The sequence below is a fragment of the Mesorhizobium sp. P160187 genome, assembly GCF_057766425.1.
Genome location: NZ_JBYMDX010000005.1, coordinates 341252 through 456594 on the forward strand (window position 1 = coordinate 341252; position 115343 = coordinate 456594).

At 64.1% G+C, this 115343-nt stretch carries 97 protein-coding genes and 1 pseudogene (2 of these 98 running past the window's edge); 24 read left to right on the forward strand and 74 right to left on the reverse strand.

Translation table 11 applies throughout. The annotated features are described in order from the left end of the window. On the forward strand, positions 1–1133 hold the 3' portion of the coding sequence (locus AC3CCE_RS26365; protein WP_023704807.1) for a hypothetical protein. The gene continues 31 nt to the left of window position 1, outside the view; only the last 1133 of its 1164 coding nucleotides appear in the window; its start codon lies beyond the left edge, outside the window; its stop codon occupies positions 1131–1133. Between the two features lie 33 nt (positions 1134–1166). Here the strand turns inward: AC3CCE_RS26365 and AC3CCE_RS26370 are convergent, their stop codons facing one another. From AC3CCE_RS26370 to tssA, 18 genes are read right to left on the reverse strand one after another with little or no spacing between them, the layout of a single operon-like run. After that, positions 1167–2204, reverse strand: coding sequence for a hypothetical protein (locus AC3CCE_RS26370; RefSeq protein WP_198026956.1), 1038 nt, complete (start codon positions 2202–2204; stop codon positions 1167–1169). Continuing rightward, positions 2201–3292 (reverse strand): DUF2169 family type VI secretion system accessory protein, encoded by a 1092-nt coding sequence (locus AC3CCE_RS26375; protein ID WP_352625549.1) that lies wholly within the window; start codon positions 3290–3292, stop codon positions 2201–2203. Before AC3CCE_RS26375 ends, AC3CCE_RS26370 begins: the two co-directional genes overlap by 4 nt. Before the next feature lie 3 nt (positions 3293–3295). Next, positions 3296–3775 carry a hypothetical protein gene (locus tag AC3CCE_RS26380; RefSeq protein ID WP_023682621.1) on the reverse strand — a complete coding sequence of 160 codons (480 nt, stop codon included), beginning with the start codon at positions 3773–3775 and terminating at the stop codon, positions 3296–3298. Between the two features lie 18 nt (positions 3776–3793). Beyond that, entirely contained in the window at positions 3794–4243 is a 450-nt protein-coding gene (locus tag AC3CCE_RS26385) for a hypothetical protein (RefSeq protein ID WP_023682620.1), read from the reverse strand. Between the two features lie 3 nt (positions 4244–4246). After that, positions 4247–5113 carry a DUF4150 domain-containing protein gene (locus AC3CCE_RS26390; RefSeq protein ID WP_023682619.1) on the reverse strand — a complete coding sequence of 289 codons (867 nt, stop codon included), beginning with the start codon at positions 5111–5113 and terminating at the stop codon, positions 4247–4249. Between the two features lie 5 nt (positions 5114–5118). Beyond that, a complete protein-coding gene (tagF, locus tag AC3CCE_RS26395) occupies positions 5119–5655 on the reverse strand; it encodes a type VI secretion system-associated protein TagF (RefSeq protein ID WP_023682618.1) in 537 nt (178 codons plus the stop codon). Then, entirely contained in the window at positions 5637–9173 is a 3537-nt protein-coding gene (gene tssM, locus AC3CCE_RS26400) for a type VI secretion system membrane subunit TssM (RefSeq protein WP_352625552.1), read from the reverse strand. Before tssM ends, tagF begins: the two co-directional genes overlap by 19 nt. Before the next feature lies 1 nt (position 9174). Beyond that, positions 9175–10500 carry a type IVB secretion system protein IcmH/DotU gene (icmH, locus tag AC3CCE_RS26405; protein WP_352625554.1) on the reverse strand — a complete coding sequence of 442 codons (1326 nt, stop codon included), beginning with the start codon at positions 10498–10500 and terminating at the stop codon, positions 9175–9177. A 4-nt stretch (positions 10501–10504) separates the two neighbouring features. Next, positions 10505–11839, reverse strand: coding sequence for a type VI secretion system baseplate subunit TssK (tssK, locus tag AC3CCE_RS26410; RefSeq protein WP_352625556.1), 1335 nt, complete (start codon positions 11837–11839; stop codon positions 10505–10507). A 58-nt stretch (positions 11840–11897) separates the two neighbouring features. Next, positions 11898–12350 (reverse strand): type VI secretion system lipoprotein TssJ, encoded by a 453-nt coding sequence (gene tssJ, locus AC3CCE_RS26415; RefSeq protein WP_352519182.1) that lies wholly within the window; start codon positions 12348–12350, stop codon positions 11898–11900. Positions 12351–12353: 3 nt separating this feature from the next. Continuing rightward, positions 12354–13838, reverse strand: a complete 1485-nt coding sequence (gene tagH / locus AC3CCE_RS26420; RefSeq protein ID WP_352625558.1) for a type VI secretion system-associated FHA domain protein TagH — start codon at positions 13836–13838, stop codon at positions 12354–12356. Continuing rightward, positions 13835–14878 (reverse strand): type VI secretion system baseplate subunit TssG, encoded by a 1044-nt coding sequence (tssG, locus tag AC3CCE_RS26425; protein ID WP_352625560.1) that lies wholly within the window; start codon positions 14876–14878, stop codon positions 13835–13837. Before tssG ends, tagH begins: the two co-directional genes overlap by 4 nt. Then, complete coding sequence (gene tssF, locus AC3CCE_RS26430; RefSeq protein ID WP_352625562.1) at positions 14842–16713, reverse strand: type VI secretion system baseplate subunit TssF; 1872 nt, start codon at positions 16711–16713, stop codon at positions 14842–14844. Before tssF ends, tssG begins: the two co-directional genes overlap by 37 nt. Positions 16714–16716: 3 nt before the next feature. Next, the gene (gene tssE / locus AC3CCE_RS26435; protein WP_352625641.1) at positions 16717–17472 is read right to left on the reverse strand and encodes a type VI secretion system baseplate subunit TssE; all 756 of its coding nucleotides are present in this window, start codon (positions 17470–17472) and stop codon (positions 16717–16719) included. Continuing rightward, positions 17459–17908 (reverse strand): Hcp family type VI secretion system effector, encoded by a 450-nt coding sequence (locus AC3CCE_RS26440; RefSeq protein WP_023673716.1) that lies wholly within the window; start codon positions 17906–17908, stop codon positions 17459–17461. The genes tssE and AC3CCE_RS26440 overlap by 14 nt, the downstream gene beginning before the upstream one ends. 52 nt (positions 17909–17960) lie before the next feature. Beyond that, a complete protein-coding gene (gene tssC / locus AC3CCE_RS26445; protein WP_023682611.1) occupies positions 17961–19466 on the reverse strand; it encodes a type VI secretion system contractile sheath large subunit in 1506 nt (501 codons plus the stop codon). A 3-nt stretch (positions 19467–19469) separates the two neighbouring features. Next, a complete protein-coding gene (tssB, locus tag AC3CCE_RS26450; protein ID WP_023673718.1) occupies positions 19470–20006 on the reverse strand; it encodes a type VI secretion system contractile sheath small subunit in 537 nt (178 codons plus the stop codon). A 6-nt stretch (positions 20007–20012) separates the two neighbouring features. Further along, on the reverse strand, positions 20013–21191 hold the full coding sequence (gene tssA, locus AC3CCE_RS26455) for a type VI secretion system protein TssA (RefSeq protein ID WP_023708140.1): 1179 nt from the start codon (positions 21189–21191) through the stop codon (positions 20013–20015). Positions 21192–21515: 324 nt separating this feature from the next. On the opposite strand from tssA, the gene tssH reads away from it, so the two are divergent. Continuing rightward, complete coding sequence (tssH, locus tag AC3CCE_RS26460; protein WP_352625565.1) at positions 21516–24287, forward strand: type VI secretion system ATPase TssH; 2772 nt, start codon at positions 21516–21518, stop codon at positions 24285–24287. Here tssH and AC3CCE_RS26465 read toward each other — a convergent pair whose 3' ends face one another. The 6 genes from AC3CCE_RS26465 to AC3CCE_RS26490 form a co-directional block, all read right to left on the reverse strand. Beyond that, positions 24288–25523, reverse strand: a complete 1236-nt coding sequence (locus AC3CCE_RS26465; protein WP_352625567.1) for a VWA domain-containing protein — start codon at positions 25521–25523, stop codon at positions 24288–24290. 2 nt (positions 25524–25525) lie between these two features. Next, entirely contained in the window at positions 25526–27778 is a 2253-nt protein-coding gene (locus AC3CCE_RS26470; protein WP_352625569.1) for a DUF5682 family protein, read from the reverse strand. A gap of 4 nt (positions 27779–27782) precedes the next feature. Next, a complete protein-coding gene (locus AC3CCE_RS26475; protein ID WP_023701533.1) occupies positions 27783–28862 on the reverse strand; it encodes an ATP-binding protein in 1080 nt (359 codons plus the stop codon). 19 nt (positions 28863–28881) lie between these two features. Beyond that, positions 28882–30066 (reverse strand): DUF5691 domain-containing protein, encoded by a 1185-nt coding sequence (locus AC3CCE_RS26480; RefSeq protein WP_488377225.1) that lies wholly within the window; start codon positions 30064–30066, stop codon positions 28882–28884. A 245-nt stretch (positions 30067–30311) separates the two neighbouring features. Then, positions 30312–31715 (reverse strand): SWIM zinc finger family protein, encoded by a 1404-nt coding sequence (locus tag AC3CCE_RS26485; RefSeq protein ID WP_352625573.1) that lies wholly within the window; start codon positions 31713–31715, stop codon positions 30312–30314. A 98-nt stretch (positions 31716–31813) separates the two neighbouring features. After that, entirely contained in the window at positions 31814–32353 is a 540-nt protein-coding gene (locus AC3CCE_RS26490; protein WP_023687041.1) for an Lrp/AsnC family transcriptional regulator, read from the reverse strand. 48 nt (positions 32354–32401) lie between these two features. On the opposite strand from AC3CCE_RS26490, the gene AC3CCE_RS26495 reads away from it, so the two are divergent. Further along, positions 32402–33580: an MFS transporter gene (locus AC3CCE_RS26495; RefSeq protein ID WP_023726345.1), complete on the forward strand. Its 1179-nt coding sequence runs from the start codon at positions 32402–32404 to the stop codon at positions 33578–33580. Positions 33581–33640: 60 nt separating this feature from the next. Next, positions 33641–34060 (forward strand): GNAT family N-acetyltransferase, encoded by a 420-nt coding sequence (locus AC3CCE_RS26500; RefSeq protein ID WP_352625575.1) that lies wholly within the window; start codon positions 33641–33643, stop codon positions 34058–34060. On the opposite strand, the gene AC3CCE_RS26505 is transcribed toward AC3CCE_RS26500, so the two are convergent. Beyond that, a complete protein-coding gene (locus tag AC3CCE_RS26505; RefSeq protein ID WP_023709949.1) occupies positions 34057–35172 on the reverse strand; it encodes an anhydro-N-acetylmuramic acid kinase in 1116 nt (371 codons plus the stop codon). The genes AC3CCE_RS26500 and AC3CCE_RS26505 overlap by 4 nt on opposite strands. A gap of 213 nt (positions 35173–35385) precedes the next feature. Here AC3CCE_RS26505 and AC3CCE_RS26510 point away from each other — a divergent pair, with 213 nt between their 5' ends. From AC3CCE_RS26510 to AC3CCE_RS26530, 5 genes are all read left to right on the forward strand, one after another. Then, positions 35386–36069 carry an SDR family NAD(P)-dependent oxidoreductase gene (locus AC3CCE_RS26510; protein ID WP_023668581.1) on the forward strand — a complete coding sequence of 228 codons (684 nt, stop codon included), beginning with the start codon at positions 35386–35388 and terminating at the stop codon, positions 36067–36069. A 172-nt stretch (positions 36070–36241) separates the two neighbouring features. Further along, positions 36242–37096 (forward strand): MetQ/NlpA family lipoprotein, encoded by an 855-nt coding sequence (locus tag AC3CCE_RS26515; protein WP_023668580.1) that lies wholly within the window; start codon positions 36242–36244, stop codon positions 37094–37096. Positions 37097–37179: 83 nt separating this feature from the next. Further along, positions 37180–38268, forward strand: coding sequence for a methionine ABC transporter ATP-binding protein (locus tag AC3CCE_RS26520; RefSeq protein ID WP_023687042.1), 1089 nt, complete (start codon positions 37180–37182; stop codon positions 38266–38268). Further along, a complete protein-coding gene (locus tag AC3CCE_RS26525; protein ID WP_023668578.1) occupies positions 38249–38905 on the forward strand; it encodes a methionine ABC transporter permease in 657 nt (218 codons plus the stop codon). Before AC3CCE_RS26520 ends, AC3CCE_RS26525 begins: the two co-directional genes overlap by 20 nt. 136 nt (positions 38906–39041) lie before the next feature. Continuing rightward, on the forward strand, positions 39042–40148 hold the full coding sequence (locus tag AC3CCE_RS26530; protein ID WP_352625578.1) for an isopenicillin N synthase family dioxygenase: 1107 nt from the start codon (positions 39042–39044) through the stop codon (positions 40146–40148). Positions 40149–40308: 160 nt separating this feature from the next. Here AC3CCE_RS26530 and fba read toward each other — a convergent pair whose 3' ends face one another. From fba to mtnK, 3 genes are all read right to left on the reverse strand, one after another. After that, positions 40309–41373, reverse strand: a complete 1065-nt coding sequence (fba, locus tag AC3CCE_RS26535; protein ID WP_352625580.1) for a class II fructose-bisphosphate aldolase — start codon at positions 41371–41373, stop codon at positions 40309–40311. Positions 41374–41688: 315 nt separating this feature from the next. Continuing rightward, complete coding sequence (gene mtnA / locus AC3CCE_RS26540; RefSeq protein WP_352625582.1) at positions 41689–42783, reverse strand: S-methyl-5-thioribose-1-phosphate isomerase; 1095 nt, start codon at positions 42781–42783, stop codon at positions 41689–41691. Further along, positions 42780–44048 carry an S-methyl-5-thioribose kinase gene (gene mtnK, locus AC3CCE_RS26545; RefSeq protein ID WP_023830343.1) on the reverse strand — a complete coding sequence of 423 codons (1269 nt, stop codon included), beginning with the start codon at positions 44046–44048 and terminating at the stop codon, positions 42780–42782. Before mtnK ends, mtnA begins: the two co-directional genes overlap by 4 nt. Before the next feature lie 137 nt (positions 44049–44185). Between mtnK and AC3CCE_RS26550 the strand changes: the two genes are divergently transcribed. The 3 genes from AC3CCE_RS26550 (at position 44186) to AC3CCE_RS26560 (ending at position 47866) form a co-directional block, all read left to right on the forward strand. Then, positions 44186–45697: a sugar ABC transporter ATP-binding protein gene (locus AC3CCE_RS26550; RefSeq protein WP_352625584.1), complete on the forward strand. Its 1512-nt coding sequence runs from the start codon at positions 44186–44188 to the stop codon at positions 45695–45697. A 74-nt stretch (positions 45698–45771) separates the two neighbouring features. Further along, positions 45772–46767, forward strand: a complete 996-nt coding sequence (locus AC3CCE_RS26555; RefSeq protein ID WP_023668572.1) for an ABC transporter permease — start codon at positions 45772–45774, stop codon at positions 46765–46767. A gap of 46 nt (positions 46768–46813) precedes the next feature. Beyond that, positions 46814–47866, forward strand: coding sequence for a substrate-binding domain-containing protein (locus AC3CCE_RS26560; protein WP_488377226.1), 1053 nt, complete (start codon positions 46814–46816; stop codon positions 47864–47866). Between the two features lie 155 nt (positions 47867–48021). Here AC3CCE_RS26560 and AC3CCE_RS26565 read toward each other — a convergent pair whose 3' ends face one another. The 5 genes and pseudogenes from AC3CCE_RS26565 to AC3CCE_RS26585 all read right to left on the reverse strand — a co-directional run bounded on the left by AC3CCE_RS26565 (position 48022) and on the right by AC3CCE_RS26585 (position 52239). Continuing rightward, positions 48022–48225 (reverse strand): type II toxin-antitoxin system RelE/ParE family toxin, encoded by a 204-nt coding sequence (locus AC3CCE_RS26565; protein WP_352625586.1) that lies wholly within the window; start codon positions 48223–48225, stop codon positions 48022–48024. Then, the gene (locus AC3CCE_RS26570) at positions 48218–48463 is read right to left on the reverse strand and encodes a ribbon-helix-helix domain-containing protein (protein WP_352625643.1); all 246 of its coding nucleotides are present in this window, start codon (positions 48461–48463) and stop codon (positions 48218–48220) included. The genes AC3CCE_RS26565 and AC3CCE_RS26570 overlap by 8 nt, the downstream gene beginning before the upstream one ends. 108 nt (positions 48464–48571) lie before the next feature. Further along, positions 48572–48912 (reverse strand): annotated as a pseudogene (locus AC3CCE_RS26575) (D-alanine--D-alanine ligase A); the annotation flags it as partial. Between the two features lie 208 nt (positions 48913–49120). Beyond that, positions 49121–51175 (reverse strand): bifunctional aldolase/short-chain dehydrogenase, encoded by a 2055-nt coding sequence (locus tag AC3CCE_RS26580; RefSeq protein ID WP_488377227.1) that lies wholly within the window; start codon positions 51173–51175, stop codon positions 49121–49123. 92 nt (positions 51176–51267) lie between these two features. Further along, complete coding sequence (locus AC3CCE_RS26585) at positions 51268–52239, reverse strand: sugar-binding transcriptional regulator (RefSeq protein ID WP_023701517.1); 972 nt, start codon at positions 52237–52239, stop codon at positions 51268–51270. Positions 52240–52429: 190 nt separating this feature from the next. On the opposite strand from AC3CCE_RS26585, the gene AC3CCE_RS26590 reads away from it, so the two are divergent. From AC3CCE_RS26590 to AC3CCE_RS26610, 5 genes are all read left to right on the forward strand, one after another. After that, a complete protein-coding gene (locus AC3CCE_RS26590) occupies positions 52430–54070 on the forward strand; it encodes an acyl-CoA synthetase (RefSeq protein WP_352625590.1) in 1641 nt (546 codons plus the stop codon). Positions 54071–54231: 161 nt separating this feature from the next. Next, positions 54232–54837, forward strand: coding sequence for a TetR/AcrR family transcriptional regulator (locus tag AC3CCE_RS26595; protein ID WP_352625592.1), 606 nt, complete (start codon positions 54232–54234; stop codon positions 54835–54837). 58 nt (positions 54838–54895) lie between these two features. Beyond that, positions 54896–56035, forward strand: coding sequence for an efflux RND transporter periplasmic adaptor subunit (locus AC3CCE_RS26600; protein WP_352625594.1), 1140 nt, complete (start codon positions 54896–54898; stop codon positions 56033–56035). A gap of 248 nt (positions 56036–56283) precedes the next feature. Continuing rightward, entirely contained in the window at positions 56284–59421 is a 3138-nt protein-coding gene (locus AC3CCE_RS26605; protein ID WP_352625596.1) for an efflux RND transporter permease subunit, read from the forward strand. A 275-nt stretch (positions 59422–59696) separates the two neighbouring features. Beyond that, on the forward strand, positions 59697–61052 hold the full coding sequence (locus AC3CCE_RS26610; protein ID WP_352625598.1) for an LLM class flavin-dependent oxidoreductase: 1356 nt from the start codon (positions 59697–59699) through the stop codon (positions 61050–61052). Positions 61053–61113: 61 nt separating this feature from the next. Here the strand turns inward: AC3CCE_RS26610 and AC3CCE_RS26615 are convergent, their stop codons facing one another. The 16 genes from AC3CCE_RS26615 to AC3CCE_RS26690 all read right to left on the reverse strand — a co-directional run bounded on the left by AC3CCE_RS26615 (position 61114) and on the right by AC3CCE_RS26690 (position 78933). Further along, positions 61114–62823, reverse strand: a complete 1710-nt coding sequence (locus tag AC3CCE_RS26615) for a trimethylamine N-oxide permease (protein ID WP_023752569.1) — start codon at positions 62821–62823, stop codon at positions 61114–61116. Between the two features lie 306 nt (positions 62824–63129). Continuing rightward, the gene (locus AC3CCE_RS26620) at positions 63130–65499 is read right to left on the reverse strand and encodes a trimethylamine N-oxide demethylase (RefSeq protein ID WP_352625599.1); all 2370 of its coding nucleotides are present in this window, start codon (positions 65497–65499) and stop codon (positions 63130–63132) included. 349 nt (positions 65500–65848) lie between these two features. Further along, complete coding sequence (locus tag AC3CCE_RS26625; RefSeq protein ID WP_352625601.1) at positions 65849–66481, reverse strand: sarcosine oxidase subunit gamma; 633 nt, start codon at positions 66479–66481, stop codon at positions 65849–65851. Next, entirely contained in the window at positions 66459–69452 is a 2994-nt protein-coding gene (locus AC3CCE_RS26630) for a sarcosine oxidase subunit alpha (RefSeq protein ID WP_352625603.1), read from the reverse strand. Before AC3CCE_RS26630 ends, AC3CCE_RS26625 begins: the two co-directional genes overlap by 23 nt. 181 nt (positions 69453–69633) lie before the next feature. Continuing rightward, positions 69634–69909 (reverse strand): sarcosine oxidase subunit delta, encoded by a 276-nt coding sequence (locus AC3CCE_RS26635; protein WP_352521235.1) that lies wholly within the window; start codon positions 69907–69909, stop codon positions 69634–69636. Positions 69910–69919: 10 nt separating this feature from the next. Continuing rightward, positions 69920–71173, reverse strand: coding sequence for a sarcosine oxidase subunit beta family protein (locus tag AC3CCE_RS26640; RefSeq protein ID WP_023668554.1), 1254 nt, complete (start codon positions 71171–71173; stop codon positions 69920–69922). Between the two features lie 36 nt (positions 71174–71209). Further along, on the reverse strand, positions 71210–72517 hold the full coding sequence (glnT, locus tag AC3CCE_RS26645) for a type III glutamate--ammonia ligase (protein WP_023696631.1): 1308 nt from the start codon (positions 72515–72517) through the stop codon (positions 71210–71212). Between the two features lie 30 nt (positions 72518–72547). Continuing rightward, positions 72548–73876 carry an FMN-binding glutamate synthase family protein gene (locus AC3CCE_RS26650; RefSeq protein WP_023668552.1) on the reverse strand — a complete coding sequence of 443 codons (1329 nt, stop codon included), beginning with the start codon at positions 73874–73876 and terminating at the stop codon, positions 72548–72550. A 6-nt stretch (positions 73877–73882) separates the two neighbouring features. Then, positions 73883–74611 carry a GltB/FmdC/FwdC-like GXGXG domain-containing protein gene (locus AC3CCE_RS26655; protein WP_023668551.1) on the reverse strand — a complete coding sequence of 243 codons (729 nt, stop codon included), beginning with the start codon at positions 74609–74611 and terminating at the stop codon, positions 73883–73885. Between the two features lie 4 nt (positions 74612–74615). Next, positions 74616–75512 (reverse strand): class II glutamine amidotransferase, encoded by an 897-nt coding sequence (locus AC3CCE_RS26660; protein ID WP_023668550.1) that lies wholly within the window; start codon positions 75510–75512, stop codon positions 74616–74618. A 107-nt stretch (positions 75513–75619) separates the two neighbouring features. Beyond that, the gene (locus tag AC3CCE_RS26665) at positions 75620–75913 is read right to left on the reverse strand and encodes a hypothetical protein (RefSeq protein ID WP_352625606.1); all 294 of its coding nucleotides are present in this window, start codon (positions 75911–75913) and stop codon (positions 75620–75622) included. Continuing rightward, complete coding sequence (locus AC3CCE_RS26670; protein WP_023687063.1) at positions 75910–76599, reverse strand: hypothetical protein; 690 nt, start codon at positions 76597–76599, stop codon at positions 75910–75912. The genes AC3CCE_RS26665 and AC3CCE_RS26670 overlap by 4 nt, the downstream gene beginning before the upstream one ends. Positions 76600–76641: 42 nt before the next feature. Beyond that, on the reverse strand, positions 76642–78036 hold the full coding sequence (locus AC3CCE_RS26675) for an APC family permease (RefSeq protein WP_023668547.1): 1395 nt from the start codon (positions 78034–78036) through the stop codon (positions 76642–76644). Positions 78037–78050: 14 nt separating this feature from the next. Next, complete coding sequence (locus AC3CCE_RS26680) at positions 78051–78212, reverse strand: hypothetical protein (RefSeq protein WP_023668546.1); 162 nt, start codon at positions 78210–78212, stop codon at positions 78051–78053. 27 nt (positions 78213–78239) lie between these two features. Next, complete coding sequence (locus AC3CCE_RS26685; RefSeq protein WP_023668545.1) at positions 78240–78617, reverse strand: hypothetical protein; 378 nt, start codon at positions 78615–78617, stop codon at positions 78240–78242. Positions 78618–78645: 28 nt separating this feature from the next. Next, positions 78646–78933 (reverse strand): hypothetical protein, encoded by a 288-nt coding sequence (locus AC3CCE_RS26690; RefSeq protein WP_023668544.1) that lies wholly within the window; start codon positions 78931–78933, stop codon positions 78646–78648. Between the two features lie 283 nt (positions 78934–79216). Here AC3CCE_RS26690 and AC3CCE_RS26695 point away from each other — a divergent pair, with 283 nt between their 5' ends. The 4 genes from AC3CCE_RS26695 to AC3CCE_RS26710 are packed head-to-tail and all read left to right on the forward strand — an operon-like array spanning position 79217 to position 83000. Next, positions 79217–80350 (forward strand): aminomethyl transferase family protein, encoded by a 1134-nt coding sequence (locus tag AC3CCE_RS26695; protein ID WP_023823493.1) that lies wholly within the window; start codon positions 79217–79219, stop codon positions 80348–80350. Positions 80351–80391: 41 nt separating this feature from the next. Further along, positions 80392–80988: a dimethylamine monooxygenase subunit DmmA family protein gene (locus tag AC3CCE_RS26700; protein ID WP_023823492.1), complete on the forward strand. Its 597-nt coding sequence runs from the start codon at positions 80392–80394 to the stop codon at positions 80986–80988. Next, positions 80985–81950 carry a PDR/VanB family oxidoreductase gene (locus AC3CCE_RS26705; protein WP_023815209.1) on the forward strand — a complete coding sequence of 322 codons (966 nt, stop codon included), beginning with the start codon at positions 80985–80987 and terminating at the stop codon, positions 81948–81950. The genes AC3CCE_RS26700 and AC3CCE_RS26705 overlap by 4 nt, the downstream gene beginning before the upstream one ends. 9 nt (positions 81951–81959) lie before the next feature. Next, positions 81960–83000: a heme-dependent oxidative N-demethylase family protein gene (locus tag AC3CCE_RS26710; protein WP_352625610.1), complete on the forward strand. Its 1041-nt coding sequence runs from the start codon at positions 81960–81962 to the stop codon at positions 82998–83000. A gap of 165 nt (positions 83001–83165) precedes the next feature. Here AC3CCE_RS26710 and AC3CCE_RS26715 read toward each other — a convergent pair whose 3' ends face one another. Beyond that, the gene (locus AC3CCE_RS26715) at positions 83166–83876 is read right to left on the reverse strand and encodes a helix-turn-helix domain-containing protein (RefSeq protein WP_023687066.1); all 711 of its coding nucleotides are present in this window, start codon (positions 83874–83876) and stop codon (positions 83166–83168) included. Positions 83877–84143: 267 nt separating this feature from the next. On the opposite strand from AC3CCE_RS26715, the gene AC3CCE_RS26720 reads away from it, so the two are divergent. After that, a complete protein-coding gene (locus AC3CCE_RS26720; protein WP_023709929.1) occupies positions 84144–85502 on the forward strand; it encodes a trimethylamine monooxygenase in 1359 nt (452 codons plus the stop codon). 41 nt (positions 85503–85543) lie between these two features. Here AC3CCE_RS26720 and AC3CCE_RS26725 read toward each other — a convergent pair whose 3' ends face one another. The 11 genes from AC3CCE_RS26725 to AC3CCE_RS26775 all read right to left on the reverse strand — a co-directional run bounded on the left by AC3CCE_RS26725 (position 85544) and on the right by AC3CCE_RS26775 (position 97228). Beyond that, the gene (locus AC3CCE_RS26725) at positions 85544–86338 is read right to left on the reverse strand and encodes a hypothetical protein (RefSeq protein ID WP_023684423.1); all 795 of its coding nucleotides are present in this window, start codon (positions 86336–86338) and stop codon (positions 85544–85546) included. 155 nt (positions 86339–86493) lie between these two features. Further along, on the reverse strand, positions 86494–86631 hold the full coding sequence (locus AC3CCE_RS26730; RefSeq protein WP_352444443.1) for a hypothetical protein: 138 nt from the start codon (positions 86629–86631) through the stop codon (positions 86494–86496). 4 nt (positions 86632–86635) lie between these two features. After that, a complete protein-coding gene (locus AC3CCE_RS26735; protein ID WP_352625612.1) occupies positions 86636–87436 on the reverse strand; it encodes a hypothetical protein in 801 nt (266 codons plus the stop codon). 7 nt (positions 87437–87443) lie between these two features. Further along, on the reverse strand, positions 87444–89423 hold the full coding sequence (locus tag AC3CCE_RS26740) for an ABC transporter permease (protein ID WP_352625614.1): 1980 nt from the start codon (positions 89421–89423) through the stop codon (positions 87444–87446). After that, a complete protein-coding gene (locus tag AC3CCE_RS26745) occupies positions 89420–90499 on the reverse strand; it encodes a quaternary amine ABC transporter ATP-binding protein (protein WP_023692145.1) in 1080 nt (359 codons plus the stop codon). Before AC3CCE_RS26745 ends, AC3CCE_RS26740 begins: the two co-directional genes overlap by 4 nt. Before the next feature lie 72 nt (positions 90500–90571). Then, positions 90572–91546, reverse strand: a complete 975-nt coding sequence (locus AC3CCE_RS26750) for an ABC transporter substrate-binding protein (RefSeq protein WP_023740654.1) — start codon at positions 91544–91546, stop codon at positions 90572–90574. A 425-nt stretch (positions 91547–91971) separates the two neighbouring features. After that, a complete protein-coding gene (locus AC3CCE_RS26755; RefSeq protein WP_352444438.1) occupies positions 91972–92790 on the reverse strand; it encodes an SDR family oxidoreductase in 819 nt (272 codons plus the stop codon). Further along, positions 92768–93532 carry an SDR family oxidoreductase gene (locus tag AC3CCE_RS26760; protein WP_023684416.1) on the reverse strand — a complete coding sequence of 255 codons (765 nt, stop codon included), beginning with the start codon at positions 93530–93532 and terminating at the stop codon, positions 92768–92770. The genes AC3CCE_RS26755 and AC3CCE_RS26760 overlap by 23 nt, the downstream gene beginning before the upstream one ends. A 106-nt stretch (positions 93533–93638) precedes the next feature. Then, entirely contained in the window at positions 93639–95147 is a 1509-nt protein-coding gene (locus AC3CCE_RS26765; protein ID WP_352625617.1) for a sugar ABC transporter ATP-binding protein, read from the reverse strand. Positions 95148–95176: 29 nt separating this feature from the next. Continuing rightward, complete coding sequence (locus tag AC3CCE_RS26770; RefSeq protein WP_488377228.1) at positions 95177–96115, reverse strand: substrate-binding domain-containing protein; 939 nt, start codon at positions 96113–96115, stop codon at positions 95177–95179. A 129-nt stretch (positions 96116–96244) separates the two neighbouring features. Further along, positions 96245–97228, reverse strand: coding sequence for an ABC transporter permease (locus AC3CCE_RS26775; protein WP_050588086.1), 984 nt, complete (start codon positions 97226–97228; stop codon positions 96245–96247). Positions 97229–97512: 284 nt separating this feature from the next. On the opposite strand from AC3CCE_RS26775, the gene AC3CCE_RS26780 reads away from it, so the two are divergent. Next, the gene (locus tag AC3CCE_RS26780; RefSeq protein ID WP_023668527.1) at positions 97513–98475 is read left to right on the forward strand and encodes a sugar-binding transcriptional regulator; all 963 of its coding nucleotides are present in this window, start codon (positions 97513–97515) and stop codon (positions 98473–98475) included. A 17-nt stretch (positions 98476–98492) separates the two neighbouring features. Here AC3CCE_RS26780 and AC3CCE_RS26785 read toward each other — a convergent pair whose 3' ends face one another. The 8 genes from AC3CCE_RS26785 to AC3CCE_RS26820 form a co-directional block, all read right to left on the reverse strand. Continuing rightward, positions 98493–99026 (reverse strand): hypothetical protein, encoded by a 534-nt coding sequence (locus AC3CCE_RS26785; protein ID WP_023709920.1) that lies wholly within the window; start codon positions 99024–99026, stop codon positions 98493–98495. Between the two features lie 157 nt (positions 99027–99183). Then, the gene (locus AC3CCE_RS26790; protein WP_023709919.1) at positions 99184–100671 is read right to left on the reverse strand and encodes a xylulokinase; all 1488 of its coding nucleotides are present in this window, start codon (positions 100669–100671) and stop codon (positions 99184–99186) included. Between the two features lie 20 nt (positions 100672–100691). Next, entirely contained in the window at positions 100692–102014 is a 1323-nt protein-coding gene (locus tag AC3CCE_RS26795; RefSeq protein WP_352625620.1) for an NAD(P)H-dependent oxidoreductase, read from the reverse strand. 161 nt (positions 102015–102175) lie between these two features. Then, positions 102176–103279 carry a mandelate racemase/muconate lactonizing enzyme family protein gene (locus AC3CCE_RS26800; RefSeq protein WP_023696609.1) on the reverse strand — a complete coding sequence of 368 codons (1104 nt, stop codon included), beginning with the start codon at positions 103277–103279 and terminating at the stop codon, positions 102176–102178. Positions 103280–103296: 17 nt separating this feature from the next. Continuing rightward, entirely contained in the window at positions 103297–104004 is a 708-nt protein-coding gene (locus tag AC3CCE_RS26805) for a GntR family transcriptional regulator (protein ID WP_023704855.1), read from the reverse strand. A 180-nt stretch (positions 104005–104184) separates the two neighbouring features. Next, positions 104185–105339, reverse strand: a complete 1155-nt coding sequence (locus AC3CCE_RS26810) for an efflux RND transporter periplasmic adaptor subunit (RefSeq protein ID WP_352625622.1) — start codon at positions 105337–105339, stop codon at positions 104185–104187. Positions 105340–105353: 14 nt separating this feature from the next. Further along, positions 105354–108542 carry an efflux RND transporter permease subunit gene (locus AC3CCE_RS26815; protein WP_352625624.1) on the reverse strand — a complete coding sequence of 1063 codons (3189 nt, stop codon included), beginning with the start codon at positions 108540–108542 and terminating at the stop codon, positions 105354–105356. Continuing rightward, positions 108536–108796: a hypothetical protein gene (locus AC3CCE_RS26820; protein ID WP_352625625.1), complete on the reverse strand. Its 261-nt coding sequence runs from the start codon at positions 108794–108796 to the stop codon at positions 108536–108538. The genes AC3CCE_RS26815 and AC3CCE_RS26820 overlap by 7 nt, the downstream gene beginning before the upstream one ends. Before the next feature lie 242 nt (positions 108797–109038). On the opposite strand from AC3CCE_RS26820, the gene AC3CCE_RS26825 reads away from it, so the two are divergent. Beyond that, positions 109039–109620 (forward strand): TetR/AcrR family transcriptional regulator, encoded by a 582-nt coding sequence (locus tag AC3CCE_RS26825; RefSeq protein ID WP_023668517.1) that lies wholly within the window; start codon positions 109039–109041, stop codon positions 109618–109620. A 440-nt stretch (positions 109621–110060) separates the two neighbouring features. Here the strand turns inward: AC3CCE_RS26825 and AC3CCE_RS26830 are convergent, their stop codons facing one another. The 5 genes from AC3CCE_RS26830 to AC3CCE_RS26850 form a co-directional block, all read right to left on the reverse strand. Then, entirely contained in the window at positions 110061–111083 is a 1023-nt protein-coding gene (locus AC3CCE_RS26830) for a LacI family DNA-binding transcriptional regulator (RefSeq protein ID WP_023668516.1), read from the reverse strand. Positions 111084–111219: 136 nt separating this feature from the next. Then, the gene (locus AC3CCE_RS26835; protein ID WP_352625627.1) at positions 111220–112014 is read right to left on the reverse strand and encodes an ATP-binding cassette domain-containing protein; all 795 of its coding nucleotides are present in this window, start codon (positions 112012–112014) and stop codon (positions 111220–111222) included. Between the two features lie 4 nt (positions 112015–112018). Further along, entirely contained in the window at positions 112019–113005 is a 987-nt protein-coding gene (locus tag AC3CCE_RS26840) for an ABC transporter permease (RefSeq protein ID WP_023668514.1), read from the reverse strand. Between the two features lie 108 nt (positions 113006–113113). Further along, positions 113114–114046, reverse strand: a complete 933-nt coding sequence (locus tag AC3CCE_RS26845) for a substrate-binding domain-containing protein (protein ID WP_023687083.1) — start codon at positions 114044–114046, stop codon at positions 113114–113116. Between the two features lie 297 nt (positions 114047–114343). Continuing rightward, positions 114344–115343 carry the 3' portion of an ABC transporter permease gene (locus AC3CCE_RS26850; protein WP_352511577.1) on the reverse strand. The gene runs 29 nt beyond the window's last position, so only the last 1000 of its 1029 coding nucleotides appear in the window; its start codon lies beyond the right edge, outside the window; the stop codon is at positions 114344–114346.

Below are 115343 nucleotides of genomic sequence, written 5' to 3' on the forward strand. Positions count from 1 at the left end.
TGGACCAACACGCCGAGGACGCGGCGTTCCTGTGGCTTCGACGTCGTCTGGAGATCGACGGTCCAATCCTCGACGAGACCGATATCGGCCGCATCGACCAGCGTCTCGAAGCCAATCTCGAAGGGCTCATGGCAGCCGGCAAGGCCGGTTGGGAAGCTGCTCAAGCGCGCTTCGCCGACTACGCCGAACCGGGCGAGATTTTCGTGCTTGGCACTCTGGCAATGCGTTGGAGCGATGCCAAATTGGTGACCTCTGCAATCGACGCGGGCGCAAGCCTAGGTGACGCCGGCATATCGAGCCTGTCTGCCGCGATCGCGCGCACGCCGGGCGAAAACCTGCGCCCGTTCGTGGCGCAGTGGCTGGACACGCGCGACGCGCGGCTGCGCTGTCTTGGGCTATCTGCGCTCTGGCATCATCGCGTCGATCCGGGACAGCGCCTGCATGATCTGGCCAGCCATTCCAATGCGAACGTGCGTTGGCGCGCCGTCCGGCTCGCCGGCGTGCTCAGGCGGCGCGACCTGCTTCCGGAAGTCCTGGCTGGGCTTGACGGCGAGACAACGAAAGAACGTCTTGCGGCCGCCTTCGCTGCTTGCCTGCTTGGCGAGGCTCGGTCCGCGCACTCGGTGATCGACAAGATCGTGCTGACGGAGACGGACCATGCGCAGGCGGCGATCGAGTTGCGCCTGCTGACGACGCCGCCGAAGGCCGGCAAGGCCTGGCTGCAATCACGTCTCGGACAGCCTGTCTTGCGCATCGCGGCCACGGCATCGATCGGGCTGCTCGGCGACCAAGCGGTGGTGCCGTGGCTGATCGAGAAGATGCGCGAGCCGGAACTGGCATCCGCAGCGGGTGCAGCACTTCGCGATCTGTTCGAGGTGGACTTCGGCGACACCGACCTTTTCGTTGCCGATCCAGCTGTTCTTGGCGAGGGGTTTGCCCAACTCGACGACAGCTCGCTGCCGGCCGCCGATCGCGTCGAAGCATGGTGGGACGAAGGGCGCGGCGGGCGCAACCATCGTCTGTTCCGTTCGATGCGCAGGCTCAGGGTGGATGCGTTGCGCGCGGCAATCGCCACGCCCGAGGCGCCGCTGGCAGACTGGCGCAGGACACGCAAGTTCCCGGCGTGGATGTGATCGCTTTCGCCGAGGGAAGGCTTGTCCCTCCGTTCAGCGTTGGCGGAGGTCGGTAAGCGCGATCGCCGACCGGTTGCCACCCTCGGATGCAAGCTCGCAGGCTGCGACGCGGCCCGGCGCGTAACCGCTTATAAAACTGTCGGCCGCCAGCATCAGAACAAGTGCCGCACTAGCGGCTCCAATGTCGCCGACCGTCATCGCAGGGTAGGCTGTCGGGAATATCTCGCGGTGCGTGCGGTAGAAGCGCGAGCGACCGACCAGTTGTTCGAGCCCGCTGTACCGTTCCCCGTTTCCATTGCTGACAAGGAACTCGATATCGGGTTCCTTGGGTCCGGACCCGCTGAAGGCAGCAAGCAGCGAAGCCACCATCGCACGGCCTTGACTCTGGCGTTCGGAAAGAACGCTGTCGATCTCTTGAGCCAGGCCCGCCCCGCAAATCATTGCAGCCGGCCCGCTCCCCGGCGCTCGCGTCAGGCGCACGAAGACAGCGCCCTCGCCAGGGACTGCCCCTTGAGCATTGTTTTCTGATTTCAGACGATTGGCTCGCATCAAGCGCGCAATGTCGGTCCCGTTGACGAGGCTGTCCACACCACCCAGCAGCACCTGCGCGACGGTCCCGGATTCTAGCATGTCGCCGGCATAGTCGAGCAGTCCGGCGCTGGCTGCGGCACCGCCGTCAAATACGCGCGAGCCGGCATTGAAGCGCAGGCCGCATCGCTCGAAAATGGCATTCAAAAGGCGCCCCCGCTCGACTTCTTCATACGCTGGATGGTCGCGGAAACTCTCCGGCAGCGCGAGCAGAACAGCGGTCTGGTCCGGCGTTGCCTTGTTGTCGAGCATCGCCTCCTTGAGAGCGCGGGCGCCCATGCTGGCGAGCCATACCCCGTCATTGCGTCGCAGGCCCGCCTTGGCTGGAATGCGTGCCACGATCTGTGTGGTGGGAAACGGCTCTGAAAGAGGCACCTCCTGAAATGCTGACAGGTTGGCGCGAATGGCTGAGATGGTCTGGCGCGCGTTCAATCCAGCAGGCGTGACGGCGCCACCAACCGAGATGTAGAGCGGCCGCTTCACGGCTGCCACGCCGAGCGATCGCGCAGGGCCCCGTCGCCGCCGAGAAGATTGAGATAGAGTTTTCGCTTGCGGCGCGCATTGATCCAAACAGGAGAAATGTGGCCGAAGGCGATTTCCCGCAGCGCCGGCACGTTGCGCCGGATTACCACTGCCAAACGAGCCTTAAGGGTCACGCGCTTCAAGTCAGGCTCGATGAGCACGGTGTCAGGCTTGAACGCGTTTTCTTCTACACGATCGTCATAAATGAGCCGAAGCGGGGCCGTGATGCGCGGCAGGCGGAAATCCCATCTGCCCGAAGCCGTCATGCCGATCACCGTGATATCCTCGCCGTTGCCGATGCCGGCCATCTGCTGATCGGCTGGGGCGCACATATAATGCCGCGTGTCGAAGTCTTTGGGAGCGAGCGGCCATTGGGAATCGAGCCAAGCCTTGTCGTAGGTTCCGGCGAAAGCCAGGCGCGGTTGCCAGCCCCGGCCAATCGTCCCGAATCCCGCCGGCCTCAGGGATTCCCCAGGTCGGGCTTGCGCTTCGCCCGGATACATGACGTTGGGCGCCTCGGTTCTGACCGCAGGATCTGCAGACCGGGCGTTATGGTACCCCACGCCGACTGGGTTGCGCTGGTCCGTGCGCAAGTCTTCCAAAGTGCCGCCATAGGTGCGTTCATAGACGATCGGCATGGTCCGGAAAGGCGCCGGTGCGCTGTAGCCGCCGGAGTCGTAGATCCGCTCCCCGACGACCTGCAATACCTTGCGGATCGAGTTACCGACACGCAGGCCAACCTGCATCTCGCGTACCGGCCTTCCATCCGGCGCGTGCGCGACGCCATTCACGATCACCTCGGCGCCAGGCTTGACGGGCGCGATGTCCGCTTCGTAGCGGGTCGATGAAAGGGCCGGATCGCCAAAAGGCTCATCGCCAAAGATCACCGGCACCTGTTCGGCCGCTGGCTGGAATTCCTTTCCTTCATCCGTCGCCGTGAAACTTGCCGATAGCATGACAATCAGAGTTTCTTGGCCGTCAGCATTCAATTGGACGTGCGTCGCGGCGGCGAAGGGTGTCCTGTTTTCCAGCCAGACATCGAAGGCCATCGTTCAGCACCACCGGCCGTTTTCATCAAGCCCGATCGGCCAATAGGGCATGGCCGTCAGCAGTTCTACATATTCCTTGTTGCCTTCATCGACGACCCATTGCAGCAGGAACACCTCAGGCGCGAGGCGGTCGGCCGCGGGCAGCGTTTCCCCCACCGCAACGCATCGCAGCCAGTATTCCCGCACGAGCCACACCACCGCCGGATGATTCGCCGGGCCGGCCGCTGCATCATCCAGCTGGGCCGTGATCGCTTGATTGACGGTCAGGCCGCCATCGACCAGTTCGTCGAGGCCAGCTTCCCAGATCTCGGAAGCCACCTCGAACGTCTCCTGCAAGTCAGCGAGGTAGGCCTTGAACAGGGACCTATAGGCAGCAGAGGCCTCGCGGCGCGAGAGGCGGATTCCATGATCGGGACCGACAACGTCCTGGGGTGCGTTGAGAAGCCGGTTCAGGCCGAGTTCGACACTATGATCAATCCGCATTGCCATCTTCTTCTAGCCTCAGCACATTTCGAGAGATGGATCCTCGCCGATCGGGACATAGACGAAGTACTTGAAGTACTTGAATAGTTCCGTGTCGTATTCGGACATCATTTCGACCAGCAGCAGATTGGGCGGCACGGGACCGCTGGCGTCCGCTTCGTCGCCATCCTCACCCCAGTTCGATTCATCGTCCTCGTCGTCATCATCGGTCTGTCGGGCGTACCGTTCAAGGTTCAGGCCGTGAACCTTGAAGTAGTGCTTGCGGTAGATCGCCAGAATCCGTGGATGGGCCACCAGCCCGGCGGGCCAATGCAGATTGGCTATGTTCTCACCGGAGGCGTTCAGGCGCTGCTGCAGTGCGCCCCACCATTCCTCGATCGCCGGCATGACGGCGTGGAGCTCTGCGGTCCACGCATCGATTATCGCCGTATAGTCAGCGTCGAGATCGGCAAAACCCGTTGCACTCATCGCCTAGATCCCCCGAGCGTTCATGAACTTCCTAATCGCCTTGTTGTCCACCTTCGACTGCCGGCCCGGCTGGCTGTTGCTGTGGCTGGAGCAATGCGGCCTGACGTAAAGCGCTTTCATCGCATCCTTGAAGCCTTGTGGGACGATCTCTATATTGCATCCACCCGCGTACCACGCTGCCTTCTGCGTCGGCTGGTGATCGGCGATCAGCGGGGCTTCCTTCCCCGAAATTTGCCGGTTGACCTTGGCCTCCAGTCGCTTGATCGCGGTCTTGTTCTTGCCGGTCGTGCGTTTCTTCAACCTGTCAAGGTTACGTTTGCATTCCCAGCATGGCCGGTTCTGAACCTTGGCTTTCTGCGGGCCTGTTGGCTGGGTGTAATGATCGTCGTAGCAATAATCGGTCGTGCATTTCTTCTTCTCTTTCACCAGAAGAGCATTGCGGAAGTTGACCAAGGCGGCGGTATCGATGGTGTTCGGGAGTGGACTTGCCGTGTTCTGCTCCATGGTGTCGCCATGGCGGCAGACACCCTTACCCTCCACCTTGACGACGAACGACCAGAGCTTGAACACTCCCTTGCCCTTGATCTTGTGCGTTATGACCCCCGCGCCGAGGCCTTGGGTGGCCGGCTCGTTGCCGGTGCTGGTCGCAACCTCCGACGAGCTTTCGAGCGCGGTCGGATTGCCTTCGATCTTGACGCTCTTACTGCCTTTGGTGAGATCGCTGGAAGACAGCATGTTGACGTATGGAACCGGAACCGGGCCTGCCGGCGGGGAAGGCGGGCTCAAGCACACATCTCCCGGCGCCACGCCCTTGCCGCCGCTTCCTTTGTGGAAGAAGCCCATGCCTTCAGCAAAGACTGTGCTGCCCATCAGAGCTATTCCGTCTCAGGGCGCGGGGCGCGCATTTTCGGCAGGGCGTTGGCCGCCAGGTCGTGAATATCCGAGAACGCGAACTCATGCACCGACCAGTCGTCGAGCCAGAAGCCAATCCGGTTCGGATCGCCATGGCTGTTGCTGGGCGCGGCAAGGTTGGCCAAGCCTTCGGCTATCCAGGACTGCGTCCTCTGCAATTCGACCGCTTCATCAACGATTGACGCAACGCCGTCGAACCATGCATCGTCAGGTGCCGGTGTAGCCCCAATCCCGATGATCGCGAACGGATAGCGGCGTCCCACGCGGTCCTCGCTCATGCGCCATGCGCCGGCACAGGGCCGGTCGCCGAAAATGCCGCTCTTGACGATGAAGCGCCAAACACGCGAATCCAATTCCCCCTCGTCTGGCCTCTCGCGCAACTCCATCGACATCCAGCGGTCCCAGCGGTCGATGAAGGTCCGCGGCAGGTTTACGGCAACGAAATCTCCGGTCGCCGGAATCTTGCCGAAGAAGCCGATGTTCAGATCTGCGGCGGACATGAGAATTTCTTGAACATCTGGAGGTTGTAGGGGTTCTCGACACTGGCCGCCTTCAGCTTGAAGTCGGCGTACATGCCTTTCGTCCCCAGCCGCAGGCTGTAGACGTCGGACAGCGAGGTGCCGGTAAAGCGGCCGCCGCGCAGCATCCTCAGCCACGCCCAGCTACCCGTCTCGTTGAGCATGATTTCGGGCGAGCCGTCGATCGGCTGGAAGGCGAGCGAGATGACGCCGGTGCCGTCCTTGCCGGGCCAGGTCATCGGTTGCGGCCGCGTCGCATTGTTGAAATAGACCAGGTTCTGGCCGTCGAGATTGAGCGTGACACGGGTGACGTTGGGCGACAGGTCTGTCGGCTCCAGCGTAAAGGCCATCACCGGGCCCTGGCCGCCAGGGAAGAGATCGTCGCGAATGCGCCGCGCCTGCTCGAAGGCGGCAAGCGCCGACGGATCGAGTCCGAAATCGGCGCGCCATTTCCATGGCTGCGCCGATGTGTCGACATAGCCGAGCAGATGGTCGTTGATGAAGCCGTCGATCATGCCCGCCGGTCCGAACAGGCGGGCGAAGTCGCGCACATTGACGTCGACGGCGCTGTCTGGGCTGAACGGATAGCGGTCGTTGAGCGCGGCCTGGCAGAAGGGCAGGATATCGGCGCGCCAGATGGCGTTGAGCTCGGAGGCCACGGCCTTCTGCGTCAACCCGCTGGTGTCGCCGGCAATGCCGCTCAGCCAGGTGTTGACCGGGTCGGGCAGGATCTGTGCCTGGCGGGCGACGGCGCCGGTCAGTTCGGCCAGCCCGCCCTGTTTCTTGATCGCGTCCTGCGGGTCGGGATTGGCGGTCACCGTTTGCAGCACATTGGACAGCGCCGTCAGCGCAACGACCGCGGCATCGAGCGCCGGCGGCTGGCCGTCGACCTCGGCAATCGTGCTCTTGAGCGGCTTGAAGTGTTCGGCCACCAGCGTGCCGGTCAGGTCGACTTCGCTGGCCGATCCTGCGCGCGGCAGCAGCTTGGCGCCAGTCTTGACGATCTTGCCCAGTTTGCCGAGTTTGCCCAGCAGTTTCGAGCCGCCCTTCGCCGCCGCCTTGTCGTCGGTCGGCGCCTCGTCCGAGCGGGTGAGGTCGACCTCCTGGACCACCGCCGTCAGCAGCCGCTTCAGCGCGGAATCGGCGCTGGAAAGGTCTTTCAGATTCTCGCTGGCAATGTTGAGCTCGCTGAGCGGCGCCAGCCGCATGTCGCGCAAAAAACTGTCCCACTGCGCGATATAGTCGTCATAGTAAAGCTTCAGGATGTCTTCCGACAGCGCCGACACCGAGGTCTCGGAGTTTTCAGAACAGCCGCCGGCAAACACGGCGCGGTCGAGTGCCGCCTGGGCGGCGACATCCTCGACCCGGTCGAGGATCGCATCGTGGAAGCCGTCATAGGTGAAGGCGCCTGATATGCCGACGCGCAGCGTCTTGTCGGAGCGTCGCGAAAACACCTTGGCGCCGTTCGGCCCGGCGAAATTGGCGGGGATCCATTCCTTCAATCCGGCCACCGCCGGATCGGCCAGCAATTGCTTGTAGGCCCGCGCCGGCAGCGAGATCGTGCAGACCGTTTTCAGCGCTTCGGCGACCAGCGCCTGGTCGGGTGTGATGTAGCTATCATCGACCGCCATGCGCCGGATCGCGGCCAACTGGTGTTCTTCGGCATCGGCGGTCGGGAAGGGCGCGGCCGGCGCGAATTCGGGCAGGTCGTTCACCCACCAATTCTCGACGAAGTCGGAGTCCATCTGAGACAGGCCGGTCATCATGCGGTAGGTCTTGAGTGCGCCCAGCATGAAGTCCGGATCGCGGATCTGCCGCCACATGGTCGCTTCCAGCAACGCCACCATGCGCGGCTCCAACACGTTGCGCAGAGCGTGATCATAGGTGTCGGTCTGCGCCCGCATCATCTCGGCCGAAGCCGATGGCCCGAGCAGGTCCTGCGCCTTGTTCGGAGGCGCAGTCCTGGCATTGACGACTTCGTCCATGGCGGTCAGCGCAACGTCCATAGCCGGCTGCAGCACCGAGGCGGGCGTCGCGGCGGTCGACGTCAGCGGCGCCTGCAGTGCTTCGAACTGGCCGGCTTGCGCGGCGATGGCGTTGCGGTTGTCGTAGTAGGACCAGGTGAACAGGCCGCCGGCGAGTATGGCCGCAGCCGCGCAGGCAGCGGCGGCACCGCGCCAGATCCAGCTGCGGCGGCGCTGCGCCAGCGGATCGAAGGTGCCAAGCCCGGCCTCCTTGAAGATCACCTCGGTCAGAAGGTTCTTGAGGAAGAAGCTGCGCTTCTCGAAGCGCTGCGCCGGCATCGTGCGTCGTGCCGGCAGGCCGAAGGAGGAGGCCAGCGCCGCGGTCAGCCGGTCGATCGGCGCGCCTTCCTGGGTCGCCGAGGTCAGATAGAGGCCGCGCAGCCAGGCTGCCTCCTCGTAGCGGCTCTCGCCGAACATCGCCTCGACCAGCACCTGGATCGGCTCGGACAGGCTTTGCAGCTGTGCGGGAAAGCGGAAGATCTCGGCCCGTTCGGCCAGCTTGTCCTCATCCTCCAGCCGCGGCACCAGCCGCTTTTCCAGCTCCCTCGACAGCGTCGTGATTTCGCCCGCGATCGTCTTGGCGTCGACGCGTGCATCGAGCGGGAAGGTCGTCCCCCATACCTGTTCGCGCGCCGCCGTCGACAGGCCGCCGAAGAAGGCCTCGAAGCCTCTGATCAGGTCGGCCTTGGTCAGCATCAGATAGACCGGCAGGCGGATCTCCAGCCGCTCCTCGAGTTCGGCCAGGCGCCTGCGGATCTTGCGGCCATGCGCCTTGACGGCTTCGTCGCCCTCGGACAGCGCGTCGATCCCAAGCGCAACGATGACGCCGTTCAGCGCACGGCGGCCACGGTGCTTCTTCAACAGGTCGAGGAAGCCCAGCCATTCCACGGCGTCGACATCGGGCTGGCTTTCCTGCTGGACATAGCGCCCGGCGGTGTCGATCATCACTGCGTTTTCGGAGAAGAACCAGTCGCAGTTGCGGGTACCGCCGATGCCCTGCAGATCGTCGGTGAGGTCGATCGGAAAGTTGAGGCCGGATTGGCGCAAGGCCGTCGTCTTGCCGGTCGCCGGGGGGCCGACGATCACATACCACGGCATCTCGCGCAGGAACTTGCGGCCGCCGAGCTTGCGGCGCTTCAACTCGACCATGACGTCCTGGAACTTGGCGCCGACCGCGGCGACGTTTTCCTCGCCCGGGCTGAGCCGCTTTTCCTCGACCGGGGCGGAAATCTCGGCGACGAACATGCGGTTGGCGCGGATCGCGCGGCGCTGCGCGACGATCAGCCAGATCAGCCAGAAGATCACCAGAAGAGCGATGATGACGATGCGCACCGTCTCCGACGCCATCGGCACATAGTCGCCGACCCGTACGATCGGGCCGAATACCCAGATGATCAGCGACAGCAGCGCCAGGCCGATCAGCGTCCACAGGAAACGCGAAGTCAGGACCGCCCAGAGGAAGCGCAGGATGAACATGTCACAGCCTCTTTTCGACCAGCACTTCGACGCGGCGGTTCAAGGCCCGCCCTTCGCGTGTGCCGTCGTCGGCCACCGGATCGGTGGCGGCCCGGCCTTCGGAGCGCACGCGCTCCTTCGGCACGCCGTTCTGAATCAGGATATCGGCAATTTCCGCGGCGCGGGCTTCCGACAGCCGCTGGTTGGTGGACAGTGGGTTGGTCTTTTGCAAGGGAACGCCGTCGGTGTGGCCGACCACGGTGATATCGCCGATCAGCTCCTGGTTTTCTAGGATCACCTTGGCGACCGAGGCGATAAGCGGATCGAAGCCGTCGGACAGCTGCGCCCGCGACGACTGGAAGAGTTCGGGGTTGGAGGCCTGAATGACCAGCCGGGCCAGCGACACGCTCTCCGTGCCGCTCAGCGCTCTCTTGAGCTCGTCCGGTGCTGCCGCCTGGAACTCCGGCAGCAGCGCGAAATCCACCGCCACCGGCGGCGGCGCGTCGACCTTCGGCGAAGTGCGGGTGACATCCGTACGCGTCGGCGGCGGCAAGGCGCGAACCAGCGCCGAAAGCTCGACCGCCTGGCTGCTCAGGCCCATCGACAGGCCGATGTGGATTGCCGTGGCGATCACCGCCGCCGCCGCAACCATCACCCAGATCGGCACGATGAAGCGCTGCGGTTCGTCGGAGGCAATCACGCCTCTCCAGTTGGGCGACAGCGGTGCGCCTTCGGCGTCGCTGTCGCGCAGAAAGCGCGCAGCCGCGACGCGCACGGCATTGAGCGAGCGGTCGCCGGAGCGGCCCGGCACGCGATATTTGCCGCGGAAGCCGAGTGCCATGCAGTGATATTGCAACTCCAGCATTTCGCGGTCGCGATTGGGATGGCGTTCAAGCTCTTCGAGCCGGGCGAAGAACTGCGCGCCGGCATCGACGTCGCCGCGCAGCATCACCACCAGCGGCTGGCGTGGCCACGCGCTGGCTCCGCCCCACGGCGTATTCAGCGCCAGATCATCGAGCAACGCAGCCACCAGCCACGCGGCCTGGTCGGCGCGCTCGAGCGAGGAGCCCTGCGCCATGGTGGTGTCGCGGCAGCGCACAAGTTCGTCGAGCAGCCTGGTGCGCAGGGCTTCCGGGTTCTCCGACGGCTGCGCGTTTTCGAGTTCGGGTGCAAATTCCAGCAGCGGCGAGAACGCGTTGACGAGCACGTTCGGATGCGCGCGCGCGGAGCGTTTCGCGGTCACCCCTGACGCCGGCAGCGGCATGGCGCGCGGCGTTGGCGCTCCGCTCAGCCGAATGCGCGTCCGCTCCCGATCCTCGGACAGTCCGAATGGATCGTCCCTGCTCATCATCTCACCTGTTGACCGAGTAGCAGTCGACCTGCGGTTCGCTGGGCAGCACGCCCGAAACGCCGATCACGAAACCGGGCGCTTCGAGAAGCGAAGCCCAGTGCTCGCTTTTCTGGTCGAGTTCGAGGCACAGCCGGTCGCCGTCATAGGGAATTTCGCGCGGTTGCGAATGCAGGGGCTTCAGCGGAATGCCGGGCAGGCGTGATTTCCACAGCCCTTCGAATTCGCTGGCCGAGCCGACGGTCGCCTGGTTGACGAAAATCTTGCGCAAGGCATCCTCCGACAGTTCGGAGCCGATCCGCACCACGATGCGGCTCGCCAGCAGAAGTTTCGGGTTGTCGATGCGGATCTTCCACACATTGGTGGCATGGCGCATGACCGGCAGGGCGCGCGATTTCGGCTCGATGTAGCGCAGGCTGAGGATCAGCGAACGCAGCGCATCGGCCAGCGCCGAATAGGCGGGGCCGGGCGCCATATGGTCGTAAACAGGCAGTTCGCCGAGCCGCCTTGCGCTCGAGCCATAGGTCGCCATCGAGCCGGCAAGGCCGGCCAGCTCCATATAGACCTCGGCCGGATGGAACACGTCCTGCGCCAGCATGTGCGCCAGCCGCGGCCGCGCGGCGTTGACCAAATTGAGGATCAGAAGATCCTCGACGCTGCGCCCGGGGCCGCCCAGCACCATCTTGCCATGCGCCTCGGCGATCTGGTCGAGGCCGGTGACCACTTCCTGCAGCAGCCGGCTGTACCAGGACGCCGCGCCGATGACCAAGGTCGGCGGCAGGAAGGTGTCGTCCAAGGCCACGCCGCCATCGGCGCGCACGCCCTTGAGTTCGGCCACCGGCAGCGCGGTGTAGCCGCCGACGGCCGTGCCCGGCGTCAGCAACAGCGCCTGCGGCCGTGCGATCTCGATTTCCTCGGGATCGGAGCCGCCATGCACGGCGTCGCGCACCGACACGATCCGGCCGCGATAGCGCGCGCCGGACGGCTCGGCGTGAGCGGGGTCGAAGCCGACGCCGCCGGGCGGCTCGAGCGGCAGCGCTATCAGCACCGGTCCAGCGCCCATCTCCGGCGTCACCGCCAGCGGCCGCGGCGCATCCATCGTCTCGGGGATCGCGAACGGCGTCCCGTCGGGAAAGATGCCGCGCGCCGAAAGCACCGAGATCTGGCCGGCATCGAGCTGTGCCTGATCGAGCGTCAACGTTCGAAAGCCGAACGTATGCAGATGCCCGGCCTGCAAGGCGCCGCGCACCGTCGCTTCGAAGAAGCGGTCCTGTTGCTGGAAATGCTGGGTGCGAAGGAAAAGCCCCTCCGACCACAGCACCCTGTTTGCATCGCTCATGCCGGCACTCTCTGCTTCCTGCTCATCACCTTGGCGCGGCTTTGCGGACCCGCCGCCGCTAGGCGGAAATGCCGCCGCTGCCGAGCTTCACATTGACGGTGAACTTCGATCCCGGCGACACCGACTTGGTCGTGCGCCAGTTCCGTCCGGTGGGTTCCCTGATCAGCGCGACGAAGCCGAGTGCGGCCACTTCCGGTTCGACCGTGATGGTCTTCGATGCGGTCTTGCCGGGTCCGACCGATATCGTATCGGAGCCGATGAGATCGCCGCCAAGTGCCGCGCCGGCGCCGCCCTGCAGGGCGAAGTAATCGGCCGAATTGAAGGCGCCGGTGCTCTTCAGCCGTAAGACCATTACCGTTACCGGCCTGTCGCCGCCGCCCGGTCCCGGGTTCATGCCGGCCCCACCGGCCAAATTGACCGTTATGACGGACGGTTTAGGCGGGCCGCTCTGGCAAGCCGTCAGCAGTCCCGTAGCCCCGATGGCCAGAATGAATTCGCGTCTGTCGATCATGTCTCAGTCCTCCTCATATGCGTCCCTAAAATCAGCGCCGATTTCGCCCAGAAAGCGCGTCTCGGCGCTGTGAGCGATTTCACGGTGGCGTTTCTGGTACAGTTCCCAGAGTTTTGCGCCGCGCCCGCCGGTCAGCAGATTGCCGATCGCCGAACTCGACTTCAGTTCCTGCTCGATCGCCGCCGGATCGAAGCGGTCGATCATGCGCTTGAGCGCGCCCTGCACGCCGCGCCAGGCGCGAACGTGATGCTGCGCCAGATCGCGCACCGCATCCTGGATCGCCGCGTCGGCACCGAGGAAACCGGGGCTGCGCTCGGCCAGGATGGTCACCAGCGCATCGTCGACCGAGGGCAGGAATTTGAGCGGGTTGACCTCGGATGCGCCAACCACGGTTTGAGCGACGCGGGCATTGCCCTTCTCTTCGGCGCGCTTGCGCAAAAGCTGCATCAGGCCTTCCATCATCAGCCGGTATTCGCGGCCGAATTTTTCCATGTCGGCCACCGGATCGCCGCCGGGAAAATCGGCCTCGTCCATGCCCATGCCGCGCAGGAAAGCGGCGCGCAATTCCGCGTCCGACGGTCCGGCTGACGGCCGCGCCGCGGATTGGCGGACAGGAGCGCGTGGTGGCGGTGGAGACGGGGGAGGCGGTGGCTGCGGTGGCGATGGCTCGACCGCGCGGACTGGCAGATCCCAGGGCGCTGCAGAGGGGGCAGGCGAGGGCGCATCGGTTGCACCGCCATCCGTCACGCCGGCGTCGAGGCTGGTGGACCCGGCAGGGCCGAAACCAAACCCGTCATCGTAGGCCGGCAGCTTCTCAGGATTGGATCTGCTCGGCTCTCTCGACCGCGGCGCGGAGTCGAGGCCGAAGGGATCGTCGAACGATGGCTTGGCGCCGTTTCTGTCAGTGGGCTCGGCCACCGGCGTTGCCACAGGGTCGAGGCTGAACGGATCGTCGAACGCCTGCGAGCTGCGTTCATCGGACCGCGCACGCGCGAATGCGCCGGGCACCGGCTTTTCGAATGGATCGGGCAGGTTGGCAGGGCGTGGCCGTCCCGGCTCTTCTTCCGTGGTGGACGAAAAGAAATCGTCGCCGCCGAGGCTGACCGGCGCCCGCGACGCCGCCGGCTTACTGGCAGGCGCTGAAGGCCTGGAGGCCGGCGCCTCGGTCTTCGCCGTCTGCAAATCGACCCACACCACATAGTCGCCCAGTCGCAGTCGCATGCCGCTTTGCAGGCGCGCGGTATTTCCCGCGCCGAGCGGGCTGGCGGCATCGTCGATGAACAACCCGCTGCTGGAGGTATCGGTGACGAAATAGCCGCCCTGCTTGCTGGTGATCTTGCAGTGGGCGCGCGAGACGAACATGTCGGGATCGTTGATCTGCCAGTCGGCGTCGGCGCTGCGGCCGATTACCAGCTCGCCCTCGTCCAGCCGCGCCTGCCGCGTGACTTGCGCGCGTGGTCCCTGTTCGAGAATCAGAAGCAGGCTCATGCCGCCACCTCTTCCCGCCAGCCGACGATGGTCCGCAACCGCATGTCGTCGGCGTCCCCCTTTTCGACCGGTCGCGCCAGCCAGGTGGTGCGGGCAAGCTGGACGGTGCCGAGCTTCGCCGGCGGCACTGCCTTTGCCGCAAGCACGATCCTGAGATCGACATCGATGGTCTCGCCGATCAGGTCGCGCGCCGCCTGCTTCAACAGCTTCAGCCGCTCACCGCCCGGCAGGAAGGCCTTGTAATCGATATAGCTGAGCGCGCCGATGCGCAGCTCGATGCGGCTCTGCCGGCTGAAGCTGCGCGGGCCGATGGTGGCGCTGCGGCCGAGCGTGGCATAGCTGCCGGCAAGCCGCGTCTGCAGCGCCTTGGGGATGGTCATCCAGGCCGCGACGAACTCCTTCAGCACCACCGGCACTTTGAAGGCTTCGGCCAGGAACAGCGTCAGTCGCTCGGGGCCGTCGACTTGGGCAGCGAGCGAGGCGGCCTGGCGAAGTTTTACTGTATCGAGTTCGGCATCCTGCGTGCCCGGCAGCCCGATGCCGGCCATCGCTTCCAGCATGGAACGGACGCGGCCGCCGACACCGCGTTCGACCTGCACAGCCGGATGCGCATCCGCCCAGGCCCGATAGTAGAGCGCGATCATCCTGTGCTGCAGGATATTGACAAAATCGACGAAGGTCGTGTCGCTCGTCTGCCGCGCCTCGGCGCCGGCATACCAGCGTTGCGACAGGCGATCGAGCACCCAGCGCGTCAGATGCAGCGGCATCGGCCCTTCGGGTCCGAGCAGGCCGAGATTGTTGACCGTGACGCGTGCCGGCGACTTGTCCGTCGGCTCGCGGAAATCCACCACGTCCTGCACTGCGAAGGACAGCCGCACATTCTGGCCGAGCCTTGCCGGCTCGCGGTCCGGCCGGCCGGAATGGCCGAACAGGCCGCCTTGCCGTTCGAGCCGGCGCAGCAGTTCGAAAAAGTCGAAACTCTCGGACAGGGTTGCGGCTCGCTCTAGATCAGGTAGCGATTGCCGGGCGTCATCGGCCATGGCACATCCTCCTGTTTCTGGAGCAACCGCGTGCGCGTGCGCACGAACCCGTTAATGCCGGCATGGCGGGCAAACAGCCGCGACAGCAGGCCCGACAGCAGCAGAGTGCTCTGTCCCGCCAGCACCGACTGGTCGACATGCAGCGTCACTTCCGTGCCGCGGCCGAAGCACATCGGCCCTTCGATCGCCAGCCTTTCGATCACCGCGCGCGAGTCGATGCGCACGATCGAGCGCACATTGCGGGCGAGCCCGGGGTCGCCGCGCTCGGCATAGAGATCGAGCAGCGCGTGCAGCGGATCGACGCCGCGGCCTTCCTTGGCCAGGCTGAGGAAGTTGAGCGCCAGCTGTGACACCAGCCGCCAGGCCAGGTCGTCGGCGCGCGACTCGCCGTCGGCGCCGGTCGGCAGCGCTGCCGGGATCGCCGGCTGCGGCGAACGCAATGCGCCGAGCAGCCGGACCGTCTCCACAGGGTCGCCGGCTTCCAGCGTCAGTGTCGGCGTGTCGTCGAGGATGGCCAGGTCGCGATTGGTGCAAAGCGCCATGATATCGACGCGCTTGAGCGGCCTGTTGGCCTGGCTGTGGACCGGGCGCGAGATCGCCAGGAAGACGTCGTCGCCGGCATAGGAGGTGCGGGTCACCCCCTGGCGCCGCTCGTCCTCGGTCGGCCGGCGCGGCCGCCGCTCGGTCGAATAGACCCAGCCGCTGCCGCGGTTTTGCCCGAGGCTGAACAGCTCCGGTATCTCGGCATCGGGCCCCTCGGCATCGGCGTCCTCGACGCGGATGACCCGGTAGATTTCAAAGTCGCGCGCCCGCGTACGGTCGGCATGCAACACCTGCCGCGTCTTGCGCTGGTCGAGCTCGATGACGTTGCACTCGCGCTCGAAGAGATTGATGATCGGCGTCGCGAACAGATCAAAATCCGCCGGCGTCAGGTCGGCGAGCTCGGGCACGGGACGCCGGAACAGGAAGATGATTTCGAGCCCGGCCTGGCATTTGCGCACCGTAGGCTGCAAGCCGGTGACGCGCGCATAATGGAAGCGCTCGGGCATCATGAAATATTCGCGCAGCAGGCGGTAGCCTTCGAAGGTCGGCCGCGTGCGCGGCATCAGCGCCTCGGCATCGGCAATCCCGACCATCTCCGGCGGTAGCGGCGACAATGGATTGGTCTTGCCTTCCGGTCGAGTGCCGACACCAGAGCAGACTCCGAAGATGGCGTCGAAGATCAGCGGCGCCTTGGTGCGGTTGGCGAAATAGAAGTCGAGCCGGTCGAGCGCCAGTTCGTCGAGCTTGCCTTTGCCGGTCCGCGCCAGCGTGATGCGAAGTGCCGCTTCGCCGGCCTTGCCGGCGATCGGGCCGATACCGGCGGCGGCAAGCGCGCTGCGATCCTGGAAATAGCCGACCGAACTGATCGCGATCGGAAACAGCGTCATGTCCTGCGCGGTGGTGAAGGTGCAGCGTGTCGACAGGCCTGCCTGCAGGCTGGAGACCAGCCGGGTGCCGCGCTTGACGACGTGGCCGGCAAGCATCGTCTGCACCTGCTGGCCGGGCTTCAGCACAACCATCGCCGTTGCGGGCGCCGGCGTGACGAGATCGGGATAGAGCACGTCGAGGATGCTGCGCGAAAACCGCGAGCGCTCGGCATCCACCTTCAGGCGCGTGCGCGCGGCGAGGAAGGCGACACCGTCGAGCAGCCGCTCGACATAAGGGTCGGGACACGGCACCGTATCCAGCGACAAATTGCGGGCGACCGCCGGATGCATGTCGGCGAACTCCGCCGCCAGCCCGCGTATGTGGGACAGTTCCTCCTCGTAATATTCTACGAAGACCCGGTCCATCTCTCAGGCTTCCCTGAACTCGGTGCGCGCCAGTCCGTTGTCGAGATTGATCGTCGTGCGCAGGCGCATGCGCTCGGGCGTCGGCGTCATGATCAGCACGGCGTCGATCTCGATCTTCAGGCCGGTCTTGTCGCCGAGGTTGACCGTGACTTTCGTCGCGCTCTCCTTCAGCCGCGGCTCGAAGGTGGCAAGCACGGCGCGGATCTCGCGTGCCAGAACATCGCGGTCGAAGTCGCGCGACGACCGGCCCGAGAAGGACGGCACGCCATAATTGACCACGCTGCGGCGCACCTCCGGAAAATCGGCCAGCGATGTCGGACTGTCGGTCATCTGCTCGGCCTCATGATCGGAAAGCAGCGGCGCGGACTCGTAACGCTCGGTGTTGAACAACGCCTCGATGTCGCGCCGCACGGCCTCGCGCAGCACATCGGGCGACACCACGATGCCCCGGCTTTCAAGCTCGCCGCGATGCCGGTTCTGAAACGCCAGCCGATGCAGCCGGCGTTTCTGATCGGGGTTCAGCGCGTCGTCGGCGTCGATGCGCCGCGGCCCGTCCGCCAGCAGCTCGTCCAGATGCTCTGCGCCAAGCTCCTCCTGCAGAGCCTGCCTGAGCCCGTCTATCTCCGAGCTCAGGCCCGGCAGGTCGTTGACGAGGCGGTCCCACAGCGAAGGCTGTACCGCCTCGCGCTTGGCCCGTGAACCGCCCGCCTGTACCTTGTCGGCGGCAGGGCGCTTTGCTCGCCCCTCACTTGCCGACATAGACATCCATTTCGGCTTCGTCATTGTCGTCATAGACGAACTTGATCTTCTTGTAGGCGAAGGAGACTTCCTCCTGGATCAGGTCGGCTTCATCATCGGCCTGCGACATGTCGTATTCCATGATCGAGGCGTCGGTCAGGGTAACGACCAGATAGTCCTTGCTCTCGCCGTCGATGGTCCGCCGCGCGGAGAATTTTACCTCGTCCAGCGCCTTGTTTTCGAACAGGGCCTTGGCCAGATAGGGTGAGGCCTTGTCATAGTGCTTGGTGAACTTGATCATGCCCATCGACACGCGGCCTCGGCGCGAGAGGGAATTGGGGTCGTAGGGCGCGACCATCTTGTAATCGACGCCATGGATTTCGATCTCGTCGTCATGGCCGTCGCGCGTGCTGGGCCCCTTGATATCCGGAACTTTCAGAAAACCGTCGATCTTCATTGTGGGCATTTTCGTTCTCCACCGCTTTCAAACAAAGGTTTGGTTGCTGCAATCAGGTCTTCACGGACGGCAATTCCGACACCAGCCTGAGCGAGGCGTTGATGCCCTCCAGCTGGTAGTGCGGGCGCAGATAGAAGCGGGCGTTGTAGTAGCCCGGCCGGCCCTCCACGCTGTCGACCTGCACCTCGGCGGCGGCAAGCGGACGCTTGGCGCGTGCCTTGTCGTCGGCGAAGGCCGGGTTGGCCAGCACGTACCGGTTGATCCATTCGGTCAACCAGATCTGCATGTCGGTGCGTTCCTTGAACGATCCGACCTTGTCGCGCGCAATCGCCTTGAGGTAGTGCGCAAAGCGCGAGACCGGGAACAGATAGGGCAGGTTGGCGGAGAGCCGCTCATTGGACTGGGCGTCGGGGTCGACCAGGCGGCCCGCCCGCGTCTCGTCATCTTGCAGCGAATGGGCGCCGATAAAGGCCGCGAGATCGGTGTTCTTGCGATGCAGGATCGGCATCAGCCCGAGCTTGGCCAGTTCCGCCTCGCGCCGGTCGTCGATGGCGACTTCCGTCGGGCATTTCATCGCGATCGAGCCGTCATCGGTCGGGAAGGAGTGCACCGGCAGGTTAAGCACAGTGCCGCCATTTTCGACGCCGCGGATCTGCGTGCCCCAGCCATAGAGCTTGTGGCTGCGGTTGATGTTGACGCCCATCGGGAAGGCAGCGTTCATCCAGACATATTTGTTGTGATCGCCCTGCACTTCCTCCTCGAAGGAGAAGCCCTTGACCGGGACTGTCTCCGAGCCGTAGGGCAGCCGCGCCAGCACGCGCGGCATGGTCAGCCCGATATAGCGCGCATCCTCGCTCTCGCGCAGCGATTGCCACGAGGCGTAGGCCGGGTTGGAGACGATCTGCTGCAGGTCCTGCGGGTTGGGCAGTTCCTGCCAGCTGTCCATGCGGAACAGCCGTGGCGAGGCGGCGGCGATGAACGGCGTGTGCGCCGAGGCGCAGATGCCGGAGATGTTGCGCAACAGGCCGACGTCGCGCGGGTGGTTGGAGAACTCGTAGGCGCCGATGACGCAGCCGATCGGTTCGCCGCCGAGCATCGAATACTCGTCGGTGTAGACCTTCTTGAAGATCGGGCTCTGGTCCCACATCTGGCCTTCATAGTCTTCGAGCGTATCGGCCAGCTGCTCCTTGGAAATGTTCATCACCCGGATCTTCAGCTTCTGATCCGTCTCGGTGTTGTTGATGAGGTACCAGAGGCCGCGCCAGGTGCCTTCCATCTGCCGCACTTCCGGCGCGTGCAGGATTTCGTTGACCTGGGTCGTCAGCATCTTGTCGATGCCGGCGATCAACGACTTGATCGACTTGATCGAGTTGGACGAAATCGTCGTCGTCTCGGAGCGCGACTGCGCCGCCAGAGCCAGGTTGCGAACCAGCTGCTGCAGCTTCTCGCTGTCGTCCTTCTTGACCTTGAAGTCCTTCTCCAAGAGCTGGCTGAATTCGCCGAGATCGACGGCCTCGGCCTCGGCGACGGATGCTGCGGTCTTTTGCTGTTCGGCCATGATCTATTCCTCACCCTTGTCGTCGGACAGCGCCTGGGCGGCGATCTGGCCAAGCAGCGGCTGATTGTTCAGCAATTGGGCGATGCGCTTTTCGGCATCGACGCGGCCGTCCATGAAGCCGAGCAGCTCCTCGAGCTGGCGCCGCATCTTGAGGATTTCGGCCAGTTGCGGGACCTGTTCGGCGATCTTGTCGGGGGCGAAATCGCCCATCTTGGTGAAGGTCAGGTCGAGCGCCAGTTCTTCGTCGCGCTCCTGTCCCTCGGCCTGCGGCAGCGTGTTCTTCACCCGCGCCTTGACCCTGGGTCCCAGCGCTTCCATGAATTTGGGGAAGCGGTTGGCATCGGTCTCGACAAAGGAACGGTCGAGCACCGTCTTGGACGCTTCCCTGGTCTGCGATGCGCCCGACAGGTCGGCCATCACGCCCATGACGAACGGCAGTTCGATCGTCGTCGGGCTGCCGTAGGTTTCGACATCGTAGGCGATCTGCACGCGCGGGGCGCGATTTCGCTCGATGACCTTCGCTTTGCTTTCGGCTGGCATGTGTTGCTACCTTTCATCCTTCTGGGCAGTCTTCTTGGCGTCGGGAACGCCGGCGAGCAGCCGGAATTCCTTGAGCCCCGACGGGGCGAGGTCTTCCATCAGTTCAACGAAATCCATGTGCACCATCCTGCGCACCCGGCGGGCGAGATGCGGGATCGGACTCGACGGCTCGGTGCGGTCGTAGAACGCGACCACAAGGTCGAGGCACTTCACCACATCGTCGCGCGAGGAAATCCTGTCCGGGAGCCCCGCACCGGTCTCCGCGTAGCTTGCCATCGTCTCGGCTCCATGACCGTTTCTGACCGGCGCGGCCGGGCTTGCCGCGGCAGCAGCCGGGCTGGCGGCTCCCTTCGTCGCTGCCTCTTCCGTGGTCTCGACCGCCGTGTTGCGTTCCAGCGTCGTCAGCACGCGCTGCAAAAATCGTTTCAGGTCCGGGACGGCAGCCCCGTTGCTGTCAAGACGGGCATTCAGGGCCGTATCGACCGCGTCGAGCGCCTCGATCGCTGCGTGCGCCCCGGCGATGAGCGCTGTCATCTGTTCACCGGCCTGGTCCTGATGGGCGGCACAACCGCTGCCCACCCGGTTCAGGAGCTGTCCGTGCGCGCTGACCAGCGCTGCCTTCTCCGTGGCATTCAATCCCGACGCCGCTTCCTGAAGCATGACGCGATCGTCGAGCGCACCCTGTTCGAGATCGCGTCCGCTGATCGGCCCGATGGGACGAGGAGCGAAGAAGACCATCTGCCTGAGGTTCGCCAGCAGGCCTTCCTGGCCGTTCTGCAGGTCGGCCAGCGCGTTGAGGCGGCGCAAGGCGGCCTCGCGTGGTTGGGGGCTGGCCCGCAGCGCCGGATGCATCGTCTCCCAATGCGTCTCGAAGGTCCTTGAAATCAGGGTCAGGCCCTGTGCCAGTCCGGCCAGCCCCTCTTCATTGGCCAGCGCCCGTGCGACAATGACAAGCAGGCGCAGGTCGCGGCCATGCGAACGCAACTCCTCGGCCTTGCCGAGCACGGCAGGCCAGTCGACCGGAATGGTCGATTGCGCGGCTGGCTTGTTGCGCCCGTCATGGACGACCTTGACCTGCGGCTCCGTGAGCCGCTCCAGCTCATGAAAAGCCGGATCGTTGCGCAAGTCTTCGCCTGACGGATTTTCACCGTCCAGCGGAGCAAGCCAGAGTGCGAGATCGATCACAGATACCCCCGGCGACCGGCTCTAAAACCGTACGTGACCCAACGTTAGCACACGGTTGCATATTCCCACAATTCGCCATCCGCTCAAAAGTTAACGAGCGCTAATGAATGTCGGTGCAACTGCGTCTCGAATGGCGCAATTCATGGCGTGCCTGCCCAACCTCGTATGTGAAGCGCATCGCATAGGATTAGAAAAAATCGTGGTTGTCTGCATTTGGCGGCGCGGGACTCTCCACAAAGGGAAAAGGCCGGCTGCATCAAGCGCTTTGTCAAGCGGCTGCTTATGTGGCAGGCTGTCGACGGGCAGATTGCAGGAGCACGTTCGATGGAACAGCGCCGGTCGTCGCAGGGGTTCAAACGCAAGGAACTAGTTGGCAAGCTCAATCCGGTCTGCCTGCGCGCCTTCAAGGCCGCCGCCGACAGCGCCAAGCTGCGCGGCAATCCTTACGTCGAACTCGTCCATTTCATAGAACAACTGGTGCTGTCCGAGCGTTCGGATGTGCAGATGATCATTGCCGATGCCGGCGTCGATGCCAGCCGGCTTACCAGCGACATGACCCGCGCCGTCGACAAGCTGCCCTACGGCGCCACCTCGATCGAGGAATTTTCCGACCACATTTTCCACGCCATCCAGGAAGCCTGGAATCTGGCGACGCTGGAATTCGGCATGGAGGAGGTCCGCAGCGCCCATATCGTGCTCGCCTGCCTGAAGACGCCGGTGCTGGAAGGCCTGGTGGCGAAGATCAGCGGCGAATTCGACAAGATCGACGCCGACGGGGTCATCGCCCGCTTTGCCGAGGTGGTGGACGGTTCGCTCGAAGCCGGCGTCACGGCAGCAGTGGCTCCCACCGCCGAGGCGCCGCGGCGCGCTCCGGGCGGGGACTCCGCGCTGGCCAAATACGCCACCGACCTCACCCAGCGCGCCCATGACGGCAAGATCGACCCGGTCGTCGGCCGCGACCCGGAGATCCGGCAGATCATCGATATCCTGATGCGCCGCCGGCAGAACAACCCGATCCTGACCGGCGAGGCCGGTGTCGGCAAGACCGCGGTGGTCGAGGGCTTTGCCCTGCGCATCGCCCAGGGCGACGTGCCGCCGCCGCTGCAAGGCATCAGCGTGCGCATGCTCGACGTCGGCCTGATGCAGGCCGGCGCCAGCGTCAAGGGCGAGTTCGAGAAGCGCCTGAAGGCGGTCATCGACGAGGTCCAATCCTCCGAGACGCCAGTTATCCTGTTCATCGACGAGGCGCACACGCTGATCGGCGCCGGTGGTGCCGCGGGAACCGGCGACGCCGCCAATCTCTTGAAGCCGGCGCTGGCGCGCGGCGAATTGCGCACCATCGCCGCAACCACCTGGGCCGAATACAAGCAGCACATCGAAAAGGACCCGGCGCTGACCCGCCGTTTCCAGGTGGTCAAGATCGACGAGCCGTCGGAAGCGGTCGCCGTGCTCATGCTGCGCGGTGTCGCCGGCGTGCTCGAACAGCATCACGAGGTGCAGATCCTCGACGAGGCGATCGAGGCGGCGGTCGGCCTGTCGCATCGCTACATCCCGGCGCGGCAATTGCCCGACAAGGCGGTCAGCCTGCTCGACACCGCTTGCGCCAGGGTCGCGATCTCGCAGCATGCGACGCCGGCCGAGGTCGAGGACATTTTGCGGCGCCGCCAGGCGCTCGAGGTCGAAAGCGGCATCATCGGCCGCGAGGCAGCGATCGGCATCGAAGTAACCGACCGGCAGGCGCGGGTCGAGGCCGGGCTCACTGAGACCGGGGCCATGCTCGCCGCCGCCGAGGAGCGCTGGGAGCGCGAAAAGGCGCTGGTTGCCGAGATCCTCGAACTGCGCGCGCGGCTGCGCGGCGACGGCGTCCCGCTCGATGCGGTGGCGACAGCTGAGGCCGATGCCGAACCGGCAGCGCCGGACGAAGAAAAGACCAAGGTGCCCAAGGCCGAGACGCCCAAGGCCGAAACGTCCGAGACCGAAGCGCGGGCCGAAGCTGCGCCGTCAGATCCTGTCGCCGATCTGGCGCGGCTGCGTGAACTCATGGCCGAGCTTGCCACCGCGCAAGGCGAGACGCCGCTGATCCTGCCGTCGGTCGACCGCAATGCGATAGCTGCCGTGGTCCAGGACTGGACCGGCATCCCGACGGGCAGGATGCTGTCCAGCCAGACCGAAAAGGCGCTCAAGCTGGCCACCACGCTGTCCGAACGTGTCGTCGGCCAGGATCACGCCATGGAGATGATTGCCAAGCGCGTGCAGACCAGCCGCGCCGGGCTCGGAGCGCCGGAAAAGCCGGTCGGCGTGTTCCTGCTCTGCGGCCCCTCGGGAGTCGGCAAGACCGAGACGGCCCTGGCGCTGGCCGAGACGCTCTATGGCGGCGAGCAGAACCTGATCTCGATCAACATGTCCGAATTCCAGGAGGCGCACACCGTCTCGACGCTCAAGGGCGCACCGCCCGGCTATGTCGGCTACGGCAAGGGTGGCATTCTCACCGAGGCCGTGCGCCGAAAACCCTATTCGGTGATCCTGCTCGACGAGGTCGAGAAGGCCCATCCCGACGTCCACGAGATCTTTTTCCAGGTCTTCGACAAGGGCATGATGGATGACAGCGAGGGAAGGCGCATCGACTTCAAGAACACGCTGATCCTGCTGACATCGAATGTCGGCTCCGAAGTCATCATGGAGCGGACGCAAAACGGCACGGTGAGGGCGGGGCTCGACGGCCTCGATGCAGCCTTGCGCGCTCCACTGCTGAAAGTCTTTCCGGCAGCGTTCCTCGGCCGCGTCGTGACCATCCCTTACTATCCGCTCTCGGATTCGATGATCGAGGCCATCACGCGCCATCAGTTCGGCAAGATCGCGCGGCGGCTGCGCGCCAGCCACGACGCCGAACTGGTGATCGGCGACGGCGTCATGGCGCTGGTCAAGGCGCGCTGCACCGAAATCGAGTCCGGTGGCCGCATGATCGACGCCATCCTCACCAACACGCTGTTGCCGGAACTCAGCCGCGGCGTGCTGAACCGGTCGCTCGACGGCGAGAAGATGACCAAGGTGACCGTCAGCGCTTCCACTGACGGGTTTGCCTATTCGTTCGAATAGTCAGGCCTGACTGCTCGGCTCCGTCTCGGCGCGGATCAGCTTGATGTCGGCGCCGGCTGCCCAGGCGCCGATATCCTCGCGCCGCAACGCCGCCGCCATCATGTCGGGAAACAGGTCCGGCGTGCAGGCGAAGACCGGTATGCCAAGTGCCGCGACCGAAGCCGACATCGCCGGATCATAGCCCGGCCGGCCCTGATCGGTCAGCGCCAGCAGCACGATGACATTGACGCCGGACCGGACCAGCGCCGCAAGCCGCCGCAGCAAGTCCTGGCCGTTGCCGCCCTCATGGAGGTCGGTGATCAGCACGAAGTGGGATTTGGTCGGCCGCTCGATGCGGTCGGCGCAATAGGCGACCGCCTGGTTGATGTCGGTGCCGCCGCCGAGCTGCACGCCAAACAGCACCTCGACCGGGTCGCTGAGCTCTTCGGTCAGGTCGACGATGGCCGTGTCGAAACAGACCAGCTTGGTGCGCACGACCGGCAGCGACGCCATCACCGCGGCGAAAATCGAGGCGTAGATCACCGAGCTCGCCATCGAGCCGGACTGGTCGACGCACAGCACCACTTCGTCGAGATCGACCAGCCGGCGTTGCTTGCGCATGAAGCCGACCAGTTTTTCCGGCACGACGGTTTTGTGCTCAGGCTGGTAGTGGCGAAGATTGGCCGAGATGGTGCGCGGCCAGTCGATGTCGCGTTGGCGCGGCCGGTTGGTGCGTCGCGACTTGTCGAGCGCGCCACGGATCGCCTCGGCGGTCTTCTGCTCCAGCCGCTGCATCAGCTTGGCAACGATGTCGGCGATGATGGTGCGGGCGATGTCCTTGGTCTTGGCCGGCATCACCGAACGCAGCGAGATCAGGTCGGCGACGAGGTTGACGTCGGCCTCGATCGCCTTGAGGAATTCCGGCTCCATCAGCATCTGCTTCAGGTTCAGCCGCTCAAAGGCATCCTTCTGGACGATCTGGACCACCTGGGCGGGAAAGAAGGAGCGGATATCGCCCATCCATTGCGCCACGCGTGGCGCCGAGCGGCCGAGCCCGCCGCGCCGCTTGCGCGGGTCGGCATCGGCATTGGCGCCGTCGCCGTAAAGCGCATCGAGCGCCGAAGACAGTTTTTTGTCATCACTGGAAAGGGCGGAGGAAGCCTCGTCATCGGCGCCGATCGCCAGCCGCCAGCGGCGCTCGCGCCCGCTATCGGAGGATGCTGGGCCGGGTTCGGGCACTTCGGCTTGGTCATCCATTGTCACACTCCGCCCGCCAGCAATGGCCCAACCCGCTCCAGGTGCCTGCGCCAGCCCTCGCCGCCATCAGGCGCCGGCGTCAGGCCGGCCGGCAACCTTGCGGTGCGGCCGAGCACGGCCTCGATCAACCGCCGCCGCTCCATCGAGTCCAGATTGGAGAAGACACGGCGCAGCAACGGCAGATGCGCGATGAAGGCGTCTTCGTCGAGGGATTTCAGCCACGCATCGACGGCGCCGCGCAGACCCTCGTCATAGATCAGCCTCTGGCCGGCAGTGCTGAAAAAACCTTCGAAGAACCCTGCTGCCTGGGCGACCGGCGTCCCCGGCGACAGCCTGCGTCCGAGCAGCCCGGCGGCGTCCTCGGCCGAGAGTTGGCCGGCTTCATAGAGCAGATGCGCGGCGCAGCCGGCGAGCAGCGCCGTCGAGCGCGGACCTTGCAGCACGCCGGTTAGGCCGTTGCGCCATGCATCGAGCACGCCTTCGCCGGGCTCGACCAGCCGGATCGCCGTGTCGGCCTTGCGCACAGCACCGACCAGCGTGGTGGCGGCCTGCTCGTCCAGGTCGCGCACCGCATAGGGCAGCGCGATCGCGCCTTCGACGATCAACCGTTCCAACAAACCGGACAGCCGGTTGGTTTCGGTCTTGCGCGCCTCGCCGTAACGGATGATGTCGGCAAGCGGCGGCACCGAGGCCAGCATCTCCAGGCATTCGCTGCTGTGCGCTGCGCGCGCCTCCAACGCTACAAGGCCGGCGCTCGCGGCCTCCGACAGATCCGCCGTAATGGCGCTCTGGACAAGGGCGGCAAGCGTGTCGAGGCTCGCGGCCGCACCGAGCATCTGGATCAGGCGGCCATTGGCGGCCTTTTCGATAGTCGGGCCGTAGATCAGGTTCTCGACCAGGCGCACGGCATATTCCGGCTCCCAGGCCAGCGTCCATTTTTCGCGAAAGGTGCCGCGGCTGCGGCCGGCGTCGGCCAGCCTGCCCCATTGCACGCCAAGCACGTTCAGCCGGTGCAGCAATGTCGAACGAAACAGTCCGCTTTCGCTGCGCAGATCGACCGACAGCTCGCGTTCCAGCGCCTCCGGCTTCAGCCGCGCCGCCTTCTGGTTGCGCTGCAGGTCCTCGATCAGCGGCGCCAGCGGCGTGTCGGGCGGAATCTCGCCGACATCCGCGCCCAAAAGCAGCTCGGCCTCGACCAGCGCCCACAGCACCGCTTCGCCGTTGAACAGCGCCGCGATCGCGGCATCGCGCAATTCCTCGAAGCCGGGCTTCGGCCGCTCGCGAATGGCAGCCAGTGTGCGCGCAAGCCGCTCGGCCTCGATCAGCGACGCGGTCGACACCAGATGGCCCTTCGCCCGCAGCACCGCCGCGATCGTCGCCAGCCACAGCGTCGCGGCGTCGCGCCGCCCTCGTGTGCGCCACAGATGCTTGCACCAGCCGGGCGCGACGACGCCAGCGCCATAACCATAGCCCAGCGCAAGACGCGGCCCGGTCCATGGCGCCCATGTCATGATGCTTTTGCGCCGGGCAATTCCCTTGATCAGCGCCTGGTCGTTCTTCTGCGTGTGCGCGGCCTGCAGGGCCGGCACATGCCATGCGCCGCAGACGACGGCGATCGGTCCGGCGAATTCCTTGCGCGCGGCGGCGATTTCCAATCGCATATGCGCTTCACGCTTGGCCTCGAACGGCGCGATCGCACCTTCGCCGTCGCGCAGCGTCGTCATCGCATCGGTGATGGCAGCGAAGATTGGACCCGGCTGCGGATTCTGCTCGATAATGTCGGCCCACCAGCTTTCGCCATCTTCATAGCCGGCGGCCGCAGCCAGCGTGCCGATCGGGTCGCGATGCGATGCGGGCTCGCCATCCTCACCGGTTTCGTCCTTGGGTTCGGGCTTGTCGGCGTCAGCCGTTTTGTCGGTGTCGTCGGTTGCCGGTGCCGCGAACCGTGCCGATGACGGCAGGTCGATGAACCGCAATGCCGCCTTGTTCTCCACCGCCCACACCGCCGCCTGGTATTCCGGCGAGAACTCGGCGAACGGCCAGAAACTTGTCGCGGCCGGGTCGTCCTCGGGGTAGCAGAGCAGCGCCACCGGCGGCTGCATCTGCGGGCGCGCCAGCAATGGCAGCAGGGCGGACGCGTCGCTCGGCCCTTCGATCAGCACCGCGACCGGCTGCAAGTCCCGCAGCGCCTGCACCAGGCTGTCGGCGGAGCCCGGCCCGTGATGGCGGATGCCGAAATAGGCGACGTCGCTCATGACCTCAGATCGCTGCGTTCAGTGCCGCGTAATAGCCGGCATAGTCCGGCCGCTTCTTGAGCACCGTTTCGAGATATTCCTCCAGCACCACCTTGTCCTGCACCGGGTCCTTGACGATGGCGCCGACAAGGCTGGCGGCGAGGCCTTCGGCGCCGAGTTTGCCGCTGTCGAACCACGCCGCCTGGCTGAGGCCGCCGACCATGGTGGCGATCGCCTCGGCGGTCGACAATGAACCCGAAGGCGTCTTCAGCGTCACCTTGCCGTCAGCGGTTGCGCCCGAGCGCAGCTCGCGGAAAATGGTCAGCACGCGCGCAATCTCCTCGCCGACATTCTTCGGCACCGGCAGGTCGAGGCCGCCGGCCATCTCGTCGACCCGCTTGGAGACGATCGCCACCTCTTCGGCCATGTCTTCGGGCAGCGGCAGAACCACCACATTGAAGCGGCGCTTGAGCGCCGAGGACAGTTCGTTGACGCCCTTGTCGCGATTGTTGGCGGTGGCGATGATGTTGAAGCCGCGCTGGGCATAGAGCGAGGTGTTGAGCTCCGGGATCGGCATCATCTTTTCCGACAGCACGGTGATCAGCGTGTCCTGCACGTCCGAGCCCATGCGCGTCAGTTCCTCTAGCCGGCATAGCTTGCCGCTCTCCATGGCGCGGTAGAGCGGCGTCGGCACCAGCGCCTCCTGGCTCGGCCCTTTGGCCAAAAGCTGCGCATAGTTCCAGCCGTAGCGGATCTGGTTCTCGTCGGTGCCGGCCGTGCACTGCACGATCAGCGTCGAGTTGCCCATGATGGCGGCGGCGAGATGTTCCGACACCCAGGACTTGGCGGTGCCGGGAACGCCGAGCAACAGCAGCGCGCGGTCGGTAGCGAGTGTCGCCACCGCGGTTTCCATCAGCCGGCGGCGACCAACATATTTCGGCGATATCACGGTGCCGTCGCTTGCCTTGCCGCCGAGCAGATAGGTCAGCACGGCCTTCGGCGACAGGCTCCATCCGGCCGGCTTCTGGCGTTCGTCATTGCGCGCCAGCGCCTGCAGTTCAGCGGCATAGGCCTGCTCGACAGGGAGGCGGATGGCTGCGTTCATGGTGCTGTTCTCCGGATTGTCATGTTTTGGTTCCCGTCATTGCCGCGTTGAGGCGCAGGAAAACGAGCGAGGCTGCCGCCGGCAGCATGCCGGCCGCAACAATGTCGCCGATCAACCGTTCAGCGGTCTCCGCTCTGGCAAGAAAGCCTATCGTTTCCAGGGCGTGGTCCGCGCTTCGCTTCGCGGGCTCGTCGTTTCCCGCAACCATGGTGCGCAGTGCCGACAGCGCCTTGCCATTTGTCAAATCGTCCCATTCAAGCCAACTCGCTTCGGCGCCTTCGACCAGGTTGAGCGCTTCAAGATTTTGAGCGTCCTTCAGGATCCGCCTGATCAGGTTCCGCTTCCTGCCGCTGTCCAAACGCAACATGAGGTGGAAGACAAACAATGCCGACTTGCCACCTTCGGCGACAAGCGTATCCGCCAACAGCGCCACCGTGGCATCGCTGCCGGACACGGCGACCATCCGAACGAGAGACAGATCCGCTCTGTCATCGGCACCGAATTGCCATGCCCCGATGAAATCGGACTCTGTTTTGCCGAAATGCGCCGCAAGATCGACCAGGTAACAGCTTGCGAACAGGTCGACGCGACGACTTTCTTGCGCAGCCGATTTGAGTTTTGCCGGCGTGTATGTGGTGCGGCGGCGGATGAAGCCGGATTTGCCTTCTGTGATGAAGGCGGCGAGTTCGGCAACGGGGTCGTCGGCTCCGTCGTTGCCCGGCCGGCCATGCTCGCCCAACCTTGCCAGCAGCCGGCCCGCCAGCTCCCGCACCTTGCCGGAGCGGTCGGTGGCCAGGCTTTTCAGGAATGGCGCGTCCGTGGGCGTCAGGTTGAAATGCATGAGTTCGATGAGCGCCAGCCGGACTTCAGCCGGCTCGCCCGTCGCCTTGGCTTCCATCAGGCTGCGGGCCGTGGCCGGATCGCGACGGCGCATCTCGGCCAACGCGATACGGCGCGCGGCGGGGTAAAAGTCATCCCAGTTCTGCGCCGTCAGCTGCTCCTGCGGGGCAATCTTCAGCCCCTCGACGCTGGCCTGCCAGTCGATCCACGGCGCATAGATGTCAGGGCTGTTCTGGTCTGATGCCGACGGCATCCAGTCCATCGGATGCAGCACGTAGCCGCGGCTGGCGACGAGCGTCGCGACGCGCGACTTGCGCCGCGCATCGGCGGCGTTCTTCAGGGCCGCCCGCAACAGCGGCCGCAACCGCTCCGGCAGCAGCGGCAGGCCAAGCCTCGGCAGCGGCGGGCGCCGCTTCAGCGTCTTCGGCGCCGACGGCCGCAGGCCGACATCGAGCGCCTGCGCCGCGATCGCCAGCAGACGTCGCTCCCGTTCGTCTGGGCTTGCGCCACCCGCGATCTCCTTCCATGCGGTTGGCGCCAGATCGAACGCGGTTCCGCCGGTGATCCAGCAGTCGCGCATCGTCGCCAGGCCGGTTAGTTCGAGCTCGTTCATGACAGATCGAGCCTCCCGAAGCCGCTTTGCGCGGCCAGCAGATCGAGCCGCGCGCCGTTCCAAAGCGCTGCCGTGGCCGCGAGGTCGAGGCCAAGCACGGTCTGATCGACGGTCCCGCTAACAGGCAGGGCGATCCCTTGCGGGTCGTGCGCCGCTTGCCACCAGGCGGTGCCGCGCTCATCGAGCAGGATCGCGCCGGCAGGCAGCATCAGCGGGCTATCGGTCGACCAGGGCGCTGCGTCCTGGTGCGCCGCATGCGCCGCGAGCGGGTCCTTGACAGCGTCGAGGCCGAAATCCGGCCAGGCGCCCGACACGACGTCGCCCTTGCGCTCCGCCACCAAGGCCCGCAGTGGCTGGCGCGACGGGTAGAATACCAGGCGGGCGTGGAACCGGTCACCGGGCGTGAACGCCGCCGAGCGGCGGCCGGCCGAAGCCGGAAAGAAATCGAGCAGCAGCCCAAACTGCGGCGTCGGGCTTTTCAGATCGAGCAGCCAGGTCGAATGGCTGACGAGACCGTCGCGGCGGGTCTCGATCTTCTCGCCGACGACCTCCCAATGGCTGTCGACCTGCTTCGCGTCGGGACTGGACAGAACCTGGTCGCGGGTTTCGGACGCCGACACCAGTCGCTTCAGCTCGGGATCGTCGGGCGCCGAGCGCCAGGCTTTGGCCAGCAGCACCAGCTTGCCGAGTTCGCGGATCGCCGCGTCCGGCCGTTCCTCGCTGCGCAGCGCCATCAGCCGGGCCGGGATTTCGTCGATGCGTCCGGCAAGCGCCGTCGCCTTCATGTCGACAAGCCGCGCGGCAATGCGGCGGCAGCGCTCGCTGCTGGCGTCGGCAAAGGCGGAAAGGCCGAGCCGCAGCTGGTCGGCAATCCACTGGTCGAGTTCGTCCAGCGCGCCTGCCACCGCGGTGCGCGTATCTTCCGCCCGCTTGCGCTGCGCCGTCTCGCGGCGCTCCGTCGCGGCGGCGTCATCGACGGTGCTTTCCTCCGCCTGCGAGGCCTCGCCAATGCTCTTGCCAGACGCGCCCCTGCCAGCCTTTGCGTCGACCGGCGGGGGCGCAGTCTTCCTGCGCCGGCCAAGCCAGTCATTGACCCATTCCGGTGTTGTTTCGGCTGATGTGAAGCTGGCCGGCGCCGTGGCGGCGATCCACATCAGCGCCAGCGTGTGCTTGCAGGGAAATTTTCGCGACGGGCAGGTGCATTTGTAGCCGTGGTCGCCGGTGTCGACGACGGTGCGATAGGGGTTGGATCCCGAGCCCTGGCATTCGCCCCAGATCAGCGCCTGCTGCTCGTTCTTCTCCAGCCGCGGCCAGTTCGAGCGCTTGGTGAGCTTCGAGGCGGCGCTTAGCGACGCCTGATCGGGGGCCAGCGCCTCGATGGTTTTCAGTTCGAATTCCAAGCCGCGCCTCTCGTCACCCCAAATCAATGCCTGGCATCAATATAGGGTGCCGTTTGTGAAGGATTGTTGTGGCCCCGGCAAGACGAAGATAGCGCAGATCAGTACAGCGGCGTGGCCATATGCCGGGGCGTCGGCCATTGCGCCGTGATCTCGGGCTGCACCGGGCGCTCGAGATAGGTCGACAGCACGACATAGCTTCGCGTCGAGGTGACGCCGGGCGTTTCGTAGAGACGCGCCAGCAGGCCTTCGAGCGCCCTGGTGTCCTCGGTGCGGACCTTGAGAAGCATGCAGGTGTCGCCGGCCACCGAATGGATTTCCTCGACCTCAGGATATTGGGAGACGGCCATCAGCTCCGGTGTCTTGCCCCAGCCCTTGGTATCGATATGCACGAAGGTGAGCAGCGGCTTCTTCACCGCCTTCGGGTCGATGATCACAGCCGTGCCGCGGATGGCGCCGCTGCGCCGCAGGCGCTTGACCCGCTCATGCGCCGCCGGCGGCGAAAGGCAGACGCGTTCGCCAAGTTCGGCGTAGCTGATCGTCGCATCCTCGACCAGCACGCCTAATATTTTTCGGTCGATTGCGTCGAGCTCGCGGGGAGCTACCTTGTTCTGCAGAACCCCATCTGTTTCTTCGTCCATATCGAAATTCCTTGTTGTCGCGGAATTCAGTTCGGCCATTATGACCCGATGACGAACGCGCATCAAGCTGCAACGCTCCATCAGCCGATCCCGGCGCTGGCCTACCTCCTGACCGGCTGCATCGCCGTCATCGGCTCGAACTCGCTGGTCCTGGGTCCAATTGCTCCGGCAGTCGCCGCATCCTTCGGCACCAGCGTGCCGGCGGTGATGGCCGCGTCGGCTGCCTTCGGTCTCGGCACTTCCGCCAGCGCTTTGTTCCTCGCCCGCTATATCGACGGCGTCGGCGCCCGCCGCATGCTGCAGGGCGCTCTGCTGTTGCTGGCGGTCGGGCTTCTCGCCAGCGCGCTGGCGCCGACGGTGATCATGCTGGTCGCGGCCCAGGCCGTCGCCGGCATCGCCGCCGGCGTCGCCATGCCGGCCATCTATGCCAGTGCAGCGGCAATTGCGCCGCCCGGCCGCGAAAGCGGCACGATCGGCGTCGTGCTGACCGGCTGGACGGTCTCCATGGTGGCCGGCGTGTCGCTGTCGGCCGTGCTTGCCGATCTCGTGCACTGGCGCGCCGTCTTCGCCGCCGTCGCGGTGCTTTCCGCCATTGCGCTTGCTGCCTTGTCGATGACCTCGCTCAGCGACGTCAGGAAGAGCGGCCCGGCGCCGTCGCCGTTCGTTGCGCTGGCCATTCCGGGGATCGTGCCGCTGCTCATCGCCTGCACCGCCTTCATGACCGCTTTTTACGGCGTGTACGGCTATCTCGGCGATCATCTGCACCAGGATCTGGGCGAGCCCGTCAGCGCCAATGCGCTGGCCGCGCTCGCCTATGGCGCCGGCTTCGGCGCCGCGGCCTTCCTCGACGGCGTCATCGACCGCATCGGCGCGCGGCGCGTCATGCCCTTCGCCTATCTGCTGGTCGCCGTCGTCTATGTCGCCATCGCGCTCGCAAGCAGCAATTTCGTGCTGATCCTGGCTATGATCGCCATATGGGGCCTTGCCAATCATTTCGGCCTGAACGTGCTGGTGATGCGCCTTACCGCGCTCGATCCGTCGCGCCGTGGCACCATCATGGGCCTGAACAGTTCGGTCACCTACCTCGCCGTCTTCATCGGCACCACCAGCTTCGGGCCGCTTTATTCATCGTTCGGCTTTGCCATCTGCGCGATCGTCGCCGCCGTGCTGATGCTGGTTGCGGCAGCAGCGGGGTCATGGCGGTCGCCTCCGCCCATCAAGCCGTAAAGCTTGCGTCCTCATCCCGTCCTTCGCTAGAGCTTGGCTTGCCATGCGAGCCCCGCCCGGATGAAGACGACGCTTGAAACCACTGCCGACCCCTCGTCAGACGACCTCGCCTTCCTGGCCGAGCGGCTGACGGCGTTCAATGACGGCGATGTCGGCCCCTCCGGCCGCAAGCCGATCGCGGTCTTCGTTCGTGACGAGCACGGCGCTGTCGTCGCCGGCATTTCGGGATACACCGCCTGGGGCTGGCTCTATGTGCAATGGCTGTGGGTCGACGAACGCCTGCGCGGCCGGCATATGGCCGGCGACATGCTGGACGCTGCCGAGGAGGAAGCGGTCAAGCGCGGCTGCCAAAACGCCTGGATCGACACGTTCAATCCCGTTGCAGCAAAGGTCTACGAGCGTCAGGGATACCGGCGCTTCGGCACACTGCTGGATTTTCCCATCGGCCGCAGCCGCATCTTCCTGCAGAAGAAGCTCTAACCTGCCAGCCGCCCGCCTTGCATCGGCCGCGGCACGCCGGTGGTGCTGGGAAAGCTGATCGGCAGGCCGCGCAGCACGCGCACGGCAAGGAAGGCAAAGCATTCGGCCTCCACCGCATCGCCTTTCCAGCCCAGTGTCTCGGCCTGCACCACCTCGACGTTGGCGCGCCTCGCCAGCATCGCCATCATCGTCGGGTTGCGGCGGCCGCCGCCACTGACCGCCAGCCGCTTCGGCCGGCGCGGCAACAAATCGAGCGCCTTGCCGACGGCTGAGACGGTGAAGGCCGTCAGCGTCGCCGCCCCATCCTCTGCGCCGAGGCCGTCGGCCATGGCGGCGCCGAAGTCGAAACGGTCGAGCGATTTCGGATAGGGCTTGGTCAGATACGGATGCTGGAGCAATTTGGCCAGCCGCACTTCATCGACGGTGCCGGCCGCGCCCAGTGCGCCGTCGCGGTCCATCTCGCCGAGGCCGTTTGCCTTGATGAAATCGTTGAGCGGCGCGTTGGCCGGGCCAGTGTCGAAGGCGACGATGTTGTCCTTGCCGTCCCACCAAGTGACGTTGCCGACACCGCCGAGATTGAGCACAGCGGTGTCCCCGCTGGCGTCGGCTTCCCTCAAAAGCGCCGCGTGGTAGGCAGCCGCCAGTGGTGCGCCCTGGCCGCCAGCGCGCACATCGTCCGAGCGGAAATCATAGGCGACCTTGGCGCCCAAAATGGAATGCATCAGCGCGCCATCGCCCAACTGGCGCGTATCGCCGCGCCGCCCGGGTTGCGGGGCACGATGCAGCACGGTTTGGCCGTGAAAACCGACCACGCCGATATCGCCCATGGTCAGGCCGTAGCTTTCGACAAGGTCCTTCACCGCCGCCGACTGCGCCCGCGTCAGCGCCTCCTCGGCTTCGGCAAAGATCGCCGGCTCCGGCCCGTCGAAATTCCACACCCGGGCCTGACGCAGCGTCTCCTCCAGCAAGGCACGGATCGCTGCGGGGTAGGGGGCCAGCGTATAGGTGCCGAAATCGGCGATCCGCTCGCCATCGGTCTTGATCAGCGCCACGTCGATATTGCCGTCAAGCACGGTGCCGGTCATCAGGCCGACGGCCCAGATTGGTTCCACGGTCGACTCCCTTGCGACACCGTTTGCGATTCCAACGCAATCACCTGTCGGACGGATTGTCTCGCCAGGCAAGACCCTGGCCGCGGTCGATTGCTCCGAACCTGCCGGCAGGGTTTTTCACCGAACAGCGAAAATCGAGCAACGCCGTTCTTGCGTCTCGCCGCTCAAGACGCCAGCTATGAGACGAACACGTCATCGCCAAGGAGAAACGACATGGCATCCGAAGTCGCAGTGATCGCCGGCGCGGGTGCGGGCCTGAGCGCCTCTTTGGCACGCCTTCTCACCACGGAAGGCTATCGTGTGGTGCTGGCCGCCCGCAACACGGCCAAACTCGCGGCGCTGGTCGGGGAAACCGGCGCGCTGGCCGTCGAAACCGACGTCGCCGATCCGGCCTCCGTCGCCGGCCTGTTTGACGCCGCCGACAAGCAAGGCCCGCTGGCCCTTGCCGTCTTCAATGCCAGCGGCCGCACGCGCGGCCCGATCGCCGAGGTCGATCCCGATGCGGTCAAACAAGCCTTGCTTGTCGGCGCCTATGGCGGCTTCCTGGTCGGCCAGCAAGCGGCGCGGCGGCTGCTTGCGCGCGGCTCCGGTTCGATTCTTTTCACCGGCGCTTCCGCCAGCATCAAGGGCTTTCCCAACTCCGCCGGCTTTGCCATGCCAAAATTCGGCCTGCGCGGTCTGGCTCAGTCGATGGCGCGCGAACTCTTCCCGAAGAACATCCATGTCGCCCATTTCATTATCGACGGCCAGATCGAGCCGGTCGGGACGAAGCCCGAGCGACCGGACAGCCAGCTGTCGCCCGATGCGATCGCGCAGACCTATCTCGCGACCCATCGCCAGCATCGCAGCGCCTGGAGCTTCGAGGTCGAGCTGCGGCCCTTTGTCGAGACATTCTGACCGGTCCGGCGTGACCGTTCTCGCAATTGCGAAATCTTTGAGAGAATATTCCCGGCTTCGTGTTTGAGAAGAAATGCGGTTCTTTGATCCGGCAAGCAGCATTGCCGATGATGTCGTCAAGGCTTGGTATTCCACCTCGCCGCAATGACTTCAGGATTACGAGGGATCGACAATGTCCGAACGCGGAAACGCTTCCAGCTCTCTTCTTTTTTCAGCCATCAGCCGGCGAGCTGCCCTTGCGGCACTTTTTGCCTCGGCCGTCACGCTTGCCGGTCTGGCTCAGCCGACGCCGTCCTTCGCCGAGGACAAGAAGTCTATCAAGGTCGGCATCATCAGCGGCGAGGATGAGGATGTCTGGCGCGTCGTCGTCGCCCAGGCCGCCGAAAAAGGCCTGACCGTCGAGACCGTGGTGTTCAACGACTACACCCAGCCCAACGAGGCGCTCGAGCGCGGCGAGATCGACGCCAACGCCTTCCAGCACCAGCCCTATCTCGACAACCAGATCAAGACCCAAGGGTACCACATCGTACGCGTCGGCTACACCGGCGTCTGGCCGATCGGCCTCTACTCCAAGAAATACACCAAGGTTGCCGACCTGCCCGAAGGCGCCGTCATCGGCTTGCCCAACGACCCCTCGAATGAGGGCCGCGCGTTGCGCGTTCTGCAGAACGAAGGCGTGATCAAGCTGAAGGACGGCACCGGCATCCTGGCGACCACCGCCGACATTGCCGAGAACCCTAAGAAGGTCGTCATCAAGGAACTCGACGCCGGCATTGTCGGCCGCTCGGTCGAGGATCTCGACGCGGCTGTCGTCAACACCGACTGGGCGCTGAAGAGCGGTCTCGGCCCGGACAACCGCATCGCCCAGGAGCCAGTGGCCGACAACCCCTACCGCAACTTCATCGCCGTGAAATCCGGCAACGAGAACGAGGCGTGGGTGAAGACGCTGGTCGCGTCCTACCAGAACGAGGCGGTCAAGGCCGAGTTCGACAAGGTCTACAAGGGCACCGGGATCAGCGCCTATTGATTGGCGCCTGGTTGTCAGGAGCAGGCGGCCCGCTGTTGAGCGGGCCGCTGTCGCATTTGTCGAGCGTTGAAACGGACAGTGAGATGAACCAGCACGTCACGGCCGAAGCATCCGGTCCGGTCAATATATCGGCCGGGCAGGAAGATGTCGTACGCCTGGTCGACCTCAAGCGCCGCTTCGGCGCGACGCCTGCGCTCGACGGCGTCTCGCTGACGGTGCGCAAGGGCGAGATCCTCGGCATCATCGGCCGCAGCGGCGCCGGCAAGTCGACGCTGATCCGCTGCCTCAACGGGCTGGAGCGGCCGGACTCCGGCGACGTCTTCATCGAGGGCCGCGAGATCGGCCGGCTCGGCGAGCGTGAATTGCAGCCGCTGCGGCGTCGCATCGGCATGATCTTCCAGCACTTCAATCTGCTGTCGGCCAAGACCGTGGAGGACAATGTCGCGCTGCCGCTGAAGATCGAGGGCCGCCCAAAGGCCGAACGGCTGGCGCGCGCCGCCGAATTGCTCGACCTCGTCGGCCTGTCGGAGAAGGCGAAGGCCTATCCGTCCTCGCTGTCGGGCGGCCAGAAGCAGCGCGTCGGCATCGCCAGGGCGCTGGCCGCGCGGCCGGCGCTGCTGCTGTCCGACGAGGCGACCTCAGCGCTCGATCCGGAGACGACGCGCTCCATCCTGGCCTTGCTGAAAGACATCAACCGGCAGCTCGGCCTCACCATCCTGCTCATCACCCACGAGATGGAGGTGATCCGCTCGATCGCCGACCGCGTCGCGGTGATCGATGCCGGCCGCATCGTCGAACAAGGCCCAGTGTGGTCGGTCTTTGCCGAGCCGCGTTCCGAAATCACCAGGAGCCTGCTCGGCGGCATCCGCCCGCAACTGCCGGCCGAGATTGCCGGCCGGCTTGCTCCCGGAGGCGGCGCCGAGCTCATCCTCAGGGTCGACGTCGCAGGTGAGGCCGCGCGCGGTCCGCTGCTGTCCGATCTTGCGGTGGCGGTGCCGGGGCGGTTCCGCCTCGTCCATGGTGGCATCGACCATGTCCAGCAGCAGCCGGTCGGCACGCTGTTCCTTGCGGTCGCGGGCAATGATCCGAAACATCTGTCGAAAGTAATCGCATTCCTGAAGGCCCGCGACGCGCGGGTGGAGGTGCTTGGCCATGTCGCCGGTTCTGTTTGAACTTCTGCTGCGTTCGATCTGGGAGACGGTCCTGATGACGGCGGCATCGGGCCTCATCTCGCTCGTCTTCGGGCTGCCGCTCGGCCTGGCATTGATTGCCACCGAGCGCGGCGGCATTGCCGAAAGCCTGTGGGTGAACCGCGCGCTCGGCGCCGTCATCAACGGCTTCCGCTCGGTGCCTTTCATCATCCTTCTGGTGGCGCTGATCCCGGTGACGCGGCTGATCGTCGGCACCTCGATCGGCACCTGGGCGGCGATCGTGCCGTTGTCGATTGCGGCGACGCCTTACTATGCCCGCATCGCCGAAGTGTCGCTGCGCGAGGTCGATCGCGGCCTGATCGAGGCGGCGCGCGCCATGGGCGGCAACCGCTGGACCATCATCCGCGAGGTGCTGGTGCCCGAAGCATTGCCCGGCATCGTCGCCGGTTTCACGGTGACGCTGGTAACGCTGATCGGTGCCTCGGCCATGGCCGGCGCCATCGGTGCCGGCGGGCTTGGCGACCTCGCCATCCGCTATGGCTACCAGCGTTTTGAGACCAGCGTCATGGTCGCCGTGGTCATTGTGCTGATCATCCTCGTTTGCGGCATCCAGTGGGTCGGTGACCGGCTGGTCGCCAGGCTGGACCGGCGCGGATGAGCGCCACGAACGTTATTTGCCGGCAGGCTGCCAAACGCAGCGCCGGCTTTCTCTATCGGCGCCGAGATTGGATTGCGCGTTGCTTTGATCGGACCGGCCTGCGTGCCACCGTGACAGCGGAACAAGGAGCTTGACCATGCCCAGGATCGTACCCGTGCTTGATCTCGGCCGTCTCGAACAGGGCGCTTCCGAGCGGCGAACGTTTCTCTTCGACCTGCGCACGGCCGCGCGCGATGTCGGCTTCTTCTATTTGACCGGCCACGGCATATCGGCTGCGGATACCGCAGAAGTGCTCGACGCCTCGCGCCGGTTCTTTGCCTTGCCGGAAGCCGACAAACTGGCGATCGAAATGGTGAAGTCCTCGCAGTTCCGCGGCTATACGCGCGCCGGCGGCGAGCTGACCAAAGGCAAGGCCGACTGGCGCGAACAGCTCGACATCGGCGTCGAACGCCCGGCCATCGAACAAGGCCCCGGCGTGCCCGCCTGGACGCGGCTGCAAGGGCCCAACCAGTGGCCGGCCACGCTGCCCGAGCTGAAGCCGGCGCTACTCGCATGGCAGGCCAAGGCGACGGCGGTGGCGATCCGGCTGCTCCGGGCCTTCGCTTTGTCGCTCGATCAGGCCGAGGACGCCTTCGATCCCGTCTACCGGGCCGAGCCCAACCATCGCATGAAGATCGTGCGCTACCCCGGCCGCGACGCCACCGGCGACAACCAGGGCGTCGGCGCGCACAAGGATGGCGGTTTCCTGACGCTTCTGTTGCAGGACGAGAGCAAGGGGCTGCAGGTCGAATATGACGGTGCCTGGGTCGACGTCGATCCGCTGCCCGACACGCTGGTGGTCAACATCGGCGAACTGCTCGAACTGGCGTCGAACGGCTATCTCCGGGCGACAGTCCACCGTGTGGTGACACCGCCGGCCGGCGTCGAGCGCGTCTCGGTCCCGTTCTTCTTCAGCGCCCGGCTCGAAGCCACGATTCCGCTGCTCGACCTGCCCGAGGAACTGGCGGCCGAGGCGCGGGGCCCGGCCAGCGATCCCGACAATCCGCTGTTTCGCAATGTCGGCACCAATGTGCTGAAGAGCCGCCTGCGCTCGCATCCCGACGTGGCGCGCCGGCACTACGCCGATCTCCTGGAAACCGGCGCCTCACCGGCTGAAATCTTTCAAAACGAGATCGAAATTTCCGAATCTCGCGTTGTTTTAGAAAGCCGTTCGTCGCCATCTGCCGCGAATACGCGCATATAGGAATTATCGTTCGGCGGTTTCCTCCCATTCCACCGAGCGGTGTTCCCCTCTGAAGGTTCTTGACCTTCTTTTGGCCGGGCCGCTTTCGCGCCCGGCCTTTTTTATGTCAATAGCTCTTCTTTCTTCCCCACAAGGGGAGAAGGAAGAGGCGCCAGGGACTTCACCCAAACTTCGGATCAAGGCTGCCCGACTTGTACCGCTTGGCCATCTCAGCTACCGGCAGCGGCTTGATCTTCTGGGCATTGCCGGCGGTGCCGAACTGCTCGAAGCGCTGCTTGCACAGCTTGCGCATCGCCGCCATCGCCGGCGTCAGATATTTGCGCGGATCGAACTCGCTCGGGTTTTCGGTCAGCACCTTACGGATGGCGCCGGTCAGCGCCATGCGGTTGTCGGTGTCGATGTTGATCTTGCGCACGCCGTGCTTGATGCCGCGCTGGATCTCTTCCACCGGCACGCCCCAGGTCGGCTTCATCTGGCCGCCATATTTGTTGATGATCTCCTGCAGGTCCTCGGGCACCGAGGACGAGCCGTGCATGACCAGATGCATGTTGGGCAGGCGGCGGTGGATTTCCTCGATGACATTCATCGCCAGCACCGCGCCGTCCGGCTTGCGCGAGAATTTGTAGGCGCCGTGGCTGGTGCCCATGGCGACAGCCAGCGCATCGACATGGGTGTCCTTGACGAATTCGACCGCCTGCACTGGGTCGGTCAAGAGCTGGTCGTGGCTGATGGCGCCTTCGACGCCGTGGCCGTCTTCCTGCTCGCCGCCGCCGCTCTCAAGCGAACCGAGCACACCGATCTCGCCTTCCACCGACACGCCGCCCCAATGCGCCATGTCGACGACGCGCCGGGTGATTCCGGAATTGTAGGCATAATCGGCCGGCGTCTTGCCGTCCTCTTTCAGCGAGCCGTCCATCATCACCGAGGTGAAGCCGTACTGGATGGCGGTGACGCAGGTGGCTTCGTTGTTGCCATGGTCGAGATGCATGCAGACCGGGATGTCGGGGTGGATTTCGACCAGCGCGTCGATCAGCTTGGCCAGCACCACATCATTGGCGTAGGCGCGGGCGCCGCGGCTTGCCTGCAGGATGACCGGCGACTTGGTCTCCTCGGCCGCCTCCATGATGGCGAGGCCCTGTTCCATATTGTTCATGTTGAAAGCGGGTACGCCGTAGCCGTACTCGGCGGCGTGGTCGAGCAATTGTCTCAGTGTTATGCGAGCCACCCAATAGTCTCCCGTATCTGGTTTCAAGCGCAACGTCGCGGGCCGGCCGATTGCCGGCCTAGATGCTTCTGGCCGGATTTCGCCAGAACCGCAACCGTCAGCGGCCATCGAGGCGCAATTCTTGTTGCAGGGCTGAAATCCGGTAGCCAGCCGGTGAGGCGCTAATCTCCCCCATTGAGGGGGAGATGGCCGGCAGGCCAGAGGGGGTCGGTTCGACTGGAGCGCTAGCATCATCTGTCGGTGCTGGGAGGTCGCGTCAGGACGCGCCGACCCCCTCTGTCGCCTTTGGCGACATCTCCCCCTCAAGGGGGGAGATTATCCGCGTTCGGGGAACATCGCCTTCAAGCCTTCGCGCGAAGCCTTGGCCACACCGCGCTCGGTGATCAGCCCCGTCACCAGCCGTGCCGGCGTCACATCGAACGCCGGATTGGCCGCCGGCGTCGCTTCGGGCGAAACCCGAACCTGCGCGATCTTGCCGTCCGCCGTCTTGCCCCAGACCAGCGACACCTCGTCACCGGAGCGTTCCTCGATCGGGATTTCGGTGAGGCCATCACCCACCGTCCAGTCGATGGTCGGCGAGGGCAGAGCGACGTAGAAGGGCACCTCATTATCGGAGGCGGCGAGCGCCTTGAGATAGGTGCCGATCTTGTTGCAGACGTCGCCATTGGCCGTGGTGCGGTCGGTGCCCACGATCACCATGTCGACCGCGCCACGCTGCATCAGATGGCCGCCGGCATTGTCGACGATCAGCGTGTGCGGCACGCCGTGGCCGGCCATCTCCCAGGCGGTCAGCTGGGCGCCCTGGTTGCGCGGGCGCGTCTCGTCGACATAGACATGGACCGGAATGCCGGCCTCGACGGCGAGATAGATCGGCGACGTGGCGGTGCCGTAATCGACCGTCGCCAGCCAACCGGCGTTGCAGTGGGTGAGGATGTTGACCGGCTCGCCCGGCTTCTTGCGTGCCGCGATCTCCTTGATGATGGCAAGCCCGTTCTCGCCGATGGCGCGATTGAGATCGACATCCTCGTCGGCGATTTCGGCAGCGCGCTTATAGGCCGCCTCCGCGCGCTGTCCCGATACGATCGGCCTTAGGAACCGCCGCATCTCGTCCAGCGCCCAGCGTAGATTGATCGCAGTCGGCCGCGTCTTGTGCAGTGTCTCCCAGACCGCGTCGAGCGCTTCGTCAGACGGATCGTCCGCCATCTGGATGGCGACGCCGTAGGCCGCGGTGACGCCGATCAGCGGCGCGCCACGAACCCACATGTCACGGATCGCGGTGGCGATGCCGGCAACGCTCCCGATCGTCTCGACCCGGAACTCGTGCGGCAGCCAGCGCTGGTCGATGATCTCGACCGAACGCTGGTCGTCGCTCAGCCAGATGGTGCGGTAGTGGCGCTCGCCGACGTTCAAATCCTGCTCTCCCGTTCGATCAAAGCGGCCAGATTATTAACCTCGTCCATGCCGTGAATCTGGCGCCGGTTGACGGCGATGTGACGGCCGAATTTCAGCGCCTTGGCCTCGCAGGAGGCCCGCAGATCCTCGTCCTCGATGGTCTCGAAATCGGCATTGTGGGCGAGGCCGAGGATGCGCCGGTGCACCTCGATGCCGGCAAAGCCCAAGAGGTCGGTCCAGATCTGGTGCAGCACATGGTCGAGCGCCTGCTCCGAGGCGAGAATGTCGCCCTGATCCTCGAACAGGCTCTTCTGGTAAAGCATGCCGGTGCGCTCGGTGCGCCATAGATGCGAGAACTCGGCGCGGAACACCGTCCAGGTGTCGTTGGTCACCCCGAGCAGATAGGCACGCATGGCGTCACGCTTGCCCTTCTGTTCATGGCCGCGCTGCGAGAAGTAGGACATCCAGAAATTGGCGAGCAGCATGCCGACGTCGAAGGCCATCGGACCGTAGAAGGCGAATTCCGGATCGATCATCCGCGTCTCGGTGTCGGTGACCATGATCGAGCCCGAATGCAGGTCGCCATGCAGCAGCGTCTCGGCCTTGGCGGCGAAGATATGCTTCAGCCGCTGCGCTTCGACCTTGAGGTCGCGGTCGGCACGCAGTTCGGCAACCAGGCCGTCCAGTTGCGGCGACGTATGCCGGTTCAGCTTGGCATCGAAATATGGGTCGGAAAACACCAGGTCTTCGGTGATGCCGCAGAGCTCGACATTGTCGGCAAACAGCGCCAGGTCGGCCTTGCGGTCCTTGGTGGGCATGGAGAGATCAGAGCCGCGGAACAAAGTGCGGGCCATGAACAGGCCGATGTCGCGGGCGATATTTGGCAACTCGCGGCCGTCGATCAGGGCACGGCGCAGGATGATGTGCGGCGGCGCCAGATATTCCATGATGATCAGCGCCTGGGCTTCGTCGAAATGGAGGATCGCCGGCACCGAGCCCGGCGCGCGCGCCTCTTGCCGCGTCAGCGCGTGATACTCGAAGAAGGAGCGTTTGAGCGGCAACGGCCAGCTGTCGCCGACGAGGCGAACATAGGGCAGGGCCTGCTTGACCACGGCCGCACCCGAGCCGCCTTCGACGATGAAGACGAGGTTCAGATTGCCGTCGCCGACCTCGCGCACCTTCCAAGGGCCCTTGCCGATTTTGGCGCACAGCGCTTCGTTCGTACCGAGGCGCGTTGCAAGCGTCTCCACCGACAGTGCTTCAAACGGCAATTTCGCAGTCATTCCTCACCCTCCCGCTTGCTCGCTCCAATCATAGTGGAGCGATGGCGGTGAGGCCAAGCTAGGAAGCTGACTGGCAATTGTCAATCGAGTTGACAATTGATCACGTAGCCCATAGCGTCAACGTTAGGGAGGAACGAATGGGCAATGATGCCGTGTTCCGCGTGGACGGGCTGAGGAAATCCTTCGGCCATATCGAGGTGCTTGGCGGCGTCTCGCTCGAATTGCATGCCGGTGAGATCACTGTGCTGATGGGCGCCAACGGCGCCGGCAAGTCCACCCTCGTCAAAATCATCAGCGGCGTCTACGACCATGACGGCGGCATCATGCACCTCGCTGGCGGCAACTTTGCGCCGAACACGCCGGCAGAGGCGATCCGCGCCGGTGTCGTTACCGTGCACCAAAACATCAATGACGGCGTCGTCGCCGATCTCGATGTCGCCACCAATCTGACGCTCGACCGGCTGAGCGGCAAGGGCGCGCCGCTGCTGTTCAACCCCGGCCGGGTGCGCCGCGAAGCCAAAGCGGTGGCCGACCGCATGGGGCTCGCCATCGACCTCAAGGCCCGCATCAGCGACCTGTCGCTGGCCGATCGCCAGATGGTGGCCATCGCGCGCGCCATGGCGCACCAGCCGAAAGTGCTGATCCTCGACGAGCCGACCTCGTCGCTGTCCAGCGCCGAGGCCGACCGGCTGTTTGCGCTGCTCGACCGCTTGCGCGAGCAGGGCGTCGCCATCCTCTACATCTCGCATCGCATGTCGGATATCAGGCGGCTGGCCGACCGCATCGTCTCGATGCGCGATGGCGTCATCTCAGGCGTCTTCGACAGCAAGCCTCTCGACTATGAGGGCGCCGTTAACGCCATGCTCGGCCGCAAGATCCATCTTGACCGGATCGAAGCCAGGAGTTCTGCCAAGCCGATCCTGACCGTCGATGCCTTGCGCATCGCCCCTGGTGCCCGGCCATTCTCGCTGACGCTCGGCGACGGCGAGGTCGTTGCCATCACCGGCCTCGTTGGCGTCGGCAAGACCGCGCTCGCCGAGACGCTGTTCGGCTTGCGCAAACCGCTGTCCGGCACGATGACTTTATATGGCAAGCCCTATGCGCCCGCGTCGACCGGCGAAGCCATCGCCGCCGGCGTGTTTCTGGTCGCCAAGGACCGTGGCGAAAACGGCATCGTCGGCGGCTTCAACATCCAGGAAAACATCAGCCTGCCCTTCCACAAGCGCATGTCGCGCTTTTCAGTTCTCAAACGCGGCCTTGAACGCACTATTGCCCGCCGGCAGATCGAGGATCTCGGCATCGTCTGCCGCTCGGAGAAGGACGACATGACCACTCTGTCGGGCGGCAACCAGCAGAAGGTGATGGTGGCCCGCTGGATGGCGCAGGACGCCCGATTGTTCATTCTCGACGAACCGTTCCAGGGCGTCGATATCTCCGCCAGGCGCGACATCGCCGCCAAGCTGAGGGCCAGCGCCAATGGCCGCGCCACGCTGCTGTTCGTCACCGAACTCGACGAGGCACTGGAGACGGCCGATCGCATATTGGTGATGTCCGAGCAGACCATCGTCGGCGAACACCGCAACGCCGATGTCGATCTCGACCGTCTGCTGGCCGAAGTCGCGGGCGGGCCGTTGCACAGTGCGGCCTGAGCCACGATGATTGAAGAACTGAGGGTTGGAATGGAGTGCACGGGTTTGAGTTGGGTATTGACGGCGGGCGCTGAATGACGCTGCGCGATTACGCTATCCGCTACGGGTTCATCGTGCTTCTGTTCGGGCTGATCGCGTATTTCGCCATCGCCGCCGACGGGTTCGTCTCGCCGCAAAGTGCCGTCTTCATTTTCCAGTCGGTCGCCATCACCGGCGTGCTGGCGCTGGGCGTCACCGCCACACTGGTTGTCGGCGGCTTCGATCTCTCGATCGGCTCGGTTGCCACATCGGCCATGATGGCGGCTGCCTATGTCATGGTGGTGCTGGAGCAGAACGTTGTCGTCGCTGTCCTCATCTGCCTGCTCATCGGCGCCCTTGTCGGCCTCATCAATGGCTGGCTGATCGTCTATATGCGCGTGCCCGATCTGCTGGCGACGCTCGGCATGATGTTCCTGCTCGTCGGCCTCCAGCGCATCCCGACTGAAGGACGCTCCATCGCCACCGGTATGACAATGCCGGACGGCTCGGTCGCCAACGGCAAGTTCTCCGACGCCTTCCTGGCGCTCGGCCGCCACCGCTTCGACTTCTTCATCCCGAACCTCATTCCGGTCTCGGTGGTCGTGCTGATCGTGCTCGCCGTGCTGATCTGGTTCTTCCTCGAATACACGCGCTTCGGCCGCATGATGTATGCCGTGGGCAGCAATGAACGGGCCGCCGAACTCGCCGGCGCGCCTGTCAAGGCATACAAGATCTGGGCCTACGTCATTTCAGGAGTTTTTGCCTCGATCGGCGGGATTTTGCTGGCCGCACGGCTTGGACGCGGTGACATCGCGTCGGGTAATAATCTGCTGCTCGATGCGGTTGCCGCGGCGCTGATCGGCTACGCGGTGCTCGGCGCCGCCAAGCCGAACGCCTTCGGCACCGCCATCGGCGCGCTGTTCGTCGGCATCCTGCTGCAAGGCCTGACGATGATGAACGCGCCTTACTACACGCAGGATTTCGTCAAGGGCGTGGTTCTCGTCGTCGCCCTTGTCTTTACCTTCGCCCTTTCCGGCCGGGGCAGGAGATAGAATGGCTGCCGGGACAGTTTTGGGTTCAACAAACGGAGGAAAGAACGTGAACATCACAAGACGACTTTTGGGGAAGGTCGCGCTCGGATTGGCCGGCGCAACAATGCTGATGCAGGTCCCGGCCTTTGCCGCCGACAAGCCGGCGCCGTTCGACAAGCCCGGCGTCAAGATCGCGCTGGTGCGCTATCTCTCGACCGGCGATTTCTTCCAGGCCTATCTCTCGGGCGTCGAGTCCCAGTCCAAGGCGCTCGGCATCGATCTGCGCGTGCTCGACAGCCGCCAGGACGCCGCCCTTCAATCCGACATGGTCGACCAGGCCATCGCACTCGGCGTGCAGGGCATCATCATCCAGCACGGCCTGACGGAATTGATGAAGGACGCCGCCCAGCGCGCGGTCGATGCCGGCATCAAGGTCGTCGCCTTCGACGTCAATGTCGAAAACCCCAAGATCCCGCAGATCGAACAGTCCGACAAGGACCTTGCGCGCCTGGCGCTCGAGCAGGCGGTCAAGGACAATGGCGAGAGCTGGAACGCCGGCTATGTCTATGTCGCTGGCATCGCGCCGCTCGACCGCCGCAACGAGACCTGGGTCGACGTGAAGAAGAAACATGCCGGCATCAAGGAAGTCGCGATGTTCGGCACGCTCGACAACCCGATCGCCAACTCGGTCGCCAACCAGGCGCGCTCGGTGCTGCAGGCGCATCCCGACATCAATGTGATGTTCGCGCCCTATGACGAGTTCGCCAAGGGTGTGAAGATCGCCGTCGACGAGGCGGGGCTGAACAAGAAGATCAAGATCTACTCCGCCGACATCTCTACCTCGGACATCGCGGCCATGCGCGAGACCGACAGCGCCTGGGCCGCCACCGCCGCCACCAACCCTGCCGTCGTCGGCCAGGTCTCGGTGCGCGCGCTGGCGCAGCTGCTCGCCGGTGAAGATCCCGGCCACAACGTCGTCGTGCCGCCGACGCTGATCACCCAGAAGGACCTGATCGACAAGGACATCAAGAACATGGAGGACCTGTCGGCCAAGCTGCCGCAATTCGCCCATGCCGATGTCGCCATGCCGGCCTGGATGCCGAACCCGAACGCGAAGTAGGATCGGTCGTCTGATAGATGCGAAGGGCGGCTATGGGCCGCTCTTTTCATATTGATGGTAAGCCTGCCGGCCTACAACCAATGGTCTGGATCGCGCATCCCGTGGACAATCGCCACAGCGATAACACCATCGGGCTGCGGCTCGTAGATGATGATTTAGCGGTCTTCGACGAGCACGCGGGCCGTTGCGCTTAACTCGGGCCGTGCGCTGCCCATCTTGGGGTGCTGCGCCGCCAGCTCCAGTCTTTCGAAAATGCGCATCAACAGGCTGTCTGCTGCCTTTTCATTGTCGGCGGCGATGGTGTGCCAGATGTCTCGCAAATCCTGCGAAGCGCGCGGTGTGAGCCGATGGCTAGCCACGGGCGCGGCGTTCTGCCTTCAGGCTGCGAATGAACTCGGTGTGGTCGACAGCCACTGGCTTGCCGCTGCCCATCCCGTCGGCATAGGCCCGCTTCAAGTGCTGGAGTTCGAGCGTGCGCAATTCCTCGCGCTGCTCCCATAAGCGCAGGGCGTCGCGGACAATCTCGCTGTTGGAAGCATAACCGCCACCTTCGATAGCGCTTTGCAGGCGAGCTATCTGCTGCGCGGTAAGGGATATGGTGAGGTGCGCATAGGTTCGTTTTTCATACCCACATTATAATGCAGCCAACAAGGTCTAACAATATCTGTTAGGAATCTGCCCCTGCATCATGACCGCCCGACGCGCACCAGCCACCGCGCCGTCCTCGCCATGCAGGCGTGCAGCACCGGAACACCATATTCGATGGCAGGCAGGTCATGCGGCGCCCTTGGCCGGATCGCCAGCATCCGCCATGCCCGCCCGGCGGCAGGCAAAGCTGCGTCCCATCAGACGGTGTCGCCAGCGCGCCGTCCTTGAAATCGCTCAGCAGCCATTGGCCTTCGCGGGTGACGAAGGTGGGAACGGAGTCGTATTTCGCCGATCCAGAGTACGCATGACATGGTTGCCGAAAGCAGCGAAACCTCATGCTCGGCGGAGCGCCCGCCGAACAGCACGCCGACACGAAGTCTCTTCGCAGCCATCGACAACTCCACCAAGGATCAGGGTCGGAGCTCGCATGCGAAACACAAGGCGCGCCCTAAAGTGGTCGAGCAATAGGCCAAGGATTGGAGTGGATTTTGACCAGTTCGAGCAGTTTTTCAGCACGACCTGCAAAAGCAGTTCTCCGCCTGGAGTCCTTCAGGTGGGAGAGCGGTTCGTCGTTTTGGTGAACGATGAACCGCTCCAGGTCTATGTCTAGCGCAGCGCCGCGGCGATGTTGCCGCCGTCGACCGTGGTCACATCGGCGGTGGTGCGCTCGGCCAGCGCGTGATGCAGGAAGGCCTGCGCCACGTCTTCTGCCGTCACCTCCTGTCCGAGCAGATTACCCGACATGTATTCCTTCTCCGACACGCCGCGCGCGCCGGAACGGCTGGCGATCATGGCGTCGGTCAACAGGCCGGAGCGGATGCGGTCGGCGTTGACCGCATTGGAGCGGATGCCGTGCGCGCCGTAGTCGAGCGCATATTGCCGGGACAGGAATAGCGTCGCCGCCTTCGGCACACCATAGGCGCCGAATTTCGGACCCGGGTTGACCGCCTGCTTGGAGGTGTTGAACAACAACACACCGCCGGTGCCCTGTTCCAGCATGATGCGCACCGCGTTCTGCGCAGCCGACTGGTGGGCGAAGAAGTTGAGCTCGAAACTCTTGCGCAGCAGGGCATCGTCGAGCTCGCCGATGCGGCCTTCCCAGGCGGCACCGGCGTTGGAGACCAGAATGTCGACGCCGCCATAGACAGCGACAGCTTTGTCGAAGGCGGCGTGCAGCTCGGCCGGGTTGGTGATGTCGGCGCCGACGCCGATCGAATTGTTGCCGGCTGCCTTTGCCGCCTCGGCCGCCCTGGCCGCATCGAGATCGACGACGACGGCATGCGCGCCATTGGCGGCGAACAGTTTTGCCGTCGCAGCACCGATCGCGCCGGCGCCGCCAGTGATCAGCACCACCTGGCCGGTCAGCGGCTTCGGCTTGTTGGAGGCGAGCTTGGCCTGCTCAAGCGACCAGTACTCCAGCGGGAAGAGGTCGGCCTTCGATAGAGGATGGAAGCTGCCGACGGCCTCGGCGCCGCGCACCGCCTCGATCCACATCTCGCCGACATCAGATGCGATCTTCGCATCCTTCAGCGTGCGGCCATGGCCGAACATGCCGAGGCCCGGCACCAGCGTCAGCCGCGGCATCGGGTCGAGCATGGTGCGCTGGACGTCGTCCAGCGCATCGTTGGTTTCGAAATAGGCGCGATAGTCGTTGGCGAAGGCGTCGACATGGCTCTTGATGACGGCCTTGTAGTCGCCAATCTTGTCGGCGTCTGGCGCCGGAACCGCCATCGGTCCGGTCTTGATGCGGATCGACAGGTCGGGCGTCGACACGCCGCGTCCGGCATAGTCTGCAATGCCGGCTGAGTTGATGAAATCGACGATGGCGTCCGAAGTGCGGAAATCGCTGATCATGCGGTCGAAGCGGCCTTCGCCACGCGCCACCGCCACCGCGCCACGCAGCATCGGCGCGATCGCTGCCGGCGTTGCGAGCTTGGCCGGCAGTGCGGCTTTCGCTGTCTTCGGCTTGCCGTTCTTCGCCACATAGTCTTCGGCCACGTTCACATAATGGATCATGCGGTCATAGGCCTGCTTCGCATCGTCGCCGAAGGTGAAGATGCCATGCTTGTCGAGGATCAGGCCTTCGACGCTGGGGTCGGCGTCGTAGACATCGGCGGCCACCTTGGCGAGGTCGAAGCCCGGCTTGATGTAGGGCACGTACCCCATCTTGTCGCCGAACACGGTCTTGATCAGCGGCTTGCTGTCCGCCTGGTCGACGATGGCGAGGATCGCGGTCGAATGCGTGTGGTCGACGAATTTATGCGGCAGGAAGGCGTGCAGCAGCGTCTCGACCGATGGATTGGGGGAGGCGGGGTCGATGAGGTTCGCCCGCTGCAGCGCCACCATGTCCTCGTCGGCGAGGCTGGCCAGCGCACGCGCCTTCAGCAGCGCGCCGAGCTTGACCGCCGGCAGGCCTTGCGGCTCGATCACACCCATGTCCCAGCCGCTGCCCTTGACGCACAGCACATCCCATTCGTCGCCGACGAGATCGGTGGCCTTGGTCTTGCAGGAGGTGTTGCCGCCGCCATGCAGCACCAGCCGCGGCTCGCCGCCGAGCAGCCGGGTCGTGTAGACGCGCAGCGCGAGGTTGCGGGCAACGCCCTTTTTCGCATAGTCGGCAACAAGTCTTTCCGCGTCGTCGTCATTCCAAAGGTTCTTCATGTCGCTATGTCCGCTTTGCTGTCTTGATGTTGCTGTGAACAGGAGTGCCGCGACGCCTTGATGACAATGCGCCGCTGCAAGGATTTCGTTTGTCAGGAAGCCTTTTTTGCCCCCGCGCTGGCTCCGGCATATTCGAGCAGCCGCCGCGCCATGCCGGCGCCGACGACCAGATGCGTGCAGAGTCCGCCGGCGAGTGCTGCGAGCAGCGGTTCGAACTTGCTGTCTTCCTGCACCACCATCAGCCGCTTTTCGATCTGGCGCAGTGACGACAGCGAGGCCGAGATGACGCGGCGGTTGTAGCTGCAGTCGAGCGCCTTGCCGGCGGCATCGATGATCTGGCCGGCAACGACGCCGGCGGCGCCCGCTTCGCGCAACAGCCCCATCTCGCCGGGGCTGAGCGCGCCGCATTTGACGACATGGCTGTCGCCATCGACGGTGCCGACCGAATAGAGCGCCAGATCGCAGTTGGCAATATCGGCCAGTTGTTCGCGGATCACCGGTTCGGCGCGCAGCCCATGCGCCAGCAATTCCGTCGTCAGCACCAGCGGCGCGTAGAAATTGAGGCCCTTGGCGTTGAGCCGCCGGGCGATCTCCATCGTGCACTGGTCGGGACGGTAGGAGTAGGGCGCGCCGAGATTGCCGCAGAGCTGCACAACGGTGACGTCCTGCAGGTCGGCATAGGACATGACGTCGGCGATGGTGTAGACGGTGCGGCCCCAGGCGACGCCGATCCGGTCGCCCTTCTTGACCAGTTCGAGAAAGACGCCCGCCGCCAGCACCGCAACGTCCGTCGAAGGGTCGACGACATAGGCATTCTCCGGCGCGATCCACACCGCATCAAGCTTGAGCGCGTCCTCGAGCTGGCGCGCAAGCACGTCGTCGGTGAACAGCTGCGTCGAGGTCGAGATGTTGACGATGCCGGTCTCGCGCGCCTTGCGCAAATACATGGCGACCGAGGCGCGGGAGATGTTAAGCTGGCTGGCGACCTGGTCCTGGCGCAGGCCATGGGCATAATAGAGCCATGCGGCCTTGTGGATAAGCTGTTCTGCCGGTCGGATCGCCATGCCGTCTCCTCGGCTGACATTATTCACGCCTCTCGACAAAAGTCAAACTGGCGTGGGTACACGATACCTCTTTGCCCATCGAATCTGGACGATCATTGCGCCAAATGTGCCCGGTCGGGAATCGCCGATGGTGACGTGGCGGGTACCTGTGGTTAGAAGTTCTCAACAATGAAAATTCGGGGAGCACGGGATGGGCAGTCACTACGAGCAGGATCTCGGCAAGAACGCCGCCAACCATCAGCCGCTGACGCCGCTCACCTATCTGGAGCGGGCGGCAAGCACCTATCCCGATCATGTCGCCATCATCCATGGCAGCCAGCGCATCACCTATCGCACCTTCTGGCAGCGCTCGCTGAAGCTCGCCTCGGCGCTGTCGAAGCGCGGCATCGGCAAGGGCGATACCGTCACGGTGATGCTGTCGAACACGCCGCCGATGCTGGAGGCGCATTTCGGCGTGCCGATGACCAAAGCGGTGTTGCATTCGCTCAACACAAGGCTCGATGCCGCCGTCATTGCGTTCCAGTTCGACCATGCCGAGACCAAGGTGCTCGTCGTCGACCGCGAATTTTCCGCTGTCGTCAAACAGGCACTGGCACTGGCCAAGGTGAAGCCGCTGGTCATCGACTATGACGATCCCGACTATGCCAGCGATGCACCCTATCCCAAGGGCGAGCGCATCGGCGCGATCGACTATGAGGGGTTCGTCGCCGGCGGTGACGAGGGCTACGCCTGGTCGATGCCCGACGACGAATGGGACGCCATCTCACTCAACTACACCTCAGGCACGACAGGCAACCCGAAGGGCGTCGTCTACCACCATCGCGGCGCTGCCCTGATGGCTTACACCAACACCATCCATGCCGGCATGGCCAAGCACGCCGTCTATCTGTGGACGCTGCCAATGTTCCACTGCAATGGCTGGTGCTTTCCGTGGACGATGGCGGTCCAGGCCGGCACCCATGTCTGCCTGCGCTGGGTGCGGCCGAAGCCGATCTACGATGCCATCGCCGACCACGGCGTGACGCATCTGTGCGGTGCGCCGGTCGTCATGTCGGTGCTGATCAACGCCAGGGACGAGGACAAGCGGACGTTCCCCCAGACGGTGACCTTCAATACGGCGGCAGCACCTCCGCCGGAAGCGGTGCTGTCGGGCATGGCCGATGCCGGCTTTGCCGTCACCCATCTCTACGGGCTGACCGAGACCTATGGCCCGGCGGTCGTCAACGAATGGCACGGCGCCTGGGACGATCTAGACAAGGGATCGAAGGCGCAGAAGAAGGCAAGGCAGGGCGTGCGCTATGCCGCACTCGAAGGCCTGACCGTGATGGACCCGGAGACGATGCAGAAGACGCCGGCCGACGGCGAGACCATCGGTGAGGTCATGTTTCGCGGCAACATCGTCATGAAGGGCTATCTGAAGAACAGGAAGGCGACCGAAGAGGCCTTTGCCGGCGGCTGGTTCCACTCCGGCGACCTCGGCGTCATGCATCCCGACGGCTACATCCAGCTCAAGGACCGCTCCAAGGACATCATCATCTCCGGCGGCGAGAATATTTCATCGATCGAGGTCGAGGAGGCCCTCTACAAACACCCGTCCGTAGCGTCCTGCGGCGTCGTCGCCAAGGCAGACGACAAATGGGGCGAGGTGCCGGTCGCCTATGTCGAGTTGAAGCCCGGCAAGGCGGCAAGCGAGACCGAGATCATCGAACACTGCCGCGCGCTGCTCGCCCGCTTCAAGGTGCCGAAGGCGGTGATTTTTGCCGAGATCCCGAAGACATCGACGGGGAAGATCCAGAAGTTTCAGCTGCGGGAAATGGTGAAGGGATCTTAGTTCCAGAGCGCAACGGCACGCAAGGTCGAGTTCGCTCACACCCTCTGTCACCATCTGTCACCAAATTATACGCGTACGTCGAATTCGCATTGACACTTCCCTCTTTTCGATTTACGACTGACGAAAGTTGAAATTCGTCACTCATTAATCGACAGAGAGCCATGTCCGAAGCCGCCAGCGTAATGGCCGACGCCACCCGCCAGGAGAATGTCACCCGCATTCTCGACTGTGCCGAACGCCTGTTCCGGCACTATGGTTACGGCAAGACCAATGTCGCCGACATCGCCCGCGAACTCGGCATGTCGCCGGCCAACATCTACCGTTTCTTCGCCTCCAAGGTCGAAATCCACCAGGCCGTCTGCGGCCGCATGCTCCTCGCCAGCTACAACATGGCCTACGAGATTTCCCGGTTGCCGATCAGCGCCGAGGAGCGGCTGCGCCGCTACGTGCATGCGCAGTACAAGATGACGCTGGAAGTCATGCTCGACGACCAGAAGGTCCACGAAATGGTCATCGTCGCGCTCGAGCGCGACTGGGGCGTCATCGACAAGCATATCGACAGCATTCACGACCTGTTTGCCGAGGTGATCCGCGAGGGCATCGAGGCCGGCGAGTTCAGGGACCAGGATCCGGTCATCGCATCGCGCTGCTTCGGCGCCGCCACCGTTATTCTGTGTCACCCCCAAATGGTGGCGCAATGCCTTGCCAAGACCAATCGGGCGATGCCCGACGATCTCATCGATTACGCGATCAAGGCTCTGAAGTAATAGCCGCCGCCCGCCGGGCGCCGGTGTCGACCATTCATCTCCAGTCGGGAGCACGAAAGTGTCTTTGTCCAGTTCCATCATCCGCAAGCTGCCGGTCGCCGGCCTGATCGTCGCCACGCTCGGGCTCGCCGCCTGCAGCCAGGAGAAGACCGAGGGCCAGGACATCATCCGTCCGGTCAAGGTGGTCGAGATCGGCCAGGCCGAAAAGAGTCGCGAACTCACCTATTCCGGCTCGGTGCGAGCCCGTACCGAAATGAACCTCGGCTTTCGCATCTCGGGCAAGGTCACTGAGCGTCTGGTCGACATCGGCCAGCATGTGACGACAGGCGATGTGCTAGCCCGTATCGATCCCACGGACTATGAGTTGTCGGTCAAGAGCGCCAAGGCCAGCCTCGACGCCGCCGAGCGGCAGGTCGAGACGGTCGATCTGTCCCGCAAGCGCGCCGAGCAGCTTTTTGCCAAGAACTTCACCTCCAAGTCGCAGCTCGAACAGGCGACGCTGAGCTACAACCAGGCGGTAGCGACGCGCGATGCCGCCCGCTCTACCCTTGCCCAGGCGCAGAACCAAGTCGTCTACACCGATCTCAAGGCGAGCGAGAACGGCATCGTCACGGCGGTCTCGGCCGATGTCGGCCAGGTGGTCGGCGCCGGAACGCCTGTGATGACTGTTGCCGTTGACGGCGAAAAGGAAGTGCTGATCGCGGTTCCCGAAATGGACATCGCCGCCTTCAAGCCGGGAAAGGACGTCAAGGCCAGCTTCTGGTCCGATGACGCGCTGGCGCTCTCCGGCAAAGTGCGTGAAGTCGCCGGCAGCGCCGACCAGCAGTCGCGCACCTTTGCCGTCCGCGTCTCGCTGCCCGACGACCCGCGCGTGCTGCTCGGCATGACCGCCAACATCGAGGCCTCGGTGGCCAAGAAGCAGGAGATGGTGTCGATCCCGCTTAGCGCGCTTGCGGAAAAGGATGGTCGCAAGATTGTCTGGACCGTCGACCGCGCCGGCGAGACGGTGCACGAGCGCCTGGTCAAGGTTGCGGAGTTCACCGCCGACGGCGTCAGCGTCGCCGACGGGCTCAAGCCGGGGGATGTCGTCGTTGCCGCCGGCACCCAGTTCATGACCGAGAATCTCAAAGTCAAGCTGACCGGCGATGCGGTCCAGGCCGCCTCTGCGGAAGGCGATGCCGCAAAGGCCCTGCGCTGACCGCAGGCATGAAGCCGGCTTGATCGTCGCTTTGGCGAAAGGGCTGGGCAAGCGAATTCAGGGTTTCCGGGCGGCGAGCGCCCGATGGTCGAGACGCCAAGATCGAGTTCCCCCGCATCGATCCGCGCGTCCCACCGCGATGAGTGTCTCTCCGCTCGGAAAGCCTCGCCGCCCGGAAGCCAGCATCGGAATATCCTAGCTGCATGCAAAGCGCATGCGCGCACGATCAACGAATTGGACTGACGCCGATGACCACCACCGACAGCACTGAAAAGCAGCCTTTCAATCTTTCGCGCTGGGCCATCGGCCATCCCTCGATCGCGCGCTTCCTGTTCGGTCTGATCATCATTGCCGGCGCGCTCGGCCTGATGCGCATGGGCCAGAAGGAAGACCCCGATTTCACTTTCCGCGTCATGGTCGTCCAGGCGATCTGGCCGGGCTCCTCGATCCAGGAGATGGAAGACCAGGTCGTCAACAAGATCGAGCGCAAGCTGCAGGAAACGCCGCACCTCGACTTCGTCCGTTCCTACACCCGCGCCGGCAGCGCCATCATCACCGTCCAGATCAAGGGCGACACCAATGCAGAGGAGGTGAAGGACGCCTTCTACCAGGTGCGCAAGAAGGTTGGCGACATCTCCGGCGACCTGCCGCAAGGCCTGCTCGGGCCCTATTTCAACGACGAGTTCGGCGACACCTTCATCACCCTGCACTCGATCGGCGGCGACGGCTACAGCTATCCGGAGCTGAAGAAATTCGCCACCCAGGCTCGCGACATGCTGCTGACGACGCCGGGCGTCGAGAAGGCCGTCATCATCGGCGACCAGCCGGAGAAGCTTTATATCGACGTCTCGTCCAAGGCCCTGGCCGAACGCGGCCTGACGCTGACCGACCTGCAGAACGCCATCAAGGGCCAGAACAATGTCGATCCGGCGGGCTCCGTCGACACCGGCCTGCGCTCGGTGCGCATCTCGGTCGAGGGCGATGTCACCAGGGCTGCCGACATCAGGGAATTGCGCCTGCGCGCCGGTGGTCAGGTGACACGTCTTGGCGATATTGCCACCGTGAGTTCCGGTCTCGAAGATCCCTATCAGCGCAAGTACCGCTTCAACGGCCACGAAAGCGTCCAGGTCGGCGTCGTCATGGCCAAGGGTTTTAACGTCAGGGACGTCGGCACGGATGTCGAGGCGACCTACAAGCGCTTTGAGGAAGCGCTGCCCTACGGCGTTGCGGTCGACCAGATTTCCAACCAGCCCGAGCTTGTCAAGGACGCCGTCAACGAGTTCATGGAGGCGCTCGGCGAGGCGCTGCTGATCGTGCTTGCTGTCTCGCTGCTGTCGATCGGCTGGCGTTCCGGCCTGGTCATCGCCATTGCCATTCCGCTGGTGCTGGCCGCCACCTTCGCCATCATGTACGAGCTCGGCATCGATCTGCAGCGCATTTCGCTCGGCGCCCTGATCATCGCGCTCGGGCTGTTGGTCGACGACGCCATGATCGTCGTCGAGATGATGGAGCGCAAGCTGGAAGAGGGGCTGGTCAAGATCGATGCGGCGAGCTTCGCCTATTCCTCGACCGCCTTCCCGATGCTGAGCGGCACGCTGATCACCATCGCCGGCTTCATCCCGGTCGGCTTCGCCGCCTCGACCGCAGGCGAATATGTGCGCACGCTGTTCTATGTCGTCGGCATCGCGCTCGTCGTGTCGTGGTTCGTCGCCGTCTATTTCACGCCGTGGCTGGGCTACATGATCCTCAAGCAGCGCAAGCATGCCGGCAACCATCATGACGCCTTCGACACCGGCTTCTACCGGCGGCTGCGCGCCACGGTCGGCTGGGCGGTGCGCCACCGCATCATCGTTCTGGTGATGACGCTGGTCACCTTCGCCACCAGCCTGTGGGCGTTCCAGTTCATCCCACAAAACTTCTTCCCGCAATCCTCGCGGCCGGAAATCCTCGTCGATCTCTGGTTGCCTGAGGGAACCTCGATCAAGGAAGTCGAGACGCAGGCCAAGGCGCTGGAAGCCCGGATGATGGACGACAAGGACAAGCGCTTCATCGCCACCTATATCGGCGAAGGCGCGCCGCGCTTCTTCCTGCCGCTCGACCAGCAATTGCGCAATCCGAACTATGCGCAGCTTCTGGTGATGGCCAATGACGAGCCGGCACGCGAGCGGCTGATCCTCAAGCTGCGCTCAATCCTGGCGCAGGATTTCCCCTCGATCCGTTCCAAGGTCGACCGTCTGTTCCTCGGCCCGCCGACCGGCTGGCCGGTGCAGATGCGCATCATGGGTCCGGACCGCCAGGAGGTGCGCCGCATCGCCGACCAGGTGAAGGCGAAATTCGCCGAAAATCCGCTGCTCGGCGCCGTCCATGACGACTGGCTGGAGCCGGTACCGGCGATGAAGCTGATCATCGACCAGGACCGCGCCCGTGCTCTTGGCGTCACCTCGCAACGCATCCGCCAGATGCTGCAGGCAGCGATGTCCGGCGCGCCGCTCGATGACTTCCGTGATGGCGAGGAGACGGTTTCCATCGTCGCCCGCGAACCGGACGCCAGCCGCAGCCTGCTGTCCTCGGTCGACTCGGTCTATATCCCGACCGATTTCGGCGGCTTCGTGCCGCTGTCGCAGGTGGCCAAGGTGGTGCCGGTGCTCGAGCAGGGCGTCGAATGGCGGCGCGACCGCCTGCCGACCATCTCGGTGCGCGCCACGCTGCCGGATGGCGTGCAGTCGAACGACGTCGTCACCAAGCTCTACAATGACATGCAGGGCATGCGCGCCGGCCTGGCGCCCGGCTACAAGATCGAGATCCAGGGCGGTGCGGAAGATTCCGCCGAAAGCCAGGCCTCGATTGCCGCCAAGGCGCCGATCATGCTGGCCGTCATCGTCGTGCTCCTGATGATCCAGCTGCAGCATTTCGGCAAGGCGATGCTCGTGCTGGCCACCGGTCCGCTCGGCATCATCGGTGCGGCGGCGGCTCTGTTGATCAGCGGCGCGCCGTTCGGCTTCGTCGCCATCCTCGGTGTCATCGCGCTGCTCGGAATCATCATGCGCAACTCGATCATCCTGGTCGACCAGATCGATCAGGACATCGCCAGGGGGATGGACCGATCGGAGGCCATCATCGGCTCGGCCGTGCGCCGTTTCCGGCCGATCGTGCTGACGGCGATGACGGCGGTGCTGGCGCTGATCCCGATCTCGCGTGCGGTGTTCTGGGGACCGCTCGCCTACGCCATGATGGGCGGCATCCTCGTCGCCACCGTACTCACCATCCTGGTGCTGCCGGCAGGCTACGCGCTGTTCTTCGGCCGCGAGCCGAAGAAAGGCAGGAAGCCGGCTGATGAGGCGGTGCAGGACAATGACAGGCCGCCACTCGCGCTGGCCGCCGAGTAGGCGCTGCCGGCGCACAGGATGCACCTTGGAAAAGGCTGGAACGCCGTACGCTTGACGTGCGGCGTTCTGGCTTTCTCCTTGCCGGTGGCACCGAGCACCCAGGCAAGTATCTCAACACCAGGCGGGTTCATCAAAATAGGTTGAACGGCCACCTGTATGAAAATGCTTCGCGGCGCCGGTTTTGCAAAACAGAATTCCTTTCCAGGACGGCAAAGCCGTCCGATCCTGCTTACATATCGGAGCGGCAACGCTCATTCGCATCAGGTGATCATCCCATGGCAGACAACAAGCAATTGCGGCTCGGCGCCTTCATGCGTCCGGTCAGTCTTCACACCGGGGCCTGGCGCTATCCCGGCTCATATCCCGATGCCAACTTCAACTTCGCCCATCTGAAGCGCTTCGCGCAGACGCTTGAGGCGGCGAAGTTCGACGCCTTCTTCATGGCCGACCATCTGGCCGTTCTCAACATGCCGATCGAGGCGCTACGGCGCAGCCACACGGTGACCTCGTTCGAGCCGTTCACGCTGCTGTCGGCGCTCGCCGCCGTCACTGATCATATCGGCCTTGTCGCCACCGCATCGACAACCTTCGACGCGCCCTATCACATTGCCCGCCGCTTCGCCTCGCTCGACCATATCAGCGGCGGCCGCGCCGGCTGGAACATCGTCACCACATCCAATCCCGACGCCGCGCTGAACTTCGGCCTCGACGAGCATGTCGAGCACGACGAGCGCTATCACAATGCGCGGGAATTCTACGATGTGGTGACCGGCCTCTGGGACAGCTTTGCCGACGACGCCTTCATCCGCGACGCCGAGAGCGGGCTCTATTTCGATCCCGCGAAGCTGCATGTGCTCGACCATAAGGGTGAGCATCTCTCGGTGCGCGGCCCGCTCAACATTGCGCGGCCGGTGCAGGGCTGGCCGGTCATCGTCCAGGCCGGCGCATCTGAGGCCGGGCGGCAGCTGGCAGCCGAAACGGCGGAGGTGATCTTCGCCGCCCATTCCGATCTGGCGGCTGGGCAGCGCTTCTTTGCCGATGTCAAAAGCCGGGCCGAGAAGCTCGGCCGTTCGCGCGACGACATCAAGATCCTGCCCGGCGCCTTCGTCATCGTCGGCGACAGTGTCGAGGAAGCACAGGCCAAACGCGCCAAGCTCGACAGCCTGGTCTATTACGAGAGCGGCATTGCCTCGCTGTCGATCGCGCTCGGCCATGACGCGTCGGCCTTCGACCCCGACGCGCCCTTGCCCGAAATCCCCGAGACCAATGCCTCGAAGAGCGGCCGCGAGCGCGTCATCGAGCTGGCGCGCCGGGAGAATTTGACCGTCCGCCAGCTGGCGCAGCGGCTCGGCGGCTATTCCGGCCTTGCCTTCGTCGGCACGCCTAAAACCATCGCCGACGCGATGGAGGAATGGTTGGTTGCCGAGGGGTCAGACGGCTTCAACGTCATGTTCCCCTATCTGCCTGCCGGGCTCGATGACTTCGCCGAGAAGGTGGTGCCCGAGCTGCAGCGGCGAAAGCTCTTCCGGCGCGAGTATGAGGGCACCACCTTGCGCGAGAATCTCGGCCTGAAGCGTCCGCCGAACCGGTTCTTCGAAGGCTCCGAAGCGGCCACTCGCAAGGCCGGCTGACGTCCTGCCACAAAAAGAAACGGGCGCGCCGAAGCGCGCCCATTCTTTTCAGCCATCACTTTCAGATGACGAAGTACCAGTTGGCGAGCAGCATCACCACCAGGCCGGCGACCAGCGTCAGGTAGGGCAGCATGCCTGCCTTTTTGACCGAGAGGTCTGCGCCCGCCATGCCGAGGTCGGCCAGCATGTGGTCGGGGAACCTGCCCTTGTCTTGGACGTAGTGCCGGTAGCAGAACACCGGGATGATCAAGGCGGCTGTGATCAGGCCGGCCCAGAGCGCCATCGGGTTCCACACCTTGGCGCCGGCGCCCATGAAGATGGCGTTTACATAGGCGAAGATGGCGCCGAGGCCGAGCAGCCAGCTCGGCGCCTTCCACGGCCGGTTGATGTGGCCGTTGTCGATGCGGTGGATCCAGCCGGCATTGAGGTTGAGGAAGTTGAAGATGATGTAGCCGCAGTTCGACACGGCGAGGATGAAGAAGAAGCTCGTCGCGTCGGCCGAGGCGATGGCCAGCACGATCAGGTTGAAGACGAGATCGGTCCACATGGCGCGCGTCGGCGCGCCATGCTCGTTGACGTGGCTGAGATAGCGCGGCAGCCAGCCATCGACCGAGCCCTGGTAGAGCGTGCGCGACGAGCCGGCCATTGCCGTCATGATGCACAGCACCAGCGCCAGGATCATCAGCATCACCAAGAGGCTGTGGATCAATGCGCCACCCCCGACCATGCCGGCCAGTGCATCGGCGACACCCGAGCCGTCGACGATCGGCGTCGCCAGCATGCCGTTGAGGCCCAGCACGCCCTGGAAGGTGAAGGGCACCAGGATGAACAGAAGCATGCAGAGCAGGCCGGAATAGAAAATCGCCTTGAACGTGTCGGTGCCCGGGTTCTTGAACTCCGATGTGTAGCAGACGGCGGTCTCAAAACCATAGGTCGACCATGCGGCGATGAACATGCCGCCCAGCACCAGCGTCCAGCCAGCAATGTTCCACGAGCCGGGCTCCGGCGCGTAAGCCGCCGCCAGCGGCACCAGCGGCGAAAAGTTCGCCCAGTTGATCTGGCCGGTGACGATCGGCACGACACCGACGATCAGCATCGGGATGATGACCAGCAGGCCGATATACTTCTGCACATTGGCGGTGCCGAGAATGCCGCGATGCTGGATCGAGAAGATGATCAGCATCAGCACCGCGCCGATGAAGAAAGTGGCATTGAGGGTGAAGGAGACAGGACCCAGCGTGTGGCTGAACAGCGTCCAGTTGCGGATCGCCGGCGTGGCCGCCGTGGTCACCGCGGCGATGGCGTCGGCAGGCACCGTTCCGGCGTGCGCCGCGATATAGGCGACGACATCCGGCGAGGCCTCGGTGAACAGCGGCACCGGCGCCAGCGCGTTGAGGATATAGGCGGCGGCGATCGAGCAGCCCAGCGACAGCACCGGCGACCAGGCGAACCAGTTGCACCACACCGACAGCGGCGCGATGAACTTGGAATAACGCAGCCAGGCGGTGGCGCCGTAGATCGAGGCGCCGCCCGACTTGTTCGGGAACAGGCCGGCGATCTCGGCATAGGTGAAGGATTGCAGGAAGCCCATGATCATGGAAGCGATCCAGATCCCGAAGGCCAGCGTTCCCGTCGTTCCGGCAATGCCGCCGATCGAAAACAGGACAAGGGCAGGAACGCCGCTCGCCACCCAGAAGGCGCCGCGCCAGTCGATGTTGCGGAGCAGCTTGCCTTCAGCGGGCTGCTCCAGGGCAGTGGTAATCGTGCTCATCTGTCTGAATTCCCCATTTTGTGTTCCCGGCCGGTGATGCCTCGGCTTCGCGAAGCTTGTTCCCCGGTACATGACCGCACGACTCCAGTGTTTCCACTCAGTCGTATTTTTTTCTTAACAGTGAAGATTGATCCGGCGCGCTTTCACGTCAAGTGATTTGTGGCGCCGTGCACATCACGGTTGCGAAACGCTCGCTTTGTCCTTCTCCCCTTGTGGGGTGAGAAGCGGTCCGCGGTAGCGGACGGAAAGCCAATTGCTTTCGAGCTTCGAACGCCCTGAGCCTGCGAAGGGCCGGGGGTGCAACCCTCAGGATCGCGGCCTGGTCTTTTGCGGATCGTAGTGGGCGAAGGCCACGACGCGCGCCGGCAGCCGCTTGGCCTGCCCGTCGAGTTTGCCGATCTCGACCTCTGTGCCGGTGGCCGCATGGGTGACGTCAAGCCTCGCCAGAGCGATGTTCTTGTTCAGCACCGGCGAGCGCATGCCCGAGGTGACGACACCGATCTGGGCGCGGCCGATATGGACACAGTCGCCATGGCCGACCGCGACATTGCTGTCGATGTCGAGGCCGACGAGCTTGTGCTGCGGATGTTCCTTGCGCCTTATCAGCGCCTCGCGGCCTATGAAATCGTCGGTCTTGGTCTTCAACGGCACGGTGAAACCAATGCCCGCCTCGAACGGGTCGGTCTGGTCGGAGAATTCGTAACCGGCGAAGATCAGCCCGGCTTCGATGCGCACCATGTCGAGTGCCTGCAGGCCCATCGGCTTCAGCCCGTGCGGCTGGCCGGCCTCCCAGATGGCATCGAACACTTTTTCGGCGTCGCGTGGGTGGCACCAGATTTCGTAGCCGAGCTCGCCGGTATAACCGGTGCGCGACACCACGACCGGAATGCCATTGCCGCCGCCGATGCGCGCGACAGCGAAGCGGAACCATTCGAGTTCGTCGATCGACGGTTGCAGCGGCGAGGTCCAGACCACCTCTCGCACAATGTCACGGCTCTTCGGCCCTTGGACAGCGACATTGTGCATCTGGTCGGTGGACGAGCGCACCAGCACGTTGAGGCCGAGTTTTCTGGCGGTGTCGCGCAGCCATTCGCCGGACAGGTCATCGCCGGCGACCCAGCGGAAATTGTCCTTGCCGAGCCGCAGCAGCGTGCCGTCGTCGATCATTCCGCCATGCTCGTAGCACATGGCGGAATAGACGACCTGGCCGACGCCGAGCTTCTTGACGTCGCGGGTCAGCGTGTATTGCAGCAGCGCTTCGGAATCGGGACCGGTGACCTCGAACTTGCGCAGCGGCGACAGGTCCATGATCACCGCGTCCTGCCGGCAGGCCCAGTACTCGGCGATCGGCCCCTCTTTGGCGAAAGAATTGGCCAGCCAATAACCCCGGTATTCCACGAAGTTGCGGGTGTGCTTGGCGAAGCTTGAATGGAAGGCGGTCTCGCGGGTCATTTTCGGTTCCGAATCGGGCGTCATGCGTCTGGCGATCGCTCGCGAGAATTTGTGTTGGCCGGAATAGGTTCGCACATGGATGTCGGTCGGGTTCCAGCCATTGGCCGGTGTCGTGTCGTCGGGACAGGCGGAGGAGACGCAGACAATGTCGGTGAGCGCCCTGAGCAGGACATAGTCGCCGGCGCGCGACCACGGCTCATCCGACACCATCACGCCATGGGCGTCGATCTCCGTGTTGAAGAAGAAGTTGATCGCCATCCAGCCGGCACGTGGGGTCACACCCTTGTCGGCCAGCTCGCGGTTGAAATTCTCCGAGCAGTTGGTGTGGCCGGGATAGCCGATGTCGTCGTAATATTTGGCCGCACACGCCAGCGCGAACGCGTCATGCCGGCCGCATGTGTCCTGGATAACCTCGACCAGGGGCTCCATGTCCTGGTCGTAATATTTCGAGTGAAGGCCGGGCATCGGGTAGCTCGACCCCATCAGCGTGCGCGTGGTCGTTACGTCGAGCGGATGGTCCAGCCCCTTGTCCAGCTTGCGCGCCGAGAAGCACTGGAAATCGGTGCACTGGCGGCCGTCGACATCGATGATCTGCAGGTAGTCGCCCGCCTTGACGAAATAGGATTCGGCTGTCGCCGAATGGACGCGCAGATCGAGCACCGGATCGGCAAGCGGATCGGCCAGCTGCGACTTTGTCTTCAGGCGCACGGTGGCGCGGCGCACCATGACGGTGAGCGGCGTTGCCGTATCATGGCTGTCGACGAGCATCGGCCCGCCGGGTGCGGCAATCAGCATCGCGCCGTCGCGCCTGACCGTGAATGCCTGCTCGGTGCCGGCAGGCGTTGCGCCGCCGAACACACGCACCGCCTTGGGCTCGTCGAGCTGCACCTGGCGGCGCTCAAGGCCACGACGGACGGAAGCCAGGCTGTCATCGCCCTCGGCCAGAAGCGCCTTGATCCCGGCGGCATTGCTGTTGGACTTTTCGCCGAGGATGGAAGGATCGGTGGCGCCGGTCCTGTCCCAGGCCAGCAACTCGCAAGCCTGCCCGCCCTCGACATTGCGCACGGTGAACGTATCGCCGGCCTCGACCTCGATCAGCACCGCGCCATTCCCCAGGATAGTATGGCGCTCCATGCCCGGCGGCAGCGCGATCTGGCCGGGCCTCAGGATGAGGCTCGGCCGCGGCGGCCCGGCTGTCACTGAAGGGTAGGGCGACTGGCTCATCTCAGCCTTGCGGTTACAGAAACAAGTTTGCCTGTGTGTAAAATTATTTTAGCAGCAAGAATAGCAGCGCGGTTGGGTTTGGCAAGGTGGAGGTGGCGTTCTCGACGCGGTCGCTGCAGGTTAGACCCTTCCAATCAAACCCATCTTCCGAACGCCAGCGCCGCCCCTCATCTGGCTGCCGCCATCTTCTCCCCGTAAACGGGCGAAGCTGTCGTCGCCGGTTTCGCCAATCGCCAGCGTTGCAGGACGAGCGCCGAGGCTGCGACCAGCTTCTTTCTCCCCATCACTATACGGGGAGAAATGCCCGGCAGGGCGATGAGGGGCGGCGCCAACATCTGAAACTATCGAGCTAAAGCTCCTCGGAATGCCCGATAGCCACACCATACTCCGCAGCCGAATCCAACATCGTGTGCCACAGACTTTCGGCAAACGTCGCAAACACCAGGAGGTTGAACACCGCCTGCCCATCCGCCTTGTCACCACCACGCCAGAGCGTGACGCTGGTGTGATCCATCGAGGTCGCGGCAACAGCGCCAACCGGAAACGCATGGGGATGCAAATCAATCGACGACAGTTTCGCCAGCATGGCGCGCGCCTTGAGGCCGCAGATGCTGATCAGCACGCGTGCATGCGATTGGTCGGATAGCGAAGCGGAAGATGCAAAGGTCTGAGCGAGCACCTCAGTCCTGCCACCCTTCGACAGGACAAAAAACTGATCCGGTCCCGACCAGATCAGCGTCGCATCCGCGGTGCCAACCGCCTTCGGCGTTTCCGGAGCCGCTACGCCGAAACGAGCGTTCGCGGCCTCGGCCAAATCACCCGCCTTGCCGCGCCGTGCCATCACCTGGACGAGGTCGAAATTGCGGATCTCGGTCAGCGACACACCGGCATCGCCTTGCACGCCGTAAGCGCCAGGAGCGAGCGCCCGATCGAGCGGGCTGCGAACATTCCAGGAAAAATCAGCCACGCTGGCGCCCTCCATCGGGATCGTAGAAGACGGGATTGCAGAGCTCGACATCATAGTCTTCGCCGCGCAGCGGATCATGCGCGTGGACGATCTCGCCGATGCGCTCGCGGCCACGCTCGACAAGGCCGAGCCCGATCCACTGGTCAAGCGTCGGCGAGAAGCAGACCGAGGTGACGTAGCCCTGGTCGTTGTCAGGCCCGGGCGTCTGGCCCTTCGGGATGATGTGCGCGCCGGAGCGCAGGCGGCGCGCCTTGTCGACCGGCTTGATGCCGACCACGACCTGCCGGTCCGGCGCCACCAGCGCCTCGCGGCCGGCCATGACGCGACCGATGAAATCCTTCTTGGTCGACATCATCTTGCCGAGGCCGAGATCGGCGGCGGTCGTCGTGCCGCTCAGTTCCGGTCCGGCGACATGGCCCTTTTCAACGCGCATGACGCCGAGGGCTTCTGTGCCATACGGCGTCACGCCGAACGGTTTTCCCGCCAGCATCAAATTGCGTGCCATCGCTTCACCGTAACGCGCCGGCACCGAAATCTCGAACGCCATCTCGCCGGAGAAGGAGATGCGGAACAGCCGCGCCTTGATGCCGCCGCGCAAAGCGACTTCGCGCACGCCCATGAATGGAAAACCTTCGTTCGAAAGGTCCTCGGCAGGGTCGACGATTTCCTTCAACAGGTCTCGCGTCCTTGGCCCGGCAATCGAGAATTGCGCCCACTGGTCGGAGACCGAGGTCAGTTGCACGTCGAGTTCGGGGAATAGCACCTGCCGGCAGAATTCGAGATGCTGCATCACCAGCCCGGCCTTCGCCGTGGTCGTGGTGAGGAAATAATGGTCATCGGCCAGCCGCGAGGTCGTGCCGTCATCATAGACGAGGCCGTCCTCGCGCAGCATCAGCCCGTAGCGGGCTTTTCCCACGGCAAGGTTTGAGAAGGTGTTGATGTAGACGCGGTCGAGGAAGGCGCCGGCATCGGGGCCGTGCACATCGATCTTGCCCAGCGTCGACACATCGCAGAAGCCGACGCCGCCGCGCACCGCCTTGACCTCGCGGGTGACCGATTCCAGCCAGTCTTTCTCGCCGGCGCGCGGATACCATTGCGCGCGCTTCCACAGGCCGGTGTCGACAAAGATCGCGCCTTGTTCGGCCGCCCAGTGATGCGACGGCGTCAGCCGCGTCGCATGGAAATTTTCGTCGCGATGGTGGCCGGCAAAGGCGCCGATGGCGACCGGCACGTAGGGCGGGCGATAGATGGTCGTGCCCGTCTCGGGAATGGATTTGCCCGTCACCGCCGCCATGATGGCGAGGCCGGCGACGTTGGATGTCTTGCCCTGGTCGGTCGCCATGCCGAGCGTGGTGTAGCGCTTCAGATGCTCGACCGATTCAAAACCCTCGCGCTGCGCCAGCTCGATGTCGGATGCCGTGACATCGTGCTGCTGGTCGACAAAGGCTTTGCCCTTGCCGGCGACGTGCCAGAGAGGCGTCAGCGAGAAGGCCTCGTCGCTGGCGGTCGGCGGTGATCCAGCGCTGCCCGACCGCCCCGCTTCGCGTGCGGCCGCCGCACCAGCTTCAAAACCTTCACGCAGGCAGGCGCCGAGGCGAAAGGCACCGTTGGCGGCACCTGCCGCGACCATGCCGGGCGGCGCGCCGTCCGGCACGAAGGCGGCGATGTCGTCGCGCCATTTCGGCCGGCCGCGATGGTATGAGGTCAGCCCGACCGCCGGATTCCAGCCGCCGGAAACGGCAAGCCCGTCGGCCTCGACCTCGGCGCGCGCGCCGCCGGTCAGCGACACCGCTATTTTTCTTACGCCGTCCTTGCCGCCGTCGACGCCGCTGACCGAACCATGCAGCACGGTGAAGCCGTTCCTGGAAGCGAGAGAACGATGGGCAGGCGAGACGTCAGGCCGCGCGTCGATCACCGCCGCGATCTGCAGCCCGGCGCCGAGTGCCGTCTCGACCGTGCGCCAGCCATCCTCATTGTTGGTGAACAGCGCGAGGCGCTTTGCCGGTGTGGCGGCATAGCGCGCGACATAGGTGCGCATCGCCGAAGCCATCATCACGCCGGGCGTGTCGTTGCCGGCGAACACGATCGGCCGCTCGATCGCGCCGGCAGCAACGACGCAGCGTTTGGCCACGATGCGCCACAGGCGCTGGCGCACCTGATGCTCGGGCGGCACCGGCAGATGATCGTTGACCCGCTCGATCGCGCCATAGGTACCGCCGTCATAGACGCCGAACAGGGTCGTGCGGGTCATGATGCGGACATCCGGCATCGAGCTGAGCTCGGCCAGTGTGCGCGACAGCCACTCCGCGGCCGGCAGACCGTCGATCGTGCCGCCATCCGACAACAGACGGCCGCCGGGCGCAAAATCTTCTTCGCACAGGATGACGCGCGCACCGCTGCGGCCTGCAGCGAGTGCGGCGGCGAGACCGGCCGGCCCGGAGCCGGCGATCACCACATCGCAATGCGCCCAGGCCTTGTCGTAGTGATCCGGATCGGGGGTGACCGCCGCGCGACCCAGACCCGCGGCGCGTCGGATCGCCGGCTCGTAGACCATTTCCCAGAATTTTGCCGGCCACATGAAGGTTTTGTAGTAGAAGCCGGCGACGAAGATCGGTGCGAACAGCTGGTTCACCGACATCACATCGTGGCGCAGCGACGGCCAGCGGTTCTGGCTGACCGCTTCGAGGCCTTCATAGAGTTCGGCCGTCGTGGCCTTGGTGTTGGCCTCGCGCCGTGCGCCGGTGCGCAGTTCGACCAGCGCGTTGGGTTCTTCCGAGCCCGCAGTCAGAATGCCGCGCGGACGATGGTATTTGAACGAGCGGCCGACCAGCTTGACGCCATTGGCGACCAGCGCCGACGCCAGCGTGTCGCCCTGGAAGCCGGAAAATGTCGTGCCGTCGAAGCGGAAGGTGAGGGGGGTGGAACGGTCGATGAGACCGCCGGATGAGAGACGATGAGAGGTCACGATGTCCAGCCTCTGATCCATATGGTGTCATGGCGAAGGATGGCGCCGCCCCTTACCCTCCCCCTTGTGGGGAGGGTCGCTGCGCAGCAGCGGGGTGGGGGTGCGGCACCGACCCCCACCCGGCCCTGCGGTCCGACCTCCCCACAAGGGGGAGGTAGGGGGCTGGCGCTTTTCGCGACGGCTACGATTTCGACAGGATAGCTCATTTCGCCACCTGCCTCGCCCCGGCGCCCGCCGCCGGCTCCACCGCCGAAATCTCATGCGTCAGCGTGTTGCGGGTGACCTTCAGCCAGGCCCGGCAGCCGCCGCCGTGATACCAGTTCTCAGCCATCACGCCGGCAACGTTGTCGCGCAGGTAGACATAGTCGTAGACGGCATCTTCGCCGGCATCCGCCGCCGGCCGTACAGGCTTGGCATCGCCGAGATAGCTGAACTCGCCGAGTTCACGTTCGCCGCAGAAGGGACAGACAATACGCATCTCGCCAGCCTCAATGCAGGTTCGGTTGGGCGCCTTGGCCCTTTTCGTCGATCATGGCGCCGCGCTGGAAGCGGTCGAGCCGAAACAGCGCCGCCTCCTTGTGCGTTTCGTCACGCGCCAGAAGATGGGCAAAGACGAAGCCGGAACCGGGCGTCGCCTTGAAGCCGCCATAACACCAGCCGGCGTTGAGGTAGAGCCCGTCGACCGGCGTCTTGTCGATGATCGGCGAGCCATCCATCGACATGTCCATGATGCCGCCCCACTGGCGCAGAAGCCGCACGCGGCCGATCATCGGGATCAGCGCCATGCCGCCCTCGCAGACATCTTCCATGACAGGCAGATTGCCGCGCTGGGCGTAGGAATTATAGCCGTCGATGTCGCCGCCGAAGACCAGCCCGCCCTTGTCGGACTGGCTGACATAGAAATGCCCGGCGCCGAAGGTCATGACGCCAGGAATGAGCGGCTTGATCGCCTCCGAGACGAAAGCTTGCAGCACATGGCTTTCGATCGGCAGGCGCATGCCCGCCATCGCTGCGACACGCGACGATGACCCGGCGACTGCCATGCCGACCTTGCCGGCGCCGATCTTGCCGCGCGACGTCTCGACGCCAGTCACCTTGCCGTTGCCGTCCCGGACAAAGCCGGTGACCTCGCAGTTCTGGATGATGTCGACGCCGAGTTCGCTCGCCGCATGGGCATAGCCCCAGACCACCGCGTCATGCCGCGCGGTGCCGCCGCGGCGCTGCAGGAGGCCGCCCTGCACGGGAAAGCGCGCATGGTCGAAATTCAGGAACGGCAGCATCTTCTTCAGCGCCGCCTGGTCGAGCAGTTCGGCATCGATGCCATTGATGCGCATGGTGTTGCCGCGCCGCGCATAAGCGTCGCGCTGCGCATCGGAATGATAGAGGTTGAGGACGCCGCGCTGGCTGACCATGGCGTTATAGTTGAGGTCCTGCTCCATCCGCTCCCAAAGCTTCATCGAAAGCTCGTAGAAGCCGGTATTGCCGGGCAGGCCGTAATTGGAACGGATGATGGTGGTGTTGCGGCCGGCATTGCCGGAGCCGATCCAGCCCTTTTCCAGCACGGCGACGTTTCTGATGCCGAACTCGCTGGCGAGGAACCAGGCGGTGGCGAGCCCATGGCCGCCGCCGCCGATGATCACCACATCGTAGTGGTCCTTGGGCGCCGCATCGCGCCAGGTGCGCTGCCAGTTCTTGTGGCCGGAAAGGGCAGCACGGGCGAGCGAGAAGATCGAATATTTCATCAGGTCATTCCGAGGTCGCTCGCACCGCTAGGACGATTATATGTCCAGCGTGTGGTCGCGCTCCCATTGCGTGAAGTGCGAAGCATAGGAATTCCATTCCTGGTGCTTCAGCTTTAGGTAAGCCGACGAGAATTCCTCACCCAGCGCCGCCTTGAGCGATTTGTCCTTGTCGTATTCGCGAAGCGCGTCAAGCAGATTGAGCGGCAGCTTCGGCGCGCCTTTCACCGTGTGGCCGTTCTGGTACATGTCGATGTCGTAGCGCTTGCCGGGATCGGCCTTGGAGCGGATGCCGTCGAGACCGGCGGCAATGATGACGGCCTGCAGCAGATAAGGGTTTGCGGCGCCGTCCGGCAACCGCAGCTCGAAGCGGCCGGGGCCGGGCACGCGCACCATGTGGGTGCGGTTGTTTCCGGTCCAGGTCACCGTGTTCGGCGCCCAGGTGGCGCCCGAAATGGTGCGCGGCGCGTTGATGCGTTTGTAGGAGTTCACCGTCGGGTTGGTGATGGCGGCCAGCGCCGAGGCATGTTTCATGATGCCGCCGAGGAAATTCTTGCCCTTGGCCGACAGGCCGAGTTCCATCGCGTTATCGGCAAAGACGTTGACCTTGCCGGCCTTGTCCCACACCGAAATATGGGCGTGGCAGCCATTGCCGGTCAGGCCCTGGAAGGGCTTCGGCATGAAGGTCGCGCGCAGGCCGTGTTTCTCGGCCACCGACTTGACCATGAACTTGAAGAAGGAGTGCTTGTCGGCGGTGGCGAGCACATCGTCGAAGGCCCAGTTCATCTCGAACTGGCCGTTGGCGTCCTCATGGTCGTTCTGGTAGGGGCTCCAGCCCAGCGCCAGCATGTGGTCGCAGATCTCGGCGATGACATCGTAGCGGCGCATCACCGCTTGCTGGTCGTAGCAGGGCTTCGAGGCCGTGTCGTACTTGTCGGAGATGACGCTGCCGTCCGGCGAGATCAGGAAGAACTCAGCCTCGACGCCGGTCTTGACATGCATGCCGTCAGTGGCGGCTTCCGCAATCAGCCGGCGCAGCGTGTTGCGTGGCGCCTGCTCGACTTCCTTGTCGTCCATGATGCAGTTGGCGGCGACCCACGCGACATCGCGCTTCCACGGCAGCTGGATCACCGAATCCGGATCCGGCACCGCCAGCATATCAGGATGCGCCGGCGTCAGGTCGAGCCAAGTGGCGAAACCGGCGAAGCCGGCGCCGTCCTTCTGCATGTCGGCGATCGCCTGCGCCGGCACCAGCTTAGCGCGCTGGCCGCCGAACAGGTCGGTATAGGAAATCATGAAATATTTGACGCCGTTCTCTTTGGCGAATGCGGCGAGATCGTTCCCCATTATAGTTCCTCGCTTATTTGGATGTGTTTTTTAGAAGCCGTTTTTCCCCGGTATCCAGTTGGTGCCGGCCAGCGGCACGCCGGCCATCGCGGCGGCTTCGATGGTGAGGGCTACGAGATCCTCGGGCTCGAGATTGTGCAGGCTGTTCTTGCCGCAGGCACGCGCAATGGTCTGCGCCTCCAGCGTCATCACCTTGAGGTAGTTCGCCAGCCGCCGTCCGGCGGCGACCGGATCGACCCGCTTCATCAGTTCGGGGTCCTGCGTGGTGATGCCCGCAGGGTCGCGACCCTCGTGCCAGTCGTCATAGGCCCCGGCGGTGGTGCCGAGCGCATTGTATTCGGCCTCCCAGCGCGGGTCGTTGTCGCCGAGTGCGACCAGCGCTGCCGTGCCGATCGACACCGCGTCGACGCCGAGCGCCAGCGCCTTGGCGACGTCGGCGCCATTGCGGATGCCGCCCGACACGATCAACTGCACCTTGCGGTGCATGCCGAGATCCTGCAGCGCCTGCACCGCCGGCCTGATGCAGGCAAGCGTCGGCTGGCCGACATTTTCGATGAATACTTCCTGCGTCGCCGCCGTGCCGCCCTGCATGCCGTCGACGACGACGACATCGGCGCCGGCCTTCACCGCAAGTGCTGTGTCATAATAGGGGCGGGCGCCGCCGACCTTGACGTAGATCGGCTTTTCCCAGTCGGTGATCTCGCGCAGTTCGAGGATCTTGATCTCGAGATCGTCGGGCCCGGTCCAGTCCGGATGGCGCGAGGCCGAGCGCTGGTCGATGCCTTTCGGCAGCGTACGCATCTCGGCGACGCGGTCGGAAATCTTTTGTCCCAACAGCATGCCGCCACCGCCGGGCTTGGCGCCTTGGCCGACGACCACTTCGATGGCGTCGGCGCGGCGCAAATCCCTGGGGTTCATGCCGTAGCGTGACGGCAGGTACTGGTAGACCAGTTGCTTGGAATGCCCGCGCTCTTCCTCGGTCATGCCGCCGTCGCCGGTGGTGGTCGACGTCCCGGACAGGGTCGCGCCACGGCCGAGCGCTTCCTTGGCCGGGCCGGACAGCGACCCGAAGCTCATGCCCGCAACGGTGATCGGGATTTTCAGCTCGATCGGCTTCTTGGCATAGCGCGAGCCCAGCACCACCGACGTGTCGCACCGCTCGCGATAGCCTTCCAGCGGATAGCGCGAGATCGAGGCGCCGAGGAACAGCAGATCGTCGAAATGCGGCAGCTTGCGCTTGGCCCCGGCGCCCCTGATGTCATAGATGCCGGTCGCCGCGGCGCGGCGGATTTCGGAAAGCGTGTAGTCGTCGAAGGTCGCGGATTTGCGCGGCGTCGTCGGCGGGTTCTTGTAGGTCATGCTGCCTCAATACGCGTCGGCGTTGTCGATATTGAAATTGTAGAGCGTGCGCGCCGAGCCGTAGCGCTTGAATTCCGACGGCTTGACGCCGGTGACGCCGGCGCGGTCGAGCAGTCCCTGCAGCAGTTCGATATGCTCGGGCCGCATCTCCTTGGCGATGCAGTCGGCGCCCAGGCTTTCGACCTTGCCGCGCACGAACAGCCGCGCTTCGTAGATGGAATCGCCAAGTGCGTCGCCGGCATCGCCCAGCACCACCAGATTGCCGGACTGCGCCATGAAGGCCGACATGTGGCCGATATTGCCGTGCACGACGATGTCGATGCCCTTCATCGAGATGCCGCAGCGCGACGAGGCATTGCCCTCGATGACGAGCAGCCCGCCCTTGCCGGTGGCGCCGGCATACTGGCTGGCGTCGCCCTTGATGACGATCGAGCCCGACATCATGTTTTCGCCGACACCGGGGCCGGCCGAGCCGTGCACGGTGATGGCAGCGCCGTCATTCATCCCGGCGCAGTAGTAGCCGACGCTGCCGCGCACATCGATGCTGACCGGCTGGTCGACGCCGACGGCAACAGAATGACTGCCCTTGGGGTGCAGCACCTCCCATGCGGTTTCATTGGAGCCGGGCGTCAGATTGTGCAGCGCCTGGTTCAGTTCACGCAGCGACGACACGTCGAGATCGAAGACCCGGGACGCCTGGTCTTGCGCCGCCTTCGAAAGTTTGGTTGCCGGCATGGGCTCAATGCTCCCAGAAATAGACGGTTGCGGGTTCCGGCTCCCAGACCCTCGCATTGTCTATGCCGGGCAGCTTGGTCAGCGCCCGATATTCCGAGCCGAAGGCGACATACTGGTCGGTCTCGGCCATGACGGCGGGCTTGCAGGCGATCGGATCGCGCACCACGCCGAAACCGTTCTTGGTGCCGACGACGAAGGTGAAGAAGCCGTCGAGATCGGACAGCGTGCCTTCCAGCGCCTCGCCGAGGTTCTTGCCATGCGCCATCTGCGACGAGAGATAGGCGGCGGCGACCTCGGTGTCGTTCTCGGTCTCGAATTTCATGCCCTCGCGCACTAGCTCGCGTCGCACATTGTTGTGGTTGGACAGCGAGCCATTGTGCACCAGGCACTGGTCGGCGCCGGTCGAGAACGGATGCGCGCCCATCGTGGTGACGGCCGATTCCGTCGCCATGCGGGTATGGCCGATGCCATGCGTGCCGGTCATCGAGCGGACGTCGAAACGGTCGACGACCGCTTCCGGCAGACCGACTTCCTTGTATATTTCCACCGCTTCGCCGGCGCCCATGATGCGCACGTCGGGGCGGATTGACTGCAGCGCTTCGCGCGCGGCATCGACCTTGTCGGGCGCGGTCCGGAGCACCGCATGCGTCGACTTCACCGCTATGCTCACCGGCGCGCCAATGGCCTTGGCGAGTTCGGCGTCGAGGCCGCGGAAATCGCGCTCGGGCTTCGCGGACTGGATGGTGATCTTGGCTTCATTCCTGGAAGGCGCGCCATAGATGGCAATGCCGGCGCTGTCGGGGCCACGATCGCTGAGCGATATCAGCATCTGCGACAGCATCGAGCCGAGCTGCGGCTCAAGCGACTTGTCTTTCAGAAAAAGTCCGACGATTCCACACATGTCAGCCTCCCGGCGTTACCACTAGACGATGATGTATCGAATGCGTCGTGCGAATTCAATCATATGAAAAAAATATTCCTGTAGTTACGTATCCGGCTCGATGCGGCCTATGCACTATCGCCGCCGTCGCGGGCGCTGTGAATCCATGTGGCGGTGCGGATACGGGCTATTCTGTAGGCATCGAGGATCGACAGCGCATAGATCAGGAAGCCGCCGGCGTGGCGGCCGACGAAGCTGGCATCGGCCGGCGCGATCTTGGCCGTCACCCAGGCGAGGATCACCATGAAGAACAGGAACTGCAGGCCGCGCACGGGCACGCCCAGAATGACGTGGCCGCTGGCCGGTAAGACGATGGCAGCGCCGAGCACCAGATACGGGTTTGTCGGTGCGGGTGCGCTCATGCGACCTGCCTTTCCTGTCGGTTGATGGCATCGCGCAGCACTGAGGCCGAGGTCAGCAGTCTCTCGACCAGCGTTGGATCCAGCCTTGCGCCGCCGAATGCGGCCTGCCGGAACACGCCGTAGCGCGCCCGCTCGGCCTCGGCCAGCAGCCAGACGATGCGCACGCCGTTCGGGGTGATCAAGAGTTCCTTGGCGCGGCCTTCGGCAAAGATGTCGAGATGGCTGGCGATCAGGTTCTGCGGAAAGCGCGCCGCCCTGAGGTCGGTTCGCAGCACGGCTTCAGCCGGAAATCCCGGAGCCTTCGGCAGCGTATGCTGAAGATGATCGAAATTGGAGAAGGTCGTCGGCGAGCCCGGCCGCATCATCATGTCGAAGGTCGCCGGCACCGCAACCGGCTCTGTGATCGTGACACTCAACCATCGCGCCGGCAGCTTTCGCGTTGCCAGCGTGTCGACGATGGTGCGCAGCTGCACGCGCTGTCCGTTCCATGTGCCGGCCCAGGTGACAACGCCGGCTGTGCCATCGGAGACATCAACGGCATCTGTGATGACGGTCTGGATGCTGGCTGCCTCGGCTGCAAGATCAGCCTTGGCCTTTTTGCGGCTGGCGCGCGTATGCCAGGCGAGGTGCAGGACGAGAGCCACGGCGACCGCCCCGGCCAGCAATGCTGTCGTCACGTCAGACACCTCGTCACGCCATGCCCGCCCAGACCGGCAGGCCCTCTCCTGTCAATAGCCCTGCGGCTTCGGCCACGGCATGGTGAACTGGTCGCCGCGGCGCACATAGCGGTAACGGTAGAAGTGGAACCACAGCGAGATCAGGAAGTAGAAGGCGACCATGGCGATCAGCTGCGTGCCGTAGCCGAGGAAGATCGCAAAGAAGGTCACCACGCAGAGGCAAAACAGCACGATCGCCGGGATCGGGTGGAACGGGTGCGTATAGCCGCGGCGGATCGTGCCCAGCGGCCACTTTTTGCGGAACATCATGATGTTTATGCTCATGAAGGTGTATTGCAGCACGCCCGACAGGATTGAGAAGGTGATCGCCTGGTTGAGGTCGGCGATGAAGGCGAAGGCGAGCGCGATCGGCAACAGGAACAGGATCGAGCGATAGGGCGTGCGGTATTTCGGGTGCACGGCCGAGAACCATGTCGGCAGATAGCGGTCGCGTCCAAGCGAGAACCACGCGCGGGCCGCATCGTTGATACAGCCATTGGCCGACGCCAGTGCCGCGAGCAGCGTGGCGACGAACAACAGGTTTTCCAGCAGCGGGCTGCCGGTCAGCTTGCCGGCGTCCCACAAGGGATAATAGGTGATACCGAGGTACTCCCAGGGCATCAGCGAGGCGCAGACATACCAGGTCATGGCGGCGGCGATCAAAAGCGTGATCATGCCGGCCATGGTGCCGTAAGGCAGCGAACGCGCCGGCGAGCGCACTTCCTCGGCGGCCTGCGTGGTGCCTTCGATGCCGAGATAGTACCAGATGCCGAACTGGAAGGCCGCGATGACGCCGATCCAGCCATAGGGCAGCGCATTGCCGGGGGTGACCAGTTCGTTGAGCTTCAGCACAGCACCCTGCGTCCAGGGGCTGACCGAGAAGAACAGGATAACGATCGAGACATAGGCTATCGCCGTGATGACGAAGTTGACGTTGAGCGTCATCAGCACGCCGCGATAGTTCAGCCATGCCAGCACGACGATGGTGGCGGCAATGAAGGAGTTGTGGGTGAGCCCTTCGACGCCGGCCTTGGCGACGATGGTGTCGCCGAGCAGGATGGCGTCCGAAACCTCCAGCATGGTGTAGGCAAAGACCAGGAACAGCGCGACGTTGAAGGCCATCAGCGGCCCGACAATGTGCTTGGCCTGCGCGTATTGGCCGCCGGCGGCGGCAACCGTCGATGTCACCTCGGAGTCGATCATGGCGACCGAAGTATACAAGAGCCCGACCACCCAGCAGACGATCAGCGCCGCCAGTGCGCCGCCCTTGTCGGCCGAGAAATTCCAGCCGGTGAATTCGCCGACCAGCACGATGCCGACGCCAAGCGCCCAGACATGGGCCGGGCCGAGCACGCGTAGCAGTGAAACCCTGTCGCCGTGTATTGCCGGTTCAAGCGTGATCGTCATTGTTCAATCCCCACTCAGATCCGGTGTTTTTCGGAAGCGGCTTCAAGCTCGCCTTCGCGCGAGGAAGTCAGCACCTCCTCGGAATAGGTCGTGTCGATCTTGAACCAGTCGTAGAGCATCCACAACGCAAGCACGACCGAGATGCCCCACGATGCGTAAGAGAGTGCGACCCACATGAGCGTGCTTCCCCAAAATCTCTGGCGTTACTTGTCGTCGAACTTTTCGTTGATGACGTCGCGATATTCGCGGTCGGAGGCGCGGAACAGGAAGACGAAATAGCCGATCAGCACCGCCGCCATGATGATCAGCGTCGGCCAGTCGATGATGTAGTGGAAGCGGTTCTGGATGATGTCGTGCGCGGTCTCCGGCGTATAGCCGAGCTTTTCCCAGATCGAGGCCATGGTCGGGTTCTGTCCCAACGCTTCCCAGGTTTTGGCATCGAGCGCGTCGATGGATTTCGCCGCACCCGCCAGGCCGAGTTTCAATGGCAGCCACAGCGCCACGAAAATGGCGACCACGACGACCACGATATCGAAAATCTGCCCGGCCTTGCCTTGTTCCGGCGGCGTGTAGCGCGACATGACTTCTACCCCTCAGGACGTTCTGTTTTCAGGACTTGCGGTTGCGGGCCGCGTCGGCGTTCTTGATGTCGAGACCGTAGATGAAGTCCTTGTCTTCCTTGTAGTGATTGACCATCGCCAGGATGGCGGCCGTATTAAAGATCAGCACGGCGGCGGCAGCGATAGCGACGACGATCTTGATCCCGGTGTCCGGGATGTAGGGCCATGTCATGACAAGCACGAAGAGGATCGTCGCCCAAAGGCAGATGATCAGGAGCGCGGATCCGCGCAGGTCGGAACGGTACAGCGCTTCGATGCGCTGCTGCAGGTCTGACATCGGTTTCCCCTTTTCCAGCGCCCGACCCCGAATTGGCCGCCCGCTGCCCTCTTTCAACAGAGTGAAATTTTTTTCATAAATTCGGGCCGAATCCAGCAATTGTCAAGGTGATTTTACGTTGGGTTAACCGTTTGTCCCCAGCCGCGAATTTTGCCTGACAATGAAATTATTTGCTTCCGGGTATTGCGGCATCAGGACGTTTGCGATCAATATTCGACCAAATGCTCCCGCCTCGCGCAGGGAGCCGGGAACACAATAGAATTTTCGAACGGAGGATTTGCGGATGACGGCATCCTGGAGATTTTCGACCCTGGCGGATCGCCATCGCGCGTTAGGCTCGAAGCTCGAAGACTGGAGCGGCATGGGCACCGCCTGGACCTACGACAAGGACGCCGACGAGGAATACACCGCCATCCGCACCAGGGCCGGGCTGATGGATGTGTCGGGCCTGAAGAAGGTTCACATCACCGGGCCGCACGCCTCACACCTCATCGACCTGGCAACGACGCGCGACGTGGAGAAGATCTATCCCGGCAAGTCGGCCTATGCCTGCATGCTGAACGAGGCCGGCAAATTCACCGACGACTGCATCCTCTACCGCACCGGGCCGAACGCCTGGATGGTGGTGCACGGCTCCGGCACCGGCCATGAGGAATTGCAGCGCGCTTCCGTCGGCCGCGACGTATCGCTGCGCTTCGACGACAATCTGCACGATCTGTCGCTGCAGGGGCCGACCGCGGTCGACTATCTCTCAAAGCATGTGCCGGGCATTCGCGACCTCAACTATTTCCATCATATGCAGACGCAGCTGTTCGGCCTTCCCGTCATGATCTCGCGCACCGGCTATACCGGCGAGCGCGGCTACGAGATATTCTGCCGCGGTCAGGACGCCGGCACGATCTGGGACAGGATCCTCGACGAGGGCAAGAGCGCCGGCATCATTCCGTGCCGCTTCACCACGCTCGATATGCTGCGCGTCGAAAGTTGTTTGCTGTTTTATCCCTATGACAACTCGCAGAAATATCCGTTCGAGAACGAAGGCCCCGGCGACACGCTGTGGGAGCTCGGCCTCGACTTCACCGTCAGCCCCGGCAAGACCGGCTTTCGTGGCGCCGAAGAGCATTACCGCCTCAAGGGCAAGGAGCGCTTCAAGATCTACGGCGTGCTGCTCGACGGCAAGCAACCCGCGGATGAGGGCGCGCCGGTCTATCGCGACGGCAAAAAGGTCGGCGTGGTCACCTGCGCCATGTATTCGCCGCTGGTCGAGAAATCGATGGGAATCGCCCGCCTCGACGTCGACTGCGCGGTCAAGGACACCAAGCTCGAGATCCGCAACAAGAGCGGTTCGATCAGGGCGACGGCGCAGCCTCTGCCCTTCGACGATCCCAAAAAGACCAAGCGCACGGCGAAAGGCTGAGGCACAATCGACAGCGAGGGTTTCGAGGTACGAAGTAGAGAATGGCAGCCAAAACGATCATCAGCCGGCCCATTTACGGAACCCTGTCCCCGCAGCCCGGCAAGCATCATCTTTTCGTGGCGGATGCGGAAGGCGCGCTGGCGATCGTCGATATGGCAAGGACGTCGCGCCCCGGCTTCTTCGACGGCGCCGAAATCGTCTTCATTCCCGGGGCCGACGGCAAGCACGTTGCCGCTCTTGAGGCACTGAAGTCCGCGCAATTTCATGTCGCGCCAACCTTCGCCAGCCTGCTGCCCAGGCTGAAGCAGACGCTTGCCAACGCGCATATGGGCCTGCGCCTCTATCTCGCCGGCACCGAAGGGCTGATCGGCCAGGCCATGCAGGTGGCGCTCGAAGCCGGCATCGATCATACCTCCATGCAGACCGAGCATCGCGGCTCATTGGCGCGGCGCATGCAGTGCGTGCATTGCAAAGGCATCACCGAAAATGTGACGACGCAGCCGGCCACCTGCGCGCATTGCGGCCTGCTGCTTCTGGTGCGCGATCATTATTCGCGACGGCTGGCAGCATTCCAGGGCGTCTGCATAAATGCCGAGGATCGCTCGGAGATTCCTCCCATCGAGGAGGTCTTCCCATGAGCACCGGCACCACCAAGCTCGATGTCGTCGTCAGCGACGTCGTCCCGGTCAACGAACTGGTGACACGCTTCCATTTCCGCCGCCGTGACGGTGAGCTTTTGCCGACCTTTTCCGGCGGCGCCCATGTCGTGGTCGAGATGCGCGATGGCGACCGCACAAGGCTCAATCCGTATTCGCTGATGGGGTCGCCGCTCGACACCCGCGAATACACCATCTCGGTGCGCCGCGACGATGTCGGCCGCGGCGGCTCGCTGTTCATGCACCGGAGCGTCAAGCCTGGCCTGGAGATGGTGGTCAGCTACCCCGTCAATCTGTTCTCGCTCGACCTCAGGGCAAAGAAGCATCTGATGCTGGCCGGCGGCATCGGGATCACGCCGTTCATGGCGCAGACCGCGCAGCTCGCCGGGTCCGGCGGCAATTTCGAGCTGCACTACACCTGCCGCACCGCCTCGCTCGGCACCTATGCCGATGTGCTGCAGGAGCGCTATGGCCGTCGCGTCCGGCTCTATCACGACGACCGCGACGAGCGCATCGAACTCGACCGTCTGTTGTCCTCGCAGCCGCTCGGCACCCATCTCTATGTCTGCGGCCCGGCCGGCATGATCAACTGGGTACGCGACCGCGCGGCCGCTTTGGGCTGGCCGGCGGAGACCGTGCACTACGAGCATTTCGCGGCACCCCAGCCCGGCCTGCCGTTCGACGTCACACTTGCCGTCAGCGCCAAGACCATCCGCGTCGGCGAGCAGCAGAGCCTGCTCGAAGCCATCGAGGCCGCCGGCGTCGATCCGCCCTATCTCTGCCGCGGCGGTGTCTGCGGCCAGTGCGAGACCAACGTCGTCTCGTATGACGGCAAGTTCATCCACAACGACCACTGGCTGAGTGAGGAAGACCACCGTTCCGGCTGCAAGATCATGCCCTGCGTGTCGCGCTTCGAAGGCGAGTCGCTGGTCCTGGAAAGATAGGAGGCGAGCTTGGGCATCACCTTTCGCAAGGAAACGTTTCGCGACGATTTCACCTTCAGGAACAGCCCGGAGCAGATCAGGCGGTTTCCGTTCCCGTTCCACGAAGACGCCTACATGTATGCCGTCAACATCGAGCCGCATGTCGTCGGTCCCAAGGGCAGCGTTCTGGAAAACCTGATCGACGTCGACGAGCACTATGTCGCCGAGATGCAGGACCGTGCACTGGTGCTGGCCGACGATCCGCTGCGCTGCCAGTCGCTGCCGCATATGACGCTGGCCGGCTGGGACCTGCTCGAACTTTTGATGGAGCAACAGGCACTTGGCTATCCCGAGCATTTCACCCTGACCCGCGACGGCGACCGCTGGCGCTGGATCAACCGGCCGCTCGGCATCGACGACACCTTCACCTTCGGCGACACCTCGACACTGCCTTACGGGCCGATGGAGTACATCACCCGCCAGAGCCAGGGTGATTTCTGCATTCTCGATCAGCGCGACGGCAATCTTTGGATGGACGCCGGCATGGTCACCACTCAGGCCGACTGGTCGCTCGATTTCGACATCGGCATGAATTTCTTCGAATGGCACGCGCCGGTGCCGTTGGCGCATGAAAAGGGCATTTTCGTCAGGGCGCTGAAGTTCCTCACCAACATCCAGCAGGGCAAGCCGGCGCGGCGGCTGAACTGGACGATGACCATAAACCCGCGCCTCGACACCAGTCCGGAGAATTACCACAAATGGGGCCCGGACCGCGCGACGGTAACGCCCGAAAATGTCGCCGACAAGGTGCATCTGCGCGTCGAACTGCAAAGCTTCTGGCGGCTGCCGCGCTCGAACGGCATCGTCTTCCCGATCCGCTGCTATCTCATCAAGATGGACGAACTGGTGACACAGCCGAAATGGGCAAGGCGACTGCACCGGGTGATCCGGGATTTGCCGGAAGAGCTGGCCACCTACAAGGGCCTGACGCGGTATCGGCCGACATTGGTGGAATGGCTGTCGAAGCTGGATGATGGCAGTGCGACGTCACCGGGGTTCGGGCCGGACTAAAGGCCCCCTCATCCGGCCGCTGCGCGGCCACCTTCTCCCCGAGCGGAGAAGAGATCGCCAGCGCCGACGCCAGACTCCTCTCCCCTCGGGGAGAGGTCGGATTGCCCCGAATTGCTCTTGCAATTCGGCCTTGGCAATCCGGGTGAGGGGGCTGCGGCGGTCCGACTACCCCGCGCTCTGCGGATAGCAAATGATCGACAGATACCGCATCGGAAGTTTCGTCAGTTGCTCCGGCCCGTGCGGCGCGTCGGCGTCGAAGAACAGGCTGTCGCCCGGCTTCATCGGATAGAGGTTGCTGCCGTGCCGGTACACCACCTCGCCCTCCAGCATATAGAGGAATTCCATGCCCTCATGCTGGAAGGTCGGGAACACATCCGAATCCTCGGTCAGCGTAATCAGATACGGCTCGACGACGACGCCGCTGGTGTTGGAGCCGATATGGCCGAGCAGATTGTATTGATGGCCGGCGCGGGTGCCGCGGCGTTCGACATCTAGCCCTTCGCCGGCCTTGACGAAGACGGCGCTGCGCTCTTCCTCGAATCGGCGGAAGAAGGCGGTGACGGGAACGCCGAGCGCCCTCGACAGCGCCTGCAGTGTGGTCAGCGACGGCGAGGTGATGCCGTTCTCGATCTTCGACAGCATGCCCAGCGAAATATCGGTGGCGACGGCGAGATCGGCGACGGTGATGCCGAGCTTCTTGCGGAAGGCGCGCACCTCGCGCCCGATCGCCACCTCCAGCACTTTTTCGCGGGTGTCGCGAATGGCATGCGGGTTCTGCGTCAGCGGCGCGCGGATGGTTTTTCCGTCCACGGAGGCCTTTGCCGGTGGCTTTGCCCTTGTCGAAGCAGTCTTGGAGTCGGAACTTGTCTTCGCCATCTCGCCTCCGAATCCCCCTGATTATTTCACTCCAGGTGAACATATTCGGTGCCGATACAGAAACGCAACCGCGCAGCAAGCCCCTTAAGTCGAATGGTGTCCGAACAGGATTTACGCCGTCATCCGTTTTTCCGGAAATCCGCTGGGGCGAAACGCGGTTTCTCCACAAGGCCTGTTGACAGCATCCAAGAGGCAATTACTGTCCTGTGAGTGAAATTTGTTTCGTAAGAGCAATTCCAAAAATCGAATGACACCGGGAGGCCTGCCATGAAAACGCGCGTTGCCGTCATTGGAGCGGGGCCATCCGGTCTGGCCCAGCTCAGGGCCTTCAAGTCGGCTGCCGACAAGGGCGCCGAGATCCCCGAAATCGTCTGCTTCGAAAAGCAGTCGGACTGGGGCGGCCTGTGGAACTACACCTGGCGCACCGGCCTCGACGAGCATGGCGACCCCGTCCACGGCTCGATGTACCGCTACCTCTGGTCGAACGGACCGAAGGAATGCCTGGAATTCGCCGACTATACGTTCGAGGAGCATTTCGGCCGCCCGATCGGATCCTACCCGCCGCGCGCCGTTTTGTGGGATTACATCAAGGGTCGCGTCGAGAAATCAGGCCTGCGCAAATGGGTGCGCTTCAACAGCCCGGTGCGCATGGTCACCTTCTCGGACGAGAGCAGGAAATTCACTGTCACCGCGCATGACCGCACCAACGACGTCACCTACTCCGAAGAGTTCGACAATGTCGTCGTCGCTTCCGGGCATTTCTCGGTTCCCAACGTTCCCTATTTCGAAGGCTTTTCGACCTTCAACGGCCGTATCCTGCACAGCCATGATTTTCGCGACGCCATGGAGTTCAAGGGCAAGGACATACTGATCATCGGCCGCTCCTATTCTGCCGAGGACATCGGCTCGCAATGCTACAAATACGGCGCCAGATCGATCACCTCCAGCTACCGCTCCAAGCCGATGGGGTTCAAATGGCCGGAGAACTGGAAGGAAGTGCCGCTGCTGCAGAAGGTCGTCGGCAAGACGGCGCACTTCAAGGACGGCACCACAAAAGATGTCGACGCCATCATCCTGTGCACCGGCTATCTGCATTCCTTCCCGTTCCTCACGGAAGAGCTGAAGCTGAAGACCGCCAACCGCATGTGGCCGGACGGGCTCTATGAGGGCGTCGTGTGGGAGAAGAACCCGAAACTGTCCTATATCGGCATGCAGGACCAGTTCTACACTTTCAACATGTTCGACGCCCAGGCCTGGTTCGCCCGTGACGTCATCATGGGCCGCATCAAGCTGCCGTCGGGACAGGCGATGGCCGAGCACGGCGCCAAGTGGCGGGCACGCGAAGAGACGCTGGAAGACGCCGAGCAGATGATCTGGTTCCAGGGCGACTACACCAAGGAACTGATGGACCAGACCGACTATCCCGGCTTCGACGTCGAGGCGGTCAACCAGACCTTCATGGAATGGGAGCACCACAAGGCGGAAGACATTATGAGCTTTCGCGACCACGCCTACCGCTCGCTGATGACCGGCACCATGGCGCCATTGCACCATACGCCCTGGCTGCAGGCGCTGGACGACTCGATGGAAAGCTATCTCCAGGTGAAGGGCGTGGCGGCGGAATAGGTCGGCGTGATGCAAAACAATGCGCCGGCACCGGCCCAGTTTCAATTCAGAGGGTAGTCGGGAGCCGCATCGGTCTCCGTCACCTTGACCCACACCAATTCGCTATAATAGGCGCCCTCCGGGCCGGTGCCGTACATAGACAGCCTGTCAGCCATCAGCAGATGTGTCATGTCGTTGAGTGCCCGGCCGGTCGGCTCCTCGGGCCAGGCGAAGACGCCGTCGGTTTTGGCGCCGAACCTCACATCGGTGCATCCGAAATCGATCTCGACCTTCCACGACAGCAACGGCCTGATATCGCTGAGCGGCGGGCGCGGCGGATCGGGCTGCTCGAAGTGATGGTCGACCGAGACTCTCGTCGGCACTGCCGGCGTGATGCCTTTGGCTTTGAAGGAGGCGATGGCGTCGTCGCCAAATCGTGCGAGCAGGCCAGCGTGCCATAACCGGTAGGTCGCGCGGAAAAAGCCGCTGACCCGGATAGATTTGCCATCGTTGTTGAAGACGTTCACAGCGGCGTAGAAACGGCGCAGTCGTGGCGCCAGCGCCCGCCAGTCGCATTCGGCCGGTGTCCCCGGCGTCGCGATGAAATCGTCAAGCAGATCGCTGCCGCGCACATTGGCGTTCAGCACCGTGCAATCCTCACCACGGATATGCCAGTGCCGCCGGAGCTCGGCTGCTGCGATGCCAGGCTTGCGCAGCTCTTCCACCGAGGCGCGAACCCGAGCAATCGCGTAGGACGTAGCCGCGTCCAACGTCTCAAACCCCGAAACCACATGCTCGCCGGTCTTGGCCATGTCGAAGACGACGACAGTAAAAGGCGGTTCGCGCTGATCGGGCATTCGGCAGCAAGCTCAGGCTGGTCGAGGATGAAGCAGCTTTCCGCGCGAAAATGCGTCAAAGTCAAGAGCTGGAGCGCGGCCTGCCATTTCCAGAAGAGGCGAACTCCAGAAGAGGCGAAACCGTTCTATCCGAGCCGTGCTTGAGCTTTCGCGGCTCAGGGGTCGACGACCGACCGCGATGATGTCGATGGCAGGTTGTTGCCAGCCCGCGACAATGCCGCGACTTTGGACAGTGCGATGGACACTTCCGGGTCGAGATCGCGTGTGCCGACCGCGGTGCAGGTGACGATCATCCTTTCAATCCAGCGGATAGTCGGGAGGCGCCTCCGTCTCGGTCACCTTGGCGGTTAGTATCTCGCAGTCGTTGGCCCAGTCGGGGCCATCGCCGCGCATGGCCATCATGTCGGCCATCAGCAGGAACTGCATGGTTCTGAGCGCCCAGTCGGTCGGCTCTTGCGGCCAGGCGAAGATTCCGGCGGCGTCGCCACCGAACTTCACGTCGTGGCAGACAAAACCGACCTCGACCTTCCAGGATCGCAGCGTCAAGCCTGGCGGCGGGTAGGGCGGGTCGGGAAGCTCGAAGTAATTGGCGACCATGAGCTTCGTCGGCTCCGCCGGCTCGATCCCCTTGGCTTTGAAGGCGGCAATGGCGTCGTCGCCAAAGCGCTCGAGGAGGCCGTCTCGCGTCAGCCTGTAGGTCGAGCGAAAGAAGCCGCCCGCCCAGACGGATTCGTTGTTGCCGTTGGAGATCAGCAGCGAGGCGCGGAAGCGGCGCAGCCTGGGCGCCAGCGCCTGCCAGTTGCACTCGGCCGGCATCGACGGCGTCGCAATGAAATCGTCGAGTAGATCGCTGCCGCGCACTCCGGCGTTCAGCACCGAACAGTCTTCGCCATAGAGCTGCCAGAGCTGGCGAAGCTCAGCAGTGGCGATGCCGGGCTTGCGCAAGTCCTCCACCGAGGCGCGAACCCGCGCAATGGCGTAGGACGTCGCCGCCTCCAGCGTCTCAAACCCCGAAACTACGTGCTCCCCGTCCGGCTCGCCGGTCTTGGCCATGTCGAAGACGAGTACGGCAAAAGGCGGTTCGCCGGGATTGGACATTCAACAATTATCCTAGTCTTGCCCGCGCCTTCGCCGTCCAGGCATTGAACAGCCGGTCTGCGACGATGCCGATGAAAGCGATGGCGAGACCCGCGACAATGCCGCGTCCGGAATCGGCCTTGGACAGCGCGATGAAGACTTCCTGGCCGAGGTCGCGTGTGCCGACCATGGCGCAGATGATGATCATCGCCAGCGCCATCAGGATCGTCTGGTTGACGCCCAGCATGATTTCGGGAAGCGCCAGTGGCAATTGTACCCGAAAGAAGGTCTGGCGCGGCGTGCAGCCGGAAACCTTCGCCGCCTCGATCAGCGCCGGCGGCACTTGCCGGATGCCGTGATTGGTGTAGCGGGTCGCCGGCACCACGGCGAAGGCGACCGTGGCGATCATGGCGGTGACGTCGCCGACCCGGAACAGCATCACCACAGGAATGATGAAGCAGAAGGACGGCAGCACCTGCAGCGTGTCGATGATGGGCGTGACGATCTTTTCGAAGCGGTCGCTGCGCGCGGCCATCAGGCCAATCGGGATGCCGATCAGGCAAGCGATGAAGGCCGAGATGCCGCAGAGATAAACCGTCGCCATGGTCTTTTCCCACAGGCCGGTGACGGCGCAGAAGGCGGTCAGCGCGGCGACGAGGGCGGCGAGACGCAGGCCACCGAACTGGTAGCCGGCGAGGCCGAGCAGGGCCACCGCGCCGAGCCACGGAAAGCCTTCGCAGAAGGCGCGCAGCGGGTTCAGTACATTGAGGATGAGCGCCACGCGAAACGCTTCGATCACGTCGAAGAAGTTGATCGTCACCCAGCTCACCGCCGCCTTCCACAGTGGCGCAGTGGTGAAGGTGATCGCCTTCGGCACCGCCGCGAAGGCCGGTACGAACAGGCCGAGCAGCGTCGTCACGACCAGGATGGCGATGGCCAGCGACAGATTGGGATAGCGCCGCCAAACGCTCTGGTTCGCCTGCCGTTGAACGTGGCCTTTTGCCTGCTTATGCGCGATCGCCTGGCTCAGCCGGTCGAGCGCGATGGCGAGCGCCACAATGGCGAGCCCGGCTTCCATCGCTTCGCCGACCTTCAGCGCACGCAGCGCCAGCAGCACATCATAGCCGAGGCCGCCGGCGCCGATCATCGAGGCGATGATCACCATGTTCAGCGCCAGCATGATCACCTGGTTGACGCCGATCATCAGTGTCGGCCGCGCCGACGGCAGCAGCACGCGCCACAATTTCTGCCGCGCCGTGCAGCCGGCCATCTCTGAGAAATCGTCGATCTCGGAGGGCACCCGCGACAGACCCAGCATCGTTGCTCGCACCATGGGCGGCGTGGCGAAGATGGCGGTGGCGATCATCGCCGAGACCGGGCTGTTGCCGAACAGGAGCAGCATCGGGATGAGATAGGCGAAGGTCGGGATGGTCTGCATCAAATCGAGGGCAGGGGAGATGATCAGCCGCTCGGCCCATGGCTTGCGCCACGCCCAGATGCCGGCGAACAGGCCGGTGAGGATGCAGAACGGCACCGCGATGGAAATCAGTGCCAGTGTCAGCATGGCGCTGGTCCATTGGCCGAACAGCGCGGTGTAGAGGAAGCAGCCGCCGACCAGCATGCCGAGTTTTCTACCGCCCACGGCGTGCCCGGCGATGAAGGCGGCTACGCAGACGCCGATCCAGGACAGGCGCGGCAGGACATAGGCATCGGCACCGTGACCAATCTTGAAATTCTTGGCCAGCAGGTCGAGCGCGAAATCGAGGGGAACGCCGAGCACCGCGGTGATCGAGCGGGTCAGCCAGGACAAGTTCGACTTGATCCAGCGCATCAGCGCACTGACCCAGTCGGCGACGGGAACGACCGCATCGGCCGGATAGTCGACCGCCCATGGCAGCCTCTCCTGCAGCAGGAATACCACCAGCACGGCGGCCAGCGCCAGCGCCCAGATCAGCAGCCAGCGCTGAACCGGCGGCCTCGTTTCGCTGGCGCTTGCCGTGACCGTCATGCGCCAGCTCTTTGCTTGTCGATGCCGGCCAGCAGTCCGATCACGGCTTGCGGCGTCACCTCGCCGATCGACTTGCCGCTGCCGTTGACCACCGCGAACGGTTTTCCCGAAGCGACGATGCTGGCCGAGAAGCTGGCGATCCTGGCGTCGGGCGAAACCGTGCCGCCATGTTCGGCGCCATCGCAGGCACGCATCAGGCTGCGCGCCGAAATCACCTTGGCGCGGTCGACATCGCGGGTGAATTCGGCGACATAGTCGGTCGCCGGGTTGACAACCAGCTGTTCCGGCGTGCCGGTCTGGATGACCTCACCATCCTTCATGATGGCGATGCGGTCGGCGAGCCTGATCGCCTCGTCGAAATCATGGGTGATGAAGACGATGGTCTTGTGCAGCATGGTCTGCAGCCGCATCAGCTCGTCCTGCATCTCGCGGCGGATCAGCGGGTCGAGCGCCGAGAACGGCTCGTCGAGGAACCAGATCTCCGGCTTGGTCGCGAGGCTGCGGGCAATGCCGACGCGCTGCTGCTGGCCGCCGGAGAGTTCGCGCGGATAGAAATGCTCGCGGCCGCGTAAGCCCACGAGATCGATCACCTCCCGCGCTCTCGCTTCGCGCGTCGGTCGATCCTGGCCCTGGATGCTCAGGGGAAAGGCAATGTTGTCGAGCACGTTCAGATGCGGCAGCAGCGCAAAATTCTGGAACACCATACCCATGCGATGACGCCGCAGTTCGATCAGCGCCGCATCGGAAATCTTGAGCAGGTCGTTGCCTTCGAATTCGACCTTGCCGTGGGTCGGCTCGACCAGCCGCGACATGCAGCGCACCAGCGTCGACTTGCCGGAGCCGGATAGCCCCATGATGATGAAAATCTCGCCCTGGCGGATTTCGAGATCGACGGCGCGCACCGCGCCGACCAGTCCGGCCGCGGCGATGTCGGCCATGCTGGCCTTGCCGTCACGCTCGCGGATGAAGCTGGCCGCGTTCGATCCGAACAATTTCCAGACATTGCGGCAGGCAAGCTTTATCGGCCGCACATCCTTGGGCGTACCAGCCGCCTGCGGTTCAGTCGCTTCCGTCATCCAATGGCCCTTCTGGAGAATGAAGATATGGACCCGGCCGTTACGGCCGGGTCCGGCCTTCAGTCGGAGCCATCACTGCGCCCAGGCTTTCCAGTCGGCTTCGTGGGCGGCGATCCAGGCGGCCGCGACGTCTTCCGGCGTCTTTCCGCCGAGGTCGATCTCGCCGCTCATCTTGTTGAGCTCATCGGTGTCGATCGTGTAGGCCTTGGCCACCTTGTAGGCGATCGGCCATTTGTCCTTCATGCCGGACCAGGAGTATTTCCAGATTTCGCCATGCGGCTTGCCGCAATCATATTTGGCATCCGGGTTGGTGCCCCATTTCGGATCGGTGTAGCACTCGGGCGTATACTCCGGGAATTCGACCCACTCGCCCTTGTACTTGGCCGGCGCCCAATGCGGCGAATAGATCCACAGCATGATCGGCGCCTTGCGCTGATAGGCCGAGTCCAACTCGGCGAACATCGCCGCGTCGGTGCCGGCATGGATGACGGTGAAGGGCAGCTTCAGCGCCTCGACGCGCTCGTCGTCAAAGCCTTCCCAGGTTACCGGGCCGCCGAGATAGCGGCCCTTCGGCGCCGTCTCCGCTGTCGAGAACGCCTCGGCGCATTTCGGGTCCTTCAGCGCTTCCCAATTGGGCAGGCCGGGGCATTTCTCCTTCATATATTCGGGAAACCACCATTCCTCCTTGGCCTTCGGCCCGAGCTTGCCGAGCCGCTCGGTCTGGCCGGTGGCGTCTGAAGCCTTCATCGCTTCGCCGGCCGTCGTGTCCCAGAACTCCAGGCCGACATCAAGGTCGCCATTGGTGAGGCCGGTGGTCAGGCTGGAGAGGTAGTCGGCTGTCGGATATTCGACGGTATAGCCGAGCTTTTCGAGGATACCGCCAAGGATCTTGGCGTTGAGGTTGACGCTGGTCCAGTCGAACAGCGCGATCTTGATCGGGTCGTTGGATTCAGGTGCTGCTGCGTGGACCGGTGATGTAAGCGCACTTGCGGCGGCAAGCGCCAAGGCTCCCATTGATAGGTTCGAAATCACACTGCGAAATGACATGCTTGTTCTCCTGTCAAACCATGTGGAAATTTCTTGATCGTTCCCTTCTTGCGTCTTTTCTTGATTGTGTTGGAAAGGCGGGTCGTTACGCAAGCTCGTTCGCACCAAGCCAGTGCCGCGGCCGCAACTTGCGCAGGCGAAATGGTTGCTCGACTTGGTGTTTATGTGATGCCGGGCGGGCCCGCGTCATGGCATCGGATGGATTGCTGCGTGAGCAATCGTCAACAGATCGATCGCCGCTCCAGCGGCGCTCTCAGACGTGCGAGCCATCAAGGTCCCATGGTCTCGGCCCGCGAGCCCCATCCCCGCCAAGGCCGTTTCATGAGATGAAATTATATATACCAACGTTCATGCGGCGCAACGGCTGATACCCTGTGCACTGCGGAATTTCAGACTGGTCGATTGCCAACCGCCAGAGCTGACGTTCACGACATGATCAGGCCGCCATCGACATTGATGGTTTGGCCGGTGATGTAGGTGGCGTCGTCGCTGGCGAGAAAGCTGACCAGGCCGGACACGTCCTCGCCGCTGCCGGCGCGGCCCATCGGGATGTTCTTCACCCATTCGGCCATCAGCTCGCCGGGTTTGTAGTCACCCATCAGCTTGCCCCACGCTGCGTCATTATAGGCCCACATGTCGGTGTCGATGATGCCGGGGCAGATGGCGTTGACGGTGATCTTTTCCTTGGCCACTTCCTTGGCCAGGCTCTGGGTAATGCCGACGACGCCGAACTTCGACGCCGCATAATGCGGCGTGTAGATGAAACCCTGCCGCGCCTGGCCCGATGCCGTGTTGATCAGCCGGCCGCCATCGCCATGCTTGCGGATGCGGGCGATCGCTTCCTGACAGCACAGGAACACGCCCTTGGTGTTGACCGCCATCACCTTGTCCCACTCGGCCTCGGTCATCGCCTCGATCCGGGCGATGGTGATGACGCCGGCATTCTGCACCGAAATGTCGACACGGCCGAATTCCTTCTCGGCGAGGTCGTAAAGCGCGGTGACCTCATCCTTCCTGGTAACGTCCATGCGCATCGACGCGACCTTGGCGCCTGCCGCTTTCAGGCCGGCGGCGACGTCCTCGACGCGGGTATCGATGGCGCTGACCACGACCGCGGCACCTTCTTCGGCAAAGCGCTTCGCCATCGCCGCGCCGATGCCGCCGCTCGCGCCGGTGATGACCGCAGTCTTGCCTTCAAAACGCTTCTGCACTTTTCTTCTCCTACCAGCAGACAAAGCCGCCATCGACGATCAGGTCGATGCCGGTGACGTAACTCGCGGCGCGGCTGGCCAGGAACACGGTCGGGCCGACCATCTCTTCCGGCGTCGCCATGCGCCCCATGGGCGTGTCGCGTTCGAAGATCTTGATCTGTTCGGCGACCTCCGGCCGCTTGTTCATCGGCGTCAGCGTGTAGCCTGGGCTCACCACATTGACGCGCAGGCCGCGATCGGCCCATTCCATGGCTAGGCTTTTCGACATGTGGATGACCGCCGCCTTCGACGAATTGTAATGCGCCTGGGTCAGGCCGCGATTGACGATCGAACCCGACATGGAGGCGATGTTGATGATCGAGCCCTTGCGCCGCGTCAGCATGGCGCGCGCTTCGGCCTGGCAGGACAGGAACACGCCGCTGACATTCACGTCGTAGATTTTCTGCCACTTCTCCAGCGACAGCGTCTCGGCGGCCTCGGCTCCTGCAATGCCGGCATTGTTGACGGCGATGGTCAGCGCGCCGAGCTCCTTTTCCGTGCGCTCGACTGCGGTCGCCAGGTCGGCCTCCGACGTCACCGTCCCCGTCAGCACCACCGCCTTGCGGCCAAGCGCGGCGATCCTGTGCGCGGTCTCATCCAGCCCGCCTTTCGAGGCATGGCCGAAACAGGCTATGTCGGCGCCGGCTTCGGCGAGCCCGATGGCAATGGCCTGGCCAATGCCGCTGCCGGCGCCTGTTACCAGCGCTACGTCGCCGCTGAGATCGAATAGTTTCATGTTGTTCCCCCTCCTGAAATGAAGGGGCGCCAGTCTTTGCTGGCGCCCCGCGCGGTCCGGTCCTTGGGAGGATACCACCTGCTGCGCTTTGTTCCGACTCCTGTCCTCAGCTCGTGGCGAGTTCCATCACCGCGACATTGCTGGCCTCGCTGCGGCCGAGAATGCCGCGCTGGCGGCCGCGGCTCAGCACCAGCACCCGGTGCGACAGACCCAGCACCTCCTCGAGGTCGGAGCTCACCACCACCACCGCCATGCCGGAACGGGCGAGGTCGGCGATCACGTCGTAGATCGCCGCACGCGCGCCGACATCGATACCGCGCGTCGGCTCGTCGAGGATGAACACTTTTGGCGGCCGCGACACCCATTTGGCGATGATCACCTTCTGCTGGTTGCCGCCGGACAGTTTCGACACCGCCTGGTTCGGCTTGCCTTTGACGCCGAGACGGGAGATGCCGGCCTCGGCGAATTTCTGCACCGCTTTCGGGAACACCCAGCCCTTCGGCGCGACATGGTCGAAATTGCCGAACGCCAGATTCTCGCCGATGGTCTGGTCGAGCACCACGCCTTGCGCCTTGCGGTCTTCCGGCACCAGCACGACGCCGGCCTTGATGGCTGCCGCTGGCCCGCTGAGATGCACCGGTTTGCCGGCAACGCGCACCGAGCCCGACGAGATCGGATCGGCGCCGGCGATCACCCGCACCAGTTCGGTGCGGCCGGCGCCGATCAACCCGGCAATGCCGAGGATCTCGCCTGCTTTGACCGAGAAGGAAACGTTGTTGAAGCTCTTCTCCGGCGAGGACAGGTTGTCGACCTCGAGCAGCGTCTCCTCGCGCGGCGACGACAGATGCGGGAACATCCGTTCGACCGAGCGGCCGACCATCTGCTCCACCACTGTGCGCACGGGAATATCGGCGCGCTCGTGGCGGGCGACGATGCGTCCGTCGCGCATCACAACCACGCGGTCGGCAATCTGCGCGATCTCGTCGAGACGATGGCTGATGTAGATGAAGGACATGCCCTCCGCCTTGAGCTTGCGGATCTGCTGGAACAAAAGCTCCGTTTCCTCGCCGCCGAGCGCTGCGGTGGGTTCGTCGAAGATCAGCAATTCGGCATTGAGCGTCAACGCCTTGGCGATCTCGACCTGTTGCTGGGCGGCGATGCGCAGCGTGCCCACCTTGCGCTCGGGCGAGACGTCGAGGCCAAGCCGCTTCAACTGCGCCGAGGCCTTAGCGTTCATCTCGGCGCGGTCGATGCGGCCGCCGCGCATCGGCAGGCGCCCGACATAGACGTTTTCCGCCACCGACAGATCCGGCAGCAGCTTCAGTTCCTGATGGATCATGCCCACACCGGCATCGATTGCCGCGGCAGGCGAGGCGGGGGAATAGGGCTTCCCCCGCCAGATGATGGTGCCCGCGTCGGGCCGGGTCGAGCCGGCGATGATATTGGACACCGTCGACTTGCCGGCGCCGTTTTCGCCGAGCAGCGCCACAACCTCGCCCGGCCGCACCTCAAAGCTTGCATCGGCCAGGACCTGGACCGGTCCGTAGCTCTTGCAAAGGCCGTTGACGAAGAGCCCGTTGTGCGGGCTTTCGCTGTGGCGAGGATCAGGAGACATCGTGGTGCTCTCTAAAGCGGTGCCGGTCGTTACGGATGCTTGGCGATGAACTGCTCGACATTGTCCTTGGTGGTCAGCGTCGCATCCTGCAGCTGCTCGGCCGGAACGCTTTCGCCGGCCACCAGCTTGATCGCCGCATCGACGGCGAGACGGCCCATGCCTTGCGTCTGCTGCGTCGCGGTGACGTCGAACACGCCGTCCTTCAGCGCCTTGAGCGCGGCCACGTCGCCATCGAAGCCGGCAACCCAGACCTTGTGGCCGGGATTGGCGACCTTGACCGCCTGTGCCGCACCCAGCGCCAGCGCATCGGCCTGGCCGATGACGATGGAGACATCGGGATGCGACTGCAGCAGGTCCTGCGTCAGCTTGAAGCCTTCGTCCTGGTGCCAGCCTTCGCTCCACAATTCGCCGACCACCTTGATATCGGGATAGGCCTTGAGCGCTTCGCCGCAACCCTTGGAACGGTCGACTTCCGGCGTGGTGCCCTTCTGGCCGTGGATGATGATCAGTTCGCCTTTGCCGCCGGCCTGCTTGGCGATGTAGTCGCACACCGCCTGCGCCGAGGCGACACTGTTGGTGGCGATGAAGGTGTCGCCGGGCGCGCCGTCGGCGTTGCGGTCGACATTGATCACCGGAATGCCGGCGGCCTTGGCGGTCTTGGTCGGCACGGTGGCGGCTGTGGCGCCGGCCGGAATGTAGATCAGCGCGTCGATGTTCTGCGTGATCAGATCCTGCACCTGGCTGACCTGGGTCGCTGAATTGCCCTTGGCGTCGACGGTGACGATCTCGATGCCCTTCTCCTTGCCGTAGGCTTCGACCGACTGCTTGATCTGGTTGAAGAAGTCGGCCTGCAGATTGGCGACGGCGAGGCCGAGTTTCTTGGCGTCCTTGGCCGAGGCCATGTCGGTCAGGCCGAGCAGGGGAATGATTGCGGCAGCGGCGAGCAGCAGTGAACGTTTGGTGAGCATGTGTTTCCTCCGTTGATAGTCAAACTGTCCCGCCAGCGCATCGCGCCCCTTGGAACATCCCAGTTTCGGATCGACCGATCCGTCTATCGCCCGGACGTTCCGGGCGAATTCTCAATTGTGCCCCGCTCTCTATCGCGCCCTGCGCCGCCAGGTGTCGCTGGCGACGGCCAGCGCGATCACCACGCCGATCACCACCTGCTGGATGAAGGGCGAGACGCCGAGCAGATTGAGGCCGTTGCGCAGCACGCCGATGATGAGCACGCCGACCGCTGTGCCGCCGATCGAACCGACGCCGCCCGAGAGGCTGGCGCCGCCGATCACCACCGCCGCGATGGTGTCGAGCTCATAGCCGAGGCCGGAACTCGGCTGGACCGAATCCAGCCGCGCGGCAAGCACAATGCCTGCAAGACCCGCAAGCACGCCGCAGATGGCATAGACCCAGTTGGTCAGCGACTTCACCGGAATGCCGGAGAGCCGCGCCACCTCGGCGCTGCCGCCGATGGCGTAAAGGCTGCGGCCGGTGGCGCGGTAGTTGAGGAAGATGGCGAAGACGATCGCCAGCACCATCATCACCCCGACTGTGACCGACAGGAAGCCGAAATGGCGGATGATCGACAGGCTGGTGAACCAGTCGGGAAAGCCGACGATCTGCGAACCGTCGGTGATCATGTTGGCAAGACCGCGCGCCACCGACATCATCGCCAGCGTCGCAATGAACGGCGGCAGCCGGGTGACGGTCACCAGCAGGCCGGACACCAGTCCGCAAAGGCCGGCGACGACCAGTGCTGCGACGACGCCGGCCGCAAGGCCGAGATTGAGATAGTCGGGGTGGGAGACAAAGCCCATCACCATGGCGGCCAGCGCCAGCACCGAGCCGACCGAGAGATCGATGCCGCCGATCAGGATCACCAGCGTCATCCCGATTGCCATGATGCCGAGCACCGTGATCTGGTCAAGTACGTTGAGGATGTTGCGCACGGTGAGGAACGTGTCGGTGGTCAACGTCAGCGCCAGGCAAAGCAGCAGCAGCCCGATCAGCGGCCCCATGGTTCCGGCAAACAGCGCCGAAAGCTTCGCGGCCGTCGCACCTTGAGTGCCGGGCGCGGCTTTCAACTCGCCAGCCTTCGACTCGCTTGCATCATTGCTCACGGCCACTTCGTCTCCTCCGTCAGCGAAACGGCGATGGCCTGCCGTCCGCTCTTGTTCACCAGGCACCTCCCTGTGAACAATTTATCTTTGATATGCAATTTTGTTCAGCTAAACTGTTCATTAGAAAATTGTCAAGAGCCGTTGCGCCATTCGGCGGTGGTTTGCGCCACCGGGCGGTTTGTCCTAGGGAAGGCCAGGGGGCGGCGCTTGCGGAAAGATTTCCGAAATTTGCCGCGGGAGGGCAAAAGATGGCGACCGTCGAAAACGAGAAGGCCTCGCGCTTCCCCGATGCCGAGCTCAAGGCCCGGGCCGCCTGGCATTACTATGTCGAAGGTCTGACGCAAGAGCGCATTTCCGAGATCCTCGGCGTCGGCCGCATCAAGGTGCACCGCATTCTCTCCGCTGCGCGAGAGGAGGGCATCGTGCAGTTCCGCATTCGCGACAGTGTCGTCGAATGTGTGCAGCTCGAGGAGAGCCTGAAGCAGCGTTTCGGGCTCAGCCAGGCGGTCGTGGTGCCATCAGCCGCTGATCGCAGCAACGCGCCGCTGATGATCGGCCACGCGGCTGCCGCCTATCTCGCCGACAATGTGAATGCCGGCGACGTCATTGCGCTGGGCTGGGGCCGCACGCTGAAATTCGCCATCAACGAATTGCCGAGGCGGCCGATCGCCAGGACGACGGTCGTCTCGATGCTCGGCGGCCTCACCCATGCGCAGCCGCTCAACCCGACCGAAAGCGCCTGGGAGTTCGCCGAAAAGATCGGCGCTGAATGTTTCCTGCTGCCGGTGCCGGTCTATGCCGACAAGCCGGAACAGCGCGATGCCTTCATGAGCCAGCGCAGCGTCCAGGATGTCGTCTTCCGCGCGCGCCGCGCCAACATCGCCGTGCTCAGCGTCGGCTCGTTTTCCAAGGACAGCCCGATCGCCAATTACGGCTTCATCAAGCCGAGCGAACTTGAGGAACTGCAGGCCGCCGGCGCGGTCGGAGACCTCTTGTGCCATTTCATCGACGCCGAGGGCCACCCGGTCGACCATGAGGTCAACCGCCGCGTCTGCGCCTATCCGCTGCAGGATTTGTCCGATATTCCGAGCATCATACTGGTTTCAGGTGGTCAGGAGAAGGTCGCTGTGATGCGCGCGGCGCTGGCCAACACCAGGATTTCGGTGCTGATCACCGATGAGGATGCGGCCAAAGGCCTGCTCAATCGTTGAGCGCTGTCCGGCGTCGGTCAGAATTCGCAGGGCTCCGGACGACTGTCGTCCGACCAGTCGGCCAGTGCGATCGGCACGAATTTTCCCGCGACCGGTTTGCCGTCGTCCAGGTCCTTTGAGGCAACGCCTCTGCCGGTGAGAAAATTGATGTCGCAGCCGCCCAGCGTCGTCTCGACCGAGCCGTCGGCTTTCTGCACATTCCAGTCCCAGTCGCGACTGTAGCCGGCGACAAGGAATTTACCGCCGCGCCAGACGATGGTCAGCGTTGTATCCCATGATTTGTTGGCGCCGCAGCCGAAGCACGAGGTGACGACAAGCGATCCCTTGCCCTTGCTTTCGAGCCCGAGAATACGGTCCTGCGTCAGCGCCTTCTTGACGAAGTCAGGCTTGCGCGAAGGATCGAGCTTTCCTTCGCCGGCAGCCAGATAGATCGAGAGATCCGCCAGCCCGCTGTCGGAATCCGCCGCGATCGCGGCCCGATCCATCCTGCCGTCATTGTCCATGTCGAGCGTGACCTCGAAGGGCGGCTCGTCCTGCGCACGCGCCGTCATTGGAGCTGCCGCAAGCGCGACAATCCAGGGCAGGGCGGCAAGGTGAAATACTGCTTTCATTAGCCCGATGAGTCTAGCATTGGCCGGGCAGGACGCAAAATCGGCAAGCTGGGCAGGTTGGGCATGGGAGCCTCACGCAGGCAAGCTGCGCTTGAACTCAGATCGCACCGAGCCGCGCGTGGATGTCGCGTGTCGCGTGATAGAGGTCGCGGTAGATCGCCTTGCGCGCCCGGTAAGCCGGCACCAGCGTCATGTCAGGATCGACACGCCTGGCCGGCGCCGCCGCCATTGCCTTGGCGGCGTCTTCCGCCGAGGCGAACCAGCCGATCGCCGAAGCCGCCAGCATCGCCGCGCCAAGGGCCGCCGCCTCGTTGACCGGCGACACGAACAGCGGCCGCTCCAGCACGCTGGCCATGATCTTCATCAGCAGCGCCGAATTGGTGCCGCCGCCGGCGGCAATCATCTCTCCCGGCTTGCCGCCGCTTTCGGCCTCCATCGCCTCGCTGGCGATGGCCTGCTCCAAAGCGATGCCTTCCAGCGTGGCGCGGAAGAGATGCCTGGGCTCATGGTCGAGCGACAGGCCAACAACGGCGCCGCGCGCCGCGCCATCCCAATAGGGGCTCATGACGCCGGCCCAATAGGGCATGACCAAAAGACCGTCGCTGCCGGCCGCAACATCGACCGCACCCTTCTCCAGTTCTGCCGCGGAAGACGCGCCGGTGGTGCGCACGATCCAGTCGACCAGTTGCATGCCCGAGCGCAGCACGGTTTCCAGCATGAAGCCCGAACCGGTGGGCGAGACCAGCGTGCGAAACGCGTCCGATGTGGTGACCGTGCCGGAATAGCAGCCGCTGACGACGCCGGAGCCGAGCGAGAGATAGCTCTTGCGGGCACCATAGACGCCCATGCCGAGACCCATGGCCTGGCCATCGCCGGCGCCGGCGACAATTGGCGTGCCCGCTTTGAGGCCAGTCAGCTGGGCAATGCTTTCGGCAAGGCCGCCGCAGATTTCGCCTGGGCCGATCAGCGCCGGCAACTGCCGTGGCTGCAGCCCTGCAGCCGCCACAAGCTCAGCGTGCCATTCGCCTGTCGCGACATCGAGCAAGCCGAGCGGGTCGGCACTTGCCGTGCTGGTTACCAGCCGTGCGGTCAGCCGGTGAACGAAGAAGCCATGAACATCGACCAGGGCGGCGGCGTTGGCCAGCACCTGCGGCTGGTGTTCCGCCAGCCAGGCGATGGCATAGAGCGCCGGCGTCGGATCCGGCGGCTTGCCGCTCCAGTCGCGGATCGTCTCGCGGCCAAGCTCGGCCGACAGCTTGGCGACTTGAGGCCGGGCGCGCTCGTCAAGCCACAGGATCGCCGGGATGAGCGGCGTGCCGGCCTGATCGATCAGGGTGAAGGTCTCGCGCTGATGGGCTATGGCAATTGCCGCCACGCGCGCGGCGCCGACCTTGTCGGCGACCTGCTTCAGCGCACTGATGAGGGCTGCCCACCAATGTTCGGCATCCTGCTCGAAATGGCCGGGCTTCGGATTGGCCAGCGGATAGGCCTCGCGCGCCTGGAACAGCTCCGCGCCGTCGCGGGTGAAGGCGATTGCCTTCACCGCCGTCGTCGAGGCATCGATCCCGATAACGACATCGTCCATCACAGGGAGATCCCGAAGGTTCAGGCGGCGTTGGTCACAAACTGTCCGTCCGACTGGTCGAGACGGCGGCGGATCTGCGTTATCACCATCGAATCGTCGGGTACACAATTTTCATAGGTGAGGAAGTCGCCGGTCTTGACCGGCTTGACCACCTTGGCGCGTTCGGCAATCCCGAGCGGCAGCGCGCCCTTGGCGCGGGCGTCCTCCCAGGTCATGGCGAAGCCGCGATAGTCGTTCTCGCCGATCATGCCGAGCGATTGGCCCGCGCCGAGATCGCTCTTGGCCACCGCCACCGCTTCGGCCACCGGGTGGTCGAGCGGCTCCATGTCGGCGCGTTTGTAGACCACGGCGCGCGCCGCCGACAGTGGCACTTCAAGGCTTGTCAGGTGATAGGGACGGTAGATCGTGAAATAGGGGCCCTTGCCGACCTTGAGGTCGACCATGCGCTCCAGCACGCGCGGATGCCTCGTTTCGATGATGCAGAACACGCCGGGCGCCACGCCCTTGCCGATGGAATAGTCGACCACGCCCTTGCGGTGCAGCACGCCGCCATCCTCGCGCGGGCAAAGAACGCTGGCCAGTTCCTCCAGCGTCGCCGTCGGGCCGTGCATGCCCGGCACGTCGGGCACCAGCCCGGTGGCGTTGGCGATAGCCACCATCTCGATCGCCGTCTTGGAACCGTCGACGAACTCGACCAGCATGCGCGCATTCATGTTGCGCTCGGCCGCTTCCTTCTCGTAGTCGGCGGGCATGGCGTCGATCTTGAGCGGGTTGTTTTTGCCCTTGCCGGCGGCGATGATGTTGAAGCCGAGGCTCTTGGCGAAGCCGATGATCTCCAGCGTGCAGGCGGGTTCGTCGCCGGCCGCACCGGTGTAGACCACGCCGGCCTTGCGCGCTTCCTCCTTGAGGAAGCGGCCGATCGTAATGTCCGCCTCGACATTGAGCATAACGATGTGCTTGCCGTTCTTCATCACTTCGAGCGCAAACAGCGTGCCGATGTTGGGATTGCCTGTCGCGTCGATGATGACATCAATGCGGCCGGCCGCGGCCAGCGCATGCAGATCTTCGGTGACAGCGATCTTGCCGGCCTCGATGGCGCGGTCGATGGCAGAGGCGTTCGCAGCCTGGACGATGTCGGAGCGGTCATGGCCGGCGAGCAGTGCGGCATCGATCGCCGCTTGCGGCCGCACCTCGGAAATGGCACCGATCCGCATGCCCGGCATCAGCGCCACCTGGACGACGATGTCGGTGCCCATCTGCCCGGCGCCGGCGAGTCCGATGGTGATGAGCCCTTGGGCTTCAGCGCGCTGCAGAAGTTCCGCTGCAAATTGCGGATGGGCCATATCGCTTCCTCCAGTCATGACGCGCCGCAGCGTCAAATCATCATTTTGAACATTCCTATTTCCATTTGAAAAATATTTCAACCCGCAAATCGGAGAATGGCTGCAGGACCAAATCTCCCACGGAGGATTCGTGGGGTGACAGCTTCATGCTGCGCTTGATCTCAGCCGATCTCTAGGAAAGGCTTGCCGAGCAGGTCGGGCACGACATCGATGCCGAGGCCGGGCCCGTCGGGAATGCCCATGTGGCTGCCGGTGACCGGTGGGGCGTTGGAGGCCGTGCGCACCGTCACCCACTCATGGAAGGCGATGGCGTGCAGCCGGCGTTCTTCCGGCGTCGACAGCGACAGATGCGCCATCGCCGCCGTGTCGATCTCGGCGCCGCCCGTATCCTCGACGGTGATCATGAAACCGAGATCGACGGCGACGTCGCGGATTTGCCTTGTCCTGGTTACGCCGCCAAGCCGCGAGATCTTCAGCGTCAGCCCGTCGGCGGCGCCCAGGCGATGGATTTCCAGCATCGCCTCGAGCGAGATGACGCTCTCGTCCAGCACCATCGGCTTGTCGAGCATGCGGCGCACCGACATGTTCTCCTCGATCGTCGTGCAGGGCTGCTCGAACGTGTAGTCGATGCCGCGCGTTGCATCGGCGAACTGCCGCGCCTGGTAGGGTGTCCAGCCGGCATTGGCGTCGCAGAAAATCACCGTGCCTTTCGGCACGGCCGAAGCGACTGCGCTCACCCGCTCGATGTCTTCATGCACATTGCCGCCGACCTTGACCTGCAGTCGGCGGCAGCCCTGGGCGATGATCCTTTTGGCCAGTGCCGCCATCTGGTCGAGCGTGCCGTGGGTGACGACGCGGTAGGTCTCCGCCATGTCGCTCTCGCGGCCGCCAAGCATGGTCACCAGCGGCACGTCGGCGGCCCGGGCCGCCAGATCCCAGCAGGCCATGTCGAGCGCCGACTTGATGTAAGGATGGCCCTTGAACACCGTATCCATCAATCGGCCGATGCCGGCGAGGCCACGCGGGTCCTGGCCGATCAGGTGCGGCGCGATCTCGACCACGCCCGCGCGCGTTCCCGCCGGAAAGGCGGCCGAATAGAAATTGCCGAGCGGCGCCATCTCGCCCCAGCCGGTCACGCCGCTGTCGGAGGTGATGGCGACGATCACCGCATCGAAGCAGTCTGCAACCCGCCCCTTTGACATGCGGTAGGGCCCGTCCACGAAGGGCTGCACGACGCGATAGGCCTTGATGGTTTTGATCTGCACTTGTCTGTCCGTTGTCTCTAGGCGTTGAGGAGGGTCAGCCCTTCGATGTTCCGCTGATCGAGGCCACGCGCATAGGCAAGCAGCTCTTCGAAATCGAGGTCGATATGCTCGCGCGCATGGCGCTGGGCAGCGCGCATGTCGGCGCCCTTCAAGAGCCGCACATAGGTTTCGTGGAGATCTTCGGCCGGCACCGGCTCGTTGCGGGCCCGCTGGTGCAGGGCAAAGTACATCTGCAGCCGGCTGGTCAGCCGCTGCCAGGTTTCCAGCAGCACCGAATTGTCGGCCCATTCATAGATCAGCCCGTGCAATTGCAGTGCGGTCTCGATCTGGCGGGTGGTGTCGCGCGCGCGCGTTGCCTGCTTCACCGCTTCGTGGCGGCGGTCGAGTTCATCGAAGAAGCGCTGGTCGCGCAGCTTCCATGTCCGCTCGATGGCGAATTCATCGAGCACCTTGTTCAGCGAGTAGGCGTCGTCAATGTCCTTGGCGGTGACATCGATGACGAAGGTGCCGGCATAGGGAATGCTGGTCAGGATGCCTTCCTGCACCAGCTCGCGCATAGCTTCGCGCAAAGGCGCGCGGCTGACCCGCATCTGCTCGGCGATCCTCAGCTCGCTCAGCTTTTGGCCGGGTTCCAGCTGGCCGATCAGGATCGCCCGCCGCAACAGCGCAACGATCTCGGCTCGGCGTGTCGTATCCGCGATCGGATTGAAGTCCAGCTTGGCCATTCCGTCACTCCAGTGAGAGCCGGAAACAGACAAGCAGATTGTCGACAATCCTACAATATGTCTGTTCCGGATTCTTGTGCCTTGCGGTTACTCCAAAAACGGCGTGCGGCGCTCCATAAAAAAACGGCGCCCTCGGCGTGGAAGCCGAAGGCGCCGCAGGACCGGGGCTGATGGGGGTTATCAGCTGGCCGGTTTCTCCTGGGGCAACGGCGAGATCGGCATTCCTGGTCCGATCTTCTGCAGATTGCCCGTTATCACCTGGTCGCCTTCGGCAACGCCGCTGAGGACCGCCACAAGGTCGCCGCTGGTCGCGCCAAGCGAGACGATGCGCTGGTCGACCGTGTTGCCCTTGCCGACGACATAGACATATTTGCCGAGCTGGCTCGAACCCAGCGCCACCTGCGGCACCATCAGCGCGTCGGGCAGCTGCTTGATGTGCAGCCGCACGCGGACATACTGGCCCGGCAGCAGCGAGAACCTCGCATTGCCGATGGTGGCGCGCGCCGTAATCGTGCCAGTCGAGTGGTCGACCGTGTTGTCGATGAAGGTGAGTTCGCCCTTCTGGCTGGCTTCGGTCTCGCCGGGCAGCAGCACCTCGACCTCGATCGGGCCGGCGGCCCGGGCCCGTTCGATTTCGGCCAGGTCCGTCTCGCTCGGATTGAAGGTGACGTAGATCGGGTCGAGCTGCACCAGCGTGTTCAGCACCGTGCCGGCGACGCTGACCAGCGTGCCGACCGAAGCCTGGTTGCGGCCGACGCGACCGGCAAACGGAGCGTGGATTTCGGCGTAGCTCAAATTGAGCTCGGCCGTGCGCACCGCCGCCTGGTTGACGGCAAGCGACGCTTCGGCCTGGCGCAAGGTGCTCGTGCGCTGGTCGAACCCGTCCTTGGCGAGATAACCGCTCTTGGCGAGTTCGGAGCCGCGGCCGAGATTGGAGCGTGCATAGTCGAGGCTCGCCTGGTCGCGCTGCACTTCGGCCCTGGCCTGGTCGAGAGCCGCCTTGAAGTCGTCGGGCGAGATCTTGTAGAGCAGATCACCCTGGCGCACATCCGCGCCGTCCTCAGCCGTCTGCTCCTGCAGATAACCGGGCACGCGGGCCTGCAAGGTGACGCTGCGGATCGCCTCGATGCGGGCGGCGTAGTCGAGATAGATCGGGATCGTCTTCTTGACCACGCTCGTCACCGGCACCGGCATGACGAATGCCGCAGGTGCTGCCGTCGCTGCCGCCGTGCCGGCATTGAGGCTGAGATTGCCCATGTCGAGGAAGTGAACGCTTGCCACCGAGATCGCCCCCAGGGCGACGGCCGTTCCCAAAGCTATTTTCCATTTACGCATTTTGGTCTCCAATTCTATTCGGCTGCTTCGGCCAGGCGCATCCGCGCTGGTTCGGCAGTCGGTTCATTATTGTCCTGGTCATGAGCGGCGTTCGGTTCGCTGCGCACGCGGCGTTCGCGCAGCTGTTCGATAACCGCGTAGAAGACCGGCACGAACACCAGCGACAGGATGGTCGCCGCGACCATGCCGCCAAAGACGGTGGTGCCGATCGACTGCCGGCTTGCCGCACCCGCACCCGTCGCAAACATCAGCGGCAGCACGCCGAGGATAAAGGCGAAGGCCGTCATCAGGATCGGCCGCAGCCTCAGCCGCGCAGCTTCCATCGCCGCGTCGACAATGCTCAGTCCCTCCTCGCGCCGCCGCCTTGCAAACTCGACGATCAGGATCGCGTTCTTGGCGGCGAGGCCGATCAGCATGACGAAGCCGATCTGTGAGTAGACGTCGATCTGCATGCCGCGCAAGAACAGGGCTGCGAAGGCGCCGAACAGGGCCAGTGGCACCGCCAGCAGCACCATGAACGGCATCGCCCAGCTCTCATACTGCATCGCCAGGATCAGGAAGACGAAGACGATGGCGAGGCCGAAGACGACCGACGCGATCGATCCTGCCTTGAGCTCCTGGAAGGTGATGCCGGTCCATTCGAAGCCGAAATCCCTGGGCAAAGCGGTGGCAGCGGCCCGTTCCATCGCGGCAACCGCCTGGCCCGACGAGAAGCCGGGGGCTGCGCCGCCATTGATCGTGGCCGAGGCGTTGTTGTTGTAGTGCGGCACGGTTTCCGGGCCGACGAACGGCACCAGTTTGCCCAGTGTGCTCAGCGGCACCATGCCGCCGGAGGCGTTGCGCACATAGAGCCGCGAAAGGTCGCCTGCGTCGGCACGTGCATCCTTGTCGGCCTGGATGGTCACCCGGAAGGTGCGGCCGAACAGGTTGAAGTCGTTGACGTAGAGCGAGCCGAGATAGATCTGCAGCGTGTTGAAGACGTCGGGCAGGTTGAGGCCGAGCAGTTTGGCCTTGCTGCGGTCGAGGTCGTAGTTGAACTGCGGCGTCGAGGTCGAGAACGGCGAGAACAGCTGCTGCGGGTTGATTTCCGGCTGCTTGCGCGCCTCGGCGATCACGGCTTGCGTCGCGTCGTTGAGGGCTGAACTGCCTCGCCCGGTGAGGTCCTCGACGACGAATTCGAAGCCGCCCGTGGTGCCGATACCCGGGATCGAAGGCGGATCGAAGGACAGCGCGAAGGCTTCCGGAATCTGCATCAGCTTGCCGCGCACATCGGAGACGAGCTTGGACGCGCTCTGGTCGGGGCCGCGCTCTTCCCACGGCTTCAGGATGGCGAACTCGACAGCCGAGTTCGACTGCGCCGCACTGGTCAGGAAGTTCAGGCCGCTGATCGAGCCGACAATCTCGACGCCGGGCGTAGCTTGGAGGATGTCGCGCGCCTTCTGGGCCACGGCGTCGGTGCGTTCCAGCGAGGCGCCGTCAGGCAGCTGGATGACGACGAAGAAGTAACCCTGGTCCTCGACCGGAAGGAAGGTCGAGGGCAGCTTCTGCCAGACGAAGTAGGTGGCGACCAGGCCGGCCGCGAACAGACCGAGCATGATCCAGCGCAGCCGGATGAGGATGCGTACGCCATGGGCATAGGCATGCGACAGCCTATCGAAACCCGTGTTGAACCAGCGGAACGGGGCGAACTGCGTCTCCCCGCGATGGCGCAGGAAGGCGGCACTCAGCGCCGGGCTGAGCGTCAGCGAGTTGAAGGCGGATATGCCGACCGAAATCGCCACCGTCAGCGCGAACTGATTGTAGAGCTTGCCGGAGACGCCAGGAATGAAGGCAACGGGCACGAAGACGGCCATCAGCACCGCGGTGGTGGCGATGATCGGTCCGGTGACCTCGGCCATCGCGGCCTTGGTGGCCGCCAGCGGTTTGAGGCCCGCCTCCAATTGTCGCTCGACATTTTCGACCACCACGATGGCGTCGTCGACGACGAGGCCGATGGCCAGCACCATGCCGAGCAGGGAGAGCATGTTGAGCGAGAAGCCCATCATTTCCATGACCACCATCGTCGCCACCAGCGACACCGGAATGGCGATGGTCGGGATGATCGTCGTGCGCCAGCTCTGCAGGAAGATGAACACCACGGCCACGACCAGCACCAGCGCTTCGCCAAGCGTGATCAGCACGTCATGCATCGATGCCGACACGAAGCGCGTGGTGTCGTAGTGCATGGCGTAGCTGACGCCCTTGGGAAAACGGGCCGACAGTTCCTGCATCTTGTCCTTGACGTGCTGCTGCAGATCGAGCGCGTTGGAACCGGGCATCTGGTAGACGGCCAGCACCACCGTCGGGTCCTTGCCGAAGAAGGCCGACGACGAATATTGCAGCGCGCCGAGCTCGATGCGGGCGACGTCGCGCAGTCGCACCAGCGAGCCGGTGCCGGTGTTGGCGCGCACGACGATGTCGCCGAACTCCTTGGGGTCGCTCAGGCGGCCGACGGCGTTGACCTGCATCTCGAAGGCGGTGCCGGCGGGCGCCGGCGACTGGCCGATCTTGCCGGCCGCCACCTGGACGTTCTGTTCCGAGATGGCGTTCTGGACGTCGACAGCGGTGATGCCAAGATTGGCGAGCTTGTCCGGGTCGAGCCAGACGCGCATCGAATAGCGGCGCTCGCCGAATATCTGGACGTCGCCGACGCCAGGCAGCCGCTTCAGCGGATCGACGACCTGCAGATAGGCGAGGTTGCTCAGCGCCACCGGATCGACCGAACTGTCGGGCGAGGTCAGGTTGACGATGAGGACGAAATTCGGGTTCTGCTTCTTGATCGTCACGCCGCCCTGGTTGACGATCGCCGGCAGCGACGAGGCCGCTTGCGAGACGCGGTTCTGGACGTCGACGGCCGCGGTGCTCAAGGAATAGCCGACATCGAAGGTGATGGTGATGGTCGAGGAGCCGTCATTGGAGCTCGACGACGACATGTAGGTCATACCTTCGACGCCGTTGATCTGCTGCTCCAGCGGCGTCGTCACCGTATCGGCGACCACTTGCGCGCTGGCGCCCGGATAATGGGCGCTGACCACGACCTGCGGCGGCGTGATGTCGGGAAACTGCGAAACCGGCAAAAGGAAATAACAAATCGTCCCGGCGAGCACCATGATTATGGCGATGGCCGAGGCGAAGATCGGACGATGGATGAAAAAGTTTACCACGACACGCAAACCTCTTTATAAGAACCGGCCTCTTTAAAAGAATTGGCAGACCGGGACAGCCGCCGGCCGCGCACCGAACCCGGGTCTTGCAAAAAATACGAAGACGGCGCCGCACCGCTGAGGCCCTGCTCATCGGCAACGGTCCTCAGCATCGCTTCGAAGGCGCGCGGATTGACGCGGTCCGCTTTCATCACCAGCCGGATCATCGGATCCCGGATGGCTTCATCGATGGTCAAATCCTTGCGCTGCGACATTGGAGCGTCTCCATTCCAGCGATTCGCATCGGACGATCGCGAACCGGTTTTCATCTCTTCACCGGCCGGAGCCGCATGACCTGCAATTTTCACCCTTTGTGATCTGGCAGGACCAGTTCACGGCCTTGTTATTGACGGAAGGCCACATAGGTGTTACCAGTAAGTAACATTCGGATAGTTACAGACCGGTAACACCCTAGTCAAGAGGTGAACCGAATTTTTAGGGAGACAAGGAGACTGCGATGGCAGACGGCATTACCGATCGCGTGCGCCCCCGGGACCGAATCCTGGAGACGGCGCAGGACATGTTTCACAAGCATGGCATCAAGGGCGTCGGTGTCGACGCCATCACGGAAGCCGCCGGCACCAACAAGATGACGCTCTACCGTCATTTTGAGTCGAAGGACGAACTGATCGTCCAATGCCTGCGCGCGTCGGCGGCTAAAGGCGCCGCGATGTGGGACCAATTCGAGGCTGAGCATCCCGGCGACAAGCTCGCCCAGTTGCATGCCTGGATTCGCATGGCCGCTGCTTGCCTGGCGGCTGACGGTCGCGGCTGCGACATGGCCAATGCCGCCGCCGAATTGACCGAGCCGGACCATCCGGCCAGGAGCGTGATCAAGGAGCTCAAGAGCGCTCAGCGCGATCGCCTCGTTGCGCTGTGCCGGGATGCGGGCATCGGTCAGGCCGAGCTTCTGGCCGATACGCTGTCGCTGCTGTTCGAAGGGGCGCGCGTCAGCGTGCAGACCATGGGCTGCCAGGGCCCCAGCACGCAGTTCGTGCGCATGGCTGAAGGCCTGATCAGCTCTTTCAGGGCGCGCTGAATTCCAGCTCACCGAGTTTGCAAGGCCCCCTCATCCGGCCGCTTCGCGGCTAGCTCCTCCCCGAGGGGAGAAGAGGCTGGCGCCGGCGCTGATGATCTCCTTTCGCTTTGGCGAGAGGTCGGATTGCAGCGAATTGCTCTTTGCAACTCGGTCTCGGCAATCCGGGTGAGGGGCTTTGGATATGCCAAGTTTCATTTGGGAATGAAAAAAGCCCGCTGCCGGGAGGAGGTGGCAGCGGGCTCGATTTCGAACGAGATGCGGGAGGAGGTGCACCGCGCTCAGCGTCGGCATCGCATCTGGGAGGAGTAGATGGCCGACACCCAGATGAGTAAGGGTTGCCCAATGATTCGGCAACAATGAAAGTTGCATGGCTGCTGTGCAGATTTGCGGCATCTACCCCGACTTGTCGTACAAATCGGAGAAACCGCCACGGCGCGACTTCACTGCACCGGCACGTTTTCCTTGAAGATCAGCCGTGGCTCGATGAACTTCTTCGTCAGGTATGGCGCGGCGGATGCGATCGAGCCAAGCAGGCGGATCACAGATTGCTCCGCGATCAGCCGCGCATTCTGGTCAATGACGACATCGGCGAGGTCGTCGACGAGATAGCCGCGCGTTTCCTTGGTCAGGTCGTGGCAGATGAAGACCGGCTTCTTCTTTGGCTTGGCCTCGAGCAGCGCTCTCGCCACACCTGAGCGCCCGGCGCCGACGCAATAGATGCCGAGCAGTTCCGGCTCGTTGTGCAGCGCCTGCATCGTTGCGGTGTAGCTGCCCTCCGGTTCGTCATTGATCTCGACCGCACTCGAGACCGTGAGATTGGGGAATTCCTCTGTCAGCACCGACCGAAAGCCCATCTCGCGCTCCTCGTGCCCGCGATAGGAACGCGAGCCGACGACCATCGCCAGATGACCCTGGCGGCCATTGAGGAAGCGCCCCATCAACAGCGCCGCCGTGCGTCCGGCAACCCGGTTGTCGATGCCGACATAGGCCGAACGCGGGGCGGCTGGAACGTCGGAGACCAGCGTGACAAGGCGGATGCCTGCCTCGACCACATCGCGCAATATGTTGCGCGTTCGCGGATGATCGACGGCAATGACGCCGACGCCATTGGCCTTCAGCGACAGATTTTCAACCGCCGCCTGCAGCGCTGCCGGCGAGATGCCGCCGAGATTGTGGATCCGGCACGAGGCGACCAGCGGCAGGCGCCCCGCATAGTCCTCGATGTGCCCGGCGAGGTCGATCATGAAACCGTTGGCGCCGATCGGCAGGAAGAATTCAAGATGCGCCGGCCGCGACGGCAGCGTCACCTGATCGACCACCGGCAAATAGCCGAGCTGCTTGGCCGCCTCCATCACCCGTTGGCGGTTGGCGGCGCTCGCGCCGGCCCGGTTGTTCAGAACCCGGTCGACGGTCGCGGTCGACAGGCCGCAGCTCCTGGCTATGTCGGCAACGGTGGCTTTCATGGCTGTAGTCATAGAGCATGATCCCGAAAAGTGGGAACCGGTTTTCTCGGACAAACGGGAACCGTTTTGTCAAAAGGTCATGCTCTACAACGAGTTAGAGCGGATGCGTTTCCGTGCCAGACGGCGCGAAGACGGTTCAGCCGTTCGATGGCCCGCCTTCGATGATGGCGTCGCGGATCTCCTTGTCCGACATCCCGGTGATGATGCGTTCGACCTCGGCCACGCTGGTCTTCTTCGGGTCGATGTCGTCGGCCACCACCTTGCCCCGGCGCATGACGACGATGCGGTCAACCACCTGGAAGACATGGTGGATGTTGTGGGCGATGAAGATGCAGGAATGCCCGGAATCGCGCGCGTTGCGCACGAAGCTCAGCACGCCTTGCGTCTCGGCGACGCCGAGATTGTTGGTCGGCTCGTCGAGGATGATCAGGTCGCTGTCGAAGTGCATGGCGCGCGCGATCGCGACGGCCTGCCGCTCGCCGCCGGACAGGGAGCCGATCGGCGTCGTCGGCGGGATGTTCTTGGAGATGCCGACCTGTTTCAGCAGGTCGCGCGCGACATTGTTCATCGCCTCCTGGTTCATGCGGTTCAAAAAGCGCGGCGGTTTGATCGGCTCGCGGCCGAGGAACAGGTTCCGCGCGATCGACAGCTGCGTCACCAGTGCCGAATCCTGGTAGATCGTCTCGATGCCGTGCGCGATGGCGTCGCTGGTGCTGCGCAGATTGACCTTCTTGCCGCGGATGAAAATGTCGCCGCTCGTCAGCGGCACCGCCCCCGACAACACCTTGATCAGTGTCGATTTGCCGGCGCCATTGTCGCCGAGCAGGCCGACGATCTCCCTTTCGTTGACATGAAAATTGGCGTCTTCGAGCGCCTGCACGTGCCCGTAGGACTTTTTGATGTTGGACATGCGGATGAGCGGTTCAGCCATGGTTCTAGGTCCCCGCCTGATGACGGCGTTCCAGCCATGAGTGCAGCGCCATCATGCCGAGGATGATGGCGCCGATGAAGATGTTGTAGGCCAGCCCGGGCACGCCGATCAGCACGATGCCGTTGCGCATGACGCGCAGGATGAGGATGCCGAGCACGGTGCCGATGATGGTGCCGCGCCCACCGGTCAGCGCCGTGCCGCCGATCACCACCATGGCGATGACTTCGAGCTCGTAGCCGGTGCCGCTGTTGGGGTTGGCGGCCGACGTGCGCAGCGACGAGATGACGCCGGCAAGCGAAGCCATCACCGACGACAGCACGAACAGGCCGATCTTGACGCCGCTGACGTTGACGCCGCGCGCCCTTGCGGCGCCTGGATTGCCGCCGGCTGCCTGGATCCAGTTGCCGGTCCGGCTTTGCGTCAGCACGTAGCCCAGCGCGATGGCCGCCGCGATGAACCAGAAGAGCGACATGTAGATGCGGAACGGGCCGATGAAGAAATCACCGACCAGCGCTTCGGCCAGCCAGCTGCCCTCGGCGCTCCACGTCCGCTGCGGAAAGCCGTCGGTGACGAACAGCGCGGTGCCGCGCACCACCAGCAGCATGCCGAGCGTCACCAGGAAGGATGGGATTTTCAGCTGCGTGACGAACCAGCCATTGACCAGGCCGATGAAGGCCGCGATCAGCAGCGCGGCGAGGAAGCCGACCTCCAGCGAGGTCAGGCCGCTGTTGAACAGCGTCCACATCAGCACCGGCGAAAAGCCGAACAGCGAGCCGACCGAAAGATCGAATTCACCCGACGTCATCAACAGCGTCATCGCCAGCGCGATCAGCCCGAGCTCGACGGTGAAGGCCAGCGTGTTGGAGATGTTCTGCGGCGACAGGAAATCGTGGTTGATGCTCCAGAACACCGCGATTTCGACGATGAGCAGAACGAAGGGCCCGAATTCCGGCCTCGCGATCAGGCGTTGGATGAGCGAACGGTTTTCCACTGATAACCTGCGACAGGAAGGGGAAGGCTGAGCCCCGCGCGCAACGCGAAGGGCTCGGCGAAAGACAGTCGCGACCGCGGCTGCGGCCGCGACTGTTGAAGGTCTGGGTTATTTGCCGGACAGGATGTCGTCGTAGACCTGCGCGGTGTCCTTTTCATAGAGCGCGCCGGTGATGACGTTGAAGCCCGGAGGAATGCCTGACGCCGCCATGTTGGCCAGCGACAGCGCGACGTAGCTGGTCGCCTGCGGGTCCTGCCACTGGCCGGCATTGACGTAGCCGGTCAGCACTTCCTGGGTGGTGTCGAGCGAGTTGCCCCAGCCGACGACCGGGATTTCGCCCGGCTTGATGCCGGCCTGGTCGAACACCCGCTTGATCGAGCCGGTGACCAGATCGCCGAGGCCGATGATTGCCTTGACCTTGGCCTTGTTGGCGGTGAGATAGTCGACCATGCGGTTGATGGCTTCGGCCTGGTCGAGGGTCGCTTCGGTGATCTCATAGGTGATCCCCAGCGGTTCGAAGACGCTCTTGATGCCTTCCTCTTCCTGGACGCCGTAGGTGGCGCCGGGGATTTCGACCGGCATCCAGACGAAGTCGCCCTTCTTCACCAGGCCCTTGTCGACCAGATATTGCGCCCAGTGCTTGCCGAAGGTGACGTTGTCGCCGCCGACATAGGCGTCGAAGCTTGCCTTGGGATCGGGCGTGTTGAAGTTGATGATCGGGATCTTGGCCGTGTTGGCTTCCTTGGCGATTTCGATCAGGCTGCCCGGATCGGGGCTGGTGGTGACGATGCCGTCGGCCTTTGCCGAGATCGCGGCGCGCACGGCCTCCTGCTGCGAGGCAACGTCGCCATTGTGGAACGAGGTGTTGACGGTGTTGCCGGTGTCCTTCGCCCATTGCTTGGCGCCGGCCAGGAAGTAGGTCCAGACCGGGTCGGCCGGGCCGCCATGCGAAATCCAGTAGAACGTCTTGGCCTGTGCCGCCGCCGGAACGGCCAGCGCCACAATCAGGCCAAGCACGAGTAATCGTAGCCTCGTCAGCATTTGCTTTCCTCCCATGTTGAAAAACGACCTCCACGTCCGGCGATGATCCGGGCGATGCCCTTGATCCTCTCCTCCTGCCAGCGCCGACCCGGATGCGCAGAGCATCTTCTTTTGCGGCCGATGGCAAGCCTCCATCCGCTCAATGGATGGTGGCGCGATGCAACGCGCCATCAGCGATCCCATCAGATCGCATCAGTTAGAGAGCAATTCCAGGAAAAGTGTGAAACGGTTTTCCGCCCGGAATTGCGTCAAACCAAGAGATAGAGATATTCCCCGGCAAGCAGGCGGGGCTTAAACTCAGGCGCGCGGAATTTCCTGAAAGCGCTCGGCCTGGCGGATGCGCAGCACCTTGGCCAGCCGGTCGAGCGCGAGCGCCAGCACCATCACCGCGCCGATCACGAACGGGCTCCATGCGGCGTCGACGCCGAACAGGGTAACGCCGCTCAAGATGACCTGGATGATCAGCATGCCGATCACCGCACCGAAGACGGTGCCGCGCCCGCCGGAAAGCGAGGTGCCGCCGATGATCGCCGCGGCAATCGCCATCAGCACGAAACCGCCGCCTTGGTCGACGTCGGTAACGGGAGAGCCAAGCCACAGCGCGCCCGCCAGCCCCGAGACGATGCCCATCAGCACCAGCGTCTGCAGCCGCACAGCACCTGTCGGGATGCCGGCATAGAGCGCCGCCTGCGGATTGCTGCCGACGGCCTGGATCCGGTAGCCGAAGCGGCTGCGGTGAAGCACGAGGTGCATCACCACCGCCATTGCGACGAAGACAAAGACAGCCGTCGGCACAAGGCCGAACAGCTTGCCGTGAACGATCTCAAAGAAGTCGCCGCCTGGGCTGGCCGGAGCTGTCGCTTGCATCTTGACGGCCACCGCCGCCAGGCCCCGGAACATTGCAAAGGTGCCCAGCGTAACGACGATGGCCGGCAGTCGCAGCGCCACCACCAGCAGGCCGTTGACGAGGCCGAGCCCGGCGCCGAGCAGCACGCCGGCAAGGGCGGCAAGCCACGGGTCGATGCCGGCGGCCAGAAGGAATGCGGTGAGAAGGGCCGCGAGATGGAATATCCAGCCGACGGAAAGGTCGATCTCGCGGAGTGCGAGCACGAACACCATGCCGACCGCCAGCATGCCGGGATAGGCAGCGGTTTCCAGCAACGACAGCACATTGGCCTGATCGAGGAAATCCGGCCGGGCAAAACCTGTAATCGCCACCAGGACAACGAGCCCGATGAGCGGCCTGAGTTCGACGGGCAGGCGAAGGCTGCGCTTCGGGTGGGCAGCCGAACCGGCA

Excerpts from the sequence above, each read along its gene's own strand:
- AC3CCE_RS26375 (WP_352625549.1), bottom strand. The coding sequence starts at position 3,292 with ATGGCCTTCGATGTCTGGCTGGAAAACAGGACACCCTTCGCCGCCGCG.
- AC3CCE_RS26380 (WP_023682621.1), bottom strand. The coding sequence starts at position 3,775 with ATGCGGATTGATCATAGTGTCGAACTCGGCCTGAACCGGCTTCTCAAC.
- AC3CCE_RS26385 (WP_023682620.1), bottom strand. The coding sequence starts at position 4,243 with ATGAGTGCAACGGGTTTTGCCGATCTCGACGCTGACTATACGGCGATA.
- AC3CCE_RS26390 (WP_023682619.1), bottom strand. The coding sequence starts at position 5,113 with ATGGGCAGCACAGTCTTTGCTGAAGGCATGGGCTTCTTCCACAAAGGA.
- tagF (WP_023682618.1), bottom strand. The coding sequence starts at position 5,655 with ATGTCCGCCGCAGATCTGAACATCGGCTTCTTCGGCAAGATTCCGGCG.
- tssM (WP_352625552.1), bottom strand. The coding sequence starts at position 9,173 with ATGTTCATCCTGCGCTTCCTCTGGGCGGTCCTGACTTCGCGTTTCCTG.
- icmH (WP_352625554.1), bottom strand. The coding sequence starts at position 10,500 with ATGAGCAGGGACGATCCATTCGGACTGTCCGAGGATCGGGAGCGGACG.
- tssK (WP_352625556.1), bottom strand. The coding sequence starts at position 11,839 with ATGAGCGATGCAAACAGGGTGCTGTGGTCGGAGGGGCTTTTCCTTCGC.
- tssJ (WP_352519182.1), bottom strand. The coding sequence starts at position 12,350 with ATGATCGACAGACGCGAATTCATTCTGGCCATCGGGGCTACGGGACTG.
- tagH (WP_352625558.1), bottom strand. The coding sequence starts at position 13,838 with ATGAGCCTGCTTCTGATTCTCGAACAGGGACCACGCGCGCAAGTCACG.
- tssG (WP_352625560.1), bottom strand. The coding sequence starts at position 14,878 with ATGGCCGATGACGCCCGGCAATCGCTACCTGATCTAGAGCGAGCCGCA.
- tssF (WP_352625562.1), bottom strand. The coding sequence starts at position 16,713 with ATGGACCGGGTCTTCGTAGAATATTACGAGGAGGAACTGTCCCACATA.
- tssE (WP_352625641.1), bottom strand. The coding sequence starts at position 17,472 with ATGTCGGCAAGTGAGGGGCGAGCAAAGCGCCCTGCCGCCGACAAGGTA.
- AC3CCE_RS26440 (WP_023673716.1), bottom strand. The coding sequence starts at position 17,908 with ATGAAGATCGACGGTTTTCTGAAAGTTCCGGATATCAAGGGGCCCAGC.
- tssC (WP_023682611.1), bottom strand. The coding sequence starts at position 19,466 with ATGGCCGAACAGCAAAAGACCGCAGCATCCGTCGCCGAGGCCGAGGCC.
- tssB (WP_023673718.1), bottom strand. The coding sequence starts at position 20,006 with ATGCCAGCCGAAAGCAAAGCGAAGGTCATCGAGCGAAATCGCGCCCCG.
- tssH (WP_352625565.1), top strand. The coding sequence starts at position 21,516 with ATGGAACAGCGCCGGTCGTCGCAGGGGTTCAAACGCAAGGAACTAGTT.
- AC3CCE_RS26465 (WP_352625567.1), bottom strand. The coding sequence starts at position 25,523 with ATGGATGACCAAGCCGAAGTGCCCGAACCCGGCCCAGCATCCTCCGAT.
- AC3CCE_RS26470 (WP_352625569.1), bottom strand. The coding sequence starts at position 27,778 with ATGAGCGACGTCGCCTATTTCGGCATCCGCCATCACGGGCCGGGCTCC.
- AC3CCE_RS26475 (WP_023701533.1), bottom strand. The coding sequence starts at position 28,862 with ATGAACGCAGCCATCCGCCTCCCTGTCGAGCAGGCCTATGCCGCTGAA.
- AC3CCE_RS26490 (WP_023687041.1), bottom strand. The coding sequence starts at position 32,353 with ATGGACGAAGAAACAGATGGGGTTCTGCAGAACAAGGTAGCTCCCCGC.
- AC3CCE_RS26495 (WP_023726345.1), top strand. The coding sequence starts at position 32,402 with ATGACGAACGCGCATCAAGCTGCAACGCTCCATCAGCCGATCCCGGCG.
- AC3CCE_RS26500 (WP_352625575.1), top strand. The coding sequence starts at position 33,641 with ATGAAGACGACGCTTGAAACCACTGCCGACCCCTCGTCAGACGACCTC.
- AC3CCE_RS26510 (WP_023668581.1), top strand. The coding sequence starts at position 35,386 with ATGGCATCCGAAGTCGCAGTGATCGCCGGCGCGGGTGCGGGCCTGAGC.
- AC3CCE_RS26515 (WP_023668580.1), top strand. The coding sequence starts at position 36,242 with ATGTCCGAACGCGGAAACGCTTCCAGCTCTCTTCTTTTTTCAGCCATC.
- AC3CCE_RS26520 (WP_023687042.1), top strand. The coding sequence starts at position 37,180 with ATGAACCAGCACGTCACGGCCGAAGCATCCGGTCCGGTCAATATATCG.
- AC3CCE_RS26525 (WP_023668578.1), top strand. The coding sequence starts at position 38,249 with ATGTCGCCGGTTCTGTTTGAACTTCTGCTGCGTTCGATCTGGGAGACG.
- AC3CCE_RS26530 (WP_352625578.1), top strand. The coding sequence starts at position 39,042 with ATGCCCAGGATCGTACCCGTGCTTGATCTCGGCCGTCTCGAACAGGGC.
- mtnK (WP_023830343.1), bottom strand. The coding sequence starts at position 44,048 with ATGACTGCGAAATTGCCGTTTGAAGCACTGTCGGTGGAGACGCTTGCA.
- AC3CCE_RS26550 (WP_352625584.1), top strand. The coding sequence starts at position 44,186 with ATGGGCAATGATGCCGTGTTCCGCGTGGACGGGCTGAGGAAATCCTTC.
- AC3CCE_RS26555 (WP_023668572.1), top strand. The coding sequence starts at position 45,772 with ATGACGCTGCGCGATTACGCTATCCGCTACGGGTTCATCGTGCTTCTG.
- AC3CCE_RS26580 (WP_488377227.1), bottom strand. The coding sequence starts at position 51,175 with ATGAAGAACCTTTGGAATGACGACGACGCGGAAAGACTTGTTGCCGAC.
- AC3CCE_RS26585 (WP_023701517.1), bottom strand. The coding sequence starts at position 52,239 with ATGGCGATCCGACCGGCAGAACAGCTTATCCACAAGGCCGCATGGCTC.
- AC3CCE_RS26590 (WP_352625590.1), top strand. The coding sequence starts at position 52,430 with ATGGGCAGTCACTACGAGCAGGATCTCGGCAAGAACGCCGCCAACCAT.
- AC3CCE_RS26595 (WP_352625592.1), top strand. The coding sequence starts at position 54,232 with ATGTCCGAAGCCGCCAGCGTAATGGCCGACGCCACCCGCCAGGAGAAT.
- AC3CCE_RS26605 (WP_352625596.1), top strand. The coding sequence starts at position 56,284 with ATGACCACCACCGACAGCACTGAAAAGCAGCCTTTCAATCTTTCGCGC.
- AC3CCE_RS26610 (WP_352625598.1), top strand. The coding sequence starts at position 59,697 with ATGGCAGACAACAAGCAATTGCGGCTCGGCGCCTTCATGCGTCCGGTC.
- AC3CCE_RS26615 (WP_023752569.1), bottom strand. The coding sequence starts at position 62,823 with ATGAGCACGATTACCACTGCCCTGGAGCAGCCCGCTGAAGGCAAGCTG.
- AC3CCE_RS26620 (WP_352625599.1), bottom strand. The coding sequence starts at position 65,499 with ATGAGCCAGTCGCCCTACCCTTCAGTGACAGCCGGGCCGCCGCGGCCG.
- AC3CCE_RS26625 (WP_352625601.1), bottom strand. The coding sequence starts at position 66,481 with ATGGAGGGCGCCAGCGTGGCTGATTTTTCCTGGAATGTTCGCAGCCCG.
- AC3CCE_RS26630 (WP_352625603.1), bottom strand. The coding sequence starts at position 69,452 with ATGGATCAGAGGCTGGACATCGTGACCTCTCATCGTCTCTCATCCGGC.
- AC3CCE_RS26635 (WP_352521235.1), bottom strand. The coding sequence starts at position 69,909 with ATGCGTATTGTCTGTCCCTTCTGCGGCGAACGTGAACTCGGCGAGTTC.
- AC3CCE_RS26640 (WP_023668554.1), bottom strand. The coding sequence starts at position 71,173 with ATGAAATATTCGATCTTCTCGCTCGCCCGTGCTGCCCTTTCCGGCCAC.
- glnT (WP_023696631.1), bottom strand. The coding sequence starts at position 72,517 with ATGGGGAACGATCTCGCCGCATTCGCCAAAGAGAACGGCGTCAAATAT.
- AC3CCE_RS26650 (WP_023668552.1), bottom strand. The coding sequence starts at position 73,876 with ATGACCTACAAGAACCCGCCGACGACGCCGCGCAAATCCGCGACCTTC.
- AC3CCE_RS26655 (WP_023668551.1), bottom strand. The coding sequence starts at position 74,611 with ATGCCGGCAACCAAACTTTCGAAGGCGGCGCAAGACCAGGCGTCCCGG.
- AC3CCE_RS26660 (WP_023668550.1), bottom strand. The coding sequence starts at position 75,512 with ATGTGTGGAATCGTCGGACTTTTTCTGAAAGACAAGTCGCTTGAGCCG.
- AC3CCE_RS26665 (WP_352625606.1), bottom strand. The coding sequence starts at position 75,913 with ATGAGCGCACCCGCACCGACAAACCCGTATCTGGTGCTCGGCGCTGCC.
- AC3CCE_RS26675 (WP_023668547.1), bottom strand. The coding sequence starts at position 78,036 with ATGACGATCACGCTTGAACCGGCAATACACGGCGACAGGGTTTCACTG.
- AC3CCE_RS26680 (WP_023668546.1), bottom strand. The coding sequence starts at position 78,212 with ATGTGGGTCGCACTCTCTTACGCATCGTGGGGCATCTCGGTCGTGCTT.
- AC3CCE_RS26685 (WP_023668545.1), bottom strand. The coding sequence starts at position 78,617 with ATGTCGCGCTACACGCCGCCGGAACAAGGCAAGGCCGGGCAGATTTTC.
- AC3CCE_RS26690 (WP_023668544.1), bottom strand. The coding sequence starts at position 78,933 with ATGTCAGACCTGCAGCAGCGCATCGAAGCGCTGTACCGTTCCGACCTG.
- AC3CCE_RS26695 (WP_023823493.1), top strand. The coding sequence starts at position 79,217 with ATGACGGCATCCTGGAGATTTTCGACCCTGGCGGATCGCCATCGCGCG.
- AC3CCE_RS26700 (WP_023823492.1), top strand. The coding sequence starts at position 80,392 with ATGGCAGCCAAAACGATCATCAGCCGGCCCATTTACGGAACCCTGTCC.
- AC3CCE_RS26705 (WP_023815209.1), top strand. The coding sequence starts at position 80,985 with ATGAGCACCGGCACCACCAAGCTCGATGTCGTCGTCAGCGACGTCGTC.
- AC3CCE_RS26715 (WP_023687066.1), bottom strand. The coding sequence starts at position 83,876 with ATGGCGAAGACAAGTTCCGACTCCAAGACTGCTTCGACAAGGGCAAAG.
- AC3CCE_RS26720 (WP_023709929.1), top strand. The coding sequence starts at position 84,144 with ATGAAAACGCGCGTTGCCGTCATTGGAGCGGGGCCATCCGGTCTGGCC.
- AC3CCE_RS26725 (WP_023684423.1), bottom strand. The coding sequence starts at position 86,338 with ATGCCCGATCAGCGCGAACCGCCTTTTACTGTCGTCGTCTTCGACATG.
- AC3CCE_RS26730 (WP_352444443.1), bottom strand. The coding sequence starts at position 86,631 with ATGATCGTCACCTGCACCGCGGTCGGCACACGCGATCTCGACCCGGAA.
- AC3CCE_RS26735 (WP_352625612.1), bottom strand. The coding sequence starts at position 87,436 with ATGTCCAATCCCGGCGAACCGCCTTTTGCCGTACTCGTCTTCGACATG.
- AC3CCE_RS26740 (WP_352625614.1), bottom strand. The coding sequence starts at position 89,423 with ATGACGGTCACGGCAAGCGCCAGCGAAACGAGGCCGCCGGTTCAGCGC.
- AC3CCE_RS26745 (WP_023692145.1), bottom strand. The coding sequence starts at position 90,499 with ATGACGGAAGCGACTGAACCGCAGGCGGCTGGTACGCCCAAGGATGTG.
- AC3CCE_RS26750 (WP_023740654.1), bottom strand. The coding sequence starts at position 91,546 with ATGTCATTTCGCAGTGTGATTTCGAACCTATCAATGGGAGCCTTGGCG.
- AC3CCE_RS26755 (WP_352444438.1), bottom strand. The coding sequence starts at position 92,790 with ATGGCGGCTTTGTCTGCTGGTAGGAGAAGAAAAGTGCAGAAGCGTTTT.
- AC3CCE_RS26760 (WP_023684416.1), bottom strand. The coding sequence starts at position 93,532 with ATGAAACTATTCGATCTCAGCGGCGACGTAGCGCTGGTAACAGGCGCC.
- AC3CCE_RS26765 (WP_352625617.1), bottom strand. The coding sequence starts at position 95,147 with ATGTCTCCTGATCCTCGCCACAGCGAAAGCCCGCACAACGGGCTCTTC.
- AC3CCE_RS26770 (WP_488377228.1), bottom strand. The coding sequence starts at position 96,115 with ATGCTCACCAAACGTTCACTGCTGCTCGCCGCTGCCGCAATCATTCCC.
- AC3CCE_RS26780 (WP_023668527.1), top strand. The coding sequence starts at position 97,513 with ATGGCGACCGTCGAAAACGAGAAGGCCTCGCGCTTCCCCGATGCCGAG.
- AC3CCE_RS26785 (WP_023709920.1), bottom strand. The coding sequence starts at position 99,026 with ATGACGGCGCGTGCGCAGGACGAGCCGCCCTTCGAGGTCACGCTCGAC.
- AC3CCE_RS26790 (WP_023709919.1), bottom strand. The coding sequence starts at position 100,671 with ATGGACGATGTCGTTATCGGGATCGATGCCTCGACGACGGCGGTGAAG.
- AC3CCE_RS26795 (WP_352625620.1), bottom strand. The coding sequence starts at position 102,014 with ATGGCCCATCCGCAATTTGCAGCGGAACTTCTGCAGCGCGCTGAAGCC.
- AC3CCE_RS26805 (WP_023704855.1), bottom strand. The coding sequence starts at position 104,004 with ATGGCCAAGCTGGACTTCAATCCGATCGCGGATACGACACGCCGAGCC.
- AC3CCE_RS26810 (WP_352625622.1), bottom strand. The coding sequence starts at position 105,339 with ATGCGTAAATGGAAAATAGCTTTGGGAACGGCCGTCGCCCTGGGGGCG.
- AC3CCE_RS26820 (WP_352625625.1), bottom strand. The coding sequence starts at position 108,796 with ATGTCGCAGCGCAAGGATTTGACCATCGATGAAGCCATCCGGGATCCG.
- AC3CCE_RS26825 (WP_023668517.1), top strand. The coding sequence starts at position 109,039 with ATGGCAGACGGCATTACCGATCGCGTGCGCCCCCGGGACCGAATCCTG.
- AC3CCE_RS26830 (WP_023668516.1), bottom strand. The coding sequence starts at position 111,083 with ATGAAAGCCACCGTTGCCGACATAGCCAGGAGCTGCGGCCTGTCGACC.
- AC3CCE_RS26835 (WP_352625627.1), bottom strand. The coding sequence starts at position 112,014 with ATGGCTGAACCGCTCATCCGCATGTCCAACATCAAAAAGTCCTACGGG.
- AC3CCE_RS26845 (WP_023687083.1), bottom strand. The coding sequence starts at position 114,046 with ATGCTGACGAGGCTACGATTACTCGTGCTTGGCCTGATTGTGGCGCTG.